The sequence below is a fragment of the Pseudomonas sp. 8(2025) genome, from assembly GCF_052665325.1.
In genome coordinates this window covers 54,832-164,434 of sequence record NZ_JBQOIE010000012.1, presented here as the reverse complement: position 1 = coordinate 164,434, position 109,603 = coordinate 54,832, and the positions used below count along the sequence as shown (strand labels likewise).

The window sequence follows — 109,603 nt, the reverse complement described above, 5'->3', positions numbered from 1 at the left end:
GGCGGTACTGCGGGGTGGCGGCGACGATGGAATAGGACACGCCGTTCTTCGGGTTGAGCCAGAAGGTCGGCGCCACCTGGGAACTGCCGGCCAAGGAGGCCACCATGCTGTTGGTCACGTCGCGCTCGGTGATGCCCAGGCCGTTGGCCCGCAGGCGGTCGACCTTGACCTGCAGCGACGGGTAGCCGGTGGACTGCTGGATCCGCAGGTCGGCAATGCCCGGCACATGTTGCAGGCGCCGTTGCAGTTCCAGGGCGTAGGCACGGTTGGCCGCGTCGTTGGGCCCGGAGATTTTCACGTCCAGCGGGGCCGGGGCGCCGAAGTTGAGGATCTGGCTGCTGATGTCCGCCGGGAGGAAGGCGAACTGGCTGCCGGGGAAACTTTCCGGCAGGGCTTCACGCAGCTTTTTCTCCAGGTCGGCGCTGGGGGCGTGGCCGGGTTTGAGGGTGACCTGGATATCACCGTCCTGGGGGCCGATGGTGCCGCTGTTGCTGTAGGCCATGTCGATGCCGCTCAAGGGGATGCCGATGTTGTCGATGATGCTGTCCAGTTGCTCGGCCGGGATCACCTCGCGAATGCGCGCTTCGATGCGGTCGAAGGCCGCCGCGCTTTCCTCGATCCGCGTGCCCAGGGGCAGGCGCACGTGCAGGGCCAGAGCGCCGGCGTCGGTGGCGGGGAAGAAGTCCTGGCCCAGGCTCGGCAGCAGGGCGAAGGAGGCCAGCACGCAGGCCAAGAAGCCGAGGATGAAGGTCTTGCGTCGGCCCAGGGCCAGGTGCAACAGGCCGTGGTAGGTGTCGCGCACGCTGGAGAAACGCGCCTCGAAACCCTGTTGAAAGGCCAATAGCCCGCGCACCAGGGCATTGCGCGGCTTGGCATGCTGTTCGCCTTCGTGGTGGTTGATGAAGGCATCTTCCGGGTGATGCCCCGGACCTGCTTCCGGCGTATGGGGCTTGAGCAGGTACATGGCCAGTGTGGGTACCAGGGTCCGCGAGAGGATGAACGAGCTGGCCATGGCGAAGATCACCGCCAGGGCCATGGGCCGGAACAGGTAGCCGGCGATGCCCTGCAACAGGAACATCGGCACGAAGACGATGCAGATGCACAGCAGCGAGACGAAGGCCGGGCCGACGATCTGCTTGGCGCCGTCGAGGATGGCCTGCTTGACCGCCTTGCCCTGCTCCAGGTGCCAGTTGATGTTCTCGATGGTCACGGTGGCGTCGTCCACCAGGATCCCTACCGCCAGGGCCAGGCCGCCCAGGGTCATCACATTCAGGGTCTGGCCGCTGAGCGCCAGCAGGGCAATGGCCGAGAGCACCGCCAGGGGAATCGAGGCGGCGATGATCAGTGTGGAGCGCCAGCTGCCGAGGAACAGCAGGATCATCGCGCTGGTCAGCAGGGCGGCGATGATGCCTTCCCGGGCCACGCTGCCCACCGACTGCTTGACGAACACCGAGGCGTCCCCCAGCAGCGAAGTCTTCAGCGCTGGCGGCAGGGTTTCGTTGATCCGCGGCAGCATCTGGCGGATGCCATCGACGATGGACAGGGTGGAGATATTGCCGTTCTTCAGCGCCGGCATCAGCACCGCGCGACGCCCATCGACCCGCACGATATTGGTCTGCGGCGGCGAGCCGTCGCGCACGTGGGCCACCTGGCCGATGGTGATCAGCGCGCCGTCCACGGTCTTGATCGGCAGGTCGTTGAGCTCTTCGATGGCGGTCGGGCTGTTGTTCAGCAGCACCGTGTATTCATCGCCGCCCAGCTTGGCGGTGCCCACCGGGATGATCTGGTTCTGCGCCGCCAGGGCATTGCCCACGTCCTGGGCCGACAGGCCCTTGGCGGCCAGGGCTTGCGGGTCCAGGTCGAGGGTGATCTGGCGCTGCTTGCCGCCCATGGGGGTGGGCATGGCCAGGCCGGGCAGGGAGCTCAGGGGCAGGCGGATGTTGTTCTGCACCAGATCGCGGATCTTCGCCTCCGACAGGGTCGGGCTGGAGAAGGCCATTTGCAGGATCGGCACCGTCGAGGCGCTGTAGTTGAGGATCAGCGGCGGGGTGATGCCCGGCGGCATCTGCTTGAGCACGGTTTGCGACACCGCCGTCACCTGGGCGTTGGCCGTGCGGATATCGACCCCGGGCTGGAAGAAGATCTTGACGATGCCCATGCCCGGCAGCGACTGCGACTCGATGTGCTCGATGTCGTTGACCGTGGTGCTCAGGGAGCGCTCGTAGGTGTAGATCACCCGCCCGGCCATGGCATCCGGCGACAGGCCGTTGTACTGCCAGACCACCGCCACCACCGGGATGCCGATATCCGGGAACACGTCGGTGGGGGTACGCAGGGCCGCCAGGGGCCCGATGATGCAAATGAATATCGCCAGCACGATGAACGTGTAGGGCTTGAGCAGTGCGGTCTTGACCAGCCCGAGCATGCCGAAAACCTCCGAGGGAGTGGGGTTGCAAACCTCGGCAGCCTGCAGCGACCCACCTAACACGCGGCTTTCAGCCAGGTGAAGGAAGTTTTAGGTAAGGCCTGTATTTCCTTTCATGTGGATTCATTTGTTCTCGCACCGGGGCCTCGACAAGCTTGGTGGCCATCGGCGCAGGGGGTTTTTTCGGGCTTGCGCCGCACTCATTACGGTCATTTGCGAGGTTTCTTCCATGTCCCTCAAACCCTTGTTGCTGTTGCCGGGCCTGGGCCTGGTGTGCCTGCTTTCGGCCTGTGCCGGGCCGCTGCCCAAGGCCGATCCTCAGCAGGCCTGGATCGATCTTGCTCCGGAGTCGCCCAACGACTTGCTGGCCGACAGCGTCGATGGCAAGCGCCTGAACGATGGCCGCTACTTCCAGGTCAGCCCCGGCCAGCACCGCTTGCGGATGGCCTTGCTGCAAGGGGCCAACGGCAACTCGGCGCAACCCGACTGCCTGGGGCGCCTGGACTATGCCGGGTTCCAGGCGGGGGGCCATTACCGACTGGTGGAGTCCAGCCAGGGCCAGGACGTCAGCGCCGCTCTGCTGGACGCCCAGGGCCGGCAGGTGGCCCAGAGCCGGCCGTTCAGTTGCCTGTAGGGCTTTTTTTTTCCATTGCCAAGGTAGATTTTCATGACACTCAAACCGCTGCTGCTGATACCCGTCCTGGGCCTCGCGTGCCTGCTCGGCGCTTGCGCCGGGCCCATGCCCCGGCCCGATCCCAGCCAGGCCTGGATTGGCCTGCAGGAAGAGGCGCCCAACGACCTGATGGCCGAACGGGTGGACGGACAGAAGATCGACGATGGTCGCTATTTCCAGGTCAAGCCCGGTGCTCACCGCCTGGACGTGACCCTGTTTGAAGAGAACGTCGGCGACTCCAACCAGCAAGACTGCGACGGCCACATCAGCTACGGCGGCTTCAAGGCCGGGGAGCATTACACACTGGTGGAGTCGAGCCTGGGGAACGAGGTGTCGGCGCGCCTGTATGACGCCAAGGGCAAGCAGGTAGCCAGTACCCACGACTTCAATTGCATGCCCGGCTGACGGGGCTGTTTACCGCGCTCAAACAAGGACATTTCGCTCACCACAAAGAGACGGGCCTGACTTCAGACCCATGGCGAGCCAGGGGATGATAGGGGCCTGTCTCCCAGCAAACAGGCGTGCGTCATGAAGCAAGAGGCTGAAGCGGCGATCTGCTCCACCGAAGTGGCATTTGGCGAAGTGGCGCAAATGATCACCGCCGCGCGGCAGCGGGCAGTGCGCGCGGTGAATACCGAACTGGTGGAGCTGTATTGGCAGGTCGGGGCCTATATCAGCCGCAAGATCGAGGCGGCGGAGTGGGGCGATGGCGTGGTCCGGCAATTGGCGGATTACCTGGCGCGGCAGCAGCCGGGCCTGCGGGGTTTTACCCGGGCAAACCTGTTTCGCATGCGCCAGTTTTATGAGGCCTATCGTGCTGACGAGAAAGTCGCACCACTGGTGCGACAATTGTCCTGGAGCCACCATCTGGTGGTGATGGGACAGAGCAAAGGGCCCAGTGAACGTGAGTTCTACCTGCGCTTGGCGGTCCAGGAACAATGGTCACGCAGAGAACTGGAACGGCAGATCAAATCCGCGCTGTTCGAACGCACGCTGACCCGCCCGGCCAATGTCTCGGCAACCTTGAAGCAGGCCCGTCCCGAGGCCCTGAAGGTCTTCAAGGATGCCTACATGGTGGAGTTTCTCGGCCTGGCCCAGGGGCATGGTGAAGCCGACCTGCATCAGGGGCTGGTGCGCCAACTCAAGGATTTCCTGATCGAGATGGGGCGCGACTTCTGCTTTGTCGCTTCAGGCTATCCGCTGCAGGTCGGCGGGCGCGATTTCGCCCTGGACCTGCTGCTGTTCCATCGTGGGTTGAATTGCCTGGTGGCCGTTGAGCTCAAGGTCGGGCGCTTCGAGCCGGAGTACCTGGGCAAGCTGGACTTCTACCTGGAGGCCCTGGATCGCCAGGTGCGCAAGCCCCACGAGAATCCGGCCCTGGGTGTTCTGCTCTGTGCCAGCAAGCATGACGAGGTGGTGGAATATGCCCTCAACCGTTCCCTGTCACCGGCGCTGATCGCCGAGTACCGGACCCAACTGCCGGACAAGCAACTGCTGCAGGCCAAGCTGCAGGAGTTCTATGCCCTGGACACCCAGGCGCGGTGAGTCGGGTGGCCATGGTGTCGGGGGCGCTGCACTGCCTTGGTGAGTCGAATGCCCAGCCTGGCGCCGACCTCTGGCTCATTCCGACTCGCTGCCGAACCAGTCGGCCAGGCGTGCGCTGGCTTGTTCCCGGACCTCGGCGTTGATGTGGGCGGCCACTGTCACCACTGAGCCGGTCAACAGGCCGAGGTCATCGACGTACCCGGCCCCGGGGATCAGGTCGGGGATGATGTCCAGCGGCAGCACGAAGTAACCCAGGGCGGCATAGATGGTGGTCTTGGCCCAGATCGGGGTTTGCGGCCGTTGCGCGGCGTAGTAGAGCCATAGGGCTTTCTGGATCAAGGCCCGGCCGATGCGCGAGGCGTAGCGGCCGATCTTGCGCCAGAAACAGAGTTCAAGGGACTGGGCGGTGGACATGGCGCACTCCTGGGGGACATGGGTCCAGGTCATGGTCGCCACCCGAGCGCTGGACCGGCAGAGGCCAATATTTCCCCGGTCGTTCTCAGCGTAGGAGCCGGCTTGCCGGCGAAAGGGCCGGACCAGGCGCCGTGAATCTTGCGTCAGGTCAGGGGCGTCTGTGAGCACGCCTTCGCTGGCAAGCCAGCGCCTACGGGGGGCGTACACGGTGCTGCAGGAGCCGGCTGGCGAAGGGGTCAAGGGGCAATCAGCCCCAGGGCGCCGCCGGCCAGCAGCAGGGCAGCGAGGATCCCGGTGATGGCGAACAGCTGTTGCAACCGCGGGCCGGCCAGGTGGCTGGCCACCTGGCGTCCCAGCACCAGCCCCAGGACCGCCCCCAGGGCAAAGGGCGCGCCCACCGCCCAGTGCATGATCCCGCTGAGGCTGGCGGTGACCACGCTGCCCAGGGAGACCAGGGCGATCACCGCCAGTGAGGTGGCGACGATGCTCTTGCTGTCCAGGTTGGTGTAGCGGCTCAGGGCCGGGATGATGACGAAGCCGCCACCCACCCCCAGCAGCCCGGAAAGCAGCCCCGAGAGCATTCCGGTGAAGGTCAGCGCCCGGGCGCAGGGCAGGGTCCAGCGCAGGCGGCCCTGGGCCGGGTTGAGCACGCAGGGCATGAAGGCCGGGCGCGGCGCCGGCTGGCCCTGTTTCAGTTCCAGTCTGGCTTTGCGCAGGATGCGCCCGCAGGCGTACAGCAGCACCAGGGAGAACAGCAGCGCCAGCGGCAGGTTGGGTAGGCGGTGGGCCAGCCACAGGCCCAGCGGCGCCATGAGGATGCCGATGCCGGCCACGAACCCCGCCGCGCGGTAGCGCACGATGCCCTGGCGCAAGCCCAGCACCGCGCCGACGCTGGCTGCCAGGCCCACCGCCAGCAGGCCGATGGGGGCAGCCTCGACCATGCTCAGGCCCAGGCCGAAGACCAGGAGCGGCACGGCGAGGATGCCGCCACCGGCCCCGGTCAGGGCCAGGATCGCACCAATGATCGCCCCCAGCCCGGCGCCCAGAAGACTGTGTTCGCTCATGCTTTCGGGGTGTCCGTGGCCAGGGTCGGATGGGCCAGCCATTCGTGGCCCTTGAGCATGCCGCGCCAGTACAGCGGTGGCAGGATCCGTTCCTTCAGCCACCAGGCGCGACGGGTTGGCTGGCGCCCGTCCAGCAGCCAGCGCGGGAAACTCGGTGCCAGCTTGCCGCCATAGGTGAATTCGGCGAGGACGATCTTGCCCCGTTCCACGGTCAGCGGGCAGGAACCGTAGCCGTCGTATTCGGCCAGGCGGGTCAGGCGCTTGAGGGCCACCAGCACATTGTTGGCCACCACCGGTGCCTGTTTGCGTGCCGCTGCGGCGGTCTTGGCATTGCTGGTATTGGTGGCGTCCCCCAGGCCGTGGATGTTCACGTAGCGCTTGTGGCGCAGGCTGCCCGGGTCGACGTCGATCCAGCCGGCGGCGTCCGCCAGGGGGCTCTGGCGGATGAAGTCCGGGGCGCACTGGGGAGGCACCACGTGCAGCATATCGAAGGCCCGTTCCAATGTTTCCTGGCGGCCATCGGCCAGGGTGCGGACAAAGGTCGCGCGTTTGGCCGGGCCGTTCACCGCCACCAGGTTATGGCCGAAATCCAGTTCGATGGCGTATTTCTTCACGTATTCCATCAGCGCCGGCACGTAGTCGGCGACGCCGAACAGCACACCGCCGGCATTCAGGAAGCGCGGCTTGATCTGCCCCAGGCGGCCGTGGCGCAGCCAGTGGTCGCAGGACAGGTACATGGCCTTTTGTGGCGCTCCGGCGCACTTGATCGGCATCGGCGGCTGGCTGAACAGCGCCTCGCCCTGTTGCAGTTGCTGCACCAGTTGCCAGGTGTAGGGCGCCAGGTCGTAGCGGTAGTTGGAGGTCACGCCGTGGTTGCCCAGGGCCTGGGGCAGGCCGTCGATGGCGGCCCAGTCGAGCTTGAGCCCGGGGCAGACGATCAGTTGGTCATAGGCCAGCACCCGGCCGTCCTCCAGCACGAGGGCGTTGTGTTCCGGGTCGAAGCGGCTGACCGCGTCCTGGATCCACTTGACCCCTTGGGGCATCAGCTCGGCCATGGCGCGCTCGGTGGACTGGGCGCTGAATACTCCGGCGCCCACCAGGGTCCAGCCGGGTTGGTAATAGTGGTGCCGGGCAGGGTCGATGAGTGCCACGTCCAGGTGTGGATCGCGGGTCAAGAGGCTGGCAGCAACGGCGATGCCGGCGGCACCGCCACCGACGATCAGCACCTGGTGGCTGCCGTCGACAGTGGGCAGGGCCGGGTTGAAGGGGCGCATGGCAAGGTCTCCGTGTGGAGTAGGTAATAGTTATAGGGTGTTCAGGGGAATCTTCAGGTAGCTCACGCCGTTGTCCTCGGGCTCGGGGAAGTGCCCGCTGCGCATGTTGACCTGCACTGAAGGCAGGATCAGCACCGGCATGTCCAGGGTCGCGTCGCGAGCTTCGCGCATGGCCACGAAGCTGTCTTCGTCGACCCCCTGGTGAATGTGGATGTTGTTGGCGCGCTGCTCGGCGACGGTGGTCATGTACTGCAGCTCGCGGCCGTTGGGCAGGTAGTCGTGGCACATGAACAGCCGGGTGCTGGGGGGCAGGGTGAGGATCTTGCCGATCGAGCGGTACAGGGTCCGCGCGTCGGCCCCGGGGAAGTCGCAGCGGGCGGTGCCGTAGTCGGGCATGAACAGGGTGTCGCCGACAAAGGCCAGGGTTTCGTCGCCGACCTGTACCAAGTAGGTCATGCAGGCCGGGGTATGCCCCGGGGTGTGCATGGCCCGCGCGGTGAGGCCGCCGATGGCGAATTCGGCGCCGTCTTCGAGCAGCACGTCGAACTGGCTGCCGTCCCGGGCAAAGGCCGGGGCTTCGTTGAACAGCGCGCCGAAGGTCTTCTGCACCCGGGTGATCTGGTTGCCGATGGCCACCTGGGCCCCGAGCTGCGCCTTGAGGTAGGCGGCGGCCGACAGGTGGTCGGCATGCACATGGGTTTCCAGGATCCAGTCGACCCGGGCGTCCAGCTCTTTCACCCGGGCGATCAGGCGGTCGGCGGACTCGGTGTGGGTGCGGCCGGATTTCGGGTCGTAGTCCAGCACGCTGTCGATCAATGCGCAGTGGCGGCTGGCCAGGTCCATCACCAGGTAGCTGATGGTCCAGGTATGGCTGTCGAAAAAGGCTTCTACACGCAGCGTGTCGCTGATGATCATGGGGCACTCCAGGCAATGAAGGTGAGGGCAGTCTGCGCTGACGCTCGTTTCTTGAAGTGTCAATAAGCGTGCCAACCCGAAACGGCGTCGTTTGGCGCCTGTTCATTGATCTAGACGCTTTTTCAACCCCTTGGTGATGTGTTGTCGCCCGGACTGTCACCCGGGTTTGGCAGTCATTTGGCAGTTGCTGGCAGAAAATGGCAGTGATGGCGCCCATGCTTTAAGCTGCCGCCTCTGCCCCGGAGTTGCCCATGTCCCTGATTGCCACCGACCTAGTCCCGCCACCGATGTCCGCCCTGGTGTCCTACCTCGAACACGACCCGCAGCCCACCATAGTGCTGGACACCGACTACAACATCATCGCCGCCAACACCGCCTACCAGCGTCAGTTCGGTGTGGCCGGCAAGCCCCACGTGGGCGCCAAGTGCTACCGGGTGTCCCATCAGTTCGCCGTGCCCTGCGACCAGGCCGGCGAGCATTGCCCGATGCGCAAGGCCCATGACAGCCGCGTACCGGAACGCATGCTGCACATCCACCACACGCCCCGGGGGCCGGAGCATGTGGACGTGGAGCTGCGGCCGATCATTGGCCAAGACGGCACGGTGGTGGCCTATGTCGAGCGCCTGAGTTCGGTGGCCGTGGCCTCGGTACAACCCCAGCAGAAGGGCCTGGTGGGGCGCTCGCCGGCCTTCAACGAAGCCTTGAGCGCCTTGCAGCGGGCGGCGCCGGCGCCGATCCCGGTATTGCTCCAGGGTGAATCCGGCACCGGCAAGGAGCTGTTCGCCCGTGCCCTGCACGACGGCAGCCCCCGGGCCAGCGGGCCGCTGGTGGTGGTGGACTGCACCGGGCTTACCGAAAGCCTGCTGGAAAGCGAATTGTTCGGTTATGAAAAGGGCGCCTTCACCGGTGCCCTGCAGCGCAAGATCGGCCTGGCCGAAGCCGCCCATGGCGGCACCCTGTTTCTCGACGAGATCGGCGAAGTGCCCCTGGCCATGCAGGTCAAACTGCTGCGCCTGATCGAGTCCGGCAGCTTTCGCCCGGTGGGCAGCCTGCGCACCGTGCACTCGGATTTCCGCCTGGTGGCGGCGACCCACAAGCCGCTCAAGGAAATGGTCGCCGCCGGCACCTTCCGCCAGGACCTGTACTACCGCATCAGCGCCTTCCCGATCCGCCTGCCGGCCTTGCGCGAACGCAGCGACGACCTGCCACTGCTGATCGACAGCCTGCTGCGCCGGCTTGATCCCGGGGTGGTGCCGCGGGTCGATCCCCAGGCCCTGGCCCAACTGAGCCTGTACACCTACCCGGGCAATATCCGCGAGCTGCGCAACATCCTCGAGCGGGCGCGGCTGTTCAGCGACGACGGGGTGATCCGCCTGGCGGACCTGCCGCCGGAGCTGCGCAGCACGCCGGCACCAGCGCCGCCGGGCCGCCGCCGCGGCAACAAGGACCTGGAGCAACTGGCCCATGCCCTGGAGGTGTTCGAGGGTTCGCGCAGTGAGCTGGCCAGGGCCCTGGGCCTGAGCGAGCGGACCCTGTACCGGCGGCTCAAGGCCCTGGGTCTGTAGCGGCGGGCGAGGGTGGCAGGGCCACCTCAATCTTGGGCGGGGTGGTTCTGGAGGGGCAGGTCGCAGGCCATCACCCACATGCCGATCTGTTCCAGGTCGGTGCTGAACGGCACCTCGTCGACCTGCCGCAGGCCGGCGCTTTCATAGAAGCGCCGGGCGCCGCTGTTGCTCTTGAGCACGTCCAGCCACAGGCAGGGCTCACCGGCAGCGCTGGCCCGTTGCAGCACATGCTCCAGCAACCGGCGGCCATAGCCCTTGCCGGCCTCGGACTTGAGCAGGTAGATCTTCTGCAGTTCGGCCCCGCGCCGGGCTCCATCGGGCAGTGGCCGGTTCCAGTTGAGCTTGGCAAAACCGATGGGCTGCTGCTGCGGGTCCAGGGCCAGCAGCCACAGGTGCAGGTGCTTGTCGGCCAGGGACTGTTCCAGGGGGGCGGGGGCAAAATCCTGGGCCAGGAACTGCTGCATGCCTTCGGTGCTCCAGATCGCGGCGAAGTGCTCGCGGTAGGTGGCGCAGCCAATGGCCTGGAGGGTGTCGATATCGCGGCTGTCGGCTTCACGGATGGTGATCATGCGTCATTCCTCGAGGGGCGGCTGGCCGGTGTCGCCGGGCTGGCGGCTGGCCCGCAATCCGGACGGGGCAGCTTACTCCGTTGCCCAAAGGGGCTCCAGCGCTCGGGCCGGGGCACGATGGCGGCGCGTCGTGGTCGTAGTTGCAGCCCCCTTTTTCCGGCGTGCGGGATGTTTGGCGCAGCGTCGGGTTCTTCCGGAGATGCCATGAGCCAGGCCGTACTTGCCACCGAAACCAACCGCCGCCAATTGCAGCAGATCATCTCCGGCCTGTCCGACGGGGTGATCCTGATCGAGACCGACAAGGCCCGGACCCTGCTCTGGGCCAATGAAGCGGCCCTGGCCATGCACGGCGTCAGCACGGTCGAGCAGTTGGGCGGCAATCTGCGCGAATACGCCCGGCGCTATGCCTTGCGCTACCGCAACAACCATCCACTGGGCCTGGGCAGCTACCCCATCAACCGGGTGGCTGCCGGAGAGACCTTCAGCGACGTGGTGGTTGAGGTCCAAGCCGAGATCGACGGCGAACCCCGGCACTGGGTGCACCGGGTGCGCAGCATGATCCTCGAGGACCGCAATGGCGCGCCGGAGTCCCTGGTGCTGATCCTCAGTGACGCCACCGACTGGGCCAGCGCCGAGCAGCGCTTCGAGAAGACCTTCAACGCCAACCCGGCGCCTGCGGTGATCTGCCGCCTGGGGGATTTGCGCTACATCAAGGTCAACCAGGGCTTCCTGGAGATGACCGGCTATGCCCGGGACCAGGTGATCGGCCGTTCGGTGTACGAGCTGGACGTGCTGGAAGACGCCGAGCACAAGGAACTGGCCGTCGAACGCCTGGGGCAGGGCGCGACCATCCCGCAGATGCAGGCCGAGCTGCGTCTGCCCGAGGGCGGCAGCAAGCTGGTGATCGTCGCCGGCCAGCCGCTGGACATCAACGACGAGGACTGCATGCTGTTTTCCTTCATGGACCTGGAGCCGCGGCGCAAGGCCGAGATCGCCCTGCGCCAGAGCGAGGAGCGTTTCGCCAAGTCGTTCCGCCTGACCCCGGTGCCGACCCTGGTGTGCAGCGCCGAGCAGCAGATCGTCGATGTCAACGAAGCCTTTCTCGACACCTGCGGCTACAGCAGCGAAGAGCTGCTGGGCAAGACCGTGCAGGACATCGGTTTTATCGCCGAGCCCCAGGCCGCCGAGCAGTTGTTCGGCCGCTTGGAGAAAAGCGGCAACGTCATGGGCCTGGACCTCAAGGTGCGCAAGAAGGGCGCCGAGCAGGTGGACTGCGTGGCCTACGCCGATACCGTGCTGATCCAGGACAGCCCCTGCTACCTGCTGGTGCTGATGGACATCAGCGAGCGCAAGCGCTCGGAGCTGGAACTGGTGGGCGCCATCGAGGAGGTGATGCGTGATGCCTCCTGGTTCAGCCAGACCCTGATCGAAAAGCTCGCCAACGTGCGCAACACCCGCAGCGCGCAAGCCCCGGCGGTAACCTCTGCCGAGCTCACCACCCGCGAGCGCGAGGTCCTGGGGCTGATCTACCAGGGGCTGGCGGACAAGGAAATTGCCGCGCAACTGCAGTTGGCCCCCAACACCGTGCGCAATCACGTGGCCACCCTGTACTCCAAGCTCGATGTGCACAGCCGTGGCGAGGCCATTGTCTGGGCCCGGGAGCGCGGGCTGTTTGCCGGCAGTGCCGGCTGACCCGGTGCAAATGCACCAGTGCAACCAGTGCAAATGCGCCTTTTGCCCAGGGGCGGGCCTTTCTATCCTGTGATTCTGCGCAGGGCTCTGTATCGGGCCTCTGCCATTCATGAACCGCAGTAGAAGGAGCGCCAGCATGGCTAGCGAACAGATCAAGGGCACAGTGGGCAAGGTGGCCGGCAAGGCCGAGGCCGTGGTGGGTGAGTGGCTGGATGATGAGCAACTGCAAGCCCGCGGCATGGCCCGGGAAGCCGCCGGGCAATTGCAGGAAAAGTACGGCCAGGCCCTGGACCAGGGCGCTCGCTGGGTACGGGACAAACCGCTGTTGAGCGTGGCCCTGCTGGCCGGCGTCGGGCTGTTGGCGGGCCTGCTGCTGCGGCGCCGCTGAAATGCCGGCGGCCATCACCCTGGCGCAGTTGCGCGCTTGTATCGAGCAGCGCCTGGCGCCCCTGGCCTGCAGCTTCAGCAACGCCGGTGACGGCACCCTGACCCTGCGGGTGTTCGAGCCGGCCAGCGGCCGGGTCGACCTGGTGGTGACCGGGCTCAGCGCCCGGGCGCTGCAGAGCGAGGCCGATGTGCAGAAGATCATCGACGAACTGCTCTATGAGCTGGGCAGCAACTCCCTGGGCCAGCTCGATCTGGCGCCCTGAACCCGGCCTTGCACCGAGGCCGATCGATGGCGACAGCCCACGGCCTGAACTATAAGCAAAGGGTCGACGGTCGGGTTCCCGGCCGTCATCTCCAGCCTTTTGCAGGTGCCCGGGCATGCCTTCAACCCTGTTGCCGCGCCGTATTTTCCTGATCACCTCGCTTTTCTGGATGGGCCCATGAACGCCGGGGCCCAGGGCTTGCCCCGGCGCCTGGAAAACATCGTGCTAGTGGCGGATCTGGCGGGCACTGCGGTGTTTGCCGTGGAGGGTGCGATCAGCGCCATGCGCGCCCAACTGGACCTGCTGGGGGTGATGGTGATCGCCTTTATCGTTGCCCTTGGCGGAGGGGTGACCCGTGACCTGCTGATTGGCGCCACGCCGCCCAAGGCCGTGGCCGACTGGCGGTACCCGGCGCTGGCGCTGCTGATGGGCGGGCTGGCCTTCGTGGCACGGGACTGGGTGCTGGGGTGGTCCGGGCCGCTGCTGATTCTGCTGGACGCCGCGGGGCTGGGGCTGTTTGCCGTGGCGGGCACGCAGAAGGCGCAGAACTTCGGCATCTCGCCCTTTGTCTCGATGCTCATGGGTACGGTGACCGGGGTGGGGGGCGGGGTGATTCGCGACATTGTCCTGGCCCGCATTCCCCTGGTGCTGCAGGTCGACCTGTATGCCAGCTCGGCCTTTGTCGGCGCGGCCAGCCTGGTCATCGCCCGGCGCCTGGGCGTGCCGTCTTTATGGTCGGCCTGGCTGGCGGGCACCGTCTGTTTCGCCCTGCGCATGCTCTCGGTGCGCTACGGCTGGCAACTGCCCAAGGCCTTGTAGCCGCTGATGCAGGCTGTGAACGGCTTGGGCGGCATTGCGACGCAGCAGGCGCCGGGGTCGCGAGAGCGCGGAAGGTTTGGCGCAAGATCGTCAAGCAAGGCCCTGCGTACCGAACGCGGCCCGGCCTTTCGCAGCTTCGCAGGCTCAGCAGCGGCTACAGGATCACAGGGTCACAGGCACCGGATTACAGGGGTGTGGAGGCCGGAATCAATTGTCGGCAATCAGGCTCGGCCGGCAGTCCAGGCTCAGGCGCGCGCCGCCGCGTTCGCTGCTGCCCACCTCAAGCTTGAAGCCGTGCAGGCTGACAATCGCCGCGACGATCGACAGGCCAAGGCCAAACCCGCCCTGGGCATTGTTTTCATCCACCCGGTAAAAGCGCCGGAACACCGCCGCCCGTTCCGCTGCGGGTATTCCGGGGCCTGAGTCGAGCACTTCCAGGCGCGGGCTGCCGTCGTCGTCGATCCCCCGCAGGATCACTTCGCCCCCCGGTGGGGTGAACTTGATGGAGTTGCTCAGCAGGTTGGCCAGGGCCTCGAACAACAGGGCGCGGTCACCGGTGAGGCTGGGCAGGCTCGCCGGTACATCCAGCACCAGGGTCAACTGGCCTTCCTCGGCCAGGGGCAGGTAGAAGTCATAGAGCTCGTGCAGCAGGGGCAGGGGGTCGAGCACCAGGAAGCCCGAGCGCCGCTGCTGGTCCTCCAGTTCGGAAATCCGCAGCAACCCGCGAAAGCGCGCCATCAGGGTGTCGGCCTCGGCCAGCAACTGGTCCATCTGCAGGGCCTGGGGCGAGCCTTCCTCGGCCTGTTGCTGCAGGCGATAGAGCTGGGCCCGCAGGCGGGTCAGCGGGGTGCGCAGGTCGTGGGCGATGTTGTCGCACACGCCCTTGACCTCATGCATCAGCCGTTCGATGCGTTCGAGCATGGCGTTGACGATGGCCGCCAGCATGTCCAGCTCGTCGCGCCGGTCCGACAGTGGCAGGCGCCGGGTCAGGTCGCCGGCGACTATGGCTTCGGCGCTGGCCTGGATCTGGCGGATGCGCCGCAAGGGCCGGCGGCGCAGCAGGTGCCAGCCGGCGGCGCCGGGAATGATGGTCAGGGAAATGCCCCAAAGCAGGGCGTGGAGAATGATCCGGGTCACCGCGAACAGCGAGCCGTTGTCGCGCACCAGCACCAGCCAGCGGCCATCCCGGGTGTGGGTGGCCACGGCGTCGCAGCTGTCGCGGGGCAGGCTCGGGTCGTCGGAGTCGATGCAGTTCTTCAGTTCGTGGATCTTGCCGTCCAGGGGCAGGTCGTCGGGTATCTGCCGGATCGGCCCGCTCAGGGGCCGGCGCTGCTCATCGAACAGGCCGTAGGCGTCGATGGCGCGCATGTCGAAAGTCATGCTGGTGGTCAGGGCTTCCACCAGCTGGTCGCCCTCGAAGCGCGCGAACAGGTGCTGGCGCTGCATCAGCGAGTGCTTGGCCAGGCTGTCCAGGTAGGTGGAGACCTCGTAGTACAGCACCCCCATGAGGATGCAGCTCCAGGCCACGAACAGCGTGCTGTAGAGCGCCAGCAGGCGGCTGCTGGAGGAACGCCAGCCTTTAGAGGGGTTCAGCAATGACATAACCCGAGCCTCGCACGGTGCGGATCAACGGGGTCATGCCGGGCGGGTCGATCTTCTTGCGCAGGCGGCCGATGTGCACGTCGATCAGATTGGTCCCGGGGTCGAAGTGATAGCCCCAGACCTCCTCGAAGATCATCATCCGCGAGAGGATCTGCCCGGTGTTGCGCATGAGGAATTCCAGCAGCTTGTATTCGGTGGGCAGCAGGCTCAGCAACTGGTCGGCGCGCGTTGCCTCGCGGCTGATCAGGTTCAGTTCCAGGTCCGCCACCCGCAGGCTGGTGTCGAAATCCTTGACCGTGTTCTTGCGCCGCAGCAGCACTTCGACCCGGGCCGCCATCTCGTCGGAGGCGAAGGGCTTGGTCAGGTAGTCGTCGCCCCCGGCCCGCAGGCCGCGCACCCGTTCATCGACGTCGGAGAGGGCGCTGATCATCAGGATCGGCGTCGACACACCGATGGTGCGCAGGGTGGTGACGATGGCCAGGCCGTCCAGTTCCGGCAGCATGCGGTCCAGGGTGATCAGGTCGTAGTCGCCGCTCACGGCGCGCACCAGGCCCTCGCGGCCATTGTCCACCCAATCCACGTCGAGGCCGTGGCTGCTCAGTTCGGCGACGATTTCCCGGGCGGTCACGGCGTCGTCTTCGATGGTCAGAATGCGGGTCATAGGCGTTACCTGTTTGGCGGTTCGTGACACAGGCGGGCATTTTGCCAAGAAACGGCGGCCGCAATTCTAAAAAAACTTTCATCTGCGCCTCCAGGACTCTGTCCAGACCTTGAACAAGCCCCTGCCAGAGGCCGCGCTGCCTGATATTATCGCGCCACTTTTATGGCCAGGAGGCACATCCATGACGGGCCTGTCCCGGGTTGGCTGGAAGCCATTGTCCTTTCTCTGCCTGATGGTGCTGTGCAGCAGCGTGGTGCTGGCGGCCAACCAGCCCTGTTCCGGGCGCAAGGGCGGCATCGCCCGTTGCGACGGCGAGCTGTTCCTGTGCAACGACGGCTCCATCAGCGCGTCGAAAAAGAACTGCACCCTGATGTCCGGCCAGCGCTCCACTACCCCCCGGGCCGAGCCCCTGCTGCGCGACGCCCAGGGATGCAGCTGTGGCAGCGGCAGTTTCTGCACCGGGCCCCGGGGCGGGGTGTACTGCCTGACCCCCAGTGGCAACAAGAGCTACAAGCGGCATTGAAAACCCGATTGACCTTCTGTGTATCAAGGTGTTGTGCAATGAACTACGCATCACGTTTCAAAGGCCTGCTGTGGCTGCTGGTGGCCAGCCTGCTGTTGAGCCTCGCCGTGGATCTGGCGCTGCGCCTGCCGGGTTACCTGGAAGCCTATGCTGCCGACCCTCGCTATGCGCGCTGGATGCTGGCGTATCGCGGCCTGGACGTCCTGGTCATCGCCCTGATGGCGGTGGCCGTGCCGGGAATCATGCGGCTGCTGGATTTTCGTCGTTCGGCCTGGCTGGCATTGCCGCTCTTTACCTTGTGGGGGCAGGGCATCGGGCAATTGACCCTGGTGGGCAACCTGCTGCTGGCCCTGTGGATCCTGGTACTGGTGGTGCACCTGTGTTGGACCCGCGGCCGGGAGCTCTACCGGAGCCGGCAGGCCTGAGCACCGGGCGGGCCGTGCAGAACGCCCGCCCGAAAACTCCCGGGCCGGTAAATTGCACGATCCGGGATTGTCTGCTTATCGCAAGTCATTGAAATAAAAGAGCTTATAAAGTTCGTGCAACTGGCACGGTGGCTGCACTTGTCCCTTCGAGACGTGTAACACCATTTTTCATGCCTGGAGCTGAACAACAATGAACAGACCCTCTGAACACCTGCTGGCCACCGCAGATGCCTCGAGTCATCACTCGGGCGTGTCCTGGGCGGCGATCTTCGCCGGCGCCGCGGCGGCCGCCGCTCTTTCGCTGATCCTCCTGTTGCTGGGCTTCGGCCTGGGCTTTTCCGCGGTTTCGCCCTGGGCCGGCAGCGGCATCAGCGCCAAGGGCCTGGGCATTTCCAGCATTGTCTGGCTGGCCGTGACGCAGATCATCGCTGCCGGCCTGGGCGGTTACATCGCCGGGCGCCTGCGGGTGAAGTGGGCCAACCTGCATGGCGATGAAGTGTATTTCCGCGACACCGCCCATGGCTTCCTGGCCTGGGCCGTGGCCACCCTGGTCACCGCGACTTTGGTGGTGGGGTCGGTCAGCAGCGTCATCAGCGGCGGCGTGCATGCCGGCGCCCAGGTGGCTTCCGGCGCCGCCGGTGCCATGACCCAGATGGCCGGCCATGCTGCCGCCCAGGGTTCCCAGGATGACTACGGCTACTTCGTCGACAGCCTGTTCCGCGACGATCGCCCGGCGGCGGTCAGCGATGACGCGGCCCGTGGCACGGTATCGCGGATCTTCGTGCGCACCCTGAGCAACGACGGCCAGTTGGCCCCTGAGGATCGCAGCTACCTGGCGCAATTGGTGGCCCAGCGTACCAACCTCAGCCAGGCCGATGCCGAGCGTCGGGTCGATGAAGTCTTCGCCAAGACCCGCCAGGCCGTGGAAGAAGCCAAGCAGGCCGCCAAGGAAGCTGCCGACACCGCAGCCAAGGTGGCTGCCTGGTCGTCGCTGTGGATGTTTATCGCGCTGCTGTGCGGGGCCTTCTTCGCCAGCCTCGCGGCGACCTTTGGCGGTCGTCGTCGGGACGCCGTGGTCTGGCTTGAAAGCGATGTCCAGCCGCGCACCGTAGCCCCCACCCCCGTTCACTGATCCAGGAGATTTCCCATGCGCTCATTACTCTTGTGGTTCCTCGGTGTGCCGATCCCGGTGATTATCCTGATCGCCCTGTTCATGCACTGATTCAAGCTATAAAGCCCGGCCCGAACGGGCCCGGGCCTTCCCGAACGCCGCTGCCGGCCATTGCCGCCAGCGGCGTTTTTGTGCGCGGTATCGCAGTTTTGCAAGGGCTGGCCAGCGTCGGGTGCGAGGCAGCCGTTTGCTTGGCCCAGATCAATATCCGTGTCCGACAAACCGACTAGATTGGCCCGCGCTCGGTTCTGACAAACAGCTTGGGACCGGGACGTTGCCCGGTCCCGACCGCAGCAGCATGGACGGCGGGACGCCGGCAACCCCATTCATTTTTCACGGATGAACCCACAATGCGTCAGATAGACCGCAACTTCGATATTCAGCCGCTGCAGCATGCGGACATGACCATCAGCCTCAATGGCCAGCCAGTCACTGCCGCCCTGGGTGAAACCGTCCTCAGCGTGATCCAGGCCACCGGCCTGCGCCAGGTGGCGCGCAACGATCACGGGCAACTGGTCGGCGCCTACTGCGGCATGGGCGTATGCCATTGCTGCCTGGTGCAGATCGACGGCCGGCACAAGCGCCGCGCCTGCCAGACCCTGGTCAAGCCGGGGATGCAGGTGCAGACCCTGAGCAACCGCATCACTGAAACGGAGCCCACGTTATGAGCCTGAACCCGGTGATCGTCGGCGGTGGGCCGGCGGGCATGGCGGCCGCCATCGAACTGGCCGAGCACGGCGTGCGCAGCACCCTGATCGAAGAGGCCTCGCGCCTGGGGGGCGTGGTCTACCGCGGGCCGCTGCGCGACGGCGTGCAGCTGGATTACCTGGGGCCGCGCTACTGCGAAATGCTGGCCAAGCTGCACGGCGATTTCGCCGACCACGAACAGATGATCGACGTGCGCCTCAACAGCCGGGTAGTGGGCGCCGAGGGCACCCAGAGCCTGGTGCTGCTCGATGGCGAAGAGCAGGTGCAGCAGGTCAGCTACGAGCAGTTGATACTGGCCGCCGGCTGCCATGAGCGCAGTGTGCCGTTCCCCGGCTGGACCCTGCCCGGGGTCAAGCTGCTGGGTGGCCTGCAATTGCAGATCAAGAGCGGGGTGGTCAAGCCCCAGAGCCCGGTGGTGATCGCCGGTACCGGCCCCTTGCTGCCCCTGGTGGCGTGTCAGCTGCATGCTTCCGGCGTGCGCGTGGCGGGGGTCTACGAGGCTTGTGCCCTGGGCAAGATCGCCAAGCAGAGCCTGGCCATGCTCAACAAGCCGCAACTGTTTCTCGACGGCCTGAGCATGCTCGCCTACCTCAAGCTGCACGGCATTGCCCTGCGCTATGGCTGGGGCGTGGTCGAAGCCCAGGGCCAGGACGCCCTGAGCGTGGTCACCGTGGCGCCGTACTCCAGCGACTGGCAGCCGGACATGGCCAAGGCCCAGCGCATTGCTGCCCAGACCCTGGCGGTGGGTTACGGCTTCATCCCGCGCACCCAGTTGAGCCAGCAGATGGGCCTGGAACACAACTTCAGCGACGACGGCTACCTGCGCGCCAGCGCCAACGCCTGGCAGCAGAGCAGCGAGCCCCACGTGCACCTGGCCGGCGACATGGGCGGCATCCGCGGCGGCGAGGCGGCCATGCTCAGCGGGCGTATCGCCGCGCTGTCGATCCTCATGCAGCGTGGCGTACTGAGCAACGAAGCGGCCCTGCAACGGCGCCAGGGTTACGAGCGCAAGCTGGCCTCGATCCTGCGTTTTCGTGGTGCGGTGGACCGCTATACCGCGCGTGGCGCCGGGCAGGTAGAGCTGCCCAAGGGCGACACCGTGATCTGCCGTTGCGAACACACCACCCGCAACGACATCGAGCGTGCCCTGAGCCAGGGCGTGCAGGACATGGCCAGCCTGAAAATGCGCACCCGGGTGAGCATGGGCGACTGCCAGGGGCGCATGTGCGTGGGCTATTGCAGCGACCGCCTGCGCCAGGCCACCGGGCGCAAGGACGTGGGCTGGATCCGCCCGCGCTTCCCCCTGGACCCGATTCCGTTTTCCGCGTTCCCGCCGTCTGACCAGGAGGTCTCCCAGCATGATTAAGCATTACGACGTGGTCATTGCCGGTGGCGGCGTGATCGGCGCTTCCTGCGCCTACCAGTTGTCCAAGCGCAAGGACCTGAAGGTGGCGCTGATCGACGCCAAGCGCCCGGGCAACGCCAGCCGCGCTTCGGCCGGCGGCCTGTGGGCCATCGGCGAGTCGGTGGGGCTGGGCTGCGGGGTGATCTTCTTTCGCATGATGTCGGCCAACCGCAAGCGCGAGGCCCAGGGTTCGGCGGTGGTGGTGGATTCCAGCACTCCGCACATCCTGCCGCAGTCGTTCTTCGACTTCGCCCTGCAGTCCAACGAGTTGTACCCGCGCCTGCACCGCGAGCTGATGGGCCTGCACAACATGGATTTCAAGTTCGAGCAGACCGGGCTCAAGTTCGTCATCTATGACGAGGAAGACCGCCTGTACGCCGAGCACATCGTCGGCTGCATCCCGCACCTGAGCGACCAGGTACGCTGGCTCGACCAGGCGGCCCTGCGCGCCGCGGAACCCAATGTCAGCCATGAAGCCCAGGGCGCCCTGGAGTTCCTCTGCGACCACCAGGTCAACCCGTTCCGCCTCACCGACGCCTACACCGAAGGCGCACGCCAGAACGGCGTGGATGTGTACTTCAACACCAACGTCACCGGGGTCCTGCACCAGGGCAATCGGGTCAGCGGGGTGAAGACCGACGTTGCCGGGTTGTTCCGCTGCACGACCCTGATCAACGCCGCCGGCGCCTGGGCCGCCGAGCTGAGCCTGCAGGCCACGGGCATCGAGATTCCGGTGAAGCCGGTGAAGGGCCAGATCCTTCTCACCGAGCGCATGCCCAAGCTGCTCAACGGCTGCCTGACCACCAGCGACTGCTACATGGCGCAAAAGGACAACGGCGAGATCCTGATCGGCAGTACCACCGAGGACAAGGGCTTCGACGTCACCACCACCTACCCGGAGATCAACGGCCTGGTGCAGGGCGCAGTGCGCTGCGTACCGGAGCTGGCCCATGTCAACCTCAAGCGCTGCTGGGCGGGGTTGCGCCCGGGTTCGCCGGATGAGCTGCCGATCCTCGGGCCGATGGATGGGGTCGAAGGCTACCTCAATGCCTGCGGGCACTTCCGCACCGGCATCCTGACCTCGGCCATCACCGGCGTGTTGCTGGACAAACTGGTGAACGACGAAGCCCTGCCGCTGGACATCACCCCCTTCCTGGCCCGGCGCTTCGCCACTGCCCCCGTGAAGAAACAGCCCGAACCGGCCTGACCGCTCTGTAGGCGCTGGCTTGCCAGCGAAGGCGTTTTCGAAGGCGCTGCAAGGCTTGCGGGCCTCTTCGCCGGCAAGCCGGCTCCTACGGGGAGGGTGTGGCTCAGGTGGCGGGGGTGGCGAGGAACACCGGCAATTGTTCGGCGTACTCGGCAAAGCCGCGTACTGCCGGGAATTGCCCGGGGTTGAACTGGTCCGCCACCATCATCTGGCTGAAACTCCAGGCCACCGCCAGGCTGATGCCGGCCTGGCCCAGGGAGCCGTCCCGGGGCAGCGGCTGTTTCTGCAACTCCTGCTCCAGCTCGCCATAGGCGGCTTGCAACTGGCCGCCAACCCGCTCCAGCCAGGGGCCGTGCTGTTTCTCCGCGGGGCGCAGGTTGCGCTCGTAAACGATCTGTACCGACTTCTCGCAGGCCGCCAGGGCCAGGCCGACCAGCCGCAGCTCACGCAGGCGCTGGGGCAGGGCGGTGGGCATCAGGCTGCGTTGCGGGCCGGCCAGGGTTTCCAGGTAGTCGATGATCAGGCTCGAATCCATCAGCACTTCACCGCCCTCGCAGACCAGGGTCGGGGCCTTGACCACGGGGTTGATCGCCTTGAACTGCTCGAAGGTGCTGAACACCGAAAGCGAGTGATGCTCGAAGGGCAGGCCCAGGCTCTTGAGGCTGATGGCGACGCGGCGCACGTAGGGTGAATCGAGCATTCCAATAAGCTTCATCACGTATTTCCTTGTCTTGAACGGCACAACGGATGGGAAAGGCGCGGCCAATTTAGCGGTATTGAAGCGGCCTTGCACAGTGCAAACCTGTAGCCGCTGCCGCAGGCTGCGAACGGCTCCGAAGAAGACGCGGGGATATTGAAGGCGCTAGAGGTTCGGCTGGAGGCCGCCACGCAAGGCCCTGCGTACCGAACGCGGCCCGGCCTTTCGCAGCTTCGCAGGCTCAGCAGCGGCTACAGGGGTGCAGGAAGGCGTTCTGAGCCGGCGCCTACCGCCGCCGTGGCCGCAGGCACCACCAGGCCAGCCCCAGGGCTAGGCTGAACAGGCCGGTCAGGGCCTGCAGCGAGCCCGCCGGGCTGTCCGCCAGCAGACTGGCCAGCAGCCCGCAGCCGGCGGTCATGGCCATCTGGATAAAGAAGAACAGCCCCGAGGCGGTGCCCGCCACCGCCGCATAGGGCTGCAGGATCGCCAGCTGGCAGGCGGGAATCGCCAGGCCCACCGAGAGCATCAGCGCCAGCATCGGCAGCACGATGGCCCACAGGCTGTCGGGCCACAGGCTACGGGTGAGCAGCAACAGGCCGGCGCCGGCCAGGTTCAACAGGCAGGCCGCGGTGATCAGGCGGTCGGCACTGTGGCGTACCCCCAGGCGCTGGAACAGTCGCGACCCCATCAGGTAGCCGGCCACGGTGGCGGCGAACACCAGGGCGTAGGCCGTGGGCGACAGCCCCAGCTGGCGCTGCAACAGCGCCGGCGATTGCACAATGAACGGGAAGTAGGTGCAGTACAGGCAGCCGATGGCCAGGGAATAGCGCATGAAGTAGGCCTCGCCCAGCAGGCGCAGGTACAGGCGCGGCAGGCTTTTCACGGCCACTGGCGCGAGCTGCGGCGGGCGGGTTTCGGCCAGCCGCTTGAACATCAGCAGCCAGGCCGCCGCGGCCACCAGGCTCAGGCATAGGAACAGGCCACGCCAGCCCAGCAACTGGTCGATCAGGCTGCCCAGGGGCGGTGCCAGCATCGGCGACAGGGCAATGCCCATGGACAACAGGCCCAGCAGCCGCGGCTGCTCCTCGGGCGGGCAGCGGTCGCGGACCATGACCCGGCCCACCAGGGTGCCGCAGCAACCGCCCAGGGCCTGCAGCAGGCGGGCGCCCATCAGTACTTCGACACTGGCGGCCAGCATGCAGGCCAGGCTGGCCGCGAGAAACAGCGCTGTGCCCGCCAGCAGTACCGGGCGCCGGCCATAGCGGTCGCACAGCGGGCCACCCAGCAGCATCGACAGGGCATAGCCGAGCATGTACAGGCTCAGGGTCAGTTGCAGCTGGGCGTCGCTGGCCCCCAGTTGGTCGGCCATGGCCGGCAGCGCCGGCAGGTACAGGTCGATGCTGATCCGCGGCAGGCAGACCACCACCAGCAGCAACAGGGTCCAGAGCCAGGGGGCGAGGGGGCGTTCAACAGCGATGGAGCGGGTGGTGATGGGGCTGGCGGGCGGCATGGCAGGCTCGGGGCAGAGGGCGATGGCGCTGAAATTAAGGGGTTTGTGGTTTAATGCCGAGCACCATTTAGGCCGCTTTTGACTGGACCACTATGAGCCGTGGAAAACACCCCGTGCCCCTCGACCTGCCGCTGCCCCAGCACTGCGATGAAGCCCCGGGCAAACAGGACAGCGCCTACAGTGCCCTGCGCCAGGCGATCCTGGAAAAACGCCTGCCGGCCGGCTGCCGCTTGCCCTCGACCCGCACCCTGGCCCAGCGCTGGGGCCTGTCCCGGGGCACCCTGGAAGTGGTCTTCGACCGCTTGCGCAGCGAAGGTTATGTGAGCCGGGCCAGCGGTTCCGGGACCCGGGTCTGCGCGGTGGTGCCGGACCTGTACCTGAGCGCCCCGGCACGGGCGGCGGCACCCATCGTCAGCGAGAGCGAGCCGCCGTACCTGCCGCTCAGCGTGCGGGCCGGCCAGCCGTTTGTCGCCCGGCTGGCCGACCCGGCGCTGTTTCCCCTGCAACGCTGGACCCGCTCCCTGACCCGGGCCCTGGGCAATGCCTCGGCGCAGTCGCTGTGGGACGCCGACCCCGGCGGCCTGCCGGCCCTGCGCCAGCAGATCGCCCAGTACCTGGGGCAGCACCGGGGCATCGCCTGCGAGCCGCAGCAGGTGATGATCACCACCGGCATCCGCCATGGCCTCGACCTGCTGGCCCGCAGCCTGCTGCAAGCGGGCGACAAGGTGTGCCTCGAAGACCCCGGCTACCTGTCGGCCCGGAGCCTGTTCGCCCTGGCCGGAGCGCGGCTGGTGCCGATTCCGGTGGAGGAGGACGGGATCGATGTACAGCAGCTGCAACACCATCAGGATGCCCGCATGGTCTATGTCACCCCGGCCCATCAGGCGCCCCTGGGCATGACCATGCCGGTGTCCCGGCGCCTGGCCCTGCTGGAGTGGGCCCGGCACAGCGAGGCCTGGGTGGTGGAGGACGACTACGACAGCGAATTCAACTACCAGAGCGCGCCCCTGGCGGCCCTCAAGTCCCTGGACCGGGACGACCGCGTCATCTACTGCGGCAGCTTCAACAAGACCCTGTTCGCCGGCCTGCGGGTGGGCTTCATGCTGCTGCCCGAGCGCCTGCGCCCGCGGTTGCTGGCCACCTTGCAGGACACCGGGCGCTCGGTGGGGGTGATCGAGCAACTGGCCCTGGCCGACTACATCGCCAGCGGCGCCTTCCTGCGCAATCTGCGGGCGGCGCGCCAGGCCTATCAGGAACGCCGCGACCTGCTGCTGGCGATCCTCGCCAGTGAAGCACCGGGCTGCTACAGCATCAGCGGCCAGCAGGCCGGGCTGCATCTGCTGCTGACGTTGCCGCCGGGCAGCGATGAGGCGCGCTTTCGCCAGCGCGCGGCCCAGCAGGGCCTGCTGTTGCAGGGCCTGGCCGAGCACTGCCAGCAGGTGCGCCGGCCGGCGGCGGTGATCGTCGGCTACGCGGCCCTGAGCCTGGCGCAGATCCGCTTCAGCGGCTCGCGGCTGGCGGCGCTGCTGGTGGCCGAGGCAGGGGCTGTAGAGGGTCGCTGACTGTCATCTGGCTGTCATGTGGCTCAGGCACCCTCGGCGCCCCGGCCTCCGGCCTTTGTGGATTACAGGGACGTCATGATCATTGTCACCGCCGGCGCGGCTTATCTGGATATCGACGCCTACGCCGGCTGCATTGCCTATGCCGAATGGCTCAACCTCAGCGGCCGCCCGGCCCGGGCCCTGAGCAGCGCGCCGCTCAATGAGAGCATCCCGGGTACTTTCCGCCAGAGTCTCAAGGGGCTGGACGCCCATGTTCCGCAAGGGACCGAGCAGTTCGTGCTGGTGGACATTTCCAACCACCTGCACCTGGACCCGCTGGTGGACCTGGACCGGGTGGTGGAGGTCATCGACCATCACCCGGGTTTCGAGGCCTTCTGGAACGAGCGCCTGAGCCAGCACGCGGATATCCGCCAGATCGGTGCCGCCTGTACCCAGGTCTACCAGCGCTGGCGCGACTCCGGGTTGCTGCCCAGGATCAGCCGCGACAGCGCGCAACTGCTGGCGGCGGGTATTCTCGACAACACCCTGAACTTCACCGACCAGGGGTGCACCGCGGCGGACCGCCAGGCCTACGCCGACCTGGCCGCGCTGGCCGGCCTGGGCCCCGACTGGCCCGAAGACTATTTCAAGGAGTGCCAGCAGCAGATCGAAGCGCAACTGCCCGAGGCCCTGCTCAAGGACCTGAAAGTGTTCGAAGCGTCCAGCAACCTGCCGCGGCGTTTCGCCCAACTGACCCTGTGGCATGCCCAGGGCCTGCTGGTGCGCCAGCGCAGCCTGATCGAGCAGGTGCTGGGGCAGTGGGGCGATGACTGGCTGCTGAACCTGATCAGCCTCGGCGAAGGCACGAGCTACCTGCTGACCGGCAGCCCGGGCAGTGCCCGCAAGCTGGAACGGCTGCTAGAGTGCAGCACCCTGGACGGCGTGCATTGCCCGGGCCGGCCGATCCTGCGCAAGGAACTGCTGCGCAAGGGCCTGGCGCTCCAGGCAACGTCCTGACCCCGGAGAGCCCCAATGGACCTTGAACAACGCTTGCAGCAGGTGCATGACGAGCAGAGCTTCCTCGACTTCGTCCAGGCGCTGATTGCCGACCGCCGCCAGGCGCAGCGCATGGCCCAGGCCGGCGAGGCCGACAGTTGGCAGAACCATTGCATCGAGGATTTTCTCGACGGCGCCCACGCCTGGGCCGAGGCCACCGGCATCGGTGCCACCCAGGGGCTGGTGGAGGCTTCGCCCTGGCAGCGCTTCGCGGTGTTCCTGTACTGCGGCAAGATCTACGAATAGCGCCGCGCCAGCCGAAGGGCTAGTCGTCGAAGCCGCCCTGTTCGTGAATCTCGTCCATCTTCAGTTCCAGGCGGTAGGCCACGGCAATGAACAGCGCTTGGCACAGGCACAGGGTGGCGCTCAGTGAGCGGAAGGCGAAGGAGCTGCCCTCGTTGACCAGCAGCACGCTGTTGGCGCGCTTGGCCAGGGGCGACAGGGTGCTGTCGGTGATGATCAGGGTCTTGGCCTGGTTGTGCTGGGCAATGCGCAGGCAGTGCTGGGTTTCCTTGGCGTAGGGGGTGAAGCTGATGGCGATCACCAGGTCGTTGGGACGGATACTGCGCATCTGCTCGCGGTAGCTGCCCCCCAGGCCCGACACCAGGTGGATGCGCTTGTTGGTGTGCTGCAGGTTGTACACCAGGTAGTCGGCCACGGCGAAGGAGCGGCGCACCCCCACCACGTAGATGTTGTCGGTGTTGACCACCAGGTCCACGGCCTGCTCGAAGGCCGCGTCGTCCAGCTCCAGGCCCAGGCGCTCGATCCCCGACAGGGTGGCGCTGATGCAGTCGCGCGCCAGGTCGCCGTCGCTGGCCTTCTGCGACTTGTTGGCGATCAGGCTGCGGATGCGCTGCTGGTAGTTCTGCACCGGCGTGGCCTTGTGGGTGTAGGCCTGGCGGAACAGCGCCTGCATTTCACTGAAGCCGCTGAAGCCGAAACGCTGGGAAAAACGCACGATGGCCGAAGGGTGCACTTCGCACTCGCGGGCGATATCGCTGATCCGGTCGACCATGATCCGGTCGCTCTGCTGGCTCATGTAGCTGGCGATGCGCTTGAGCTGGCGCGGCAGGCTCTCGTACTCCTCGGTGATCAACTGCAGCAGCCGCTCGGCATTGGCCGGAGGGCTGGCAAGGTCGCTCTCGGGCGTGCGATCGGACAGGGCCGGCTGATCGGTGCGGGACATAACGGATCCTTCTGAGGGTACTGATGGGAGCGACCGCGGGCGTCGCCCCCTGACAATAAATGGGCTGCGGGCAGTCTACAGGGTCGGCGCCGGGAAAATCTTGAGGGGCCGGGCCCCGGGCGCCTTGCTGAAACGATGCACGGCGCAGCCTTGGGCTTTGCAGAAAAGTTTAATGGAAAAAATATTCCACGTAAAAAATTTATAGAATAAATATTGATTGGTGCCGGGAGACGTTCTAGTCTGCATCCACCAAGTAGGCCTGCCGGGGCAGTGCGCGACGGCAGGCAGCGGCTGATAAAAATAACAGGAGCCAGCATGGGCCAGACTCGTTTTGCCAGTGGGCGTCAATTGGATCTGATCTGCCTCGGACGCCTGGGCGTCGACCTCTACGCGCAGCAAGTGGGGGCCCGGCTGGAGGACGTCGCAAGCTTTGCCAAATACCTCGGCGGCTCGTCGGCGAACATTGCCTTCGGCACCGCACGGCTGGGCCTCAAGTCGGCGATGCTGAGCCGGGTCGGTGACGACCACATGGGGCGCTTCCTGCTGGAGTCGCTGGTGCGCGAAGGCTGTGACGTCAGCGCCGTCAAGGTCGACCCGCAGCGCCTCACCGCCCTGGTCCTGCTGGGCCTCAAGGACCGCGAAACCTTCCCCCTGGTGTTCTACCGCGAGAACTGCGCGGACATGGCGCTGTGCGCCGCCGACATCGACGAAGCCTTCATTGCCTCCAGCAAGGCCCTGCTGATCACCGGCACCCATTTCTCCACCGACGGCGTCTACCGGGCCAGCCTGCAGGCCCTGGACTACGCGCAAAAGCACGGGGTGAAGCGGGTCCTGGACATCGACTACCGGCCGGTGCTCTGGGGCCTGGCGGGCAAGGCTGACGGCGAGACCCGGTTCGTGGCCGACCCGCAGGTCAGCCAGCATGTGCAGGGCATCCTGCCGCGCTTCGACCTGATCGTCGGCACCGAAGAGGAATTCCTGATTGCCGGCGGCAGCGACGACCTGCTGACGGCCCTGCGCACCGTACGTTCACTGAGTGCCGCGACCCTGGTGGTCAAGCTTGGCCCGCAAGGGTGCACGGTGATCCACGGCGCGATTCCGGAGCGCCTGGAAGACGGGGCGATCTACCCCGGCGTGCGGGTGGAGGTGCTCAACGTGTTGGGCGCCGGCGATGCCTTCATGTCCGGCTTCCTCAGTGGCTGGCTGGAAGAGGCCAGTGATGAGCGCTGCTGCCAGTTGGCCAACGCCTGCGGCGGCCTGGTGGTGTCGCGCCACGCCTGCGCCCCGGCGATGCCGACCCGGGCCGAACTGGACTATCTGTTCAGCAGCCCGGTGCCCATCACCCGTCCCGACCAGGACCCGGTGCTGCAACGCCTGCATCAGGTCAGTGTGCCGCGCAAGGCCTGGAAGCCCCTGTTCGTCTTCGCCTTCGACCACCGTGGGCAACTGGTGGAACTGGCGCAGCAAGGTGGGCGCGAGCTCAAGGCCATCGGTCAACTCAAGCAACTCTTCATAGACGCGGTGCAGCGGGTCGAAGCCGACCTGCGGCGCCAGGGCATCGAGGCCGATGTCGGCCTGCTGGCCGACCAGCGTTTCGGCCAGGAGGCGCTGAACGCCGCCACCGGGCGCGGCTGGTGGGTGGCGCGGCCGGTGGAAGTGCAGGGCTCGCGGCCCCTGGCGTTCGAGCACGGGCGCTCGGTGGGCAGCAACCTGATCGCCTGGCCCCAGGAACAGATCATCAAGTGCCTGGTGCAATTTCACCCGGACGACGAGCCCTTGCTGCGCCTGGAACAGGAAGCGCAGATCCGTGGCCTGTACCAGGCGTCCCAGGTCAGCGGGCATGAGCTGCTGCTGGAAATCATCCCGCCCAGGGACCTGCCCGGCGCTCATCCCGAGGTGCTCTACCGCAGCCTCAAGCGCCTGTACAACCTGGGCATCTACCCCGCGTGGTGGAAGATCGAAGCGCAGTCGGCCGAGGAATGGAAAAAGCTCGATGAGCTGATCCAGGAGCGCGACCCCTATTGCCGTGGCGTGGTGCTGCTGGGCCTGAATGCCTCGGCCGAAGCCCTCGCCGAGGGCTTCCGGCAAGCGGCCGACAGCCGCACCTGCCGGGGGTTTGCCGTGGGCCGCACGATTTTCCAGGAGCCCAGCCGAGCGTGGCTGGCGGGGGAGATCGACGACGACACCCTGATCCGGCAAGTGCAGGGCACCTTCGAGCAACTGATCAACGCCTGGCGCAGCGCCCGCCCTGTGTAAGAGCCGGCTTGCCGGCGAAGTGGGTCTTGAGCCTGGAGCCAGGCCCGCCGACGCCTTCGCTGGCAAGCCAGTTCCTACCAGTGCGAGGCCGTTCTCCACGCTTTCATGAATAACAACAAAAGGTGCAGCCATGCCCGCGATCCGAATTGGCATCAACCCGATTTCCTGGAGCAACGACGACCTGCCGGCCCTGGGCGGTGAAACGCCCTTGAGCACCGCCCTCAGCGAAGGGCGCGAGATCGGTTACCAAGGCTTCGAACTCAACGGCAAGTTCCCCAAGGACGCCAAGGGCGTGGGCGATGTGTTGCGCCCTTATGACCTGGCGCTGGTCTCGGGCTGGTACTCCAGCCGCCTGGCCCGGCGTTCGGTGGCCGAGGAAATCGACGCCATTGCCAGCCACGTCGAACTGCTCAAGCGCAACGGCGCCTCGGTGCTGGTCTACGGCGAAGTGGCCGACTCGATCCAGGGCTTGCCGGTGCGCCTGATCGAGCGCCCACGGTTCCACAGCGAGCAGGCCTGGCAGGACTACGCCGACAAACTCACGGAGCTGGCGCGTTTCACCCTGTCCCAGGGCGTGCGCCTGGCCTATCACCACCACATGGGCGCCTACGTCGAGTCCCCGGCGGACATCGACACGCTGATGCGCCTGACCGGCGAGGAAGTCGGCCTGCTGTTCGATTCGGGCCATTGCTACATGGGCGGCGGCGAACCCCTGGAGGTGCTGCGCCGGCATATCGGGCGGGTGTGCCATGTGCACTTCAAGGACGTGCGCAAGCCGGTGGTGCAACTGGCGCGCAACAACCTGTGGAGCTTCCCGGACTGCATCGTCAACGGCACCTTCACCGTGCCCGGCGATGGCGACATTGACTTCGCCGCCTTGCTCGATGTGCTGCTGGACGCTGGCTACCAGGGCTGGCTGGTGGTGGAGGCCGAGCAGGACCCGGCGGTGGCGCCGAGCTACGTCTACGCAAAAAAAGGTTACGACACCCTGCGGGCCCTGCTGGACTCCGCGCTGCAACGCAGGAGGGCTACCCAATGAGCCTGCTGGTTAAAAGCGCTGCAAAGGGCCGGACCATGGTCCAGCTGCAAGAGGGCGCCCTGGAATACGTGGGGTTCAGTGCCTACCGCCTGGGCCTGGGGGAAAGCCTGCCGGTCAGCGCCGGCGACAAGGAGCTGTGCCTGGTGCTGCTCAGCGGCCGTATCGATGTGCAGGGCGAAGCGCCCCAGGGCGCCTTCCAGTGGTCCAACCTGGGTGACCGGCAATCGGTGTTCGAGGACAAATCCCCCTTTGCTGCCTACCTGCCGCCGGGCAGCCGGGCCCGGGTCACGGCCTTGAGCGATGTGCAGATCGCTGTGTGTGCCGCCCCGGGGGCAGTCGATAACGACCTCGGCCCTCGGCTGATCCGCCCGGAACAGTGCAGGCGCAGCGTGCGCGGCAAGGGCGCCAATACTCGCTACGTCTGCGACATCCTGCCCGACAGCGAGCCGGCCCATTCCCTGCTGGTGGTGGAGGTGCGCACGCCGTCCGGGCATTCCTCCAGCTACCCGCCGCACAAGCACGACACCGACGACCTGCCGCACCAGAGCTTTCTGGAAGAGACCTATTACCACCAGCTCAACCCGCCCCAGGGCTTTGTCTTCCAGCGGGTCTACACCGACGACCGCAGCCTGGACGAGGCCATGGCGGTGGAGCACCACGACCTGGTGGTGGTGCCCAGGGGGTACCACCCGGTCAGCGTGCCCTATGGCTACGAGTCCTATTACCTGAACGTGATGGCCGGGCCGAAGCGGGTCTGGCAGTTCCATAACGACCCCCGGCACAGCTGGCTGCTGGATCTGTGAACGACGCACCTTTGCCGATTTTCGGGGAGCTGGAACATGACTCAGCCTTTGCGTTTTGCCTTGAACCGAATGGTCGCACCGCACCTGCCTCTGGCGGATTTTCTTGACCTGGCACTGGCCTTGAAGATCGATGGGGTGGAGCTGCGCAATGACCTCAAGGGTGTGGAGATCGAGGATGGCACGCCCCCCGAGCAGGTCCGCGAGCTGTGTGAGCAGCGTGGCATCCGGCTGCTGTCGATCAATGCCCTGTACCCCTTCGACCTGTGGGATGAACAGCGCCGCCAGCAGTTGCTGCGCCTGGCCGGTTATGCCCGCGCCTGCGGTGCCGAGGGCCTGGTGTTGTGCCCGCTGAACGACCCCGGCGACCGGCGCGGCGCGGGCCAGCGGGCCCAGGGGCTGGCGGCCGCCCTGACCCGGATCGCGGAGGTTCTTCGCCAGCATGGCCTGCGCGGTTTTGTCGAACCCCTGGGGTTTGCCGAGTGCGCCCTGCGTGGCAAGCGCAGCGCCGTGGAAGCGATCCGCGCCGTTGGCGCGCTGGATGTGCTGAGCCTGGTGCACGATACCTTCCACCACACACTGGCTGGCGAACCCCAGCTGTTCGCCGAGCTCACCGGGCTGGTGCACCTCTCCGGTGTCGAGGGGCCGCCACTGCCTCTGGCAGCGCTGCGGGACGGTCATCGGGTGCTGGTGGGCGCGGCGGACCGGCTGGGCAACACGACGCAGATCGCCGCGTTGCTGGCGGGCGGTTACCGCGGCTACCTGTCCTTCGAGCCCTTTGCCGCGAGCGTTCACGATCGACCGGACCTGCAGCAGGCTCTGGAGCGCAGTATCCGGCACCTGCGCCAGGCCCTGGCCTGACCCCCCTTGTAGGCGCCGGCAAGCCGGCTTCCGCACAAAGAACAGTGAGAGTGCTGTATGGCCATTGAAGGAACACAGATGAGCACGATTCGACTGACCATGGCCCAGGCCCTGGTGAAATTCCTCGATAACCAGTACGTCGAGGTGGACGGGCAGCAGAGCCGGTTCATTGCCGGGGTCTTTACGATCTTCGGCCACGGCAATGTGCTGGGCATCGGCCAGGCGCTGCAGCAGGACCCGGGCCAATTGCGGGTGCACCAGGGCCGCAACGAGCAGGGCATGGCCCATGCCGCCATCGGGTTTGCCAAGCAGCACCTGCGGCGCAAGGTCTATGCCTGCACCGCTTCGGTGGGCCCCGGCGCGGCCAATATGCTGACCGCTGCGGCCACCGCCACGGCCAACCGCATTCCCTTGCTGCTGTTGCCCGGTGACGTGTTCGCCAGCCGCCAGCCGGACCCGGTACTGCAACAGATCGAGCAGTTCCATGACCTGGGCATCAGCACCAACGATGCCTTCAAGGCGGTGAGCAAATACTGGGACCGGATCAACCGCCCGGAGCAGTTGATGAGCGCGGCGCTGCAGGCGATGCGAGTGCTGGCCGACCCGGCCCAGACCGGCGCGGTGACCCTGGCGCTGCCCCAGGATGTGCAGGCCGAGGCCTACGATTACCCGCTGAGCTTCTTCGCCCGACGGGTGCATCGCATCGACCGGCGGCCACCCACCGAAGCGATGCTGGCGGACGCCGTGGCGCTGCTGCGGGGCAAGCGCAAGCCGTTGCTGATCTGCGGTGGCGGGGTCAAGTACGCCGCGGCCAACCAGGCCTTGCAGGCCTTTGCCGAGCGCTTCGCGATCCCGGTGGCCGAGACTCAGGCCGGCAAGAGCGCGCTGCTGTCCAGCCATCCATTGAACGTGGGCGGCATCGGTGAAACCGGCTGCCTGGCGGCCAACCTGCTGGCCCGGGAGGCCGACCTGATCATTGGCGTCGGTACCCGCTACAGCGATTTCACCACCTCGTCCAAGTGGCTGTTCCAGCACCCCCAGGTGCAGTTTCTCAACCTCAATATCAACCCCGGCGATGCCGTGAAGCTCGATGGCGTGCAACTGCTGGCCGATGCCCGGGCCGGCTTGCAGGCACTGGGCGAGGCCCTGGCCGGCAGCGCCTACCGCGCCGGCTGGGGCACTCGGGTGGCCGAGGCCAGGGCGCAGCTGGATGCCGAGCTGGAGCGGGTCCACGGCGTGCACTATCAGGGCGAGGATTTTGTGCCGGAGGTCAAGGACGCGCTGGACCCGGCGGTGCTGCGCGAGTTCATCGAGCTGACCGGCTCCTGCCTGACCCAGAGCCAGGTGCTGGGGGTGCTCAACCAGACCCTGGCCGACGATGCGGTGATTGTCGCCGCTGCCGGCAGTTTGCCCGGTGACCTGCAACGCAGCTGGCGCAGCAAGGGGCTCAACACCTACCACGTGGAATATGGCTATTCGTGCATGGGTTATGAAATTGCCGCGGCCCTGGGGGTCAAGCTCGCTGCCCCCGAGCGCGAGGTCTATGCCCTGGTGGGCGACGGCTCCTACCTGATGCTGCATTCGGAGCTGCTGACCTCGATCCAGGAGCAACGCAAGATCAACGTGGTGCTGCTGGACAACATGGCCTTCGGCTGCATCAACAACCTGCAGCTGGGCCAGGGCCTGGACAGCTTCGCCACCGAGTTCCGCTACCGCAACCCAGACAGCGACCAGCTCGACGGTGGCCTGATCCCGGTGGACTACGCCATGAGCGCCGCGGCCTACGGCTGCAAGACCTACAAGGTGAGGAACCTGGAGCAGCTCCACGCCGCCCTGGCGGACGCCCGGCTGCAGCGGGTCTCGACCCTGATCGATATCAAGGTGCTGCCCAAGACCATGCTCCACGGCTACCTGTCCTGGTGGCATGTGGCGGTGGCCGAGGTCAGCGGCAGTGAGAGGGTGGCCGCCGCGGCCGCCGCCATCGATCAGCAGTTGGCCAAGGCGCGCCAGTACTGAAACTCCCCAACCGAACAACCACAGGAGTACACCCATGTCTTTGCAGCTAGGCGTTATCGGCACTGGTGCCATAGGTCAGGATCACATTCGGCGTTGCAGCCAGACCCTGCAGGGCTGCCGGGTGGTGGCGGTAACCGACATCGACCCGCAGCAGGCGGCCCGGGTGCTGGCCGGGCTCACGCTTGAGGCCGAGGTCTACCCCGACGGCCATGCCCTGATCCAGGCGCCGGAGGTCCAGGCGCTGCTGGTGACGTCCTGGGGCCCGAGCCACGAAGAGTTCGTGCTGGCGGCCATCGCCGCCGGCAAGCCGGTGTTCTGCGAAAAGCCCCTGGCGGTGACCGCCGCCGGCTGCCGGCGCATCGTCGAGGCCGAGATTGCCCACGGCCGGCGCCTGGTGCAGGTGGGGTTCATGCGCCCCTACGACGCCGGCTACCAGGCGCTCAAGGCGGTGCTGGACAGCGGGCGCATCGGTGAGCCGCTGATGCTGCACTGCGCCCACCGCAACCCGCGGGTGGGGGAGAACTACAAGACCGACATGGCCATCACCGACACCCTGATCCACGAACTGGATGTGCTGCGCTGGCTGCTGGCGGACGACTATGTGTCGGTGCAGGTGCTGTTCCCGCGCAAGACCGGCAAGGCCCACGCCCAACTGCGCGACCCGCAGATCGTGCTGCTGGAAACCGCCCGGGGCACGCGGATCGACGTGGAGATCTTCGTCAACTGCCAGTACGGCTACGACATCCAGTGCGAAGTGGTGGGCGAGAGCGGCATCGCCCGCCTGCCGGAGCCGCCCCAGGTCCAGCTGCGCAGCGCGGCCAGCCTGTCCAGCGCGATCCTGATGGACTGGAAGGAGCGCTTCATCGCCGCCTATGACGTCGAGCTGCAGGCCTTTGTCGATGGCGTGCGCGCTGGCCGGGTGGGTGGGCCCTCGGCCTGGGACGGCCTGGCCGCGGCGGTGGCGGCCGACGCCTGCATCGAGGCCCAGCAGAGCGGGGCGATCGTCCCCATCAGCCTGCCCCAGCGCCCGGCGCTCTACGCCTGAACCCCGGGATTTCTGTAGGCGCTGGCTTGCCAGCGAAGGTGTTTTCCAGGGCGCTGCAAGGCGTGCGGGCCCCTTCGCCGGCAAGCCGTCTCCTGCGGAAAGCGAGGGATCTGGCTGCTGGAAATGCAATTGCAGTAAAATTCTAAAATGAGTTGATATAGAAATTATTTTCCAATAAAGTCGTTTCCAGGTAGCCGACCCTACAAGGTTCCCATGGCCTTCAAGCCCCGCTTGAGCCCTGGAGAACCCACCAACAAGAACAAACAGGTGCCGTCGATGAAAACCTTCCGCTCTGCTCTGCAATGGCTGTCCCGTACCCGGGGCGCCGCCTCCCGCAATCTGCCCTTCACTCCCTGGTCCTCTCGTTTATTGACCCTGCTCAGCGGCCTGTGTGTCGAACACCAGGGCGCGCTGCTGGGCTGCATGCCCGGGGCCCCGGTTCTGTATTCGCCGGCCTGAGCACGGCCACCCACCAACAAGCATGTGGAGAACGACTCTTAATGAACATTCAGAACCGAGTGGCGTGTCTTGCCCTGTCGCTGATGCTGTTCAGTGGCGCGGCGCTGGCCCAGGTGCGCATCGGCGTGAGCATGTCGCAGTTCGACGACACCTGGCTGACCTACCTGCGCGAGTCCATGGACCAGAAGGCCAGGTCCATGCCCGAAGGCGTGCAGTTGCAGTTCGAGGACGCCCGCAGTGACGTGGTCAAGCAGCTGAGCCAGGTGGAAAGCTTCATCAGCCAGAAGGTCGACGCCATCGTGGTCAACCCGGTGGATACCGCCGCCACTCGCAAGATCACCGAGGCGGCGGTCAAGGCCGGGATTCCCCTGGTCTACGTCAACCGTCGCCCGGACGACCTGAACCTGCCCAAGGGCGTGGTCACCGTGGCCTCCGACGACCTGGAGGCAGGCAAGATGCAGATGCAGTACCTGGCCGAGAAAATGGGCGGCAAGGGCAGCATCGTGATCCTTCTCGGCGACCTGGCGAACAACTCCACCACCAATCGCACCAAGGGGGTCAAGGAGGTGCTGGCCCGGTACCCCGGGATCAAGGTCGACCAGGAACAGACTGGCGTCTGGCTGCGGGACAAGGGCATGACCCTGGTCAACGACTGGCTGACCCAGGGCCGCGAGTTCAATGCGGTGGTGGCCAACAACGACGAGATGGCCATCGGTGCGGCCATGGCCCTGAACCAGGCCGGGGTGGCCAAGGGCAGCGTGCTGATCGCCGGGGTCGACGGCACCCCCGACGGGCTGCGCGCGGTGCAGCGCGGCGAGCTGGCGGTGTCGGTGTTCCAGGACGCCAAGGGCCAGGCCGACGGCTCGGTGGAAACCGCGGTGAAGATGGCCAACAAGCAGCCGGTGGACGCCGCGGTGTGGATTCCCTACCGCCTGATCACCCCGGAAACGGTCGCCCAGTTCAAGTAGGCGCCGGCCCTTCAATCACACGCGGGCCGGGCGGCGCTGGCTGCCCGGCCGCTGGAGTAGCTGATCATGAACGCTTGTGCTACTGCTTCGAGCCTGCACTCCCTGAGCCCGGCCGTGGCGCCCCAGGAGTCCTACCTGCTGGAAGTGCTGAATGTCAGCAAGGGCTTTCCCGGGGTGGTGGCCCTGGCCAACGTGCAACTGCGGGTACGCCCCGGCACGGTCCTGGCGCTGATGGGCGAAAACGGTGCCGGCAAGTCGACCCTGATGAAGATCATCGCGGGCATCTATCAGCCCGACTCCGGCGAACTGCGCCTCAAGGGCCGGCCTGTGACCTTCGCCACGCCGCTGGCGGCGCTGCAGGCGGGGATCGCCATGATCCACCAGGAACTCAACCTGATGCCGCACATGAGCATCGCCGAGAACATCTGGATCGGCCGCGAGCAACAGAACCGCCTGGGCCTGATCGACCATCGGGAAATGCACCGCTGCACTGCCGCCTTGCTGGCGCGCCTGCGCATCGAACTGGACCCCGAGGAGCAGGTGGGCAACCTGAGCATCGCCGAGCGCCAGATGGTGGAGATCGCCAAGGCGGTGTCCTACGACTCCGACGTGCTGATCATGGACGAACCGACCTCGGCCATCACCGACAAGGAGGTGGCGCACCTGTTCTCGATCATTGCCGACCTCAAGGCCCAGGGTAAGGGCATCGTCTATATCACCCACAAGATGAACGAAGTGTTCGCCATTGCCGATGAGGTGGCGGTGTTTCGCGATGGCGCCTACATCGGCCTGCAACGGGCCGACAGCCTGGACGGTGACAGCCTGATCTCGATGATGGTGGGGCGCGAGCTGAGCCAGTTGTTTCCCCAGCGCGAGAAGCCTATCGGCGAGCTGCTGCTCAAGGTCCGCGACTTGCGCCTGGACGGGGTGTTCAAGGGCGTGTCCTTCGATCTGCATGCCGGGGAGATCCTCGGCATTGCCGGGCTGATGGGCTCGGGGCGGACCAATGTCGCCGAAACCCTGTTCGGCATCACCCCAAGCGATGGCGGCGAGATTGTCCTCGACGGCCAGCCCCTGCGCATCGGCGACCCGCACCGGGCGATCGAGAAGGGCCTTGCCCTGCTGACCGAGGATCGCAAGCTCAGTGGCCTGTTCCCCTGCCTGTCGGTCCTGGAAAACATGGAAGTGGCGGTACTGCCGCACTACGCCGACGGCGGTTTTGTCCAGCAGAAGGCCTTGCGCGCCTTGTGCGAGGACATGTGCAGGAAACTGCGGGTCAAGACCCCGTCCCTGGAGCAATGCATCGACACCCTGTCCGGGGGCAATCAGCAGAAGGCCCTGCTGGCGCGCTGGCTGATGACCCAGCCGCGGATCCTGATTCTCGACGAGCCGACCCGGGGCATTGACGTGGGGGCCAAGGCCGAGATCTACCGCCTGATCGCCAGTCTGGCCGGTGAGGGCATGGCGGTGATCATGATTTCCTCGGAACTGCCCGAGGTGCTGGGCATGAGCGACCGGGTCATGGTCATGCACGAAGGGCAGCTGATGGGCACCCTGGACCGCAACGAGGCGACCCAGGAACGGGTCATGCAACTGGCTTCGGGCCTGAACTAGACGACATTCAACCCATGGGTGGTGGCTGGCAATGAACGCGATAATCGACAACAAACCCGCGGCGGTGGCGGTCAAGCCCCGGCGACGACTGCCCACCGAGCTGAGCATCTTCCTGGTGCTGATCGGTATCGGCCTGGTGTTCGAGCTGTTTGGCTGGATCGTCCGCGACCAGAGTTTCCTGCTCAATTCCCAGCGCCTGGTGCTGATGATTCTCCAGGTCTCGGTGATCGGCCTGCTGGCCATCGGCGTGACCCAGGTGATCATCACCACCGGCATCGACCTGTCTTCCGGTTCGGTGCTGGCCCTGTCGGCGATGATTGCCGCCAGCCTGGCCCAGACCTCGGACTTCACCCGGGCGGTGTTTCCCTCGCTGACCGACCTGCCGGTGTGGATCCCGGTGCTGGCCGGGCTCGGGGTCGGCCTCCTGGCGGGGGCGATCAACGGCAGTGTGATTGCCCTGACCGGCATTCCTCCCTTTATTGCCACCCTGGGGATGATGGTCTCGGCCCGGGGGCTGGCGCGTTACTACACCCAGGGCCAGCCGGTGAGCATGCTCTCCGATTCCTACACCGCCATCGGCCACGGGGCGATGCCGGTGGTGATCTTCCTGGTGGTGGCGCTGATCTTTCATATCGCCCTGCGCTACACCAAGTACGGCAAGTACACCTATGCCATCGGTGGCAACATGCAGGCGGCGCGGACCTCGGGGATCAACGTCAAGCGCCACCTGGTGATTGTCTACAGCATTGCCGGGCTGCTGGCGGGGCTGGCCGGGGTGGTGGCCTCGGCACGTGCGGCCACCGGGCAGGCGGGGATGGGCATGTCCTACGAGCTGGACGCGATTGCCGCGGCAGTGATCGGCGGCACCAGCCTGGCCGGCGGGGTGGGGCGCATCACCGGCACCGTGATCGGCGCGCTGATCCTCGGGGTCATGGCCAGTGGCTTCACCTTTGTCGGGGTCGATGCCTACATCCAGGACATCATCAAGGGCCTGATCATCGTGGTGGCGGTGGTCATCGACCAGTACCGCAACAAGCGCAAGCTCAAGCGCTGAGCAGGGGAGAGGAGCCGGCTGGTGCAGGAGCCGGCGTGCCAGCGAATACGCTCCCGAGCCCTGGCCCGCTCCAAAGGCCTCTTCGCCTGCCGGCCGGTGCCCCTGGAAATCGTTGAAAACGGCCAAAATCCGCCGTCCGGCACTGCCGTTTGTCTTCTAACAGACCCATGAGTATTGAATTTTTTGTTATAAACGCACTCCAATAAACGCCACCAAAGCCCGCATTTGCGGGCTTTGTGCGGTTTGTCGGACAGATTCGCTGTCATTTCAGTTGCTGCGCCCTCAAACCGGCCTTAGACTGCCGCCCCTCGTAAATTGAGTGCCGGGTGGCGCTTGGAAGGTATGGCGCCTTTCTGATGACCTGACGGGTCAACCGGAAACAGTTTGAATTCGCCTTAATGCACGTATTTTTTATAGAGAAATCAATGACCAAGGAAAAGTTGCTGGCCATGCCGGCGGATGACTACATGAATGCCGAGCAGCACGCTTTTTTCAGCGACCTGTTGCAAGCCATGAAGGTGGAAACCCACGAGCGCATCGAACAGAACCGGATCGCCATTGAAAGCCTGGACACCCCGGCTGACCCGGCCGACGCCGCTTCCGTCGAAGAAGAGCGCACCTGGTTGGTCAACGCCATTGATCGCGACCAGCGCATGCTGCCGCAACTGGAACAGGCCCTGGGCCGGATCAGCGACGACAGCTTCGGCTGGTGCGACGACAGCGGCGAGCCGATCGGCCTCAAGCGCCTGCTGATCAGCCCCACCACCAAGTACTGCATCGAGGCCCAAGAGCGCCACGAGCAGATCGACAAGCATCAGCGTCAAGCCTGATCGCCAGCCCCCGCCACAGCGGGGGCTCTGTTTTTTCGGGCAGTGCCCGCCCGCACATTCTCTTGATCTGCTGCAAACCCGCGACTAAGGGACCATGGATAATGGCCCTCTAGTGGCGTCTAATGCCGCAAACAATTAGAACGATGTGGGGTGACACAGATGTCAAGAGATGGATCTCTAGCGGCGCCGGTCGCACAGCCGCTGGCAACACCCGAAACCGCCGCCTGCTGGTGGGCGCCGTCCTTGCAGAGCGCGGCGCTGATGGCGCTGTTCGCCGGCCAGGCCCTGGGCGGCTGGTCGCTGTACCTGTGCCTGCCCGTGGCGGTGCTGGTGATCTGGCTGCCGCGGTTGCGCGGGCGCGGGCGGCCCCTGGTGGCGAACGCGACGGCTGACGATCAGTTGTCGGCGCTGACCCGCGACCTGTCCTACGGCACCACCCATAACGCACTGTCCGCGGCGGGCGTGGCCTACTCGGTGACCCAGCTGGCAGGCAAGCTGCAATCCCAGCTCGACGCCGCCGCGCGCATCGTCGGCAACGCCGAAGTGATGATCAAGACCGAGCAGGTCACCTCCCAACTCAGCCAGCAGGCCCTGGGCGCCGCCAGCGAGGCCCACGCCAGCAGCGCCGAAGGGCGCACGGTGCTGGGGGAATCCATCAGCCGCATGCACCTGCTCAGCCAGCGCGCCAATGGCAGCCGTGAGCTGATCGAGGCCCTGAGCCAGCGCAGCGAGGAGATCCAGCGGGTGACCCTGGTGATCCAGTCCATCGCCAGCCAGACCAACCTGCTGGCGCTGAATGCGGCCATCGAGGCAGCCCGGGCCGGGGAACACGGGCGCGGTTTCGCGGTGGTGGCCGATGAGGTGCGCGGGCTGGCCGGGCGCACCGCCGCGGCCACCGACGAGGTCGGGGTGATGGTGGCGGATATCCAGCAGCGCACCAGCGACGTGGTGGAGCAGATCCGCCAGCTGGCCGACGACCTCAACCTGGGGGTCGAGCAGGTGGAGCACACCGGTCGTCACCTGGACAACATCGCGCGCCTGGCGGCCGGGGTGGAAGGGCAGGTCAGCGAGATCGCCCGGGGCGCCGAGACCAATCGCGAGCAACTGGACAGCCTGTTTCATGCCGTGGAGCAGATGCGCAGCGACCTGGCGGTCAGCGACCAGCAGACCCGCAGCCTGGCGCAGGCCGCGGTGCAGATGGAAGGGCAGGCGGAAACCATCAGCGAACGCCTGGCGGCGGTGGGCCTGGATGACTATCACCAGCGCATCTACGACCTGGCCCGCGAAGGCGCGCGGCGCATTGCCGAGCAGTTCGAGGCCGACCTGGAGCAGAACCGCATCAGCCTCGACGATCTGTTCGATCGTCACTACCAGTTGATCGCCAACACCGACCCGGCCAAATACCAGACCCGCTTCGACCGCTACACCGATCAGGTGCTGCCGCCGATCCAGGAATCCCTGCTGCCGCGCCACGATGGCCTGGTGTTCGCCATCGCCTGTACCCAGGAAGGCTACGTGCCGACCCACAACAAGGTTTTTTCCCAGCCGCTGACCGGCGACCCCGAGGTGGACAACCTGCATAACCGCAGCAAGCGCAAGTTCGCCGACCGCACGGGGATCCGCTGTGGCAGCCACCAGCAACCGCTGCTTCTGCAGACCTATACCCGGGATACCGGCGAGCTGATGCATGACCTTTCGGTGCCGATCATGGTCCGCGGCCGGCACTGGGGCGGGCTGCGCCTGGGTTACAAACCCGAGCAGGCGCCAGGCTCGGGCAAGGGCTGAGGCCTCCATTGTTACGCTATCGGTAATGCTGCAATGCAGGAACAGGCTGTTCCAGGGGCCGGCAAGTTAGTTAGTATGCCAACATCGTTAGGCAGCTAACTAATTTTCTGGAGGTAGCTCCATGCACAGCAAAGTCGATGTAGCGGTGATGATTGGCAGCGGCGTGCCAGCCAGCCTGCGGGCCCAGGGCCGTCGTGCGTGCTGGGTGGTTCTGGTCAATGGCGAACAGCGCGGCACGGCCTTTGCCAGCCGCGCCGAGGCCGAGGAGTGCCGGCTGGCCTGGCAGCAGCAGCTGCAGGTACTGCTGCCCGGCGGCCGGCACCTGCGGCATTCGGCTTAACCGGCCTGGTGCAGGCGAAGGTTGAGCTCGTCCACCACGGGCGCCCAGTCGGCGTCTTCGCGCAGTTGCTGTTTGAGAAAGGCCGCTTGCTGGGGCGTCCAGAAGGGGGCGTCGATCATTTTCAGGTCTTCGTCCAGGGGCGAGTGCCGGGCGATGAAACCATCGATGGCGGCGGGGCTGGAATCCAGGCCCAACTGGTCGAACAGCCCTTCGAGGTTATGGGTGGGCGCTTCCATGGTGATCTCCTTGGGTGACGGGCAGCACCGGCGCTGCCTCAGTGCATCTGAGGCATGGCAGGCGCGCAAGTTCGATCCAAGGGGTCAGGCCAGGGTGCCGCTCTCGGCCTGGAACAACGCCGTCTGGGCCATGGACAGGGCAGTGCTGTAGGCCATGACCTGGGCCCGGGCGGACGACAGGGCCATGGCCCGGCCGGTGTCGGAGCCGGAATTGGCGCCCTTGACCGTGGCCAGGCGGGCCTTGGCCCGTTGCAGTTTCTGTTGCAGCAGCTCGATCTGCTTTTTCAGTTGGCGGATGCGTTTCTTCTTCGCCAGCAACAGCGCCTCTTCCGGGGTTTGCGCGCTGGAGCGGCTCAGGACCAGGGTCTCGCCGTCGTCCGAGGCTTCCAGTACCGCAGTGCTTGGATCCGGCTTGAGAAAGTCGGCCAGGCGAGATGGGGGTTTCAAGTCGATCATCATGATGCTCTTAAACGGATCTCGCCTTTGTATCGGTCGCGCTGTCGGATCCTTGACTGGCGCTGTCTGTCAGGCGTTCAGGGCGCCCTGGTCGATGGCCTGCTTGAGGGCCTTGGCCGACGCTCTGGCAGCCGCGGCAGCGTCTTCCGAGGTCTTGAACCAGCGATCGCGTTCCACCTGGTGGAAGGTGACCTGGGTCAGTGGGGGTTTGGCGCGCATGGCAATCACGGCCTGGAACTCGCCTTCGACTTCTCTGCACTCGCCACGAATGAAAAACTCGCCAATATCTAGTTCGGTCACTTCTAGCCTTCCCTTGGAGATGAGTGAGTGCTTGAACGCCCCCCAAGAGGGGGGCATTCAATCAATGGCGGAGTATGGCAGTTGTTGGGTGATGGCGGGCTGAGTTATATCATTTGGATTCTAGGTGGCGATTATTCTGATGATCTAATCTGAAACTTCCTGCTTCTGTTGCTGGGTAATATTACCGGCTGCGCGTCAACTCCGGCTTTTGCTGAAGTGGGTGCGCGCGAAGCCGGTGTGCGCTTTAAATAGTCGAAATGCACAAAGTTGCTCTAGAATTGCCTCTGCAACCCGAAGTGGCTGCCGACCGGGGGAATCGTGACCCGGGTGCATCCGGCCAGCAGGCCTGTTCCAGCACCCACCCCCGACGACGCGCCGCCACGCTTTGCGGGTCAGAGCTCACTCCTCACGCCTTCGACATGTGCCTGATGCATCGGCGAAATGCCCCTTGCTCAGTGCCGCCGCCAGCGTCGTGGCCAGGAGTGCCAGCTGCACTTGTGTGTATTGGGTAACCGATTGGGGTGACTACGCCGTCATGGCGGTTTTTTCGTGCCGTCCGTTTTTTTCCGGGCGACATCATTTTGAGTATCGGGGAGTGTTCCTTGGCAGTAAGTAATCTTGAAATGCATGCATTGTTCGTGTTGGGTGATTTGCGCGCAAAGCTGGTCAAGCAGTTCCAATCTCGTTTTGTCTACCTCACCGAACAGTCCGCCGAAGGCATCTACGTCGCCGAGATCGACACCGAGACGGCCCTGGTGGTGGACGACAAGCCGCGCCTTGAACTCAAGGTCGGCGATCATTTTCGCGCCGCCGTGCTGCCCAGCCGTGAAGGCGGCAAGATGGAGATCCGCTTTCGCGAGATCAAGCTGACGGTCTACGGCCTGGGCGACTACGCCTTTGTCAGCAGCCCCCTGGGGCAGGGCATCCTGTTCAAGGAAGGCCATTCGGTGGTGACCGTGTTTGCCGCCAACGAGCAGTTGCAGGAAGGCCTGACCAAGACCCTCAAGGCGGTGACCGCCAAGGCCGCCAAATGGCGCAAGGGCGAACTGGTGAGCTTCAAGGCCAGCGAGTGATGAGCCAGGGCCGCGCCGCGTTTCACCATGAGCATCAACAGGCCGCGAGCGCTGAAGCCCAGCGCCTGTTCGCGCAGAAGACCGTGCTCCAGGGCGCCTGGCTGAACTGGGTCGCCGCCCAGCTGTACAACCTGCGCCCCGCGGCCTACGCCAGCATGGTGCGCCGCGAGTTGCAGCAGTTGCAGGAGCCTCCGGCCTCTTGAGCGGCCATCCGGGAATGGCCTGGGGTTGAAACTACTGAACCTCTACTACAGTCAGTTGACTTAATGCTTTGGGGGCCGTGCGCTTAGGCGCTGCCTGCCCCTGTGGCCCAGGTCCTGACCCAAGAGGTGTACCCCGATGAAAGGAATCCGCGCGCTGCTGGCCAGCAGCCTGTTGAGCCTTGCCGCCCTGAGTACGGCGCAGCCGGTTGTGGCGGCGCCGCAACCGATTCATTTCGCCGACCTGAACTGGGAAAGCGGCAGCCTGATCACCGAGATCCTGCGGATCATGGTGGAGCAGGGCTATGGCTTGCCCACCGACACCTTGCCCGGCACCACCATCACCCTGGAAACGGCCTTGGCCAACAACGACATCCAGGTGATCGGCGAAGAGTGGGCGGGGCGTAGCCCGGTGTGGGTCAAGGCCGAGGCCGAAGGCAAGGTGCAGGCCCTGGGGGATACGGTCAAGGGCGCCACCGAAGGCTGGTGGGTGCCGGAATACGTGATCAAGGGCGACCCGGCCAAGGGTATAAAGCCCCTGGCGCCGGAGCTGCGTAGCGTGACCGACCTGGCCCGCTACAAGGACGTGTTCAAGGACCCGGAGAGCCCGGACAAGGGGCGTTTCCTCAACAGCCCGATCGGCTGGACCTCGGAGATCGTCAACCAGCAGAAGCTCAAGGCCTATGGCCTGCAGGACAGCTACGTGAATTTTCGCAGCGGTTCCGGAGCGGCCCTGGATGCGGAGATCAGCTCGGCGATCCGTCGCGGCAAGCCAATCCTGTTCTACTACTGGTCGCCCACGCCGCTGCTCGGGCGCTTCAAGCTGGTGCAACTGCAAGAACCACCCTTTGACGCCGAAGCCTGGAAGACCCTGACCGACGCCGCCAACCCCAACCCCCGGCCAACCCGTTCCCTGGCCTCCAGGTTGTCGATCGGGGTGTCCACGCCATTCCAGAAGCAGTACCCGCAACTGGCGCAGTTCTTCGCCAAGGTCGACCTGCCCATCGAGCCCCTGAACCGCGCCCTGGCGCAGATGAGCGAGAACCACAGTGCCCCGCGGGACGCGGCCCTGGCCTTCCTCAAGCAGCACCCCGACGTCTGGCGCGCCTGGGTGCCCCGGGACGTGGCGGACAGGATCGCCTCCACCTTGTAGGCGCCGGCGTGCCGGCGAATGGGCCCTTGAACCTTGCGCCCGACGGGTGCAGGGCAGGGGTCAGAAGCGGGTCTGCACCGCCACCTCGAAGGTTCGCGGCTGGCCCAGGTAGTACGCCGGGGACACATGGGCGAACTGGCCATAGACCTCGTTGGTCAGGTTGCGCACCCGGCCGGTCACTGTGGTGTGGCTGTCGACCTTGTAGCGCAGGAAGCTGCCGTACAGGGTGTAGGCAGGCATCCGCAGAGTGTTGGCGTTGTCGGCGTATACCGAGGCCACGTAGCGCGCATCGACCCCGGTCTGCCAGTTGGGCGACAGGTCATAGGTCAGCCACAGGTTGGCCAGCCGGTCCGGTACGTTGGTCGGCGTGTTGCCCTTGCGTGAAACCACCGCGCCGCTGGCGATCTTCTCGTTGAACTCGCCGTACTCGGCATCCACCCAGGCGAAGTTGGCTTGCGCCAGTAGCTTGGGGGTGATGTGCAGGGAACTGGCCAGCTCGATGCCCCTGGAGGTCTGCTGGCCCACCGGGATGCTGTTGGCCGGGTCCAGGGGATCGGTGACGGCAAAGTCCTTGCGCTCGATGCGATAGGCGGCAACGGTCGCCGAACCCCGTCCTTGCAGGTAGTCGAACTTGCTGCCCACTTCCCATTGCTTGCCCGTGGACACCTCGAAGTTCTGAGTGCCACTGGGCTGCTCGGCGGCGGTGCTGTACTGCACGTAGACATTGGCGCTGGGCAGGAACTGCCAGGTCAGGCCCAGGCGCCCGGTGACCGGTTCCCAGCTGCGCTTGAGGTGGCGCGGGTTGCTGGCGGTGATCAGCCGGTGGTTGGTCACGTCCAGGTCGATGGCGTCGTAGCGCAGGCCGCTGAGCAGTGACAGCTCGTCGGTCAGGGCCAGGCGGTTCTCGACGAACAGGGCGCGGGTGGTGACCTGGTTGGTCTTGTCCTTGGCCCAGCCCTGGCGGGTGCCCTTCAGGTCATAGAAGTACCCCGGCTGGAAGTTGCCGGGATCGACGCTGTTGCTGGCCGGCACGTTCCAGGGCGAGTTGGTGGTGCTGTTGACCTTGTACTCAAAACCCCCGGACCAGGTGGTGTCGAGGCCGAACAGCTGATCATCGTGGCGCAGTTCGAACTGGTTGCCGTCCTGCTGGCCCTGGTGCCTTACCAGGTAGGCGGTCGAGCGGTTCACCCGGCTGTTGTCGGCGTTGTACTGGTAGGTCTCCAGGTTGCGATAGTCGCGCTGGCTGTCCAGGTGGTAGAGGGTGTTGCGCAGGCTGGTGCTGGGGTTGATCCGGTAGTCGATGATCGAGCGCAGCCACACCGTGCGTTGCTCATACAGGCCATCGGCGACGTTGTAGTTGTTGAAGCGGTTGTGCTTGTCGATCTTCAGCTCACCGGCCTTGGGATTGAGCACCGGGGTGCCCCAGTAGGGGCTGTCCTCGTGTTCATCCTGGTATTCCACCGCCAGGGTGTGGGACAGGTCCGGGGTCAGGTCGCTGAGCAGGGAGAAGGCCAGGCTCCAGGCATCCCTTTCCTGGCGGTCGATGTAGCCGTTGCTGGTGTTGTGGCTGACGTCCAAGCGCGCGTAGTGCTGCACCTCGGCGCCGGCCGGGCTGAGGGCGTGGTTGACCCCGAAAGCGGTCTGCGTGGTGTCGTAGCTGCCGTAGCCGAGCAGGCCTTCGGCAGCCTGTTCGCGGCGGTCCGCGAGCTTGGTCACGTAGTTCAGCGAACCGCCCACGGAGCCGGCGCCATTGATCAGCGACGAGGGGCCGCCCACCAGTTCCACCCGGTCGTAGATCCAGGCGTCCACGGGCCGGGCCAGGCCGGTGGCGACGTTGATGCCGTTGAACATCTGGGTGATCTGGCTGCTGGTAAAACCACGGTAGGAGACGAAGCCGCCGAACCCCGGCGGCGCACTGGCGTTGACCCCGGGCAGGGCGTTGGCCGCTTCCTGGAAGGTGCGGGCGCCGCTTCGCTCCAGGTCCTGGCGGCTGGCCACGGCCACCGAGGCCGGGGTTTCGCGCAGGCTCAGGCCCAGGCGCGAGGCCATGCCGCTGGACTGGTCCAGGTTCAGGCCCGGCTCGGCATCGGCCTCATCCGCGCCGATGGTGGTGGGGGCCAGTTCGAGGCTCGGCTGGCCCCAGGCATTGATCGACAGGCAGCCCAGCAGGCTCGCCAGCAAAGGAAGGTGTTTCATCGGTGCATCCTGAATTCTTGGCTAGGAAAAGGCCCACGAACGCGCGCCGCGCGACAGCGCAGTGGGCAGGTTGAGCACGAGCAGGAATCAGGCGAGAGGCGGTGCCCGGGGATGGGCCGCGGGCCAGGTGGAGCGGGCGGGGAGGTCGGTCTTGGCCAGGGGGCGCGCAGGCGGGGCCTGGGGCTGCGGCAGCAGGGCCAGGGTCAGGCTGGAGTTCAGGGCCGGGCCCATGCCGCCGGTGGAGCACAGCGGGCAACCGAAGGCTTTGGATAGAGTGGGCAGGGAGCCCTGGTCGGCCGGTTTCTGCAGCGGTGCCTGGGTGGCAGGGTCGACGCTGCAGAACTGCCCGCCGATGCCGTTGAGCTGCATGCCGAGCATCTGCCCGTGGCCGATGCTGCAGGCGAACACGTTGAACAGGACGCAGCAATAGAGCATCCAGGCAACGAGCGAGCGATCGGAACGGGCAAATTTCATGGGGCGGCACTTTATCATCGAAGGCGACGAACGTACTTACAAAAACGGTCAATCGAGTCCATTCTTCAGCGACATTTTCTGCACGGACGTCTGAACATGAATCTTCTGCTCGCACAGGGGGTGGCTGGCAGCTTCCTGTTGATCAGTCTGATCCATCTGTACTGGGCTGCGGGTGGCAAGCGTGGCAGTGATGCGGTGATCCCCGAGGTGCCGGGGCCGGGGCCCGGCATGACCCAGCCGGCGTTCCGCCCGCCGGCCCTGGCCACGATGCTGGTGGCAGTGGCTTTGTTGCTGGTGGCGATGCTGGTGTGCCTGAGGGTCGGGCTCTACCTGCCGACGGTGACCCACCCGTCTCTGCAGTGGGTGATCAGCGCCATTGCCTTGCTGATGTTCGCCCGGGCCATCGGCGACTCCGAGCTGGTGGGTTTTTTCAAGGAAGTCCGGGATTCGAAATTCGCCCGCCTCGACACCCTGTTCTATTCCCCCCTGTGCGTGGTGCTGGGGGCCGGGTTGCTGGTGCTGGCCTGGGCCTGAGGGCAGTCAGCCGGCGCTGGCCAGTGCAGGAACTGGCTGGTGCAGGAGCTGGCTTGCCGGCGAAGGCGTTTTCGAAGTCACCGCAAGGCTCACGGGCCTCGTCGCCGGCAGCCGACTCCTAGGTGCAGCGGATGTGCTCAGTTGCCGGTTTCGCTGCGTTTGCTGCTGATTTCCGCCGGCACATCGTCGCCGGCCATGCGCTTGCGAAACAGCGCGGCCCGCGCCAGCAGCAGGGTGGTCACCGGTACGGTGATGGACATCAGCACCGGGATCAGCCAGGCGTGCAGCACCGGCCCGGACTTGAGCGCGGAAAAGTACAGGATCGACGCCAGGGCCACGGCCCAGGAGCCCATGGTGGAGGCCAGGGCCGGCGGGTGCATGCGCTGGAAGTAGCTCTTCATGCGCAGGATGCCCAGGGCCCCGATCAGGGCAAACACACTGCTGATCACCAGCAACAAGGCCACCAGCACTTCCACCCAGAGTGGCAATTGTTCCAGGCTGTTCATTCGATCACCTCGCCACGCAGAAGGAATTTGGCCAGGGCGAAGGAGCCGACAAAGCCGAACAGGGCGATCAGCAGCGCCGCCTCGAAGTAGGTGTCACTGGCGTAGCGCACGCCCAGCACCAGCATCATCAGCATCGCCAGGATGTACAGGTAGTCCAGGGCCAGAACCCGGTCCTGGGCCGAGGGGCCCTTGAACAGGCGCACCAGGGTCAGGACCATGGCCAGGGAGAAAATGAACAGACTCAGCAAGATCGCGTTGGTCAGCAGGACACTCATTCGAAAATCTCCATCAGCGGGCGCTCGTACGTGGCCTTGAAGTGCTGGATGAATTGCGCCTCGTCCTTCAGGTCGAAGACGTGCAGCAACAGCAGGCTGCGGTCCAGGGACAGCTCGGACCAGACCGTGCCCGGCACCACCGTGGTGATGGTGGACAGCGCCGCCAGGCCATTGGCGTCCCGCAGGTCCAGGGGGATCTTGACGAAGGCCGAGTGCACCGGGCGCCGGCCGTTGTTGAGCACGCCCCAGGCCACCAGCAGGTTGGACACCAGCACGTCGCGGCCCACCACCAGGAACAGGCGCAGGATGGTGCCCGGGCGGCGGATGCGGATCGGCAGGGGCCGCAGGGGCTGCATCAGCAGCGGCGCGAGAAAGCCCAGCAGGGCGCCCAGCAGCAGGTTGCCCGGGCTGAGGGACAGGTTCAGCACCAGCCAGAGCAGCCACAGTGCCAGGGACAGGAATGGCGCGGGGAACAGGCGCTTCATGGGTGCACCTCCACTGCCGCTGCGGTCTTGGATTCAGGGCTGAGCACGGTGCGGGTGCCCAGCACCGCCATCACGTAATGCTCCGGGTGGTTGAGGCTGTCGGCGGTGGCCTGGGTGAAGCGCAGCAACGGCTCGGCCTTGAAGCTGAGCAGCACGCAGAGCCCCAGCAGCGCCACGATCGGCAGGCACTCCAGGCGCCGCAGCACCGGCGAAGGGCGTTCCTCCGGGGTCCAGAAGCGCTGCACACCCAGGCGGGCAAAGGCAATCAGCGAGGCCAGGCCCGAGAGGATCAACAGCGCCAGGAAGCACCAGGCCGCCGGGGTGATCGGCGCGCCCTCGCTGGCCCCCAGGCCCTCGGGGTTGAGCAGGGCGGCAATCAGGTTGAGCTTGCCGATGAAGCCCGATAGCGGCGGCATGCCGATGATCAGCAAGGCGCAGGCGATGAAGCTCAGGCCGAGGAAGGCCATGGTCCAGGGGATCACCTGGCCGACCACCACTTTCTGTTCATCGTCGAGGTTGCTGCCCCGTGGCGGGTGCAGCGACTCCATGGGCCGCGGCAGGATCTCGCCTTCATCCTCCAGGGGGATCTCGTTGGCCGAGCGCGAACGCTCGATCAGTTCTGCCAGCAAAAACAGCGCGCACATCGCCAGGGTCGAGCTGAACAGGTAGAACAGCGCCGCGCCGGTGAGGGCCGGCTGGGCGAAGCCGATCACCGAGATCAGGATGCCGGCCGACACCAGGATGCTCAGGCTGGCCATGCGTTCCAGGCGCTGGGCCGGAAGAATCGCCAGGGCCGCGCAGAAGATCGTCGCCATGCCGCCGTACACCAGCCACTGGCTGCCGAAATAGGCCGAGGCCCCGGCTTGCCCGGAGAACAGCAGGGTCCATAGGCGCAGTACGGTGTACACACCGACTTTGGTCATGACGGCGAACAGTGCCGCCACCGGCGCGCTGGCCGAGGAGTAGGCGGGCACCAGCCAGAAGTTCAGTGGCCACATCCCGGCCTTGGCCAGGAAGGCGATCGCCAGGATCGCCGTACCGGCGTGCAGCAGGCCGCGGTCGGCTTCCGGCACCAGGGGGATCTTCATCGCCAGGTCGGCCATGTTCAGGGTCCCGGTGACCCCGTAGATCATCGCCGTGCCGATCAGGAACAGCGACGAGGCCAGCAGGTTGATGGTGATGTAGTGCAGCCCCGAAGACACCCGCGCGCGCCCCGAGCCGTGCAGCATCAGGCCGTAGGACGCCGCCAGCAGCACCTCGAAGAAGACGAACAGGTTGAACAGGTCGGCGGTCAGGAAGGCCCCGTAGAGGCCCATCAGCTGGATCTGGAACAGGGCATGGAAACTGGCCCCGGCGCCGTCCCAGCGGGCCATGGCGAACAGCAGCGCGCTGACCCCGATGATACCGGTGAGCACCAGCATCAGCGCCGACAGGCGATCGACCACCAGCACGATGCCGAACGGCACCTGCCAGTTGCTGGGCAGGTACACGCCGAAGGAACCGGTGGCGCCCTGGACCTGGGTCCAGTACAGCAGGTAGCCCGCCAGGCACAGGCCCAGCAGGGTGGAGAGCAGGTTGATCCGGGCTTTCAGCGGGCGATGCTTTTCCCCCAGCAGCAACATGATGCCCGCGGTCAGCAGCGGCAGGAGGATGGGGGCGACGATCAGGTGCGACAACGGATTCATTCCTTGGGCTCCCGGCCATCGACGTGGTCGGTGCCGGTCAGGCCCCGGGAAGCCAGGAGCACCACCAGAAACAGCGCGGTCATGGCGAAGCTGATGACGATGGCCGTGAGCACCAGCGCCTGGGGCAGCGGGTCGGTGTAGTGCAGCAGGTCCTGGGGCACGCCGTCCTTGACGATCGGCTCCTTGCCGATGAACAGGCTGCCCATGCTGAAGATGAACAGGTTGACCGCATAGGACAGCAGGCACAGGCCCATCACCACCTGGAAGGTCCGCGGGCGCAGCACCAGCCAGACTCCGGAAGCGGCGAGGACCCCAATGGCGATTGCGATGACTTCTTCCATCAGGCGGCTCCGTTCTGAGTCAGGGATTTGGCCTGGCTGGCCGGCTTGTGGGCCCGCACCGACTGGTGCGCCAGAGCCGTGAGGATCAGCAGGGTCGCGCCCACCACCACGGCGTACACGCCGATGTCGAAGAACAGCGCGCTGGCGATGTGGATATCACCGAACAGCGGCAGGTCCACATGCAGCGTGTGGGTGGTCAGGAACGGGTAGCCCCAGGCCAGGGCGCCGAGGCCGGTGGCCAGGGCAACCAGCAGCCCGGTGCCCATCCAGCGCAGCGGCCGCAGGCTCATCTGCGCCTCGACCCACTGGGTGCCCGCCACCATGTACTGGAGGATGAAGGCCACCGACATCACCAGCCCGGCGACGAAACCGCCACCCGGCAGGTTGTGCCCGCGCATGAACAGGTAGAAGGACACCACCAGGGCAATCGGCAGCAGCAGGCGCACCAGCACCGCCGGCACCATCATGAAGCCCAGGGCGGTGTCGCTGGCCTGGCGCGGGTTGACCAGGTCGGTGACCACGTCCGGGGCCAGCAGGCGCTGCTGCGCCGGCAACTGCATGCTTTCCTTGGGCGGGCGGAAGCGGCGCAGCAGGGCGAACACGGTCAGGGCCACCGCCGCCAGCACGGTGATCTCGCCCAGGGTGTCGAAGCTGCGGAAGTCCACCAGGGTCACGTTGACCACATTGGTGCCGCCGCCTTCGGGCAGGGCGCGGCTGAGGTAGAACGAGGAAATGTCGTTGGGAGTGGGGCGGGTCAGCATGGCGTAGGACAGCACTGCCATGCCCAGGCCCACGGCCACCGACAGGCTCAGGTCGCGCAGGCGGCGGATGCGCGCCTTGGGCACGCTGCTGGGCAGGGGCGAGACGTCCTCGATCCGCCGTGGCAGCCAGCGCAGGCCGAGGAGGATCAGCACCGTGGTCACCACTTCCACCACCAACTGGGTCAGGGCCAGGTCCGGCGCCGAGAACCAGACGAAGGTCACGCAGGTCATCAGGCCGCAGACGCTGACCATGGTCAGGGCGGCCAGACGGTGGTACTTGGCTTGCCAGGCGGCGCCCAGGGCGCAGGCGATGGCCAGCAGCCAGAAGGTCACGAAGACGATGGAACCGGGGATCTTCGGCCGGTCGCCCCAGGTCAGCTGGCTGTAGAGCATGGGGATCAGCCCGGCGATCACCGCCGCCAGGATCAGCACGAACAGCTGGGTCTGCAGGCGCTTGGTGCTTAACCGGCGTTCCAGGCGCCGGGCCAGGCGGGTCATGCCCACCAGGCTGCGCTCGAACAACAGCTTGCCGTTGAGACGGCCCACGCCCGGCGGGTAGGCGAAACGGCCCGCCACCAGCGGCTTGTGCAGCAGCAGGTAGAGGACGATGCCGCAGGACATGGCGATCAGGCTCATGATCATCGGCGCATTGAGGCCGTGCCAGATGGCCAGGCTGTACTCGGGCAGGGTCCCGCCCACCACCGGCAGCGCCGCGGCGGCCAGCAGCGGGCCGATGATCTGCGCCGGGAAGATCCCCACCAGCAGGCAGGTGAACACCAGCAGTTCAACCGGGGCACGCATCCAGCGCGGCGGCTCGTGGGGCGTGTGCGGCAGGTCGGTGGCCGGCTCCCCGAAGAACACGTCGACCGTGAAGCGCAGGGCGTAGGCGACGCTGAAGGTCCCGGCGATGGTAGCGATCACCGGCAGGGCGATTTCCACCCAGGCGCTGGAGTTGATGAACACCGTCTCGGCGAAGAACATCTCCTTGGACAGGAAGCCGTTGAGCAGCGGCACCCCGGCCATGGAGGCGCTGGCCACCATGGCCAGGGTCGCGGTGTAGGGCATCAGCTTGATCAGGCCGTTGAGCTTGCGGATGTCACGGCTGCCGCTTTCGTGGTCGATGATCCCGGCCGCCATGAACAGCGAGGCCTTGAACGTGGCGTGGTTGAGAATGTGGAACACCGCCGCCACCGCGGCCAGCGGGCTGTTCAGGCCCAGCAGCAGGGTGATCAGCCCCAGGTGGCTGATGGTGGAATAGGCCAGCAGGCCCTTGAGGTCGTTCTGGAACATCGCGCAGTAGGCGCCCAGCACCAGGGTGCAGGCCCCGGCGCCGCTGACGATGTAGAACCATTCTTCAGTGCCGGACAACGACGGCCACAGGCGGGCCAGGAGAAACACCCCGGCCTTGACCATGGTCGCCGAGTGCAGGTAGGCCGAGACCGGGGTCGGTGCGGCCATGGCGTGGGGTAGCCAGAAGTGGAAGGGGAACTGCGCGCTCTTGCTCAGGGCGCCCAGCAGGATCAGGGGCAACAGGATCGGGTAGAGCGCGTGGGCGCGTATCTTGTCTCCGGCAGCCAGTACCTGGTCCAGGTCGTAGCTGCCCACCACATGGCCGAGCAGCATGACCCCGGCCAGCAGGCACAAGCCCCCGGCACCGGTGACCATCAACGCCATGTAGGCGCCGCGGCGGGCATCGGAGCGGTGGTGCCAGTAGCCGATCAGCAGGAAGGAGAAGAGGCTGGTGAGCTCCCAGAAGAACACGATCTGGATCAGGTTGCCGGAAATCACCAGGCCGAGCATGGCCCCCATGAAGGCCAGGAAGAAGGCGAAGAAACGCGGCACCGGATCTTGCGGCGACATGTAATAACGCGCGTAGAGCGCCACCAGGCTGCCGATGCCCAGCACCAGCAGCGAGAACAGCCAGGCGAAGCCGTCCAGGCGCAGCACGAAGTTCAGCCCCAGGCTCGGCAGCCAGGCATACTCCTCGCGAATCACCCCGCCATCGGCGATCTGTGGGTACAGCAGAGCCACCTGGATGGTGCCGATGAGTGCCACCAGGCCGGCCAGCAGAGATTCGGTGTTACGTGCGTTGTGCGGCAACAGGGCCGCCAGACAGCTGCCGATGAATGGCAGAAGCAGTAGAACTATCAGGGACATAGGCTTCTAATCTGCGGAAAAGTATGACGCATAATACGTGCCAGGCCCTGGATCACCAACCGCCATGCGCGGCCCGGGCCCCCTAAGAAATGTTACATACGCTTTCAAAGGTAGGAGACAAATGCCTGATGCGCCCGTTCACCGGGTGCTGTGGGGCAAATGCCCTGCCCAGCTCAAGCCGCCACAAGGATCGACAAGGGTGCACATGATTAAAGGATCGGCCTTGGGCCGGCTGTTTCGACGGGGCGCGTTCGCCGTACTGTTCACCGCCTTCGGTGCGGCATCGGGCATTGGCCTGGAGCATTATCTGGACCGCCCCGACATGCTCAAGACCCGCCAGGCGCTGGTCATCGAAGGCCCGCAGGGGGATGAGCGCAACTATGTGCTGCCGCCGGGCACGGTGCTCTATTTCGACCGCGCCTTTGCCGAGGGGCACGCGCTCTACCACGCCTACTTCTACTATCACGGCGAGCCTGAAAATGACCGGGTACTGCTGGAGCCCAAGCACAAGGGCTCCCTGACCGTCCCCACCTGGCTCTACGCCCCCGGGGACCCCGCACTGTAGGCGCTGGCCTATCAGCGAGAGCGCCTGCAAGAGCGCCTTCGCCGGCAAGCCGGCTCCTACAGTCCCCAAGCCAGCTGTAGGCGCTGGCTTGCCAGCGAAAGGGCCCTCAAGAGCTCCCTCACCAGCAAGCCGCCCCCGCCGCGGGCCGTTGCTCAGGACTCCACCGCCTCGCCGCTCTGCTGTCCGGCTTCTGCCTTGGGCTTCCATTCGCTGATGATCACCGCCAGCACGATCAAGGCGCCGCCCAGCAACGCCAGCCCCGGCAGGCGCTCCCCGGCGATGCGCCCGACAATCCCGGCCCACACCGGCTCGCCGGCATAGATCAGGGTGGCGCGGGTCGGCGAGACGCTTTTCTGCGCCCAGTTCATTGCCAACTGGATCACCGCGCTGGCAGCCCCCAGGCCCAGGGCGCTGGCCAGCAGCAGCCAGGAAAACCCCGGCAGCGCTTCCCCGGTCGGCCACACCATGGCGAACGCCAGCAGCGAGGTGACCGCCAGCTGCACCACGGTGACCCGGCGCACATCCACCCGCCCGCCGAAGCTGCTGATGAGGATGATCTCCGCGGCAATGGCCACGGTACTGATCAGGGTGGCGATCTCCCCGGGGCTGAAGTCCAGGGACGCGCCATTGGGCCCGGACAGCAGCATCAGCCCGGTGAACGCCAGCATGATGCCGATACTCGGCAGCAACCCCGGGCGCTTGCCCATGAACAGCCATTGCAGCAACGGCACGAAGGGCACATAAAGGGCAGTGATGAACGCCGACTGGCTGCTGGGAATGCTTTGCAGGCCCACGGTCTGCAAACCGTAGCCGAGCATGATGGCGGTGCCGATAAAGGCCCCGGCGCGCAGTTCGAACAGGGTCAGGCCGCGCAAGTGGCGCAGTGAGAATGCACCGACCATGCACGCCGCTGCGGCAAAGCGCAGGCCGACGAAGAACATCGGCCCGCTGACGCTCATGGCGTTCTGCACCAGCAGGAAGGTGCCGCCCCAGATCATGGTGATCAGCACCAGCACGGCTTCGGCCTTGCTCAACTTGAACTGGAATCCGCGGGAGGGCGTTGCTGTCATGGCCTTGCGTGCTACCTGAGGGGGACGCACAATGCGCCGGAAGTTGGGCAGTATACTGCGCAGGCCCCGGGAGTGAGCAATATAGTGCACAAAGAAAACGTCCAGCGGGCCTCGGTCCTGCAACATGTCAGCCTCAACGTCCGCCGCCTGCGCAATGCCGCGGGCTTGAGCCAGAGCGCCCTGGCGGAAAAATCCAATGTCAGCCGGCGGATGCTGGTGGCGATAGAGGCGGGGGAGAAGAACGTCAGCCTCGGCACCCTGGACCGGGTGGCGGAAGCCTTGAACGTGGCCTTCAGCGACCTGATCCAGGCCCCGGATGCCCGGGACCCGAGCCGCATCAATGAGCTGGCCTGGGCCGGTGCCATCCCGGGCAGCAAGGCGGTGCTGTTGGCCAAGGCCGAGGCCAGTCGCGAGGTGGAGCTGTGGGAGTGGCAGTTGGAGCCCGGCGAGGTCTATCACTCGGAATGCGATGCCAAAGGCTGGAGCGAGCAGATCTACGTCTTCGAGGGCTGCCTGACGGTGTTCTTTGGCGACACTGAACGGCGCCTGGAAAGCGGCGATTTCTTCATGTTCGCCAGTCATGTTCCCCACGGCTATCGCAATGACGGCGCCCAGGCCACGCGCTTCGTGCGCAACGTGGTGTTCTGATTCCCCTCGCGTGCCGGCCACTGTTGGCTGACCAACAGTGGTTGAACATTTTGCCTTTTTTCAGTTGATGAGCTTTCTCTAGATAACTCATTAACTTACTGATAATAAAAGAAATTATATTTAGGCACGACTCCTGCAATTGTCCTGATAGCGAGCACCCGAGCGGTGTTCATCTTGATCTTCAGGAAGCGGAGTCGGCCCATGACAGTCCCAGCCCAACCCTCTCGCAGTGCCCACATCATCCGCAGCGATGCCGAGGCCATCAGCGTGGCCCAGGCCCTGGCCCAGCGCTTTGCCGTGGAGGCTGCGGTGCGCGACCGCGAACGGCGCCTGCCCCGGGCAGAGCTCGACGAATTTTCCGCCAGCGGCCTGTGGGGCATCACCATCCCCAAAGAGTACGGCGGTGCCGGGGTGTCCTACGCCACCCTGGTGGAAGTCATCAAGCTCATTTCCGCCGCCGACCCGTCTCTCGGCCAGTTGCCGCAGAACCACCTGGGGGTTGTGGACATCCTGCTGCAGACCGCCAGCGAAGAGCAGAAGCAGCACTACTTCGCCAAGGTGTTGCAGGGCTACCGCTTCGGCAATGCGTTTTCCGAGGCCGGCAGCAAGCACGTCGGCGCCTTTGAAACCCAGATCCGTTTCGACGGCGAACAGGCGCAGATCGACGGCGAGAAGTTCTACTGCACCGGGGCGCTGTTCGCCCACATCGTCCCGGCGGTGGCGGTGGACGAACACAACCAGGCGCACATTGCCTTTATCGAGCGCGACAACCCTGGCCTCACGGTGATCGACAGCTGGGACGGCTTCGGCCAGCGCACCACCGCCAGTGGCGGGGTCAGCCTCAAGGCGGTGCGGGTGCCGCGCAGCGCGGTGATCCCGGCCCATCGGGCCTTCGACCAGCCCACCGCCGATGGCCCGATCTCGCAAATCATCCAGGCCGCGGTGGACACCGGCATCGCCGTCGCCGCCCTGGAAGACGCCAAGCACCATGCCCGGCAATCCCGGCCGTGGATCGACAGCGGCCTGGACCATGGCTGGCAGGACCCGTTCACCATCGCCGCCATCGGCGACCTGGAATGGCGGGTGCACGGCACCGAGGCGATCCTCGCCAAGGCCGCCGAGGCGGTCGATCAGGCCCTGGCCCAGCCCGGTGAAGACAGCGTCGCCCAGGCCTCCCTGGTGGTGGCCCAGGCCAAGGTGCTGTCGGCGGAGAGTGCCTTGCTCGCCGCCAGCAAACTCTTCGAACTGGCCGGCACCCGTTCGGTGTCGGGCAAGTACAACCTCGACCGCCACTGGCGCAACGCCCGCACCCACACCCTGCACGATCCGGCGCGCTGGAAATATCACCTGATCGGCAACTACCTGCTCAACGGCATCAAGCCGGCCCGCCACGCCTGGAACTGAAGGACTGCGCCATGAATGCACTGACTCGCCCCGACACCCCCCAAGCGGCCCTGGAACACAACGCCCAGGTCCTGCAGCGGGCCCGCGTCCTGCTGCAGCAAACCCTGGATTTCATCCGCGAGCAGGCCCGGCCCTGGAGCGGCAGCGGCCTGGCCAGGGCCAGCGACGACCCGTATGTGATCAGCCGCTTTGGCGACCTGCAGATCCGCATCGAAGTGGCAGCCGCCCTGCAGGAGCGGGCCCAGCACCGGCTGCAAGAGGATCAGGACCCGGCCGAGATCGCCATTGCCCTGGCCGAGGCGGCGATTGCCGCCGCCGAAGCCCTGGTGGCGGCCGGCAACGCCGAATTCGAACTCACCGGCCAGCGCACCCCGCAGCCCCAGACCCTGGATGACCCGCTGCGCTGGAAATACCAACTGATCGGCAACTACCGCCTCAATGGCGTGCCACCCCAAGGTTTCAGGAGTGTTGTGTGATGTCCCGTGAAATCCGCCTCAATGCCTTCGACATGAACTGTGTCGGCCACCAGTCGCCGGGCCTCTGGGCCCACCCCCGGGACCGCTCCTGGCAGTACAAGGACCTGGAGTACTGGACCGACCTGGCGAAAATCCTTGAAAAGGGCAAGTTCGACGGGTTGTTCATCGCCGATGTGCTGGGCATCTACGACGTCTACAACGGCAACGGCGAGGCAGCGATCCGCCAGGCCGCCCAGGTCCCGGTGAACGACCCGCTGCAGCTGATCCCGCCCATGGCCCTGGTCACCGAGCACCTGGGCTTCGGCCTCACCGCGTCGCTGTCCTTCGAGCACCCGTACCCCTTCGCCCGGCGCCTATCCACCCTCGATCACCTGACGAAGGGCCGCGCCGGCTGGAACATCGTCACCTCCTACCTGGAGAGCGGGGCCAAGAACATCGGGCAGCAGGCCCAGACCGAACACGACGCTCGCTACGACTACGCCGAGGAGTACCTGGAGGTCTGCTACAAGCTCTGGGAAGGCAGTTGGGAAGACGGCGCGATCCTGCGCGACCGCGAGCGACGGATCTTCAGCGACCCGAGCAAGATCCACGAGATCCGCCATGTCGGCAAACACTTCCAGGTGCCGGGCATCCACCTCTGCGAGCCGTCGCCGCAACGTACCCCGGTGCTCTACCAGGCCGGGGCGTCCAGCCGGGGCAAGCAGTTCGCCGCCGAGCAGGCCGAATGCGTGTTCGTCGCCGCGCCGTCCAAGGTGCTGTTGAAAAAGACCGTGGCCGACATCCGCCGCCGGGCCGCCGAGGCCGGGCGCGATCCGTCGAAGATCCTGATCTTCAACCTGCAGACGGTGATCCTGGGCGAGACCGACGCCAAGGCCAAGGCCAAGTTCGAGGAATACAAATCCTGGGTCAGCTACGAGGGCGCCATGGCGCTGATTTCCGGCTGGACCGGCATCGACTTCAGCCGCTTCAAGCCCGACGAGCCCCTCAAGCACGTGCACACCAACGCCATCCAGTCGGCGGTGGAGGCCTTCTCCACGGCAGACCCGAACAAGGTCTGGACACCCCATGAACTGGCGGACTGGGTGGGCATCGGCGGCTTTGGCCCGTTGTTCGTCGGTAGCCCGGAAACCGTCGCCGACCTGCTTCAGGAATGGGTGGAAGAGACCGACGTCGACGGCTTCAACCTGGCGTATGCGCTGACCCACGAAAGCTTTATCGACGCCGTGGAACTGCTGGTGCCGGAGTTGCAGAAGCGGGGCGTCTACAAGACCGAATACGCCCCGGGCACCCTGCGGGAAAAACTCTTCGGCGCCGGCCCGCGCCTGCCCGAAAGTCACCCGGGCAGCGCCTGGCGCAACCTGGGCGGGCAACGCCAAACAGCCGCGCAACGTGCCAGCGCCTGAACCCCGCGCCCTGTAGGAGCTGGCTCGCCAGCGAAGGGGCCCACGCCTTCGCCGGCAAGCCGGCTCCTACAAGCGAAAAGGCCCACAAGGCCCCCGTTCATTTCCAGCCAGCGGACCACCGCACGCGATTGCCAAGAGATCGAGGTCAACTCATGAGCGTGCATGAACTCAAGCGTGCGCCGAGCGCGGATTCGCCAGCGCCCCAGGCCCGGCTGCAGTTGAGCGGGGCCCTGGAGCGGTTGCACCACTGGGCCCAGGTCAGCCCGTTGCACAACGCCTTGCGCCACAAGCGCCACGGCCACTGGTACGCCTGGCGCTGGATCGACGCCCTGCGGGACGTCGAGCGCCTGGCCGACGGCCTGCGCCAGCAGGGCCTGACGCCGGATTCGCGGTTGGCAGTCAGCGCCCGCTTCGAACCGGACCTGCTCCTGCTGGCCCTGGCGGCCCACAGCCTTGGCGCCGAGGTGCTGAGCCTGGACGACGAGCTGCCGCCCCAAGCCCTGCGCCAGACCCTGTGGCGCCTGCAACCGAGCCACGCCTTCGTGCATTCGCGCCAGCAGGTGCTGGATTGGGTCGCCGCCAGTGAAAACGCTCTGGCCCCGCAGTTGCTGATTGCCGGGCAAGCCTTGCCGCGCCTGCCGGAAGGCGCGCATCTGCCCCTGCTGGAATTGCGCGAGCTGCTGGGCCGGGGCGAGCCACCCCGGCGCCAGGCCAATTGGCGCGCCCCGGTCGGCAGCGGCCAATTGTGGAGCGAGGAGGGCACGCAATGGCAGGAGGGCCTGACGGTGCTGCTGGAGCAATGGCTGGCCAGTGGCCAGTGCCTGGCCTTCGCCGAAAGCCGCGGCTCGACCAGCCGCGACCGGCGGGAGGTGGCCCCCAGCGGCCTGCTGCTGTCGCCCCAGCGCCTGCAACGCCTGGCGGACGAGATCGAGAGCCGCCTGGCGCCCCCCGATAGCTGGCGTCGACGCCTGTGCGAGTGGGCCTTGGCCCATCCCCAGGGCCTGTTGGCGCGCCTGCTCAAGCATCGGGTGCGCCGCCTGCTGGGCTTTTCTCGCCTGCAATTCATCTGGCAGGCCCCCCAGGCCACGACGCCACCGGCCACCCCGGCCTGGATCGTCGAATTCACACGGAACATTGCATGAGCCACGCCGAATCCATTTTGCAAGTCAGTGACATCTCCCTGTCGTTCAAGGGGGTCAAGGCCATCAATCAACTGTCGTTCGAGGTGCGCCGGGGCGAGATCTGTGCCCTGATCGGCCCCAATGGCGCGGGCAAGAGTTCGCTGCTCAACGTGCTCAACGGGGTCTATCGCTTTGACGCCGGGACCATCGTGTTCGAGCGCCAGCCGTTGCAGCGCATCGACCCGCTGGACGCCGCGCGCCGGGGCATCGGCCGCACGTTCCAGAACAACGCGCTGTTCAAGAAGATGAGCGTGCTGGACAACCTGCTCACCGGCCTTTCGCGCCACTCCCGCGCGCGCTTCATCGAACAGGCCCTGGGCTTGCCCCGGGCCCGCCGTGAAGCCCGGGCATTCCGCCAGCTGGCCGAAGGCATCCTGCAGTTTCTGGAATTGCAGGCATTGCGCGATGTGCCGGTGGGCAACCTGGCCTATGGCCTGCAAAAGCGCGTCGAGTTGGGCAGGGCGCTGATCGCCGGGCCCAGCCTGTTGCTGCTGGACGAACCCCTGGCCGGAATGAATGCCGAGGAGAAGCAGGAAATGGCCCGCTTCATCGCCGACATCAACCGTGACCTGGGCACCACCGTGGTGCTGATCGAGCACGACATGGCGGTGGTCATGGACCTGTGCGACCACGTGGTGGTGCTCGACTACGGACGCAAGGTGGGCGATGGCACACCGGCCGAGGTCCAGGCCAACCCCGAGGTGATCGCCGCTTACCTGGGGGCCGTGCACTGATGGCATTCTTCTTCGAAACCCTGCTCGGCGGTCTGCTGGCCGGCACCCTGTATTCACTGGTGGCCATCGGCTTCGTGCTGATCTACAAGGCCAGTGGCGTGTTCAATTTCGCCCAGGGCTCGATGCTGCTGTTCGCCGCGCTGACCTTCGTCAGCCTGCACGAGCAGGGCGTGCCTTTCGCCCTGGCACTGTTGCTGACGGTGCTGGTGATGATCCTCGGCGCCTGGCTGATCGAACGCCTGGTGCTGCGGCCCTTGGTCAACCGCTCGCCGATCACCCTGTTCATGGCCACCCTGGGCCTGTCGTTCATCATCGAGGGCCTGGCCCAGGGCCTGATGGGCTCCCAGGTGCGGGCCCTGGACCTGGGCATCGACGATGTGCCGCTGTTCCTCGGGCCGCTGATGGTCAGCCAATTCGACCTGATTGCCGCGGCTACCGCCCTGGTGCTGGTGACGGTGCTGGCGCTGCTGTTCAACAAGACCCGCATCGGCATCTCGCTGCGGGCGGTAGCCGACGACACCACGGCGGCGCTGTCCATCGGCATCAACCTCAACCGCATCTGGCAGATCGTCTGGGCGGTGGCCGGGGTGGTGGGGCTGGTGGCCGGGCTGCTCTGGGGGGCCCGCCAGGGGGTGCAGTTCTCTCTATCGCTGGTGGTGCTCAAGGCGCTGCCGGTGCTGATCATCGGCGGCTTCACCTCGATCGGCGGGGCGATTGCCGGCGGCCTGATCGTCGGCGCCGCCGAAAACCTGGCGGAGGTCTATATCGGCCCGCTGATTGGCGGCGGCATCAGCCCCTGGTTCGCCTATGTCCTGGCCCTGGCCTTCCTCTACATCCGCCCCGCCGGCCTGTTCGGCGAGCGGGCCATCGAGCGAGTGTGAATTGATGTCCCTTCTTCTGACGCGGCAAACCGCCCCCTTGCTACTGGTCCAGCGCCGCCTGCCCTGGGGCCTGGCCGGCCTGTTGCTGCTGGCCTTCGGCGTGGTGCCGGTGCTGGGCAACGACTATTGGCTCAACGCGATCCTGATTCCCTTCCTGGTGCTGTCCCTGGCCGGGCTCGGGCTCAACCTGCTGACCGGCTACACCGGCCAGACCTCGGTGGGCGCCGCCGGCTTCATGGCCGTGGGGGCCTTTGCCACCTACGGTATTCTGCTGCGCCTGCCGCAGCTGGGGCTGCCCCTGGCCCTGCTCGGCGGCGGCCTGATCAGCGCCCTGGTGGGCTGGCTGTTCGGCCTGCCCAGCTCGCGGATCAAGGGTTTCTACCTGATGGTCAGCACCCTGGCGGCGCAGTTCTTCCTGGAGTGGCTGTTCGTCAAGTTTCCCTGGTTCTACAACTACGGTTCCTCGGGCACCATTTCGGCGCCGCAGTTGAGCCTGCTGGGCCATGACCTGAACCACCCCCAGGGGCGCTACCTGCTGACCCTGGTGACGGTGCTGCTGTTGACCTGGGTCGCGCAGAACCTGGTGCACAGCCAGGTCGGGCGCAACTGGATGGCGATCCGCGACATGGACACCGCCGCCGCGGTGATCGGCATCCCGGTGGCCCGCTACAAACGCCAGGCGTTTGCCGTCAGCTCGTTCTACCTGGGCATCGCCGGTGCGCTGTGGGCCTTCGCCTACCTAGGCACCGCCAGCGCCAGCAGCTTCGATATCAATCGTTCGTTCCAGATCCTCTTCATCATCATTATCGGCGGCATGGGCAGCGTGGCCGGCAACTTCGTCGGCGCGGCCTTCATCAGCCTGTTGCCGATTCTCCTCAGCCATGCCGGGCAGGCGCTGCTGGGCGGGGCGGTGGACGCCGGGCAGTTGCAGAACCTGCAGAAAATCATTTTCGGCGTGCTGATCATCCTGTTCCTGATCAAGGAACCCGAGGGCCTGATCCGCTTGCTGGGCAACTTGCGCGAGCGCCTGCGGCACTGGCCGCTGCGCTTCTGAATTCCTCCTCCCAGAACAGAGAGACAACATGCGTGCATCCTTGAAAGCTTCCCTGGCCGGCGCGGCGTTGCTGCTGGCGGCGGCCGTTGCCCCGGCAGCCCAGGCCGGGCCGGACCAGCAGTTCTTCCCCCTGGCCACCTACCGCGTCGGCGCCTATGCCTCCAGCGGGGTGCAGGTGTGGGCCGGGATGATCGACTACCTGAACTACATCAACCAGGTGGAGGGCGGCATCAACGGGGTCAAGCTGGTGTGGCAGGAGTGCGAGACCGAATGGACCGCCGAGAAGGGCATCGAGTGCTACGAGCGCTTCAAGAACGGCCTGGATGGCGCACCGGTGGCGGTCTACCAGCCCAACGGCGCACCGGCGGCCTATGCCCTGAGTGAGCGTGCCGAGGTGGACAAAATCCCGCTGATCACCCTGGGCTACGGCCGCACCGAAGCCACCGACGGCACGGTGTTCCCCTACAACTTCCCGGTGATGCTGACCTTCTACAGCGAGGCCTCGACCCTGGTGAACTACATCGCCCAGCGCGAGGGCGGGTTCGACCGGCTCAAGGGCAAGAAGATCGCCACGCTTTATCACGACTCCGCCTATGGCCGGGAAACCCTCGGGCCGCTCAAGCTGCTGGCCGAGAAGTACGGTTTCGAGAACATCCAGATCCCGGTGGCCGACCCGGGCAACGAGCAGTCGGCGCAATGGCGGCAGATCCGCCAGCAGAACCCGGACTGGGTGTTCCTGCGCACCTGGGGCGTGTCCACCCCGGTGGCGGTGAAGACCGCCGCGCGCTTCGGCTTCCCGGTGGACCACATCATCGGCGATATCTGGGCCAGCTCCAGCGAAGACGTGCTGCCGGCCGGCGCCGCGGCCAAGGGCTACCTGGCGCTGACGCCCTACCCGGCGGGCAGTGACTTCGAGATCCACAAGCGCCTGAAGCAGTACATCCTCGATACCGGCAAGAGCGACCTCAAGGACCTGAAGAATTTCGGCAGCGTGTACTACAACTCCGGCCTGGTGAACGCGGCGGTGGCGGTGGAGGCGATCCGGACCGCCCAGGGCAAGTTCGGCAAGCGCCCGCTCAATGGCGAGGAAGGGCGCTGGGGCCTGGAACACCTGAACATCGACGACGCCCGGCTCAAGGACATGGGTTACCTGGGGCTGATGCAGAACCTCAAGCTGTCCTGCCGCGATCACGAAGGTGGCGGCGCGGCCCGGGTGCAGCAATGGGACGGCGCCAACTGGACCCTGATCAGCGAGTGGATTGCCGCCGACCGCGCGCTGCTACGGCCGCTGATCGACGAAAAGGCCGCGGCCTTTGCCAAGGAGAAGCGCCTGGTGCCCCGTACATGCAACGAGGGTGACTGAACCATGAGCCACAGCGCTACGGCCGCGACGGCCGAGACCTTGCTGCAGGTACAGGACATCGAGGTGATCTACGACGGCGTGATCCTGGCGCTGGCCGGGGTATCTTTGAGCGTGCCCCGGGGGGCCATCGTCGCCTTGCTGGGGGCCAATGGCGCCGGCAAGAGCACCACCCTCAAGGCCATTTCCGGGCTGGTGCGGGCCGAGCGTGCCGAGCTCAGCCGCGGCGCCATCGCCTTTGCCGGGCAGGACCTGGCCGGGGTCGACCCCAGCCAGCGGGTGCGCCAGGGCATGGTGCATGTGCTGGAAGGGCGCCACGTCTTCCCCCAGTTGACGGTGGAAGACAACCTGCGCGCCGGCGGCTTTGTCCGTGGCCTGGGCCGGCGCCAGCTGGAACAGGACCTGGAGCGTATCTACAGCTGGTTTCCGCGGCTGCTGACCAAGCGCCGGGTGCGCGCCGGGCTGACCTCCGGTGGCGAGCAGCAGATGCTGGCCATCGGCCGGGCGTTGATGACTCGTCCTACTTTGGTACTGCTGGATGAACCGTCCATGGGCCTGGCGCCTATTATCGTCCAGGAGATTTTCCAGATCGTCGCCCAGCTCAATCGCGAGGCGGGGGTGAGCTTTCTGATCGCCGAGCAAAGCATTAATCTGGCGCTCAAGTACGCTTCCCATGCCTACCTGCTGGACACCGGCCGCGTGGCCTTGTCCGGCAGCGCCGAGCAACTGCTGGCCCGGGGCGACCTGCAGGATTTCTACCTGGGCAAACACTGACCGTGAGCATTCCATGAGCCAAACCCACACCGGACAGGCAACCCCTGCCACCCGTGATGCGCCAATCCTGATTGTCGGCGGCGGCCTCAGCGGCGCCTTGCTGGCCGCCCAGTTGCTGCGCCTGCCGGGCCAGCGACGGATCCTGGTCATAGAACCGCGCAGCGAGCTGGGGCGCGGCGAGGCCTACAGCGCCGTGGAGCTGGGGCACACCCTCAATGGCAACGCCGCGCGCATGAGCGTCGACCCGGACAACGCCGACGACCTGACCCAATGGCTGGCCCGACACATTGCCGAGGGCGGCTGGCCCGAGTCGGACCGCCAGCATGTGCCGGTCAGCGAACTGTTTCCACCTCGCGGGCTGTTTGGTGTCTACGTCCAGCAGCGCCTGGCCGAGGCCCAGGTGCAGGGCCGGGCGCAGGGCTCCTCGTTGAGCCATGTGCAGGGCGAGGCGGTGGACCTGGAAACCGGCCCTGACGGCGTGCTACTGACCCTGGCCGATGGCCGGCAACTGCCCGGCGCGGTGGCGGTGCTGGCCACCGGCATGTTCCCGGCGGCGCGTACCCCGCAGACCCGCTCCAGCGGCCTGAATGCCGCGGCGCTGGACCCCTGGGATGTGGCCGCCATGGCCCGCCTCGATCCCCGGGCGACGGTGCTGATCATCGGTTCCGGGCTGACCATGGTGGACGCCGTGGTGTCCCTGGAGCAGGCCGGGCATCGTGGGCCGATCGAGGTGTTTTCCCGGCATGGGCTGCTGCCGCACGTGCGCCGCCAGCCCCCGGCCTGGGAAGACTTTCTCGGCGCCGACCCGAGCATCCGCAGCCCTCGGCAACTGCTGCGGGCGCTGCGCCAGCAATGCCGCGTGGCCGAGGCCCAGGGCATCGACTGGCAGGCCCCGCTGGACACGGTGCGGGTGCATATAGGGCGCCTGTGGAGCCAGGCCAGCGAGGTGCACAAACGCCAGTTCGTGCGCCATGTACGGCCCTGGTGGGAAAGCCATCACCATCGCTCGCCGCCCCTGAGCGCCGAGCTGGTGGCGCGCCTGCATGAAGAAGGGCGGTTGCGGATTCATGCCGCTTGCTACCAGGGCCTGGAGCCGGGCGACGAAGGCCGGCTGGCGATCCGCCTGCGCTACCGCGGCAGCCAGGATAGCGTGCGCATGGCGGGCGATGCCCTGATCAACTCCAGCGGCATCGAATACGACTGGCGCCGGGTGGCGCGGCCCCTGCCGCGCCAGCTGCTGGCTCGCGGCCTGGTGACACCCGGGCCTTTGGCCCTGGGCATCAGCGCCGCACCCGATGGTGCCGTGCACAACGCCCAGGGCCAGGCCTGCGAGCGCCTGTTCGCCATGGGGCCGCCCCTGCGCGGCCTGTGGTGGGAAAGCACCGCCGTCACCGACGTCGCCCTGCAGGCCAAGGCCCTGGCCGCGCGCCTGGCCAACCACCAACCGTAGGCGCTGGCTTGCCAGCGAAGGCGCCCGCAAGATCGCCTTCGCCGGCAAGCCGGCTCCTACAGTGCCACCCAGCGCTGTTCGGCGGCGGCAGTGCGGATCGCCGCGGCCAGGCGCTCCACTTCCCAGGCTTCAGCGAAATCCGTGCCGTCCCGGCCCTGGCCGCACAGGGCCATGATCAATTCGTGAACTTCCAGGGTCTTGAGTTCGTTGTAGCCCAGCTGGTGCCCCGGGGCCGGGCTGAAGGCCGCGTAGCCGGGCAGGGCGGGCCCGGCCAGCAGGCGCTGGAAACCCTTCTGGCCGACCCGGTACAGGCGCAGTTCGTTGAGGCGTTCCTGGTCGAACGCCAGGGTGCCGAGGGTGCCGCTGATCTCGAAGCTCAGGTGGTTCTTGTAACCATGCTTGATCCAGCTGCTGCTCAGCGTGCCCCGCGCGCCATTGGCAAAGCGCAGCAGGGCATGGGCCTGGTCATCCACGGCGATGGCGCGGCGTTCCTGGCTGCCGGCTTCGGTGGGGCGTTGCAGGTGCACGGTCTGGGTATCGGCGCACACCACCTGCACTGGCCCCATGAGAAAGCGTGCCATGGCCAGCAGGTGGCTGCCCAGGTCCGCCAGGGCGCCGCCGGCGTGCTGCGGCTCGCAACGCCAGGACCAGGGGGCATCCGGGTCGGCCATGAAGTCTTCGCTGAACTCGCCCTGGAAACTCACCAGTTGCCCCAGTTCGCCGTTGCCGATCATGTCCCTGGCCTGGGCGATCACCGGGTTGTGCTGGTAGTTGTAGCCCACCCGGGTCACCACCCCGGCGGCCTGGGCCGCGTGGTGCATCTGCCGGGCCTGTTCGACGCTGACCGCCAGGGGCTTTTCGCAGTACACCGCCTTGCCCGCCGCCAACGCCGCCATGGCCATGGGGAAGTGCAGATGGTTGGGGGTGGTGATGGCCACCAGATTGACCCGGGGATCGGCGATCAGGTCATGCCAGTCGCGGTGGGCCTGGGCAAAGCCCCAGGCGCCGGCGCAGTGTTCGCCGCGCTGGGCGTCGGCGTCGGCCAGGGCCGCCAGGTGCAGGCGCACCGGCAATTCGAAGACCGCGCCGGCACTGCGAAACGCCAGGGCGTGGGCACGCCCCATGAAACCGGTGCCGATCAAACCAATGCCGAGCTCGTCCATAACCGCACCTGCAGAATTATTGTTCTAGGGAGGGCTAGTTATGGAATAAATATTCTTTAATTGCAATTGGTGGAATTAAAATTTTGAAAGGCGCTTGCATGAACCGGCTTGCCGGCGAAAGGGGCCGCTTGGGTTGCGCTGGGCTCAAGGCCCTCTTCGCTGGCAAGCCAGCTCCTGCGGGAAATGAAAAAGGCAGCCCGGAGGCTGCCTTTGTTGTGGTGCAAGCGGGCCTCAGGAGAGGAAGCCGCCGTCCACATTGAGCGAGACACCCGTGGTGTAGCTGGAGGCGTCGCTGGCCAGGTAGAGCACCGCGCCGGCCATTTCGCTGGGGTCGGCTACGCGCTTGAGGGGGATCTGCGCCAGGGCTGTCTTGAGGATGGCGTCGTTCTTGACCAGGGCCGAGGCGAACTTGGTGTCGGTCAGGCCCGGCAGCAGGGCGTTGCAGCGGATGCCGAACTGCGCGCATTCCTTGGCGAAGACCTTGGTCATGTTGATCACCGCGGCCTTGGTCACCGAGTAGATGCCCTGGAAGATCCCCGGCGAGATGCCGTTGATCGAGGCCACGTTGATGATGCTGCCGCCGCCGTTTTCGCGCATCAGCTTGCCGGCTTCCACCGACATGAAGAAGTAGCCGCGGATGTTGACGTCGACGGTCTTCTGGAAGGCTCCCAGGTCAGTGTCCAGGACGTTGCAGAATTGCGGATTGGTCGCGGCGTTGTTGACCAGGATGTCCAGGCGCCCGAACTGTTCGCGGATGCCGGCGAAGACTTGGCTGATCTGCTCCATTTCACCGATGTGGCAGGCAATGGCGGTGGCCTTGCCGCCGGCGGCGATGATCGCGTCGGCCACGTGCTGGCAACCTTCGAGCTTGCGGCTCGACACGATGACATGGGCGCCTTGCTGGGCCAGCAACTTGGCAATGGCCTCACCGATGCCGCGGCTGGCGCCGGAGACGAATGCGATCTTGCCGTCGAGGTCGAACAACTGAGTCTTGGACATGGTTTTTCCTTGTTTTGGCTGTCGAGCGCCGGGGCGCGGTCAGAGGCTGGATTTGTGAATGACCTGCAGGCTCATCTGCTCCAGCAGTTTGTTCATGTGAATGAACTGCGCGAAGCGTTTGTCCTGGGTCTGGCCATGGTAGAAGCGGTAGTAGATCTGCTGCACGATGCCGGCCAGGCGGAACAGGCCGTAGGTGTAGTAGAAGTCGAAGTTGCCGATTTCGATTCCCGCGCGCTCGGCGTAGTAGTCGACGAACTGCTGGCGGGTGAGCATGCCCGGGGCGTTGCTCGGCTGGCGGCGCATCAGTTGCACCGGCGCCGGGTCGCCGGCCTCGATCCAGTAGGCCAGGGTGTTGCCCAGGTCCATCAGCGGGTCGCCCAGGGTGGTCAGTTCCCAGTCCAGCACGCCGATGATCTGCATCGGGTTCTGTGGATCGAGGATCACATTGTCGAAGCGGTAGTCGTTGTGCACGATGCTCGAGGTCGGGTGGTCGGCGGGCATCTTCTCGTTGAGCCAGGCCTTGACCTTTTCCCAGTGCGGCGCGTCCGGGGTCAGGGCCTTCTCGTAGCGGTCGCTCCAGCCCTTGATCTGGCGCTGCACATAGCCTTCGGGCTTGCCCAGGTCACCCAGGCCGCAGGCGCTGTAGTCGACCCGGTGCAGCTCGACGAAACGATCGATGAAGCTCTTGCACAGGGCCTCGGTCTGGCCGGCATCCAGGCCCAGCTCCGGCGGCAGGTCGGAGCGCAGGATGATGCCCTTGACCCGTTCCATGACATAGAACTCGGCGCCGATCACCGACTCGTCGGTGCAGTGCACGTAGGCTTTGGGGCAGTAGGGGAAACCGTCCTTGAGCTGGTTGAGAATGCGGAACTCGCGGCCCATGTCGTGGGCCGACTTGGCCTTGTGGCCGAAGGGCGGGCGACGCAGGACAAACTCCTGCCCGGGGTATTCCAGCAGGTAGGTGAGGTTCGAGGCACCGCCCGGGAACTGGCTGATCTGCGGCGTACCGCTCAGGCCGGGAATGTGCGCCTTGAGGTACGGGTCGATCAGGTTGGCATCGAGTTCCTCGCCGGAGCGAGTGCGGGTGGACTGGTCTGTAAGCGCCATGCTTATCCCTTCTGCTTATTCTGGAGGCCAGAGATTATTGGCTAATCTAATGCGCCTACCGGCCCCTCACAATCGCGGCGGGCCTTTATAGGTGCGCGTGTTGCCGGACAATCATTGCTTTTGATACAAGCGTTTGAATTTAGCCCCGTGTGTCTACGACCCGATGAGACCAAGCCGGCTCCTACACCAGTCATGCAGGCACAGAGGTTGTCCGCCCCACGAGCATAGGCGTTGACTCGGGGCTGGGTCAGTTCGGTGCCGGCAGGGCCAGCGGGGTCAGCAGTGGCCGGCCTTCGAAGTGGGCCAGCAGGTTCTGGCCGACCATCGCCACGGTATCGCGGCTGGCCTGGGGCGAAAGGCCGGCGACGTGGGGCGTGAGCACCACGTTGTCGAGCACCTTGAGGGCGTCCGGGACTTGGGGTTCGTCATCGAACACATCCAGGGCCGCGCCGGCAATCCGCCGCTGCTGCAGGGCCTGCAGCAGGGCGTTGGTGTCCACCACGCTGGCCCGGGCGATGTTCACCAGGAAACCTTCGGGGCCAAGGGCTTCCAGCACCGGCTGGTCCACCAGGTGCCGGGTGTCGGCGCCGCCCGGGGTGGCGATTACCAGGACGTCCGAGTCCCGGGCCAGTTCCACCAGGGTCGGGCAGAAGCGGTAGGGCTGGTCGGGGCGTGGCTGGCGGCTGTGGTAGCTCACCGGCATGTCGAAGCCCAGGGCGCAGCGCCGGGCGATGGCCTGGCCCACGGCGCCGAGGCCGAGCACCCCCAGGCGCATGCCGGCCAGGGACGGGCGCAGCACCTTCGGCCAGTGCCCCTGGCGTACCGCGGCGTCGGACTGGGGAATGCCGCGCACCAGGGCCAGCAGCAGGGCCAGGGCATGATCGGCCACGGACGAGGCGTTGACCCCGGCGCCATTGGTTACTGCGATCCCGCGATTGCTCGCCGCTTGCAGGTCCACTTGCTCATAGCCGGCGCCGATCACGCAAATGATCTGCAATCGGGGCAGGGCGGCGATTTCCGCCGCGCTCAGCCCCAGGGGGCCACGGGTCAGCACCGCATCGATCTGCCCGGCGTGGTCCCGGATCGCCTGGGCCCGGGTCTGTGGGGTGGGCGCCAGGATCAGCCTGAAACCCAGGTCTTCGAGGTGCGGCAGGTAGGCGTTGACGTTTTCAACCAGGACCAGAACGGTGGCGCGCATGGCGGACTCCTCGTGGGTTAGCGGGGCAGGGGTTGGCGCAATTGAAAGATGTTGCCTTCCGGGTCGATGCCGTCGCAGGCCCGGGCGTCCTTGAATTGCCATTCGCGCTCGGCTTCGTACACCCGGCCACCGGCCTTGGCAGCGCGCTGCCGGGCCCGGGCCAGGTCGTCTACCTGGAACAGCGGCTTGCAGGCGCAATCGCTGCGGGGCAGCGGCGGTTCCTGGAGGACGATGCGCGCAGCAATCGCTGGCGGCACCTGGACCAGGGTCAGCTCGAAGCCCTGGTGGGCCAGTTGCTGGTAGTCGGCTTGCTGTTCGGTGATGGGCCAGCCCAGCAGTTCGGCATAGAAGCGGGCGAGGGAAGGTGGATCAAGGCTGTAGAGGAGGCAGCCGGCGATCGTCGTGGCGCTCATGGAGGGTTCCATACGGGCAGGGGCGAAGGCTCAAGGGTGCGGGTTGCGAGGGATTTTGGCAATGCTCGCCGGCACCGTTCCCGGGGGCATCACGCCATGTTCGGCGTGCCCGGGGCGGTGTGGGGACGATGGGGTCAGAAGGTTACGTCGGCGGTCGTGGCCAGGCGCACGAAGGGGCCGTTCAGGGTGGCGTTATGGTGGGCGATGATGGTTCTTGCCCCGATCAGCGGCGTGTCCATGCAGGTATGGGCGTCCTCTACCAGCACGGCGGCAAAGCCCAGGTCGCCGGCGGCGCGGCAGGTGGTATCGACGCAGTACTGGGTCTTCATGCCGGCGATCACCAGTTCATTGACCTGGGCCTCCTGCAGGCGCTCGGCCAGCCCGGTGCCGACAAAGCAACTGGGGCGCGTCTTGTCCAGTACGCAGTCCAGCTCTTCATCCACTTCCAGGGTCGGCAGCAGTTGCCAGAATGCACTGCCAGCGGCAATCGGGGATTCGGCGGGGCCGGTATGGCGCACGGCGAAGATCGGCGCTCCGGCCTGGCGGGCGCGGCGGATCAGTTGGTTGATGTTTTCCAGGACCTGCTCGCGCTTGTAGGGCTTGTCCGGTCCATTGAACAGGCCAACCTGCATGTCGATCACCAGCAGGGCACGCTTGGCGTTGGATAAAGGCATCTTGTCTCTCCTTGTAGTGCCAGCTGGACGGAGAAACAAAAGGCCCCGTCCATTGCTGGCGGGGCCTTGGTTCTACTGTGCTTGTGTCATCCCGCACAGCCACCACACGACCCGCCGGAGGCAGTCGTGGTGGTGGAGGTAGGGTTCAGCGCGTAGATATTCATGGGGTCCGATCATGCCGCCTGCCCGTGAGGCTTGTCAACGCGGCCTACTAGGGGCCGGCTTGCCGGCGAATGGCGTCTTCAGGCGGGCGCCTTTCGCTGGCAAGCCAGCTCCTGCGGAACCCGGATTGAGCGGGAGAGGGCCGGGCCAGACGCTTTCCCATCAAACGAAAAAATACCTGCAGCGCATAAACCGTTCCTCAGCTGAGTCTATGCAGCGCCCTTGGAATCCCGGACAATCGCGCCCCCTCTTTTCGCTCGGGCACTGCCTGTCGGGTACTCCGATACGCCCGGGTGAATGGCAAACGACCGGAATGTGGAGATCCCACCGGATGAATGATCAGGCCAACAGCGTTGATCAACGCTTTGAAACCGCGGCCCCAGCGACCCTGACCCGCTGGAACCGCCAAGACACCACCTGGATGCTCGGCCTGTTTGGCACGGCCATCGGTGCCGGTACCCTGTTTCTGCCCATCAATGCCGGCATCGGCGGTTTCTGGCCGCTGTTGATCCTGGCGCTGCTGGCCTTCCCCATGACCTTCTATGCACACCGCGGCCTGACCCGCTTCGTGCTTTCCGGGCGTGACGGTGCGGACATCACTGACGTGGTGGAAGAGCATTTCGGCCTCACCGCCGGTGCCCTGATCACCTTGCTGTACTTTTTGGCGATCTTCCCGATCCTGCTGATCTACAGCGTGGCCCTGACCAACACCGTCGACAGCTTCATGACCAACCAACTGCACATCGCGCCGCCACCGCGGGCGATCCTGGCCCTGGTGCTGATCTTCGGCCTGCTGGTGGTGGTGCGTTGCGGCGAGCAGGTGATCGTCAAGGCCATGAGCCTGATGGTCTACCCGTTCATCGTGGCCCTGCTGTTCCTCGCGGTGTTCCTGATCCCGCACTGGAATGGCGGCATCCTCGCCACCGTCAGCGATGTCCCGGCGCCTTCGGCCTTCCTGCATACCCTGTGGCTGGCGATTCCGGTGATGGTCTTCTCGTTCAACCATTCGCCGATCATCTCGGCCTTTGCCGTGGACCAGAAGCGCCGCTATGGCGTGCACGCCGAAGAGCGCAGTTCGCAGATTCTCTCCCGCGCCCACCTGCTGATGGTGGGCATGGTGCTGTTCTTCGTCTTCAGCTGCGTACTGACCCTGAACCCGGCGCAGCTGGCGGAAGCCAAGGCGCAGAACCTGTCCATCCTGTCCTACCTGGCCAACCATTTCCAGAATCCGACCATCGCCTTCGCCGCGCCGTTGATTGCCTTCGTGGCCATCGCCAAGTCCTTCCTGGGCCACTACATCGGTGCCAGCGAAGGCCTCAAGGGCCTGATCGGCAAGAGCGGCCGGCGCCCGGGCACGAAAACCCTGGACCGCGTCACCGCCGCCTTCATGCTGGTGATCTGCTGGGCCGTGGCCACCCTCAACCCGAGCATCCTGACGATGATCGAGACCATGGGCGGCCCGGTGATCGCGGCGATCCTGTTCCTGATGCCGATGTACGCCATCCGCAAGGTGCCGGCCATGGCCCGCTACCGCGGCCAGGCTTCCAACGTCTTCGTGACCCTGGTGGGCCTGGTGGCCATTACTGCCCTGGTGTACTCCCTGGCGTCCTGACAGCCTCCCGGCGCTTTCCGGTAGGAGCCGGCTTGCCGGCGAAGAGGCCCGCAAGCCAACTGCAAGGTGCGCGGACGCCTCCCTGGCGAACCCGCTGCTGCACACAACGCCGTCGGTACTTCACTGTACCGGCGGCGTTGTCGTTCAAGGCATTGATCAGGATTGTTTGCTGCCTTGAATAAAGGGCTAAGCTGGTGCTCTTATTGCTGCCAGGAACCCGCCCGTGGCCATTCCCGCTCCTCTGGCTGCAAGCCTGCCCAAACACGTTTATTCCGTTGGGCGACACCCCCTGAATCTGGATTTTGCGTTGTCACGGATGAACCCGATTGGCCACTGAACCCCTGATCCACCCAACCGCTGCACCCAAGCGCACCCGCGACCTGCTGGCCGGCCTATCCATTGCCGGCCTGTTGTTGCCGGAAGCCGTAGCCTATTCCAGCATCGCCGCCTTGCCGCCCCAGGCCGGGGTCATTGCCCTGTTTGCCGGGTTGCTGTGCTACGGCCTGTTGGGCACCAGCCGCTTTGCCATTGTTTCTGCCACTTCATCGTCGGCCGCAGTGCTGGCGGCGGCCACCCTGTCCCTGGCCGGTGGCGACGCCCAGCTGCGCCTGAGCCTGGCCTTTGCCCTGGTGCTGCTCACTGGGGTGTTCTTCCTCCTGGCCGGGCTGTTCCGCCTGGGCGGCGTGACCGCCTTCATTGCCAAGCCGGTGCTGCGCGGTTTTGCCTTCGGCCTGGCGTTGACCATTGTCCTCAAGCAGTTCGCCACCGTGGTCGGGGTGCACCTGAGCACCGGTAACCTGGTGCGCTTCCTGCCGCAGTTGCTGGAGCAGTGGCCGCAATGGAACTGGGCCGGCGCCGCGGTGGCGGCGGTGGCGCTGCTGGTGCTGGGGATCTGCTCGCGAATTCCCTATGTGCCCGGCGGGCTGGTGGCGGTGGTGATCGGCATTGGCGCCGGCCAGTGGTTCAACCTGCCGGCCCATGGCGTCGACCTGATCGGGGTCATCGAACTCAAGCTGGAGGTGCCGAGCCTGCCGCAACTGCCTTTTGCCGACTGGCTGCGCCTGGGGGAGCTGGCGTTCGCCCTGGTGATGATCCTGTATGCCGAATCCTATGGTTCCATCAGCTCCTTTGCCCTGAAGCATGGCGACCGGGTTTCCTCCAACCGCGACCTGCTGGCCCTGGGCGCTTCCAATCTGCTCTCGGGGCTGTTCCATGGCATGCCCGCCGGGGCCGGCTACTCGGCCACCTCCGCCAATGAAGCGGCCGGGGCGCGCTCGCGCCTGGCAGGGCTGACCGCGGCGGCGGTGATGCTGCTCATCGTGCTGACCGTGCTGCCCTATATCGCCCTGACCCCGGAGCCGGTGCTGGCGGCGATTGTCATGTACGCCCTGGGCCATGGCCTGAGCCTGCAACCCCTGGGGCGCTACTTCATCTGGCGGCGTGACCGGGTGCTGGTGATCTGCGCGGTCAGCGCGGTGCTGGTGCTGGGGGTGCTGGACGGGCTGCTGCTGTCAGTGGGCATCAGCATCCTGTTGCTGCTGCGGCAGATGTCGGCGGCGGATATCCAGATCCTCGGGCAACTGGGCAGCGGCCACGACTTTGTCGATCTCAGCCGTCATCCTCAGGCCCGGCAGGTGCCCGGCGTGCTGATCCTGCGGCCGGGGGAGGCGCTGTTCTTCGCCAACGCCGAACGCATCCTCGGCGGCGCCCTGCGCCTGATCCGCCATGTGCAGGCGCCGATCCACAGCATCATCCTCAGCCTGGAGGAGTCCCCGGACCTGGACGGCACCAGCATCGAGGCCCTGGACGAGTTCTTCCGCCAGGTCAGCCTGGAGCACAAGCACCTGGCCCTGGCGAGGCTCAAGCACGAGGCCAAGGACGCCCTGGCACTGCTGCCGTCGAGCCGCGAGTACCAGGTGCTGCTCAGCGGCACCAGCGTCGACGACACGCTGCAGGAGAGCCTGCGGGGCTGGAAGGCCGGGGCTTTTTCCCAGGCATAAAAAAACGCCGCGTATCGTGGAATACGCGGCGTTCCTTCTTACAACGCTACAGCCTTAGGCTTGCACCACCGGGATGTTGGCGTTGGCAGCTGCTTCACGGAACTCGGCGATCTGGTCGAAGGACAGGTAGCGGTAGATATCGGCCGCCATGCTGTCGATCTTGCCAGCGTATTCCATGTACTCCTCGACGGTCGGCAGGCGACCCAGGATCGAAGCCACCGACGCCAGCTCGGCCGAAGCCAGGTAGACGTTGGCGCCGTCGCCCAGACGGTTCGGGAAGTTACGGGTCGAGGTCGACACCACGGTGCTGTTCGGCTCGACGCGTGCCTGGTTACCCATGCACAGCGAGCAGCCTGGCATTTCCATGCGTGCGCCGGCCTTGCCGTAGATGCCGTAGTAGCCTTCTTCGGTCAGTTGGTGAGCGTCCATCTTGGTCGGCGGCGACAGCCACAGACGGGTTGGCAGCTGGCCCTTGACCTGATCCAGCAGTTTACCGGCAGCGCGGAAGTGACCGATGTTGGTCATGCACGAACCGATGAACACTTCGTCGATCTTCTCGCCAGCAACGCTGGACAGCAGACGGGCGTCGTCCGGGTCGTTCGGCGCGCACAGTACCGGCTCGCTGATGTCGGCCAGGTCGATTTCGATGATTTCGGCGTATTCGGCGTCGGCATCGGCTTCCATCAACTCAGGGTTGGCGATCCAGGCTTCCATCGCTTGAGCGCGACGTTCCAGGGTACGTGCGTCACCGTAGCCTTCGCCGATCATCCAGCGCAGCAGGGTGATGTTGGACTGCAGGTACTCGGTGATCGACTCTTTCGACAGCTTGATGGTGCAACCGGCAGCCGAACGTTCGGCCGAGGCGTCGGACAGTTCGAACGCCTGCTCCAGGGTCAGGCCTTCCAGGCCTTCGATTTCCAGGATGCGGCCGGAGAAGGCGTTTTTCTTGCCTTTCTTCTCGACGGTCAGCAGGCCGTTCTGGATGGCGAAGTAAGGAATGGCATGGACCAGGTCACGCAGGGTGATGCCAGGTTTCATTTTGCCCTTGAAGCGCACCAGGATCGATTCCGGCATGTCCAGCGGCATGACGCCGGTGGCAGCGGCGAACGCCACCAGGCCGGAGCCGGCCGGGAACGAGATGCCCATCGGGAAACGGGTGTGGGAGTCACCACCGGTACCGACGGTGTCCGGCAGCAGCATGCGGTTCAGCCACGAGTGGATGATGCCGTCGCCCGGACGCAGGGAAACGCCGCCGCGGGTCATGATGAAGTCAGGCAGGGTGTGGTGGGTGGTCACGTCGATCGGCTTCGGATACGCCGCGGTGTGGCAGAAGGACTGCATCACCAGGTCAGCGGAGAAGCCCAGGCACGCCAGGTCTTTCAGTTCGTCACGGGTCATGGGACCTGTGGTGTCCTGGGAACCCACGGTGGTCATCTTCGGTTCGCAGTAGGTGCCAGGACGAACGCCTTTGCCTTCTGCCAGGCCGCAGGCCTTGCCGACCATCTTCTGCGCCAGGGTGAAGCCCTTGGTGCTTTCAACAGGGGCTTCGGGCTTCTTGAACAGGTCGAACGCAGGCAGGCCCAGTTCGGCGCGAGCCTTCTCGGTCAGGCCACGGCCGATGATCAGCGGGATACGGCCGCCGGCACGGACTTCGTCGAGCAGGACCGGGGTCTTCATTTCGAAGGTGGCCAGGACTTCGTCGGTACCGTGCTTGCAGACTTTGCCTGCGTGCGGGTACAGGTCGATCACGTCGCCCATGTTCATCTTCGACACGTCGAATTCGATCGGCAGGGCGCCGGCGTCTTCCATGGTGTTGTAGAAGATCGGGGCGATCTTGCTGCCGAAGCAGAAGCCGCCGGCACGCTTGTTCGGAACATAAGGCACGTCGTCGCCGAAGAACCACAGCACCGAGTTGGTGGCCGATTTACGCGAGGAACCGGTACCGACCACGTCGCCGACGTAGGCGATCGGGAAGCCTTGACCGCGCATTTCTTCGATCTGCTTCATCGGGCCGGTCTTGCCTTGCTCGTCCGGAACGATGCCGTCACGGGCCATTTTCAGCATGGCCAGGGCGTGCAGCGGGATGTCAGGACGCGACCAGGCGTCTGGTGCCGGGGAGAGGTCGTCGGTGTTGGTTTCGCCGGTGACCTTGAACACCCGCAGGCTGATCTTGTCGGCCAGTACCGGGCGATTCTTGAACCACTCGCCGTCGGCCCAGGATTGCAGTACGCCTTGGGCGTGAACGTTGCCGTTCTTGGCTTTTTCCGCGACGTCGTGGAAGGCGTCGAACATCAGCAGGGTGTGCTTGAGTTGAGCGGCGGCCACTGGCGCCAGTTCGGCGTCGTCCAGCAGGTTCACCAGGGTCACGATGTTGTAGCCGCCCTGCATGGTGCCCAGCAGTTCAACGGCGCGCTTCTTGTCGATCAGAGGGGAGGAGGCTTCGCCTTTGGCCAGCGCGGAGAGGAAACCGGCCTTGACGTAGGCGGCTTCGTCGACTCCTGGTGGAACGCGATTGGTGATCAGGTCAACGAGGAAAGCTTCTTCGCCAGCCGGGGGATTCTTCAGCAGCTCGACCAGGCCTGCAGTTTGTTCGGCGTTAAGCGGCTGGGGAACGATACCCAGTGCTGCACGCTCTTCGATATGTTTGCGGTAGGCTTCAAGCACAGTTATTACCCTCATCAGTGGTCCCAAATGGGTGTCCGGGACGCTCATCCCGAAATTGCCGTACTCATGCGCTGCGTGGCGTTGTGGGCCACTTAGCCAGAATTACCGACAATTCCTTACAGAAGCTGCTTTCAAAGTTTTACGCCTGCAGAACGGGGAGCTGATGAGGGTTGGCGTTGGGTTTTTCCCCGCTGGAAAAACCCCTCGCCAACACCGCTCTGAAGGAACGACTGTGCTCGTGACGCTTTGAAAACAGCTTCAAACGGACATTGGCGCCTAAAAAGGCTGGCTGATTCTACGGTAAAAAAAGCCTCAACGTAAGTTGCTGTATTGAAGTTTGAGGGGTGATCAATCTTAGACAAAGGGCTAACATTGCCCACTGTTTTGCTTTTGCGTGCGTTGTCTATCTATGCCCAATCAGACCATCAAGACCCCCTGCGTCGGCCTCTGTTCCACGGTTTACGGCGATCTGGTATGCCGTGGCTGCAAGCGTTTCCACCATGAAGTGATCAACTGGAATGGTTACAACGAGGAGGAAAAACGCGCGGTCTGGCTGCGTCTTGAGCACCTGCTGGTGCAGGTGATGGCGGCCAAGCTGGAAGTCTTCGATCCGGTGCGCCTGCGCGAGCAGCTGGAGCAGCGCAAGATCCGCTTCGTGCCCCATCAGTCCGAGTATTGCTGGGCCTACCAGCTGATTGCCCGTGGCGCGCGGGTGATCAACCAGCTCGATGCCTATGGGATGGTGCTGCTGCCTGAGTTTCGCGACTGGGCCCTGCCGGAGTTGCGCGACGCCATTGATCGGGAATTCTTCCTGCTGTCCGAAGCCCACTACCAGCGCTACATCGCCCCCGGCTTTCTCAAGGATGCCCTCGGCTGAGTGCTCCGCCGCCAAGGTCCCCCCACGCAAATGCCACTGTAGGAGCTGGCTTGCCAGCGAAGACGGCCGCCAGGGCGGTGCAAGGCTTGTAGGCCTCTTCGCCGGCAAGCCGGCTCCTACGGGGTGAGGTTGATCGGGCTCTGTAGGACTGGCTTGTCGGCGAAAGCGCCGTCATGGACGGCGCAGATTACGCGATGGCGTTGCGGGGGAGGGGGCTCAAGCCTTGGCCGCCAGCTCTTCCAGGTGATCCATGATGTCCGCCGGCTTGAGCACCAGCACGTCGCTGTCCAGGGAGTCGAGCACCACTTCGGCGGTGTTGCCGATCAGTGCCCCGGAAATTCCGGTGCGGGCCACGGTGCCGATGATGGTCAGCACGGCGCCAAGCTTGTGGGCCAGGTGGGGAATCAGCACATCGGCCGGGCCTTCCTCGATATGCAGGTGGGCGTCGTCGATGTCGAACTCGGCCTGGAACGCCTTGCACTGCTCGCGATAGCGCGCCTCGATGGTTTCCTTGAGCTGGAACACCGGGTCGGCGGCCGACAGCATCGGCGACGGGTGAGCGCTGATCACATGCAACTGGGCCTTGGCCAGGCTGGCGATATCGAAGCCGTGGTCGACGATACTGGCGTGCAAGGCCCGGTGCTCGCCGTCCATGTTGCCGACGTCGATAGCGGCCATCACCACGCCGCCGACCCAGGGCGTGGCGGTCTTGACCAGCAGCACCGGGGTCGGGCAGTAGCGCAGCAGTTTCCAGTCCGCCGGGGTCAGCAGGGCTTTCTTCAGCGGGGCGTCCGGCAGGTGCTGCTTGATCACCAGGCCGCAGCCCTCGGCCTGCTGCACATCGATGATGGTTTCGTGCAGGCTTTCGTTCCAGGCCTGCTCGGTGGTGACGCTGTAGCCTTCGCCGGTGAGGCTGCTCTTGAGTACGCTCAGCAGCGCCGAATGCTCGTGCTTTCTGTCGCAGACCAGCAGGTGCAGGTGGGCCTGGGTGACCCCGGCAATCAGCTTGGCGCGCTTGAGGGCAAGGCTTTCGCCGGGCGTGGGATCGATGACCACCAGGATACTGCGGATGCTTTGCATGATCGGGATCTCCAGGAAGGGATGAACGGTTAGGGTCTGTTCCCGTTTGGCCCAGCGACGCGGCTCGTCACCAAACGGGAACAGACCCTAGCGTGCACAACTATAGTTGCTGGCGCCCGGGCCGGATGTTGATGCATATCAATCGCGGCCGCTGGTGGTCTGCGGCTCGGCCGGTATAATCGCCGGCCTTTCGCTATGAAGCCTTTTGTCCCGTGAGCCTCATGTTAACGATCACTGATAGTGCTGCCTGCCGCTTTGCGGTGGTGGCTGATTGTTCGGAAATGCGCCGATGAACTTTCCTGAAATTCCCGACTTTCTTGGCTGCCGCACGCCCGACGCCTGGGTCCAGGCGGCCCTGGCCGACCAGGAAACCCTGCTGATCGACCACAAGAACTGCGAGTTCAAGGCCGCCAGCACCGCCTTGAGCCTGATCGCCAAGTACCACGCCCATGTCGACCTGATCAACATGATGTCGCGCCTGGCCCGGGAAGAGCTGGTGCACCATGAGCAGGTCCTGCGCCTGATGAAGAAGCGCAAGGTCGAGCTGCGCCAGTTGCATGCCGGGCGCTATGCCTCGGGCCTGCGCAAGGTAGTGCGCAGCCACGAGCCGGTGAAGCTGGTGGACACCCTGGTGGTGGGCGCCTTTATCGAGGCCCGCAGCTGCGAGCGTTTCGAAGCCCTGGTGCCGCACCTGGACGAGGAACTGGGCAAGTTCTACTTCGGCCTGCTCAAAAGCGAGGCCCGGCACTACCAGGGCTACCTGAAGCTGGCCTATCAGTATGGCGACGCCAAGGACATCGCCCAGGTCATCGACCGGGTGCGGGCGGCGGAGCAGGAACTGATCGAGTCGCCGGATCCGGAGTTCCGTTTTCACAGTGGCGTGCCGGCCTGGTGAACGACTGCCCTTGTGTAAAAGCAGGGGCAAATTGTTAAAAACTCTTAAAAGAATGAAATATCGCGCAAAACCGCTGCAAGTCCCGGGTTTTGTGGCTTGCGTTATCCTTTCCTTAACCTCTTGCCCCCTATAATGCGCGCGCACAAATTGTGCGTTCACAGATTGGCAAATATGGAAAACCTGGGTCTTGGCAAGGTGTTGCTGGTGGAAGATGACGAGAAGCTCGCCGGGCTGATCGCGCATTTTCTGTCCCAGCACGGCTTTGAAGTGCTGACGGTCCACCGCGGCGATACCGCCCTGGCGGCATTTCTCGAATTCAAACCGAAACTGGTGGTGCTCGACCTGATGCTGCCCGGCCAGAGCGGCCTGCACGTGTGCCGGGAGATCCGCGCCGTGGCGGACACCCCCATCGTCATCCTCACCGCCAAGGAAGACGACCTGGACCACATTCTCGGCCTGGAATCCGGCGCCGATGACTACGTGATCAAGCCTATAAAACCGGCGGTGCTGCTGGCGCGCCTGCGGGCCCTGCAACGGCGCCAGGTGCCGGAAACCACCACCCTGCGCGGGGCCCTGGCATTCGGCGTGCTGAGCATCGACCGCAACAGCCGCGAGGTGCGCCTGGCGGGCGAGCCGGTGGAACTGACCACCATGGAATTCGAGCTGCTCTGGCTGCTGGCCAGCGCGCCGGGCAAGACCCTGTCCCGGGACGACATCCTCAACCGCATGCGCGGCATCGAGTTCGACGGCCTCAACCGCAGTGTCGACGTCTACATCAGCAAGCTGCGGGGCAAGCTCAAGGACAACCCGCGCGAGCCGGTGTGCATCAAGACCGTGTGGGGCAAGGGCTACCTGTTCAATCCGTTCGCCTGGGAGGTTTGAATGCTGCGTCTGTTTCTGGGGCTCTACCTGTTCCTGGCCCTGGGCTTCGCCGGGGCCATGACCGCGGTGCAACACATCTTCATCAACTACCTGGCCGCCGACCTGATCGAGTCCTACAACCGCGATGCGGTGCGCGGGCCGGCCTACAGCCTGAGCGAACAGTTGCGGCCGTTCGACGAGGCCGGGCGTCAGCAGCAGTTGGAGCAGCTCAAGCCGCACTACGGGCTGCTGCTCAAACTGGTGCAGGCCGACGACCTGGACCTGAGCGTGCGCGAACAGGCCCTGCTGGATTCCAACCAGTTGGTGGTGCGCGAGGAGTTCACCGAATTCATCGGCAGCATCGACGGCGGCAAGCAACTGTTGAGCATCAAGCTGCCGGAAGACCCGCCCCTGACCCTGCTCTACAACATCGCCGCCTATGCCTTGCTCGGCGCGCTGCTGGCCATCGTCCTGTACTTCTGGGTGCGCCCGCACTGGCGCGACCTGGAGCGCCTGCGCCTGGCCGCCGAACGTTTTGGCGACAACGACCTGGGCACCCGGCTGCACCTGTCGCGGCGTTCCAACATCCGCGACCTGGCCCAGCACTTCAACCGCATGGCGGCGCGCATCGAGGGGCTGATCGCCAATCAGCGCGAGTTGACCAACGCGGTGTCCCACGAACTGCGCACGCCCATCGCCCGGCTGTCCTTCGAGCTGGACCAGTTGCAGCAACAGCCAGATCCGGATGAAAACCGCGAGTTGATCGCCGACATGTATGCCGACCTCGGCGAGCTGGAGGAAATGGTCTCCGAACTCCTCAGCTACGCCAGCCTGGAACATGGCGCGGCCACCATCAACCGGGAAAACATCCAGGCCCAGAGCTGGCTCGACAGCGTGGTCGGCAGCGTGGCCCTGGAGGCCGAGGCGGCCGGGGTGCAACTGCTGATCCGTTCCTGCCAGGTGGAGTACGTGCGCATCGAACCGCGCTTCATGGCCCGGGCAGTGATCAACCTGCTGCGCAACGCCATCCGCTACGCCGACCGCCGGGTCGAGGTGTCCCTGGTGCGCCTGGAGCATGGCTACGAAGTGCGGGTCAACGATGATGGTCCCGGGGTGCCGGTGGATGGCCGGGAGAAGATCTTCGAGCCGTTTTCCCGTCTCGACGCCAGCCGTGACCGGCGTACCGGCGGTTTCGGCCTGGGCCTGGCGCTGGTGCGGCGGGTCTCGCAATGGCACGGCGGCAAGGTCGAAGTGGCGGATTCGGAGTGGGGCGGTGCCTCGTTCCGCATGACCTGGGCCCACCTCGACTGAGGTTCGCGCGCAGCCCTGAACCTGCGCAGCAACGCGGCCCGTGATCACGGGCCGCGCGCTCCCTTTCTTAGAAGCTGTACTCAAGTTGAGTGGCGATGCTGGTCTGCATGCGCCGGTCGACGATCGGGCTGTCGCCGGCTTCCTTGCTCAGGTACTTCATCGACAGCAGGGTTGAGACCTTGGTCTGCTCATTGAGGGGCAGGGTCCAGGCCAGGTCGGCGCCGCTGCTGACCCGTCCACCCTTGGCCCGGTAGGCGCCGAAGCGGCTGTGGGCCGCCTGGGTGTCGCTCACCCCGTACCAGGTCTGCATGTAGTCGGCGTTGCCGAACAGGCTGTTGAGGCTGGCATCCAGGCTGCCGAAGCGGCCCTGGTAGAGGTTGCTGCCAATGCTCAGTTCCAGTGCGCTGTAGGCCGAGCCGGTGTCGCGGTTGTCGTTCTTCTTCACCGCGTGGGTCAGGGTGGCGCCCAGTTCGAACGGCCCCAGGTCATAGCCCAGGTGCGCGCCGAACTGTGCCCGGGTCTTTATTTCGCCCATGCCCCTGAGGCGCTTGGAGCCCTGGCCCAGGTGGTTCTTGTCGCGCCGTGATTCGCTCGGGCCGACCCAGGTACTGAACGACAGGTCGCCCCATTCGTTGCCCCAGCCCAGGCCCTGGTCGGTATTGAGGAACACGCCCCAGGGGCTGATGATCTCGCCGCCGAGAATCGGCGCCAGGGCGCGTTCGTCACTGCCGCTGTAGCGCGGCACGCTGGCCACCCCGGCGTGCACGCCGTACTTCCAGTCTTCGGCGTGCAGCGTGCCGCAGACCGTGCTCAGGCCCAGGGTGCCGGCCCACAAGGCGGCGGTGGTGGAGTGTTTCAGGGTTTTCATGAAGGGTCAGAACCTCAGGTGGTTGGCGTTATAGGTGCGTTTGAATGAGTAGCCCAGGACGTTCACGCCGTTGACCTGGCGGCGCACGGTGTCGCCCAGGCCCGGGCCGTTGCCGGCGATCACCGCGTGGGCGTTGTCCACCGGGGCGAGGATGTAGTCGGTGAGGGGACGGCCTTGCTGCAGGCTGCGGATCATCAGGAAGCCGTCCTCCAGGGCGATGTCCATGCCGTTGATGGGCGGTTCGCCGGGGTCGTCGCTCAGAGCCTGGTAGGTGCCGACCGTGGCCAGCCAGTTGTCCGTCAGGGGCACCGGCTCGATCCGTTCTCCCACCGCCAGCAACTGGCCGTGGCTCTTGGCGGTGAACACCCGATGGCCCTGGACCTGCATCACGTCCAGTTGCAGTTGCCCCAGCGGGCCCAGGTCCTGGGGCCAGAGCCCGAGGCGCTTCTTGCGCACCCTTAGCCAGCCCTGTTCGTCCCGCAGCAGTTCGTAGCGCTCGCCGGCCAGCTCGGCGTACAGGCGCTGGTGCTGGTCGCGGATCCGCAGCACACCCCAGCGGGTGGCATAGAAGCCCGCCAGGTGCCGGCGATCCGCCGCTTGCGGAACCCGACGTTGCTGGGCCTGGGGGGCCGTGGCCGGTTGCGGTGGCGGGGTGCCGTGGGCCTGCAGCAGCATGCGCAGTACCTGGGGCACCAGGGGCTGGGCCAGGGCCTCGCCGCTGTCGGAATTGCTCATCACGATCACCGCCAGCTGCTGCTCGGCCAGCACGCTGATCCGGGCATGAAAGCCCTCGCCGAAACCGCTTTGCTGCCAGGTGCGCATATCTGGCCGGACCCATTCCTCGCCGCAGGGCGACAGGAACCAGCCAAGGCCTACCTGGCAGTCGAAATCCAGCGGGTTGCCGGCGTTCTGCGTGCGCACCATTTCGTCGATGGATGCCGCCGAGAGCAGTTGGCGGTCCTGGTACCGGCCCTGGGCGAACAGCATGCGCACATAGCGGCTCAGGTCCCGCGGGCTGCTCCACAGGCCCTGGGCGGAAAGGTCGCGGACCAGCGCATCGCTGCTGACACCGTCTTCATAGCCTCTTGCCCGGTAGGGCTGGGCGCGGCTGTCCCCGACAAAGCTCGACTGGCTCATGCCCAGTGGGCGCAGCAGGCTCTTCTGCAACTGCTGTTCGAAATCCACGCCGCTGCTGCGCTCCACCGCTGCCCCGAGCAGGGCATAACCGAGGTTGGAGTAGGCGGTCTGGGTTCCCGGAGCGTTGCTCAGCCACAGCCCGCTGAGCTTTCCCGGCAGTTCGTCGAGGGCGTTGGGGGTGCGTGCGTCGCGCAGGTATTCGCTGGGAATGCCGCCCTGGTGGCTGAGCAGGCGGCGCAGAGTCACGGCCCGGTCGGCGGCGTTCTGGTCCTCGTGGAAGCGCGAGCGGACGTAGAACTCCCTGAGGGTGTCCTGCAGCGGCGCGTCCAGTTGCAGGCGCCCTTGTTCCACCAGTTGCATTACCGCCGTGGCAGTCAGCAATTGCGACAGGGCACCGGCGCGAAACGCGGTGTTTTCGGTCACTTGCAGGCCCCGGGCCTGGTCGGCGAAGCCAAAGCCCCGGGCCCAGATCAGTTGCTGGCCGTCCACCAGGGCGATGGACAGCCCGGGCACCTGATGTTCGGCCATCTGTTGCGGGATGTACTGCTTCAGGTAGCCGATGATGCTGGCGTAATCGCCGGGCGCGATGGGCGGCGGCGCCGGAGGCTGGCCGTTGCAGCCGAGGTTGCTCAAGAGCAGGCCCACCAGCGGCAGGCCGAGAAGTTTGCGGGACATGCAGCACCCGAGGGCCAATTGGATCAGCGGATGCTAGGGAAGGGGGGCGTGGCAGTCTTTGACAGCTTTGTCGGGAAACTGTCAAAGACTGTTAAGCCCCGGTTGCGCTCAGGCCTCCAGCCCCAGGCGCTGGTGCCACTGGGCAATCGATTCCTCGGGGTATTCGGCGAACTGCAGGTCGTGCGCCCCGGCATCGACCTCGACCCAGGGCGCCCTGGAGTCGAGCATCAAGTGGGTGTGTTGCGGCGGCACCGGCAACGGGGTGTCGATGGCCGAGGCAAAAGGGTGGATCAGCTCCGGCCATTGCGGGCTGAACAGCCACAGCCCGGAGCCGCAGCGCCCGCAGAAGTGCCGTTCGGCGCTGCTGCTGTGGGCCCGGGCGGCACCGGTGGGCTTGAGCCGGGCATGGTAGATGACGATGTGCTTGCGCCCGCGTACCTTGAGGCTGGCCGCATCGCCCCCCAGGTTGATGGCGTAGCCGCCACCGCCCTGGGTCTTGCGGCAGATCGAGCAGTAGCAGCGCTGGTAGGGATAGGGATGGCGGCTGGACAGGCTGAAGTGCACGGCGCCGCAATGGCAGGAGCCCTGGAGTTGCATGGGGTACCTCCACGAATCAACGGGTGGATTGCACAGGCTAGCCGCTGTGCGAGCAGCTGTCGTGGCGCGGTGCTGATGAAATTTTCACATGTGCCCGGCTAAGCTGCGCGCCTCTTTGGGGAGTAGCCTGCCACCGCGCCCTGCGGTGGCGCCCGTATCAACATTCTCGGCAACCTGCCGTGGTACGGGCACCGTTTCGGTTGGTGAGACCATCGACATACCTGCGCTGAAGTCGGGCGCGTGGGCATGTCGTGGACTCAAGCCCGACCGGAAGACTCAACGTGAACCCAGCCTCGATCATCTTTCTCGCCTTCGCCATGTCCACCGATGCCTTCGCCGCCGCGGTGGGCAAGGGTTCGGCCATGCTCAAGCCGCGCCTGCTGGAAGCTTTGCGCATCGGCCTGATCTTCGGCGTCATTGAAGCCATCACCCCGGTGGTGGGCTGGTTCATCGGCCAGGCCGCGACTCAATGGGTGGCCAACTGGGACCACTGGATCGCCTTCAGCCTGCTGCTGTTGCTGGGCCTGCACATGATCTACAACGGCACCCGCCAGCAGGCTGAGGCCGAGGAAGAAAAACCGCGCCAGCACGGCTTCTGGCTGCTGGCGGTGACCGGCTTGGCCACCAGCATCGATGCCCTGGCGGTGGGGGTGGGGCTGGCGTTCGTCAACGTCAACATCTGGGTCGCGGCCAGCGCCATCGGCCTGGCCACCATGACCATGGTCACCCTGGGAGTGATGCTGGGCCGCGCCATTGGCACGGTGATGGGCCAGCGCGCCGAAGTGCTGGGCGGGGTGGTGCTGATCATCGTCGGCTCGGGAATTCTCTACGAGCACCTGTCGGCTGTGGCTTGACTTCAGTATCGGCGGCGGGGCGGTTCTGCGGGCAATGCGGCCGCGCCTCGGGCCGAGGCGCGGAGCGCTCTGGCGTTACAGCGCCAGGCTGTGGATCACCTGGGTGGCGTCATCGGGGTCGATGGCGCTGCGCATGCCCAGCTGTTTTGCCAGGCGGCGCATGCTGTAGTTGGCGGCGGAATCCACCGAGTACATCTGCTGGAAACCGTTGTTGCGGGCTTCGTCGATCAGGTGCTGCATCAATAGCGCGCCGAGGCCCTTGCCTTGCCACTCATCGGCGATGGTCACGGCGAACTCGCAATGCGAGGGCTGCTCGTCTACCTGGGCGTAGCGGCTGATCCCCACTTCCCGCAGTTCGCCGTTGTCGTGGACCAGGGCCACATAAGCCACCCGCTGCGGCGTGCCGACATCCATCAGTTGATTGAGCAGTTGCTCGCCCACTTCCTTGATCTCACCGAGAAAGCGCTGGTGCCGGGTGGCCGGGGAGAGGTTTTCGATAAAGGCCTTTTCCCGCTCCCGGTCCTGGGGCCGCAGCGGGCGGATCAGCACATGGCTGCCATCGTTCAGGGCGTCGATCCAGTATTGGCCTTGCTGCGCCGGGAACGGTGGGTGGGCGAGGGTATCGAGAGCGGTGCTGGGCATGGTCAAGTCTCCGCGGAGCCAAAGGGCGGGCTGCGCACACAGCCCTGATTGGCTTCAGGTTTACTCCGCTGGCGAGGCGGGCACTTGATCGGCATCAATGTCTCTGCTTGCGCTGCCGGCCAGGGCGATCACCGGTCACGACCCGTTCAAGCCGCCACCGCTGCTGGCGTACAGGCATTTGGCTATTAATGCTAGCGCCTAATGTTCTTTTTCCTGGCGCGTTGCCGTGAGAGCGCTGATCTACGCTCTCGAACAGCCAAGGGAGGAGTCAGGATATGGAGCATCAACAAGACAAGAATCGTTTGCAGCGGCAGGTTTCCTACATTGCTATCAGTGTTGGTCTGGCGCTTCTGGGCGGCGTTTCGAACGCCGCCCCGGTGTCGATAACCGTATCGCCCGAGGTACCCGCCGATATACCCGGGGGGGCATCCCAGGCAACGTTGGCACAGGCTGCGGCCTTCGCCTGGCAGGAGTTCATCGCTCTCAACTGGCCGGCCCTGGGCGGGCAGCGCGATGTGCCCGATATCCGCCAGCCTTTCGGCAGCCAGGGCGTGCCTCTGGTGTGGCATACGTACCGAAGCAAGGTTGAGATCTTTCCGGGCAAGGGCAGTGCCAACGTCGGCCCCCCGGGCTACAAGCCTGATGGCGCTCCCAGTTATGGTTATGGCACTGCGCCAACCTATGACTACAGTTTTGCCGTGCCAGCCTGCTCTGGCCAGATCGCACCCAAACTGCCGGCCTGGATCAACCTCGACGAAAGCACCCAGATCGGCCTCGACCAGATGTATGCCGGTGTTGTTCCGGCGACTCCCACCGGAGGCAATTCCAACCCCCAGCTGGTGCGCTTCCTGGCCAAGGCCAATCAGGTGCAATACACCTACGTCGCCGCCAACCAGTTCTGGTACGCCAACCCCGCGCTGGCACAAGCCGCGCGGAACTTCTTCAACGCGGTCAAGCAGACACCTCCGACTTTCCCCAGCGCGCCGCGGGTCAACTTTCCCAACGGCACCATTGAGGTCAAGTCCGCCTGGCGCCAGCTGGGCCCCGGCGAGGACCCCTCGCGATTCCACAGGCAGACGGTGCGCTTCTATGAGCAACCACCGGGCAAGGGCACCTGCTATTTCGAGGCGCAATGGGCGATGGTGGCGTTGCACATCATCCAGAAGACCCCCACGGCCCCGAGTTTTATCTACGCGACCTTCGAACAGGCCGACAACATCCTGCTGCCCAGTGGCAAGCCGCTTGAGGATGAGAACGGCCGCATCATCAATCCAGCGCCGGGCCCCATGCCCACCAATCCCGGGCTGAGTTACCAGGACGACCCCAACAACCCTCAAGTCAAGGCCCAGGGGGCCTTCTGCAAGCCCGGCAAGCAACTGTATCTGCGCGAGATTGCCAAAGGCGGTACTCCGGCGGGCGGCCCGATCTGCATCAACCAGCGCTATGAGCCGATTGCGGCTGACGTGATTCAGGTCAATCAGGCGGCGCATCAGGCTATCCAGAGCTATAGCCAGGCCAAGAATGTCAAGAATTCGCCCTGGCAGTACTACAAGCTGGTCTCGGTCCAGGCCCAGCCGTTCGACACCACGCAGCTATCGAAAACCGATCCCAGCCACTCTGCCGCGGTGTACTACCAGGCCAATATCATGGTTGAAACGGACTATACCCTGCAGCAATTCAGGGGCCGGATTGCTGCTAACGGTGCTCCGACTTCCTTCCAGGCCGCAGGTGCGCCACCCCCTCCGAACGTGTTTGCCCAATCCGCCGGTTCCGCCGCTGTGCATGGGGTGAACATGGGAGGCTGCATGGGTTGCCATGGCAATGCCCAGGTGGCCGGCTTCGATTTCAGTTTCATCCTCAAAGGCGGCAACGTTCGGGCTCCCGAGACGGCAGGGGCTGAGTCGGCGGCAGCGGCCAGCCAGCGTTATCTGCAATTGTTCACCCCATCTAGCACAGGGAAATAGTCATGGCACTCAACACCTTCAAGGATGTACAGAACCTGCTCGATGCCTTCGTTGCGCAGAACAACCTGCCGATCTCCGGAGCGCCTCACGGGGCCTTCTGGCAGACCTCCTACCAGTCGTTCGTGACCGGTAATGTGCCGGGTATCCAAAACCCTGAAACAGGGCAGGCGGTACCTATCCTGGTCAAAGGCGATGGCGCGCATTCCAACCTGATTTATGCCCTGAGCGGTACCCCGGGCACCCCCTGGGGGCCGGATGGGGATTTTGGCCAGATGCCCCCCGGCGGCCCCTTTCTGCCTCAGGCCCAGATCGACGAACTGAGTGCCTGGATCAGCCAGGGTTGCCCGCAATAGAAGGTTCCTGGCTGGCCGGCATCAGCGTCGCGATCAGCGCCCGCACGCTGCCGGGCAGGGCCTCCAGTTCGCGGACGATGATGCTGCGTTCGCGCACGGCCCAGCTTTCATCCAGCTTCACCGTCACCAGCTGCATGGTGCGGCTGTGCCGCAAGGCCGCGGACTCGGGAATGATGCCGATGCCGACCCCGGCTTCCACCATGCGGCAGATCGCTTCGAAGCTCGACACCTGGATGCGCAGCGAGAGTTGCTTGCCCAGGCGCTCCACGTGCTCGCGCAGGAAGGTCAAGAGGGTGCTGCCTTCATGCAGGCCGATGTGCTGGTAGGCCAGGGTCTGTTCCAGGGTCACTGAAGCCTGCCCCGACAGCGGGTGGCCCACGGGCACCATCAGCACCAGGTGGTCGGTGCTGAAGTGCAGCACCTGCAGGCCGCTGGCTTCCACCGGGCCGGCGATGATGCCCATGTCGCTGGTGCCGTCCAGCACACCGCGAACGATGTCCCGGGACAGGCGCTCCTGCAGGTCCACCGTGACTCCCGGGCGTACCGAGAGAAATTTCGCCAGCACTTCCGGCAAGAATTCGGTGACCGCCGTGGTGTTGGCGAAGATGCGGATGTGCCCGGAGGAATCACCGCCGTACTGGGTGAATTCGCTTTTCAGGTAATCCACCTGGCGCATGATCAGCCGCGCGTGCTGCAGCAGCCGTTCGCCGGCGGGGGTGACTTCCACGCCACGGCTGTCGCGGTACAGCAGGCGGGTTTCGAGCTGGCCTTCCAGGGCCTTGATCCGCGCGCTGGCGGCCGCTGGCGAGAGGAAGGCGCGGCGCGCGCCCTGGGTCAGGCTGGGGGATTCGGCAATATGGATAAACAGGCGCAGGTCCGCCAGATCGAAATGCATGTCCGTGCTCCTGAAGGCAGGGGTAGGGGCGAATGGCGTTCAGCATAAACGAACGCCGGTTTATAGAAATGCAAATTCTCCATACGCGCCAGCCCCTTGCATGATGGCCGCCATCACCTTCGTGCCACAGGACCCTGCCACCATGAGTGCCACCGACCCCAGCGCCTGGATCGGCCGCAGCCAGCGGATCGACGACCACCTCAGCCATAACCTGCTGGCCCGCATCGCCGCCACGTTCGGCCAGCCCGCCCCGGCCCCGGGCGAGGCCCTGCCGCCGTTGTGGCACTGGTGTTTCTTCCAGCAGCCACAGCCGGCCTCGGCCCTGGGCGGCGACGGGCATCCGGCGCGGGGCGGTTTCCTGCCGCCGGCGGCCAACCGCAACCGCATGTGGGCCGGTGGCCGCCTGGCGTTTCACCGGCCGCTGCGGGCCGGCGCCGAGGCCAGTTGCACCAGTACCATCCTCCACGTCGAGGAAAAGGCCGGGCGCACCGGCAAGCTGCTGTTCGTCACCCTGTGCCACGAATATTTTCAGGACGGCCATCTGGCGCTGCGCGAAGAACAGGACATCGTCTACCGCGAAGCGTCCCCGCCGAAAATGAGCAGTGGCGAGCTGCTGCCCGAAGGCGACTGGCGCGAGCCGGTGGAGCCCACGCCGACCCTGCTGTTTCGCTACAGCGCGGTGACCTTCAACGGCCATCGCATCCACTACGACTATCCCTACGTCACCGCCACCGAGGGCTACCCGGGGCTGGTGGTGCACGGGCCGCTGATCGCCACCCTGAGCCTGGGGGCCTTCTGCCGGGCCCACCCCGAGGCGCGCCTGCGCCATTTCGCCTACCGCGGCCTGCGGCCCTTGATTGCCCCGCAGCCTTTCGAGGTCGGCGGGCGCATCAGCGCCCCTGGCCACGCCGAACTGTGGGCCGGCGACGGCTCCGGGCTGGCCCAGCGCGGCGAAGTGCAGTTCGACTGAATTCCAACAATAAGCAAAGGCGGAGTGCCGATTGATGACCCCCCATGACACTGAAGAACTCAATGCCATCCGTGAAGGCGTGCGTGCCCTGTGCGCCGAATTCGACGCCGCCTACTGGCGCGGCATCGATGAGCGCAAGGGCTTCCCGGAAGCCTTCGTCAAGGCCCTGACCGAGGCCGGCTGGCTGGCGGCGATGATCCCCGCCGAGTACGGCGGCTCCGGCCTGGGGCTGGCCGAAGCCTCGGTGATTCTCGAAGAGGTGAACCGCTGCGGCGGCAACTCCGGCACCGTGCACGGGCAGATGTACAACATGTTCACCCTGCTGCGCCACGGCAGCCAGGCGCAGAAGCGCTACTACCTGCCCAAGCTCGCCAGCGGCGAACTGCGCCTGCAATCGATGGGCGTCACCGAGCCCACCACCGGCACCGACACCACCAAGATCAAGACCACTGCCATCCGCCGCGGCGACAAGTACGTGATCAACGGGCAGAAGGTGTGGATCTCGCGCATTCAGCATTCCGACCTGATGATCCTGCTGGCCCGCACCACGCCGCTGGCCGAGGTGCGCAAGAAGTCCGAAGGCATGTCGATCTTCCTGGTGGACCTGCGCCAGGCCATCGGCAACGGCCTGACCGTGCAGCCCATCGCCAACATGGTCAACCACGAGACCAACGAGCTGTTCTTCGACAACCTGGAGCTGCCCGCCGACAGCCTGATCGGCGAGGAGGGCAAGGGCTTCAAGTACATCCTCGACGGCCTCAACGCCGAGCGCACGCTGATCGCCGCCGAATGCATCGGCGATGGCCGCTGGTTCATCGACAAGGCCAGCGCCTATGCCCGCGACCGGGTGGTGTTCGGCCGGCCCATCGGCCAGAACCAGGGCGTGCAGTTCCCGATTGCCGAGGCCCATATCGAGATCGAGGCCGCCGACCTGATGCGCTGGCGCGCCTGCGAGGAATACGACAGCGGGCACAACGCCGGGGCCAGCGCCAACATGGCCAAGTACCTGGCGGCCAAGGCTTCCTGGGAGGCGGCCAACGCCTGCCTGCAGACCCACGGCGGCTTCGGCTTTGCCTGCGAGTACGACGTCGAGCGCAAATTCCGCGAGACCCGGCTGTACCAGGTGGCGCCGATCTCCACCAACCTGATCCTGTCCTACGTCGCCGAGCATTTGCTGGAGCTGCCCCGCAGCTTCTAAGGAGCCCCCATGAGCCATACCCACGATCTGGCCGGGTTCCTTGCCGGCCTGCGCTACGCCGACCTGCCGGAAAACGTCCTGCTGCGCACCCAAGAGCTGTTCCTCGACTGGCTGGGCTCGGCCCTGGCCGCCCAGGGCGCGCACCCGATCCCCTTGTTCGAGGCCTATGCCCGGCACATGGGCCCGGCCAGTGGCCCGGCGCGCATCCTGGTCAATGGGGCCGGCAGCTCGGCGTATTTCGCCGCCCTGGTCAACGCTGCCTCGTCGCACCTGGTGGAGCAGGACGACCTGCACAACAGCTCCGTGCTGCACCCGGCCACCGTGGTGTTCCCGGCGGCGCTGGCGGCGGCCCAGGACCTGGGCAAGTCCGGCCGCGAGCTGCTGCTGGCGGCGGTGGCCGGTTATGAGGCAGGGATCCGCATCGGCGAATTCATGGGCCGTTCCCACTACCGGATCTTCCACACCACGGCCACCGTCGGCACCCTGGCCGCTGCGGTGGCGGTGGGCAAGCTGATGGAATTCGACAGCGAGCAGTTCATCAACCTGCTGGGCAGCGCCGGGACCCAGGCCGCCGGGCTCTGGGAGTTTCTGCGCGACGCCGCCGACTCCAAGCAATTGCACACCGCCAAGGCCGCCGCCGATGGCCTGCTGGCCGCCTACCTGACCCGGGACGGCCTGAGCGGCGCGCGCAATATCCTCGAAGGCGAGCAGGGCATGGCCGCCGGCATGTCCCGGGATGCCGAACCGGCATTGCTCAGTGCCCGCCTGGGCAGCCGCTGGGCGCTGCTGGAAACCTCGTTCAAGTTCCACGCCTCGTGCCGCCACACCCATCCCGCCGCCGATGCCTTGCTTGAGGTGATGCAGCGCGAAGGCCTGGAACACGGGCAGATTGCCCGGGTGCTGACCCGGGTGCACCAGGGTGCCATCGATGTGCTGGGCCGGGTCCAGGTGCCGCAGACCGTGCACCAGGCCAAGTTCTCCATGGGCACCGTGCTCGGCCTGATCGCCGTGCACGGCAAGGCCGGGTTGCCGGAGTTCCAGCGCCATGGGCTGAACGACCCCCGGGTCGCGGCGTTTCGCGACAAGGTCGGCATGCAGCTGGACCCTGAAGTCGATGCGGCCTATCCAGCGCGCTGGCTGGGCCGGGTCGAGGTGCAGTGCGTGGACGGCCGCACCCTGCACGGCGCCATCGATGAGCCCAAGGGTGACCCGGGCAATGGCCTGTCCCGGGCCGAGCTGGAAGACAAGTTCCAGCGCCTGCTGCAGTTCTCCGGCGCCCGCACCCCGGAGCAGGGCAATGCCTTGATCCGTCGGGTCTGGGCCCTGCGGGACGCTGCCGATCTCAACTCACTGCTCTGAATGCCCGACATCGAACAGGGCGAGGACCGAACATGACTGACAACACAGCACAGCCACGGCCCCTGGACGGCATCACCGTGGTCAGCCTGGAACACGCCATTGCCGCGCCGTTCTGCACCCGCCAGCTGGCGGACCTGGGCGCCCGAGTGATCAAGGTCGAGCGCCCCGGCAGCGGCGATTTCGCCCGGGGCTACGACCAGCGGGTCAAGGGCCTGGCCTCGCACTTCGTGTGGACCAACCGCTCCAAGGAAAGCCTGAGCCTGGACCTCAAGCAGCCCGAAGCCGAGGGCCTGCTGGACAGCCTGCTGGCCGGGGCCGACGTGCTGGTGCAGAACCTGGCACCGGGGGCGGCGGCGCGCATGGGGCTGTCGTTCGAGGCGCTGCATGAGCGCTTTCCACGGCTGATCGTCTGCGATATTTCCGGCTACGGCGAAGGCGGCCCCTATGAGCGGAAAAAGGCCTACGACCTGCTGATCCAGAGCGAAGGCGGCTTTGTATCGGTGACCGGCGGCCCCGAACCGGATCAGATGGCCAAGGCCGGTTGCTCGATCGCCGACATTGCCGCCGGCATGTACGCCTACAGCGGCATTCTTTCGGCCTTGCTGCTGCGTGGGCGCACCGGCCTGGGCAGCCGTATCGACATCAGCATGCTGGAAAGCCTGGTGGAGTGGATGGGCTACCCCCTGTACTACGCCTTCGAAGGCGCCGAACCGCCACCCCGGGCCGGCGCGGCCCATTCCACCATCTACCCCTACGGGCCGTTTCCCGCGGGTGACGGCGGCACGGTGATGCTCGGCCTGCAGAACGAACGGGAATGGGCGGCCTTCTGCGACAAGGTGCTGGAGCTGCCCGAACTGGCCACGGACGAGCGCTTTGGCGCCAACTTCAAGCGTTCGGCCAACCGCGAGGCGCTGCGCCAGATCATCGTCGAGCGCTTTGCCCGGCTCAGCGTCGCCCAGGTGATCGAGCGGCTGGAGCAGGCGCAGATCGCCAATGCCCGGGTCAACGACATGCAGGGCGTGTGGCAGCACCCGCAACTGGCGGCCCGGGACGCCTGGCGCCAGGTGGACAGCCCGGCGGGCCGCCTGCCGGCGCTGTTGCCACCGGCGCGCAACAGCGCCTATGCGCCGCGCATGGACGCAGTCCCGGCGCTGGGCCAGCACAGCGCAGCGATACTCGCCGAGCTGGGCCTGAGCCCGCAAGGCATCGAGCAACTGCAGGCCCGTGGAGTCATCTGAACCCCAACCTCCCCGTAGGAGCCGGCTTGCCAGCGTAGAGGCCGCGAGATCGCCTTCGCCGGCAAGCCGGCTCCTACGGAGGGCAGGGCAACACCAGGCTCTTGCCGTAGGGGCCGGGCAGCAAGCCTGGCCGCCATTGGTCTTCCAATAACAAGGATCCGAACATGTCCAACCCCATTGTCCGCTCCGCGCTGTTCGTCCCCGGCAGCCGCCCCGAGCGTTTCGCCAAGGCCCTGGCCTGTGGCGCCGATGCGGTGATCGTCGATTTCGAGGACGCCGTCGAGGAACCCCTCAAGGTGCAGGCGCGAGAGCACCTGGGGCGCTTCCTGCTGGCGCAGCCCCAGGTGCGGGCCTGGGTGCGAATCAACGCACCCGAGCACCCCCAGCACCTGGCCGACCTGGCGTTCTGCCAGGCCCATGCCGGTGTGGTGGGCATTCTCCTGCCGAAAGTCGAGAGCGCAGCCCAAGTGGCGCGGGTGGCCGCCAGCGGCCGCCTGGTCTGGCCGATCATCGAAAGTGCCCGGGGCTTGCTGGCCCTGGGCGAGATCGCCAGCGCCCCCGGGGTCCAGCGCCTGTCGTTCGGCGGCCTGGACCTGGCCCTGGACCTCAACCTCAGCAGCGGCTCGGCGGCGGCCCAGTTCGCCCTGGACCAGGCGCGACTGGCGCTGATCCTGCACTCCCGGGCGGCGGGGCTGCAGGCGCCGCTGGACGGGGTGTTTCCCGGCATCGCCGACAGCCAGGGCCTGGCCGCCTCGGTCCGCCACGCCTACGCCATGGGCTTTGCCGGTGCGCTGTGCATCCACCCGGCCCAGGTGCCGGTGATCCACCAGGCCCTGGCGCCCAGCGCCGAGGAATTGGCCTGGGCCCAACGGGTGGTGGAAGGCGGGCGCGAGGGTGCCGGGGCCTACCAGGTGGATGGGCAGATGGTCGATGCCCCGGTGCTGCTGCGGGCCCAGCGCTTGCTGGCGATGGCCTGACCCTGCGCCCGGGCCGCGGCGCAGGTAGAATGGCGCGGTCTTTTTATCGAGGTGGCACCATGCACGGCTCAGCCCCATTCACCTGCGGTAGCGTCCGATGAGCAGCCTGGAGCGGGCCATCGCGCTGGCCGCCCAGGCCCATGCCGGGCAAGTCGACAAGGGCGGCGCGCCCTACATCCTGCATCCCTTGCGCGTGATGCTGCGCCTGACACACCCCGAGGCGCGGATTGTCGCGGTGCTGCACGATGTCCTGGAAGACTGCCCCATCACCCCGGAGCAGTTGCGGGGCGAGGGCTTCAGCGAAGAGGTGCTGGCGGCGCTGCTGGCGCTGACCAAGGTTGCAGGCGAGGACTACCCGGCGTTCATCCGCCGCGCAGGCGCGAACCCCCTGGCGCGGCAAGTGAAGCTGGCGGATCTGGCGGAAAACAGCGACCTGTCGCGCATCCCCGAACCGGGTGCCGAAGACCTGCGGCGCCTGGAGAAGTACCGCCAGGCCACGGATTACCTGAACTCACTGGCGCGCGACTGAGCTCGTGATACCTGCGCCCAGCAGCGGCTCAGGCCTGGTCGTCGTCGCTGAGCTCGCCGGCAAACCCCCAATCGCTGCCGTCGATTTCCTGGATCACGATGTGGGTATGCTCGGGCTTCTTGCCCAGTACCCGCACCAGGGATTCGGTGAATTCCTTGACCAGTTGGGCCTTCTGCTGGCGCGTGGCGCCCTTGGTGATCTGCAGGTTGATATAGGGCATGGATCGACACTCCAGGTGATGGTGCATGGACGGGCGGCAGGGCAGCCTACGACAGCCGCTGCCCTCCTGCCAGCCAGGGGCCCTGGTGCGTCAGTTGCTGTAGCTGGACAGCGCCACTTCGGCGGTGCGTGCCGGTGGCTTGCGCCCACGGGTGCGCCAGTGCTCGATCAGCGCCCGGCCATGGGCCAGGCCGGCCTGCAGCGCGGCTTCAGTGCTGGCGTAGTCATTGCCGTAGGGCGGGCAGGCGAAGTGCACGGAAAAGCACGGGTGTTGGCCGTGGCCGGTGAGGCGGCCGACGTAGCTGTAGCTGGAACCGGACTGATGGGGATCAAGGCTGGGAGAGCTCGGTTCACGAATGATCATCACGTAGATGTCGTGGTCGAATTGGGTGTCTTGATACCAACTGCTTGAAGAATCCATGGTCCACCTCCTTGTCCGTGAGCCTTCGCCGTGGCCGGCGTCGGCATTGTGTTCTGTGCGGGTCTAGCGGTTTGCGGGTGACGCCTGGGGGGCGTCGTGCAGCCCGGCGGGGTGGCGGAACACCCCCTCGGGCAGCCGTTTTTCCAGGGCCCGTGCGGCCCTCAGTACCAGGGCGTCGCGGCCGAAGCGGGCGACGATCTGCAGGCCGATGGGCAGGCCCGCCTCGCTCAGGGCGCAAGGCAGGCTCAACGCTGGCTGGCGGCTGAAATTGAACGGGAAGGTGGTGGGCTGCCACATGGCGCTGATCTGTTCCGGCCAGTCCGGCGGCAACAGGCGTTCCACGGCGAAGGGTTCGACCACCGCGGCAGGGGTCAGCAGCAGGTCGTACTCACCCAGGAAAGCGTGAAGCTTCTGCGCCACCTGATGGCGCTCTTGCACCGCACAGGCGTAGTCCAGGGCATTGAGCTGGCGCGCGCGGACCTGGGCCTGCTGGAGAAAGTCCCCCACCAGATGGCGGTCCTCGGCGGGTATTTCCTGGGCCACGGCGCAGGCCACTTCCACCGGCCAGGCCCGCAGGTAGTTCGGCGCCGGGTTGCCGATGTCCGGCGAGGCCAGGACCAGGGTGGCGCCGGCTTCCTGCAACAGCCTGGCAGCGTTCAGGCAGGCTGCGGCGATCTGCGGGTCGACATGGGCGGCGTAGCCCAGGTCGGCGCTGAAGGCGATGCGCAGGCCGGCGACGCCGTCCTCGATGGAACTGAGGAAATCCCTGGGCCCATGGGGCCAGGCAAAGGGCTCGCCGGGCTCGTGCACGGCCATGAGCTCCATCAACAGGGCAATGTCGCGCACGTGGCGGGCAATCGGGCCTTCGGCGGCCATGCCGCCCGGGTCGATGCTCGGGCAGGCGGACACCAGGCCATGGCTGGGCTTGAACCCGACCACGCCGCAAAAGCTCGACGGGGTACGGATCGAACCGGCGGCATCGTTGCCTGTCGCGGCCGGGGCATAACCGGCTGCGACCCCCGCAGTACTGCCGCCACTGCTGCCACCGGCATGCAGGGCCAGGTTCCACGGGTTGCGGGTGATGCCGGTCAACGGGCTGTCGGTCAGGGGCGTGCTGCCCAGTTCCGGCAGGGTGGTCTTGGCAATGAAGATCGCCCCGGCTTCACGCAGGCGTGCCACCAGGCTGGAGTCCCGGGTCATGGCCGGGCGGTTGGCCAGGGCCCGGGAACCACTGCGGGTCTGCCAGCCCTGTACGTCGTTGTTGTCCTTGACCAGGATCGGAATGCCATCCAGCCGGCCCATGGGTTGCCCGGCGGCCCAGCGCGCGGTGGACGCCTGGGCAGCGCGCAGCGCAGCCGGGTCCTGGCGTTCGCAGAGGGCGTTGAGCTGTGGCTCGTGGCGCTCGATCTGCGCCAGCACGGCCTGCAGCACGTCCACCGGGGTGAACTGCAAGGTGGCGAAACCCTGCAGCAGCGCCTCGATCGACAGGTGCGGCAGGGCCGCTTGGCTGGAAGTGGGCAACGGCATATTCGGCTCTTTGTTCAAGCACGCCGGGCGCGGGCTGCGCCACGGCGTGGAAAGGCGGCATGGACGCCGTTGGCGGCGTCCTGGCGGGCCTTCGCAGTGAATGACTCAGCGGCCACTGGTGACCTTGACCCAGGTCCGGGTCCGGGTGCGCTCGGCCTTGGCCGGCAGCGGGGCCAGGGGGTAGAGGCGGGTCATGGTCTCGGCGCTGGGGAACAGGTCCGGGTTGTCCAGCAGCGACTGCTGGATGAACGGCTTGGAATCGGTCACGCCGTTGGGGTAGCCGACGTAGTTGCTGATGGAGGCAATGACCTTGGGTTCCATCAGGTAATTGAGGAAGGCGTGGGCGGTGTCCACGTGCTTGGCGCCGGCGGGAATGGCCACGGTGTCGATCCACACCAGGGTGCCTTCCTTGGGAATGCGCATTTCGATGTGCACGCCGTTCTTGGCTTCGTTGGCGCGGTTGGCCGCCTGCAGGAAGCCCCCGGAGTAGCCCACGGCCACGCAGATGTTGCCGTTGGCGATATCGCCCATCCACTTGGCGCTATGGAAGTAGCGCACGTAGGGACGCAGCTTGAGCAGCATGGCCTCGGCCTTACGGTAGTCCTCGGGGTTCTGGCTGTTGGGGTCCAGGCCCAGGTAGTGCAGGGCCAGGGGCAGCATTTCGGTGGGCGAGTCGAGGAAGGTCACGCCGCACTGGCTGAGCTTCTTCAGGTTCTCTTCCTTGAACACCAGGTCCCAGCTGTTGACCGGCGCGTCGCTGCCCAGCAGCTCCTGGACCTTGTCGCGGTTGTAGCCGATCAGGTTGGTGCCCCACATGTAGGGGATCACGTAGCGGTTGCCCGGGTCGCTCTGCTCCAGCAGCTTCATCACGGCCGGGTCGAGGTTCTTCCAGTTCGGCAACTGCCCGCGGTCCATGGGCTGGAAGGCGCCGGCGCTGATCTGCTTGCTGACGAAACCGCTGGAGGGCACCACCACGTCATAGCCGCTGTTGCCGGTCAGCAGCTTGGCTTCGAGCACTTCGTTGCTTTCGAAGATGTCGTACTTGACCTTGATCCCGCTCTGGGCCTGGAAATCCTTGATGGTGTTGGGAGCGATGTACTCCGACCAGTTGAAGATGTTCACCGTGCGCTCGGGGGCGGCCTGGGCGGTGACAGAGGCGGCCAGGGCCAGGGCACCGAGGGTGCAGGCCGTGGCGAGGCGGGAGAGGGCGGTGTGCAACGATTTCATATGACAACTCCATGTCCGAAATGAGCGGAACCATCCGAGGCGGACATTTTTCGTCGGATAGGTCGCAGAGAGAATGCTTGCAACGGTCAATAGGGGATATTTAGCGTCAATCTTCGGCGCAGTCCGAGAGCGGCCCGAGCTGGCCGGCCAGCTGGCGGAAGCGCCCGGGAGCGACGCCGCTCCAGCGTTGGAAGGCGTGGCGGAAACTTGCGGTTTCCTTGAAGCCCAGGGCTTCGGCGATGCGGTAGATGGGCAGGCTGTGCTGGCCCAGCAATTGCTGGGCGCGGGCGTAGCGCAACTCGTCCAGCAACTGCTGATAGCTGGTGTCCTGGGCCCGCAGGCGCCGGCGCAGGGTGCTGGGGGAGCAGTGCACCTGGCGCGCCAGGCTGTCGAAATCCGGCACCGCGTGCAGTTGTTCATTGAGGATGCGCCGCACCTGGTCGATCCAGGTCGGCCGCGCGCTGAGCTCCTCGTTGAGGCGGATGCAGCGTTGCAGCATGTCGTTCTGGGTCACCAGGTCCGCCAGGGGCAGGCGCCGGTCCAGCCACTCCAGGTCGAAGCCGATGGCATTGCGCCCGGCATTGAACTGCACCGGGCAATTGAAGGCCTGCTCGTAGCTGTCCATATAGGGCTGGGGGCCATGCATCAGTTGCACCTGGCGCAGGGGCAGGGAGCAACCCAGCAGGTCCTGGCAGGTGACCCGGTAGGACGACATGCAGAAATCGGTGTTGAACACCTCAAGTTCGCTTTCGCTGTACTGGTCGGCGGTGAGCCAGGCCAGGCCGTCGCGGACCTCAAGGTCGAGGCGGAAGAAGGTGCCCAGCAGCAAGGGGTAGCGCAGCGCCAGGGACCAGCCTTCGCGCAGGGTGGCGCTGGTCAGCAGGGTCAGGCCGAACATGCCGTAGGCGGAAATGTGCAGGTTGCGCCCCAGCACCAGCCCCAGGTCCTGGCGAAACTGCACGGCGTTGCTGAACACGCGCATTTCCTGGCTGATATTGATCAGGCTGTTGGGCAGCTCCAGGTCCGCCAGCTGGATGCCGCTGCCCTCCAGCAGCACCTGGGCGGGTACGTCGCTGTCACGGAAGGCGTCCAGCACCGCTTGGGTGGTATGCAGGGTGGTCAAGCGAAGGGCGGTCATCGACGATCTCAGAGTGATATCGGGAGGCGTGACTTTAGGGGTTACGCGCCCGCGGTTCAATTGCCCCTTGCAGGCGCTGGCGGGGGCGGCGCAGGGCTAGGGGGCCCTTTCGCCGGCAAGCCGGCTCCTACGGGGAGGTGGGCGGCGCCGATTGCGCAGGCACTGCCCGTTGCAGGAGCTGGCTTGCCAGCGAAGACGCTGGCGGGGGCGGCGCAGGGCTCGGGGGCCCTTTCGCCGGCAAGCCGGCTCCTACGGGGTGGTGGGCGGCGCCGACTGCGCAGGTACTGCCCGTTGTAGCAGTTGGCTTGCCAGCGAAGGCGTTGGCGGGGGCGGCGCAGGGCTCGGGGGCCCTTTCGCCGGCAAGCCGGCTCCTACGGAGCGTTCGGCGGGGGTGAACGCGGGTATCAAAAATTCGAAATTCTCTATACGCCATGCCTTAGGCACTCTTCCCTCAATCACAACAATAAAAAGGTGAAGTCCATGTTCAAGCTCTCAAGAGCGCTGTTCTGTGCCGCCGCATTGCTCGCTGCCGGGGTGGCCCAGGCCGCCGAATCCACCGGCAACCCGATCATCATCAAGTTCGCCCACGTGGTGGCCGAGAACACCCCCAAGGGCCAGGGCGCGCTGCTGTTCAAGAAGCTCGCCGAGGAGCGCCTGCCGGGGCGGGTCAAGGTCGAGGTCTACCCCAACTCGTCGCTGTTCGGCGATGGCAAGGAAATGGAGGCGCTGCTGCTGGGGGATGTGCAGATGCTGGCGCCGTCCCTGGCCAAATTCGAGCAGTACACGAAAAAGATCCAGATCTACGACCTGCCGTTCCTGTTCGACGACCTGGCGGCGGTGGACCGCTTCCAGGCCGCCGAGGGCAAGCAGTTGCTGACCTCGATGCAGGGCAAGGGCATTCTCGGCCTGGCCTACTGGCACAACGGCCTGAAGCAGTTGTCGGCCAACAAGCCCCTGCACGAACCCAAGGACGCCCGTGGCCTGAAGTTCCGCGTGCAGGCCTCCAGCGTGCTCGAAGAGCAGTTCAAGGCGATGCGCGCCAACCCGCGCAAGATGAGTTTCGCCGAGGTCTACCAGGGCCTGCAGACCGGCACCGTCAACGGCACCGAGAACACCTGGTCGAACTATGAAAGCCAGAAGGTCAATGAGGTGCAGAAGTACTTCACCGAGTCCAACCACGGCCTGATCGACTACATGGTGATCACCAACGCGAGCTTCTGGAACGGCCTGCCGGCGGACGTGCGCGGCGAGCTGGAAGCCATCATGGCCGAGGTCTCGGTGGAGGTGAACAAACAGGCCGAGGCCCTGAACCAGAGCGCCAGGCAGAAGATCGTCGAGGCCAGGACCAGCGAAATCATCGAACTGACCCCCGAGCAGCGCCAGGCCTGGCGCGACACCATGCGCCCGGTGTGGAGCAAGTTCGAGGACGAGATCGGCGCCGACCTGATCAAGGCCGCCGACGCCGCCAACCAGCGCCACTGATACGCCCTCCCGGCCGTCCGCGGCGGACGGCCACTGCCCGTTTCGCGAGGTATCTCTATGCAGTCCCTGAGACGTATCTGGGAGCACCTGGAGGAGGGCCTGATTGCCCTGCTGCTGGCGACCATGACCCTGGTGACCTTCGTCTACGTGATGCTCAACAACATCTACACCCTGTTCTTCGCCCTGGCCGACAAATGGGCCGCCAGCAGCGCCTTCTTCAACGCTCTGGGCGACGCCACCATGGGCCTGGCCCAGGACATGACCTGGAGCGTGGCCCTGACCAAGGCGATGTTCGGCTGGCTGATCTTCTTCGGCATCTCCTATGGCGTGCGCACCGCCGGGCACCTGGGGGTGGACGCCCTGGTGCGCCTGACCCCGCGCCCGGTGCAGCGCTACCTGGCGCTGCTCGCCTGCCTGTGCTGCCTGGTGTACGCCGGGCTGTTCATGGTCGCCAGCTTCAAGTGGCTGAGCGCGATCATGGCCGCCCATATCGGCGCCGAAGACCTGGACCGCTTCGGCATCCGGGTCAGCCATATCGTGGTGATCGTGCCCATCGGCTTCGCCCTGGTGCTGATCCGCTACCTGGAAATCTTCTACCGCATCTTCACCCGACGGCAGTTCGGCCTGGGCCTGGCCGACGAGGCGGGCGAGGCCAGCAAGCTGGCGGGCAGCCATGAGGAGCGTCACTGATGGCCGTGCTCTGTCTGTTTCTGCTGCTGTTCGTGTTCATGTTCCTCGGCGTGCCCATCGCCATTGCCCTGGGCCTGTCGGGGGCGGTGTCGATCCTGATGTTCAGCCAGGACTCCCTGAGCTCCCTGGCGATCAAGCTGTTCGAGACCTCCGACGCCTACACCTTCCTGGCGATTCCGTTCTTCCTCTTGTCCGGGGCCTTCATGACCACCGGCGGCGTGGCCCAGCGCCTGATCGACTTCGCCAACGCCTGCGTCGGCCACATCCGTGGCGGCCTGGCAATTGCCGCGGTGCTGGCCTGCATGCTGTTCGCCGCGCTGTCCGGTTCCTCGCCGGCCACCGTGGCGGCGGTAGGCTCGATTGCCGTGGCGGGCATGGTGCGCTCCGGCTATCCCAAGGAGTTCGGCGCCGGGATCATCTGCAACGCCGGGACCCTGGGCATCCTGATTCCGCCGTCGATCGTCATGGTGGTGTACTCGGCGGCCACCGAGACTTCGGTGGGCAAGCTGTTCATGGCCGGCGTGGTGCCCGGCTTGCTGCTGGGCCTGCTGTTGATGGTGGCGATCTACATCGTGGCCCGGGTGAAAAAGCTGCCGGCCCAGCCACGGGCCACCTTTGGCCAGTGGCTGAGTGCTGCGCGCCGGGCGTTCTGGGGCCTGTTGTTGCTGGTGATCATTCTTGGCGGCATCTACAGCGGCATGTTCACGCCCACTGAGGCGGCGGCGGTGGCGGCGGTGTACTCGGCCTTCGTCGCCCTGTTCGTGTACCGCGACATGAAGCTGCGGGACTGCCCCAAGGTGCTGCTGGAGTCGGGCCGGCTGTCGATCATGCTGATGTTCATCATCGCCAACGCCATGCTCTTCGCCCATGTGCTGACCACCGAACAGATCCCCCAGGAAATTACCGCCTGGGTGATTTCCGAAGGCCTGACGCCGATCGGTTTCCTGCTGATGGTCAACGTGGTGCTGCTGGTGGCGGGCAGCTTCATGGAGCCCTCGGCGATCGTGCTGATCCTGGCGCCGATCTTCTTCCCGATTGCCATGAAGCTGGGGATCGACCCGATTCATCTGGGCATCGTCATGGTGGTCAACATGGAGATCGGCCTGGTGCACCCGCCGGTGGGCCTGAACCTGTTCGTGACCTCGGCGGTGACCGGCCTGACCCTGGGCCAGACCATCCGCGCGGCGATGCCGTGGCTGATGATCCTGCTGCTGTTCCTGATCCTGGTGACCTACGTGCCGCTGATCTCCCTGGCCTTGCCCAACTGGCTGGGCATGTAGCGCCCCCATCGCTGGCAAGCCAGCTCCTACAGGCGCGCATAACCCCGTAGGAGCCGGCTTGCCGGCGAACCGCGCAGCGGCCATTGGGCGCGGTTGATGGCGAGGGAATGGGCGATCTTGCGGGCGCTTTCGCTGGCAAGCCAGCTCCTACAGGTGGGCATAACCCCGTAGGAGCCGGCTTGCCGGCGAACCGCGCAGCGGCCAGTCCGCACCGGGTCAAGTGCGCAGTGTTCAGGCCGTCGGCACGCGCCACAGGTACCAGGCAGCGGTGGTACGCCAGGGGCTCCAGGCCTGGCCGATCTGGCGCAGCTGCCGGGGGCTGGGCTGTTTCTCCAGGTCTTTCAGGCGGCGATAACCTTCGCGTACGCCAAAGTCGTCCACGGGCAGTATGTCCTCGCGCTCAAGGCTGTAGATCAGCAGCATCTCCACGGTCCAGCGGCCAATGCCGGGCAGCTGGATCAGGCGCTCTATCAACTGTTCGTCATCCAGGCCACGGGCGCTGGCGGCATCGGGGACGCGGCCGTCCAGGGTGGCCTGGGCGATGCCCTGCAGGGTCGCTACCTTGCGTGCGGAAAAGCCGCAGCCGCGCAGGCTCTCCAGGCTGGCATCGGCCAGTTGCCCGGGCGTGGGGAAGTCCTGGCCGGGAAACAAAGCGCGCAGGCGGCCGAGTATCGCGTCGCCCGCGCGGGCATGCAGTTGCTGGTAGGCCACCGCGCGCACCAGCGCCTGGTAAGGCTCGCGCTCCGGGCGGGGCTGGTGCAGGCAGGGGCCGACGGCGGCGATCAGCGCGGCCCAGTCGGCATCCAGTGCGGCAAGAAAACGAGTGGCGGGGCAGGTGGGCATTGGCGATCCGGAACAAGTGGCGGGGCGAGCGGCAGATTAGCCCGCCGCCCCAAGGCTTGCACCCTGTCTCTTGCGCTGGAACTCGCGGCCCGGGCCTTGCACCCGGGCGCAGGGTTTTCAGTCCTTGGCCGCCGATAGGTAGAGCCGCTCCAGCACGTAGTGCAACGAGGCCGCCAGGGTTTGGCCATGGCTGAGTGTTTCAAAACTGTGGTAGTCCAGGGCCAACCCCGGCACCTGGGCCAGTTGCGCCTGCAACTGTCGGGCGCGCTGGTCGGCCTCGGGCCCTGCTGGCTGGCGCGGGTTGCCCGGCTCGGCGCCGCCGCGCATCAGCAGCAATTGCGCATGATGGCCCTGCAGGCGCTCGGCCAGGCCCTGGGCCTGGGGCAGGATCAGGCCGTCGCCCCACCACAGCGAAGGGCTCGCGGCGGCGTAGTGGCGAAACGCCTGGGGCTGGCTGAACAGCGCCTGCAGCACCAGCAGGCCGCCATAGGAGTGGCCCCACAGGGTCTGTTGCGCGGTATCTATCGGTGCCTGGGCCGCCACGGCCGGGCGCATGCGCTCGCGCAGCAGTTGCACGAAGGCTTGCGCGCCGCCGCTGGGTTGCCCGGTCAGCGGGTCTTGCTGCTGCGCCTGGCCCGGTTGCTGCGGGGTGTAGTCATAGGTGCGGGCGTTGCGCTCGATACGCAGTGGGGTCTGGTAACCCACTGCCACCAGCAGCGGCGCCTGGCCCTGGTCCAGGCGCTTGAGCTGCTCGGGGTCGAGGGCGCCGATGGCGGCGTTGCCATCGAGCATCCACAGCACCGGGTAGCCCTGTGGCGGCGGCGCCTGCAACGGCTTGCCGATCCACAGTTGGTAGTGCCGCTGGCCGTCGGCGGAATCCAGTTGCAGGCTAGTGAAGCGGTAGGGCAGGTCCTGGCGTTGCAGCAGGCTGCGGTCCATGGGCTGGTCCGGGGCGGGGGCGGCCAGGGCCGCTCCCGCAAGGCCCCAGGCCAGGGCCAGGGGCAGGAAAAAAGTTCTCATCAGGCGTTCTCGGCAGGCTCTTGGTGATGGCTCTTGGTAATGGCTCAGAACGAAGCGGTCAGGCTGGTGTACAGGGTGCGCCCGGGTTCGTTGTAGGTGGCGGCGCCGGCCCCGGCAATATTGTTCACGCCCTGGGCATTGCCTTCACGGAACAGGCGTTTGTCGAACAGGTTGTCGACCCCGGCGGTCAGGCTCAGGTTGCGGGTCAGGGCGTAGGTGCCGCTGACCCCGGCAATGGCGTACGGCGCCAGTTGCTGGGTGGCGCTGCCGGTGACGCGGTCGCCGTGG

The 109,603-nt window shown here is 65.9% G+C and carries 108 protein-coding genes and 1 riboswitch (2 of these 109 running past the window's edge); of the genes, 64 read left to right on the top strand and 44 right to left on the bottom strand.

Annotated elements, in window-relative coordinates; genetic code table 11:
* A protein-coding gene (locus tag ACUXVH_RS22365; protein WP_065363817.1) for an efflux RND transporter permease subunit crosses the window boundary here: on the bottom strand, positions 1 to 2,425 show its 5' portion. The gene continues 797 nt to the left of window position 1, outside the view; 2,425 of the gene's 3,222 nt are visible here — the first part of the coding sequence; its start codon is at positions 2,423 to 2,425; its stop codon lies off the left edge, out of view.
* A 229-nt stretch (positions 2,426 to 2,654) separates the two neighbouring features.
* Here ACUXVH_RS22365 and ACUXVH_RS22360 point away from each other — a divergent pair, with 229 nt between their 5' ends.
* From ACUXVH_RS22360 to ACUXVH_RS22350, 3 genes are all read left to right on the top strand, one after another.
* Positions 2,655 to 3,059, top strand: a complete 405-nt coding sequence (locus tag ACUXVH_RS22360) for a PA0061/PA0062 family lipoprotein (protein ID WP_019095346.1) — start codon at positions 2,655 to 2,657, stop codon at positions 3,057 to 3,059.
* A 33-nt stretch (positions 3,060 to 3,092) separates the two neighbouring features.
* Positions 3,093 to 3,503, top strand: coding sequence for a PA0061/PA0062 family lipoprotein (locus ACUXVH_RS22355; RefSeq protein ID WP_019095345.1), 411 nt, complete (start codon positions 3,093 to 3,095; stop codon positions 3,501 to 3,503).
* Positions 3,504 to 3,626: 123 nt separating this feature from the next.
* Complete coding sequence (locus tag ACUXVH_RS22350) at positions 3,627 to 4,643, top strand: PDDEXK nuclease domain-containing protein (RefSeq protein ID WP_065363818.1); 1,017 nt, start codon at positions 3,627 to 3,629, stop codon at positions 4,641 to 4,643.
* A gap of 75 nt (positions 4,644 to 4,718) precedes the next feature.
* On the opposite strand, the gene ACUXVH_RS22345 is transcribed toward ACUXVH_RS22350, so the two are convergent.
* The 4 genes from ACUXVH_RS22345 to ACUXVH_RS22330 form a co-directional block, all read right to left on the bottom strand.
* A complete protein-coding gene (locus tag ACUXVH_RS22345) occupies positions 4,719 to 5,090 on the bottom strand; it encodes a YkvA family protein (protein ID WP_225368752.1) in 372 nt (123 codons plus the stop codon).
* 203 nt (positions 5,091 to 5,293) lie between these two features.
* On the bottom strand, positions 5,294 to 6,121 hold the full coding sequence (locus ACUXVH_RS22340; protein WP_065363819.1) for a sulfite exporter TauE/SafE family protein: 828 nt from the start codon (positions 6,119 to 6,121) through the stop codon (positions 5,294 to 5,296).
* Positions 6,118 to 7,395: an NAD(P)/FAD-dependent oxidoreductase gene (locus tag ACUXVH_RS22335; protein WP_053157919.1), complete on the bottom strand. Its 1,278-nt coding sequence runs from the start codon at positions 7,393 to 7,395 to the stop codon at positions 6,118 to 6,120. Before ACUXVH_RS22335 ends, ACUXVH_RS22340 begins: the two co-directional genes overlap by 4 nt.
* Before the next feature lie 30 nt (positions 7,396 to 7,425).
* Positions 7,426 to 8,310 carry an MBL fold metallo-hydrolase gene (locus tag ACUXVH_RS22330; protein ID WP_065363820.1) on the bottom strand — a complete coding sequence of 295 codons (885 nt, stop codon included), beginning with the start codon at positions 8,308 to 8,310 and terminating at the stop codon, positions 7,426 to 7,428.
* Between the two features lie 251 nt (positions 8,311 to 8,561).
* On the opposite strand from ACUXVH_RS22330, the gene ACUXVH_RS22325 reads away from it, so the two are divergent.
* A complete protein-coding gene (locus tag ACUXVH_RS22325; protein ID WP_019094278.1) occupies positions 8,562 to 9,875 on the top strand; it encodes a sigma-54 interaction domain-containing protein in 1,314 nt (437 codons plus the stop codon).
* A 26-nt stretch (positions 9,876 to 9,901) separates the two neighbouring features.
* Here ACUXVH_RS22325 and ACUXVH_RS22320 read toward each other — a convergent pair whose 3' ends face one another.
* Positions 9,902 to 10,444, bottom strand: a complete 543-nt coding sequence (locus ACUXVH_RS22320; RefSeq protein WP_053151015.1) for a GNAT family N-acetyltransferase — start codon at positions 10,442 to 10,444, stop codon at positions 9,902 to 9,904.
* 204 nt (positions 10,445 to 10,648) lie between these two features.
* Between ACUXVH_RS22320 and ACUXVH_RS22315 the strand changes: the two genes are divergently transcribed.
* The 4 genes from ACUXVH_RS22315 to ACUXVH_RS22300 all read left to right on the top strand — a co-directional run bounded on the left by ACUXVH_RS22315 (position 10,649) and on the right by ACUXVH_RS22300 (position 13,605).
* Positions 10,649 to 12,136: a PAS domain S-box protein gene (locus ACUXVH_RS22315; protein ID WP_065363821.1), complete on the top strand. Its 1,488-nt coding sequence runs from the start codon at positions 10,649 to 10,651 to the stop codon at positions 12,134 to 12,136.
* 136 nt (positions 12,137 to 12,272) lie between these two features.
* Positions 12,273 to 12,524, top strand: a complete 252-nt coding sequence (locus ACUXVH_RS22310; RefSeq protein WP_011060865.1) for a CsbD family protein — start codon at positions 12,273 to 12,275, stop codon at positions 12,522 to 12,524.
* A 1-nt stretch (position 12,525) separates the two neighbouring features.
* Positions 12,526 to 12,786, top strand: coding sequence for a DUF1652 domain-containing protein (locus ACUXVH_RS22305; protein WP_015635301.1), 261 nt, complete (start codon positions 12,526 to 12,528; stop codon positions 12,784 to 12,786).
* Between the two features lie 177 nt (positions 12,787 to 12,963).
* Positions 12,964 to 13,605, top strand: coding sequence for a trimeric intracellular cation channel family protein (locus ACUXVH_RS22300; RefSeq protein ID WP_255313428.1), 642 nt, complete (start codon positions 12,964 to 12,966; stop codon positions 13,603 to 13,605).
* A 207-nt stretch (positions 13,606 to 13,812) separates the two neighbouring features.
* On the opposite strand, the gene ACUXVH_RS22295 is transcribed toward ACUXVH_RS22300, so the two are convergent.
* Entirely contained in the window at positions 13,813 to 15,207 is a 1,395-nt protein-coding gene (locus tag ACUXVH_RS22295) for a sensor histidine kinase (protein WP_011060868.1), read from the bottom strand.
* On the bottom strand, positions 15,185 to 15,868 hold the full coding sequence (locus ACUXVH_RS22290; RefSeq protein ID WP_011060869.1) for a response regulator transcription factor: 684 nt from the start codon (positions 15,866 to 15,868) through the stop codon (positions 15,185 to 15,187). The genes ACUXVH_RS22295 and ACUXVH_RS22290 overlap by 23 nt, the downstream gene beginning before the upstream one ends.
* A 232-nt stretch (positions 15,869 to 16,100) precedes the next feature.
* Between ACUXVH_RS22290 and ACUXVH_RS22285 the strand changes: the two genes are divergently transcribed.
* The 6 genes from ACUXVH_RS22285 (at position 16,101) to hcnC (ending at position 21,307) form a co-directional block, all read left to right on the top strand.
* Entirely contained in the window at positions 16,101 to 16,391 is a 291-nt protein-coding gene (locus ACUXVH_RS22285) for a YdcA family protein (RefSeq protein WP_370505845.1), read from the top strand.
* 38 nt (positions 16,392 to 16,429) lie between these two features.
* Positions 16,430 to 16,816: a hypothetical protein gene (locus ACUXVH_RS22280; protein WP_053151027.1), complete on the top strand. Its 387-nt coding sequence runs from the start codon at positions 16,430 to 16,432 to the stop codon at positions 16,814 to 16,816.
* 190 nt (positions 16,817 to 17,006) lie between these two features.
* Complete coding sequence (locus ACUXVH_RS22275; protein ID WP_065363824.1) at positions 17,007 to 17,948, top strand: hypothetical protein; 942 nt, start codon at positions 17,007 to 17,009, stop codon at positions 17,946 to 17,948.
* 389 nt (positions 17,949 to 18,337) lie between these two features.
* The gene (gene hcnA, locus ACUXVH_RS22270; protein WP_011060873.1) at positions 18,338 to 18,655 is read left to right on the top strand and encodes a cyanide-forming glycine dehydrogenase subunit HcnA; all 318 of its coding nucleotides are present in this window, start codon (positions 18,338 to 18,340) and stop codon (positions 18,653 to 18,655) included.
* Positions 18,652 to 20,061 (top strand): cyanide-forming glycine dehydrogenase subunit HcnB, encoded by a 1,410-nt coding sequence (gene hcnB / locus ACUXVH_RS22265; RefSeq protein WP_011060874.1) that lies wholly within the window; start codon positions 18,652 to 18,654, stop codon positions 20,059 to 20,061. Before hcnA ends, hcnB begins: the two co-directional genes overlap by 4 nt.
* On the top strand, positions 20,054 to 21,307 hold the full coding sequence (hcnC, locus tag ACUXVH_RS22260) for a cyanide-forming glycine dehydrogenase subunit HcnC (RefSeq protein ID WP_041117739.1): 1,254 nt from the start codon (positions 20,054 to 20,056) through the stop codon (positions 21,305 to 21,307). Before hcnB ends, hcnC begins: the two co-directional genes overlap by 8 nt.
* A gap of 103 nt (positions 21,308 to 21,410) precedes the next feature.
* Here hcnC and ACUXVH_RS22255 read toward each other — a convergent pair whose 3' ends face one another.
* A complete protein-coding gene (locus tag ACUXVH_RS22255; RefSeq protein WP_011060876.1) occupies positions 21,411 to 22,022 on the bottom strand; it encodes a glutathione S-transferase in 612 nt (203 codons plus the stop codon).
* 268 nt (positions 22,023 to 22,290) lie between these two features.
* Positions 22,291 to 23,514 carry a multidrug effflux MFS transporter gene (locus tag ACUXVH_RS22250; protein ID WP_065363825.1) on the bottom strand — a complete coding sequence of 408 codons (1,224 nt, stop codon included), beginning with the start codon at positions 23,512 to 23,514 and terminating at the stop codon, positions 22,291 to 22,293.
* A 92-nt stretch (positions 23,515 to 23,606) separates the two neighbouring features.
* Between ACUXVH_RS22250 and pdxR the strand changes: the two genes are divergently transcribed.
* The 3 genes from pdxR to ACUXVH_RS22235 all read left to right on the top strand — a co-directional run bounded on the left by pdxR (position 23,607) and on the right by ACUXVH_RS22235 (position 26,357).
* Positions 23,607 to 25,076, top strand: a complete 1,470-nt coding sequence (gene pdxR / locus ACUXVH_RS22245; protein ID WP_065363826.1) for a MocR-like pyridoxine biosynthesis transcription factor PdxR — start codon at positions 23,607 to 23,609, stop codon at positions 25,074 to 25,076.
* A gap of 75 nt (positions 25,077 to 25,151) precedes the next feature.
* Positions 25,152 to 26,072 carry a DHH family phosphoesterase gene (locus tag ACUXVH_RS22240; protein ID WP_065363827.1) on the top strand — a complete coding sequence of 307 codons (921 nt, stop codon included), beginning with the start codon at positions 25,152 to 25,154 and terminating at the stop codon, positions 26,070 to 26,072.
* Positions 26,073 to 26,087: 15 nt separating this feature from the next.
* Positions 26,088 to 26,357 (top strand): DUF7660 family protein, encoded by a 270-nt coding sequence (locus tag ACUXVH_RS22235; protein WP_011060880.1) that lies wholly within the window; start codon positions 26,088 to 26,090, stop codon positions 26,355 to 26,357.
* Positions 26,358 to 26,376: 19 nt separating this feature from the next.
* On the opposite strand, the gene ACUXVH_RS22230 is transcribed toward ACUXVH_RS22235, so the two are convergent.
* Positions 26,377 to 27,297, bottom strand: a complete 921-nt coding sequence (locus ACUXVH_RS22230; protein ID WP_011060881.1) for a MurR/RpiR family transcriptional regulator — start codon at positions 27,295 to 27,297, stop codon at positions 26,377 to 26,379.
* Positions 27,298 to 27,612: 315 nt separating this feature from the next.
* Between ACUXVH_RS22230 and ACUXVH_RS22225 the strand changes: the two genes are divergently transcribed.
* From ACUXVH_RS22225 to ACUXVH_RS22165, 13 genes are all read left to right on the top strand, one after another.
* On the top strand, positions 27,613 to 29,553 hold the full coding sequence (locus ACUXVH_RS22225; protein ID WP_065363828.1) for a bifunctional 5-dehydro-2-deoxygluconokinase/5-dehydro-2-deoxyphosphogluconate aldolase: 1,941 nt from the start codon (positions 27,613 to 27,615) through the stop codon (positions 29,551 to 29,553).
* Between the two features lie 130 nt (positions 29,554 to 29,683).
* Positions 29,684 to 30,592: a myo-inosose-2 dehydratase gene (iolE, locus tag ACUXVH_RS22220; RefSeq protein ID WP_065363829.1), complete on the top strand. Its 909-nt coding sequence runs from the start codon at positions 29,684 to 29,686 to the stop codon at positions 30,590 to 30,592.
* Positions 30,589 to 31,395 (top strand): 5-deoxy-glucuronate isomerase, encoded by an 807-nt coding sequence (gene iolB, locus ACUXVH_RS22215; protein WP_011060884.1) that lies wholly within the window; start codon positions 30,589 to 30,591, stop codon positions 31,393 to 31,395. Before iolE ends, iolB begins: the two co-directional genes overlap by 4 nt.
* A 36-nt stretch (positions 31,396 to 31,431) precedes the next feature.
* Positions 31,432 to 32,253 carry a TIM barrel protein gene (locus ACUXVH_RS22210; protein WP_065363830.1) on the top strand — a complete coding sequence of 274 codons (822 nt, stop codon included), beginning with the start codon at positions 31,432 to 31,434 and terminating at the stop codon, positions 32,251 to 32,253.
* A gap of 78 nt (positions 32,254 to 32,331) precedes the next feature.
* Complete coding sequence (gene iolD, locus ACUXVH_RS22205; protein ID WP_065363831.1) at positions 32,332 to 34,269, top strand: 3D-(3,5/4)-trihydroxycyclohexane-1,2-dione acylhydrolase (decyclizing); 1,938 nt, start codon at positions 32,332 to 32,334, stop codon at positions 34,267 to 34,269.
* 34 nt (positions 34,270 to 34,303) lie between these two features.
* The gene (locus ACUXVH_RS22200) at positions 34,304 to 35,314 is read left to right on the top strand and encodes a Gfo/Idh/MocA family protein (protein WP_053157967.1); all 1,011 of its coding nucleotides are present in this window, start codon (positions 34,304 to 34,306) and stop codon (positions 35,312 to 35,314) included.
* Positions 35,315 to 35,527: 213 nt separating this feature from the next.
* Positions 35,528 to 35,773: a hypothetical protein gene (locus tag ACUXVH_RS22195; protein ID WP_065363832.1), complete on the top strand. Its 246-nt coding sequence runs from the start codon at positions 35,528 to 35,530 to the stop codon at positions 35,771 to 35,773.
* Between the two features lie 41 nt (positions 35,774 to 35,814).
* Entirely contained in the window at positions 35,815 to 36,741 is a 927-nt protein-coding gene (locus ACUXVH_RS22190; protein ID WP_011060889.1) for a sugar ABC transporter substrate-binding protein, read from the top strand.
* Positions 36,742 to 36,807: 66 nt separating this feature from the next.
* Positions 36,808 to 38,355: a sugar ABC transporter ATP-binding protein gene (locus ACUXVH_RS22185; RefSeq protein ID WP_065363833.1), complete on the top strand. Its 1,548-nt coding sequence runs from the start codon at positions 36,808 to 36,810 to the stop codon at positions 38,353 to 38,355.
* A 31-nt stretch (positions 38,356 to 38,386) separates the two neighbouring features.
* A complete protein-coding gene (locus ACUXVH_RS22180) occupies positions 38,387 to 39,409 on the top strand; it encodes an ABC transporter permease (RefSeq protein WP_011060891.1) in 1,023 nt (340 codons plus the stop codon).
* Between the two features lie 425 nt (positions 39,410 to 39,834).
* Complete coding sequence (locus tag ACUXVH_RS22175; protein ID WP_011060892.1) at positions 39,835 to 40,239, top strand: TraR/DksA family transcriptional regulator; 405 nt, start codon at positions 39,835 to 39,837, stop codon at positions 40,237 to 40,239.
* A 159-nt stretch (positions 40,240 to 40,398) separates the two neighbouring features.
* Entirely contained in the window at positions 40,399 to 42,024 is a 1,626-nt protein-coding gene (locus ACUXVH_RS22170; protein ID WP_065363834.1) for a methyl-accepting chemotaxis protein, read from the top strand.
* A 121-nt stretch (positions 42,025 to 42,145) separates the two neighbouring features.
* Complete coding sequence (locus ACUXVH_RS22165) at positions 42,146 to 42,364, top strand: hypothetical protein (RefSeq protein ID WP_019094291.1); 219 nt, start codon at positions 42,146 to 42,148, stop codon at positions 42,362 to 42,364.
* On the opposite strand, the gene ACUXVH_RS22160 is transcribed toward ACUXVH_RS22165, so the two are convergent.
* The 3 genes from ACUXVH_RS22160 to ACUXVH_RS22150 all read right to left on the bottom strand — a co-directional run bounded on the left by ACUXVH_RS22160 (position 42,361) and on the right by ACUXVH_RS22150 (position 43,356).
* Entirely contained in the window at positions 42,361 to 42,600 is a 240-nt protein-coding gene (locus ACUXVH_RS22160) for a DUF2789 domain-containing protein (protein ID WP_011060895.1), read from the bottom strand. The two genes, ACUXVH_RS22165 and ACUXVH_RS22160, sit on opposite strands and share 4 nt — an antisense overlap.
* Before the next feature lie 84 nt (positions 42,601 to 42,684).
* On the bottom strand, positions 42,685 to 43,047 hold the full coding sequence (locus ACUXVH_RS22155) for a hypothetical protein (RefSeq protein WP_176707104.1): 363 nt from the start codon (positions 43,045 to 43,047) through the stop codon (positions 42,685 to 42,687).
* Between the two features lie 78 nt (positions 43,048 to 43,125).
* On the bottom strand, positions 43,126 to 43,356 hold the full coding sequence (locus ACUXVH_RS22150) for a hypothetical protein (protein ID WP_026020108.1): 231 nt from the start codon (positions 43,354 to 43,356) through the stop codon (positions 43,126 to 43,128).
* 602 nt (positions 43,357 to 43,958) lie between these two features.
* Between ACUXVH_RS22150 and ACUXVH_RS22145 the strand changes: the two genes are divergently transcribed.
* The 3 genes from ACUXVH_RS22145 (at position 43,959) to ACUXVH_RS22135 (ending at position 45,782) form a co-directional block, all read left to right on the top strand.
* A complete protein-coding gene (locus tag ACUXVH_RS22145; protein WP_026020109.1) occupies positions 43,959 to 44,429 on the top strand; it encodes a hypothetical protein in 471 nt (156 codons plus the stop codon).
* Complete coding sequence (locus tag ACUXVH_RS22140; protein WP_053157976.1) at positions 44,429 to 44,632, top strand: hypothetical protein; 204 nt, start codon at positions 44,429 to 44,431, stop codon at positions 44,630 to 44,632. The genes ACUXVH_RS22145 and ACUXVH_RS22140 overlap by 1 nt, the downstream gene beginning before the upstream one ends.
* 136 nt (positions 44,633 to 44,768) lie before the next feature.
* Positions 44,769 to 45,782: an ABC transporter substrate-binding protein gene (locus ACUXVH_RS22135; protein ID WP_065363836.1), complete on the top strand. Its 1,014-nt coding sequence runs from the start codon at positions 44,769 to 44,771 to the stop codon at positions 45,780 to 45,782.
* A 60-nt stretch (positions 45,783 to 45,842) separates the two neighbouring features.
* On the opposite strand, the gene ACUXVH_RS22130 is transcribed toward ACUXVH_RS22135, so the two are convergent.
* Together ACUXVH_RS22130 and ACUXVH_RS22125 are read right to left on the bottom strand one after the other, a co-directional pair.
* Positions 45,843 to 47,978 (bottom strand): TonB-dependent receptor, encoded by a 2,136-nt coding sequence (locus ACUXVH_RS22130; RefSeq protein ID WP_019094293.1) that lies wholly within the window; start codon positions 47,976 to 47,978, stop codon positions 45,843 to 45,845.
* 87 nt (positions 47,979 to 48,065) lie between these two features.
* Positions 48,066 to 48,452, bottom strand: a complete 387-nt coding sequence (locus tag ACUXVH_RS22125; protein WP_047286184.1) for a DUF2946 domain-containing protein — start codon at positions 48,450 to 48,452, stop codon at positions 48,066 to 48,068.
* 96 nt (positions 48,453 to 48,548) lie between these two features.
* Here ACUXVH_RS22125 and ACUXVH_RS22120 point away from each other — a divergent pair, with 96 nt between their 5' ends.
* Complete coding sequence (locus ACUXVH_RS22120; protein WP_019094294.1) at positions 48,549 to 48,986, top strand: DUF3995 domain-containing protein; 438 nt, start codon at positions 48,549 to 48,551, stop codon at positions 48,984 to 48,986.
* Positions 48,987 to 49,123: 137 nt separating this feature from the next.
* Here the strand turns inward: ACUXVH_RS22120 and ACUXVH_RS22115 are convergent, their stop codons facing one another.
* Genes ACUXVH_RS22115 through ACUXVH_RS22090 form a run of 6 tightly spaced genes read right to left on the bottom strand, consistent with a single transcriptional unit; the run spans position 49,124 to position 55,196 of the window.
* A complete protein-coding gene (locus tag ACUXVH_RS22115) occupies positions 49,124 to 49,492 on the bottom strand; it encodes a Na+/H+ antiporter subunit G (RefSeq protein ID WP_011060902.1) in 369 nt (122 codons plus the stop codon).
* Positions 49,489 to 49,767, bottom strand: coding sequence for a K+/H+ antiporter subunit F (locus tag ACUXVH_RS22110; protein WP_011060903.1), 279 nt, complete (start codon positions 49,765 to 49,767; stop codon positions 49,489 to 49,491). Before ACUXVH_RS22110 ends, ACUXVH_RS22115 begins: the two co-directional genes overlap by 4 nt.
* A complete protein-coding gene (locus tag ACUXVH_RS22105; protein ID WP_011060904.1) occupies positions 49,764 to 50,252 on the bottom strand; it encodes a Na+/H+ antiporter subunit E in 489 nt (162 codons plus the stop codon). Before ACUXVH_RS22105 ends, ACUXVH_RS22110 begins: the two co-directional genes overlap by 4 nt.
* On the bottom strand, positions 50,249 to 51,937 hold the full coding sequence (locus ACUXVH_RS22100; RefSeq protein ID WP_011060905.1) for a monovalent cation/H+ antiporter subunit D: 1,689 nt from the start codon (positions 51,935 to 51,937) through the stop codon (positions 50,249 to 50,251). The genes ACUXVH_RS22105 and ACUXVH_RS22100 overlap by 4 nt, the downstream gene beginning before the upstream one ends.
* Positions 51,934 to 52,278 (bottom strand): Na+/H+ antiporter subunit C, encoded by a 345-nt coding sequence (locus ACUXVH_RS22095; RefSeq protein WP_011060906.1) that lies wholly within the window; start codon positions 52,276 to 52,278, stop codon positions 51,934 to 51,936. The genes ACUXVH_RS22100 and ACUXVH_RS22095 overlap by 4 nt, the downstream gene beginning before the upstream one ends.
* Complete coding sequence (locus tag ACUXVH_RS22090; RefSeq protein ID WP_011060907.1) at positions 52,278 to 55,196, bottom strand: monovalent cation/H+ antiporter subunit A; 2,919 nt, start codon at positions 55,194 to 55,196, stop codon at positions 52,278 to 52,280. Before ACUXVH_RS22090 ends, ACUXVH_RS22095 begins: the two co-directional genes overlap by 1 nt.
* 205 nt (positions 55,197 to 55,401) lie before the next feature.
* Between ACUXVH_RS22090 and ACUXVH_RS22085 the strand changes: the two genes are divergently transcribed.
* Complete coding sequence (locus ACUXVH_RS22085) at positions 55,402 to 55,761, top strand: hypothetical protein (protein ID WP_169891825.1); 360 nt, start codon at positions 55,402 to 55,404, stop codon at positions 55,759 to 55,761.
* Between the two features lie 152 nt (positions 55,762 to 55,913).
* Here ACUXVH_RS22085 and ACUXVH_RS22080 read toward each other — a convergent pair whose 3' ends face one another.
* A complete protein-coding gene (locus ACUXVH_RS22080; protein WP_015635330.1) occupies positions 55,914 to 56,921 on the bottom strand; it encodes a DMT family transporter in 1,008 nt (335 codons plus the stop codon).
* Here ACUXVH_RS22080 and ACUXVH_RS22075 point away from each other — a divergent pair.
* The 11 genes from ACUXVH_RS22075 to ACUXVH_RS22025 all read left to right on the top strand — a co-directional run bounded on the left by ACUXVH_RS22075 (position 56,916) and on the right by ACUXVH_RS22025 (position 68,196).
* Entirely contained in the window at positions 56,916 to 57,479 is a 564-nt protein-coding gene (locus tag ACUXVH_RS22075) for a helix-turn-helix domain-containing protein (protein WP_065363838.1), read from the top strand. The genes ACUXVH_RS22080 and ACUXVH_RS22075 overlap by 6 nt on opposite strands.
* A gap of 201 nt (positions 57,480 to 57,680) precedes the next feature.
* Positions 57,681 to 58,883: an SfnB family sulfur acquisition oxidoreductase gene (locus tag ACUXVH_RS22070; protein WP_065363839.1), complete on the top strand. Its 1,203-nt coding sequence runs from the start codon at positions 57,681 to 57,683 to the stop codon at positions 58,881 to 58,883.
* A gap of 11 nt (positions 58,884 to 58,894) precedes the next feature.
* A complete protein-coding gene (locus tag ACUXVH_RS22065; RefSeq protein WP_065363840.1) occupies positions 58,895 to 59,359 on the top strand; it encodes an acyl-CoA dehydrogenase in 465 nt (154 codons plus the stop codon).
* Entirely contained in the window at positions 59,359 to 60,762 is a 1,404-nt protein-coding gene (locus ACUXVH_RS22060) for an LLM class flavin-dependent oxidoreductase (protein WP_011060913.1), read from the top strand. The genes ACUXVH_RS22065 and ACUXVH_RS22060 overlap by 1 nt, the downstream gene beginning before the upstream one ends.
* 152 nt (positions 60,763 to 60,914) lie before the next feature.
* On the top strand, positions 60,915 to 61,904 hold the full coding sequence (locus tag ACUXVH_RS22055) for an AMP-binding protein (RefSeq protein ID WP_065363841.1): 990 nt from the start codon (positions 60,915 to 60,917) through the stop codon (positions 61,902 to 61,904).
* On the top strand, positions 61,901 to 62,677 hold the full coding sequence (locus ACUXVH_RS22050; RefSeq protein WP_011060915.1) for an ABC transporter ATP-binding protein: 777 nt from the start codon (positions 61,901 to 61,903) through the stop codon (positions 62,675 to 62,677). The genes ACUXVH_RS22055 and ACUXVH_RS22050 overlap by 4 nt, the downstream gene beginning before the upstream one ends.
* Positions 62,677 to 63,558 (top strand): branched-chain amino acid ABC transporter permease, encoded by an 882-nt coding sequence (locus tag ACUXVH_RS22045; RefSeq protein ID WP_011060916.1) that lies wholly within the window; start codon positions 62,677 to 62,679, stop codon positions 63,556 to 63,558. Before ACUXVH_RS22050 ends, ACUXVH_RS22045 begins: the two co-directional genes overlap by 1 nt.
* Before the next feature lie 4 nt (positions 63,559 to 63,562).
* The gene (locus ACUXVH_RS22040) at positions 63,563 to 64,612 is read left to right on the top strand and encodes a branched-chain amino acid ABC transporter permease (RefSeq protein WP_047336614.1); all 1,050 of its coding nucleotides are present in this window, start codon (positions 63,563 to 63,565) and stop codon (positions 64,610 to 64,612) included.
* Positions 64,613 to 64,640: 28 nt separating this feature from the next.
* The gene (locus ACUXVH_RS22035; RefSeq protein WP_011060918.1) at positions 64,641 to 65,975 is read left to right on the top strand and encodes an ABC transporter substrate-binding protein; all 1,335 of its coding nucleotides are present in this window, start codon (positions 64,641 to 64,643) and stop codon (positions 65,973 to 65,975) included.
* A 3-nt stretch (positions 65,976 to 65,978) separates the two neighbouring features.
* Entirely contained in the window at positions 65,979 to 66,746 is a 768-nt protein-coding gene (locus tag ACUXVH_RS22030; RefSeq protein WP_015635334.1) for an ABC transporter ATP-binding protein, read from the top strand.
* 13 nt (positions 66,747 to 66,759) lie between these two features.
* Positions 66,760 to 68,196 carry an FAD/NAD(P)-binding protein gene (locus ACUXVH_RS22025; RefSeq protein ID WP_019094299.1) on the top strand — a complete coding sequence of 479 codons (1,437 nt, stop codon included), beginning with the start codon at positions 66,760 to 66,762 and terminating at the stop codon, positions 68,194 to 68,196.
* Positions 68,197 to 68,252: 56 nt separating this feature from the next.
* Here the strand turns inward: ACUXVH_RS22025 and ACUXVH_RS22020 are convergent, their stop codons facing one another.
* The 6 genes from ACUXVH_RS22020 to ACUXVH_RS21995 form a co-directional block, all read right to left on the bottom strand.
* Positions 68,253 to 69,359, bottom strand: coding sequence for a Gfo/Idh/MocA family protein (locus tag ACUXVH_RS22020; RefSeq protein WP_445495924.1), 1,107 nt, complete (start codon positions 69,357 to 69,359; stop codon positions 68,253 to 68,255).
* A gap of 231 nt (positions 69,360 to 69,590) precedes the next feature.
* Positions 69,591 to 70,358 carry an SDR family oxidoreductase gene (locus ACUXVH_RS22015; RefSeq protein WP_011060922.1) on the bottom strand — a complete coding sequence of 256 codons (768 nt, stop codon included), beginning with the start codon at positions 70,356 to 70,358 and terminating at the stop codon, positions 69,591 to 69,593.
* 39 nt (positions 70,359 to 70,397) lie between these two features.
* A complete protein-coding gene (locus ACUXVH_RS22010) occupies positions 70,398 to 71,465 on the bottom strand; it encodes a phosphotransferase family protein (RefSeq protein WP_011060923.1) in 1,068 nt (355 codons plus the stop codon).
* Positions 71,466 to 71,712: 247 nt separating this feature from the next.
* Positions 71,713 to 72,663 (bottom strand): 2-hydroxyacid dehydrogenase, encoded by a 951-nt coding sequence (locus tag ACUXVH_RS22005; RefSeq protein ID WP_065363844.1) that lies wholly within the window; start codon positions 72,661 to 72,663, stop codon positions 71,713 to 71,715.
* 17 nt (positions 72,664 to 72,680) lie between these two features.
* On the bottom strand, positions 72,681 to 73,076 hold the full coding sequence (locus ACUXVH_RS22000) for a VOC family protein (RefSeq protein WP_019094301.1): 396 nt from the start codon (positions 73,074 to 73,076) through the stop codon (positions 72,681 to 72,683).
* A 134-nt stretch (positions 73,077 to 73,210) separates the two neighbouring features.
* Positions 73,211 to 73,750, bottom strand: a complete 540-nt coding sequence (locus ACUXVH_RS21995; RefSeq protein ID WP_123473253.1) for a cysteine hydrolase family protein — start codon at positions 73,748 to 73,750, stop codon at positions 73,211 to 73,213.
* A gap of 493 nt (positions 73,751 to 74,243) precedes the next feature.
* On the opposite strand from ACUXVH_RS21995, the gene ACUXVH_RS21990 reads away from it, so the two are divergent.
* Together ACUXVH_RS21990 and ACUXVH_RS21985 are read left to right on the top strand one after the other, a co-directional pair.
* Positions 74,244 to 75,524: a serine/threonine transporter gene (locus ACUXVH_RS21990; protein WP_011060927.1), complete on the top strand. Its 1,281-nt coding sequence runs from the start codon at positions 74,244 to 74,246 to the stop codon at positions 75,522 to 75,524.
* A 326-nt stretch (positions 75,525 to 75,850) separates the two neighbouring features.
* Positions 75,851 to 77,524 carry a SulP family inorganic anion transporter gene (locus tag ACUXVH_RS21985; protein WP_123397414.1) on the top strand — a complete coding sequence of 558 codons (1,674 nt, stop codon included), beginning with the start codon at positions 75,851 to 75,853 and terminating at the stop codon, positions 77,522 to 77,524.
* A gap of 54 nt (positions 77,525 to 77,578) precedes the next feature.
* Here ACUXVH_RS21985 and acnB read toward each other — a convergent pair whose 3' ends face one another.
* The gene (acnB, locus tag ACUXVH_RS21980) at positions 77,579 to 80,188 is read right to left on the bottom strand and encodes a bifunctional aconitate hydratase 2/2-methylisocitrate dehydratase (RefSeq protein ID WP_019094305.1); all 2,610 of its coding nucleotides are present in this window, start codon (positions 80,186 to 80,188) and stop codon (positions 77,579 to 77,581) included.
* A 409-nt stretch (positions 80,189 to 80,597) separates the two neighbouring features.
* On the opposite strand from acnB, the gene ACUXVH_RS21975 reads away from it, so the two are divergent.
* Complete coding sequence (locus tag ACUXVH_RS21975) at positions 80,598 to 81,065, top strand: DUF1289 domain-containing protein (RefSeq protein ID WP_011060930.1); 468 nt, start codon at positions 80,598 to 80,600, stop codon at positions 81,063 to 81,065.
* A gap of 216 nt (positions 81,066 to 81,281) precedes the next feature.
* Here the strand turns inward: ACUXVH_RS21975 and ACUXVH_RS21970 are convergent, their stop codons facing one another.
* Positions 81,282 to 82,145 carry a universal stress protein gene (locus ACUXVH_RS21970; RefSeq protein ID WP_011060931.1) on the bottom strand — a complete coding sequence of 288 codons (864 nt, stop codon included), beginning with the start codon at positions 82,143 to 82,145 and terminating at the stop codon, positions 81,282 to 81,284.
* Positions 82,146 to 82,434: 289 nt separating this feature from the next.
* Between ACUXVH_RS21970 and ACUXVH_RS21965 the strand changes: the two genes are divergently transcribed.
* The 3 genes from ACUXVH_RS21965 (at position 82,435) to ACUXVH_RS21955 (ending at position 85,212) form a co-directional block, all read left to right on the top strand.
* A complete protein-coding gene (locus ACUXVH_RS21965; protein WP_011060932.1) occupies positions 82,435 to 83,040 on the top strand; it encodes a tRNA-(ms[2]io[6]A)-hydroxylase in 606 nt (201 codons plus the stop codon).
* Between the two features lie 171 nt (positions 83,041 to 83,211).
* On the top strand, positions 83,212 to 83,922 hold the full coding sequence (locus ACUXVH_RS21960; protein WP_011060933.1) for a winged helix-turn-helix domain-containing protein: 711 nt from the start codon (positions 83,212 to 83,214) through the stop codon (positions 83,920 to 83,922).
* On the top strand, positions 83,923 to 85,212 hold the full coding sequence (locus tag ACUXVH_RS21955) for an ATP-binding protein (protein WP_011060934.1): 1,290 nt from the start codon (positions 83,923 to 83,925) through the stop codon (positions 85,210 to 85,212).
* A 67-nt stretch (positions 85,213 to 85,279) separates the two neighbouring features.
* Here the strand turns inward: ACUXVH_RS21955 and ACUXVH_RS21950 are convergent, their stop codons facing one another.
* The 3 genes from ACUXVH_RS21950 to ACUXVH_RS21940 all read right to left on the bottom strand — a co-directional run bounded on the left by ACUXVH_RS21950 (position 85,280) and on the right by ACUXVH_RS21940 (position 88,489).
* Complete coding sequence (locus ACUXVH_RS21950; protein ID WP_350402920.1) at positions 85,280 to 86,080, bottom strand: MipA/OmpV family protein; 801 nt, start codon at positions 86,078 to 86,080, stop codon at positions 85,280 to 85,282.
* 6 nt (positions 86,081 to 86,086) lie between these two features.
* Positions 86,087 to 87,892, bottom strand: a complete 1,806-nt coding sequence (locus ACUXVH_RS21945; RefSeq protein WP_445495917.1) for a serine hydrolase domain-containing protein — start codon at positions 87,890 to 87,892, stop codon at positions 86,087 to 86,089.
* A gap of 108 nt (positions 87,893 to 88,000) precedes the next feature.
* Positions 88,001 to 88,489: a GFA family protein gene (locus tag ACUXVH_RS21940; protein WP_019093781.1), complete on the bottom strand. Its 489-nt coding sequence runs from the start codon at positions 88,487 to 88,489 to the stop codon at positions 88,001 to 88,003.
* Between the two features lie 110 nt (positions 88,490 to 88,599).
* Positions 88,600 to 88,760, top strand: a riboswitch (yybP-ykoY riboswitch).
* A gap of 10 nt (positions 88,761 to 88,770) precedes the next feature.
* On the opposite strand from ACUXVH_RS21940, the gene mntP reads away from it, so the two are divergent.
* Positions 88,771 to 89,343 (top strand): manganese efflux pump MntP, encoded by a 573-nt coding sequence (gene mntP, locus ACUXVH_RS21935; RefSeq protein ID WP_019093782.1) that lies wholly within the window; start codon positions 88,771 to 88,773, stop codon positions 89,341 to 89,343.
* A gap of 75 nt (positions 89,344 to 89,418) precedes the next feature.
* Here the strand turns inward: mntP and ACUXVH_RS21930 are convergent, their stop codons facing one another.
* Positions 89,419 to 89,985, bottom strand: coding sequence for a GNAT family N-acetyltransferase (locus tag ACUXVH_RS21930; RefSeq protein ID WP_011060939.1), 567 nt, complete (start codon positions 89,983 to 89,985; stop codon positions 89,419 to 89,421).
* Positions 89,986 to 90,260: 275 nt separating this feature from the next.
* Here ACUXVH_RS21930 and ACUXVH_RS21925 point away from each other — a divergent pair, with 275 nt between their 5' ends.
* Positions 90,261 to 91,949, top strand: coding sequence for a hypothetical protein (locus ACUXVH_RS21925; RefSeq protein WP_123397412.1), 1,689 nt, complete (start codon positions 90,261 to 90,263; stop codon positions 91,947 to 91,949).
* A 2-nt stretch (positions 91,950 to 91,951) separates the two neighbouring features.
* Positions 91,952 to 92,302, top strand: coding sequence for a hypothetical protein (locus ACUXVH_RS21920; protein WP_011060941.1), 351 nt, complete (start codon positions 91,952 to 91,954; stop codon positions 92,300 to 92,302).
* On the opposite strand, the gene ACUXVH_RS21915 is transcribed toward ACUXVH_RS21920, so the two are convergent.
* Positions 92,280 to 93,197: a LysR family transcriptional regulator gene (locus tag ACUXVH_RS21915; protein WP_011060942.1), complete on the bottom strand. Its 918-nt coding sequence runs from the start codon at positions 93,195 to 93,197 to the stop codon at positions 92,280 to 92,282. The genes ACUXVH_RS21920 and ACUXVH_RS21915 overlap by 23 nt on opposite strands.
* 142 nt (positions 93,198 to 93,339) lie before the next feature.
* On the opposite strand from ACUXVH_RS21915, the gene ACUXVH_RS21910 reads away from it, so the two are divergent.
* The 6 genes from ACUXVH_RS21910 to ACUXVH_RS21885 all read left to right on the top strand — a co-directional run bounded on the left by ACUXVH_RS21910 (position 93,340) and on the right by ACUXVH_RS21885 (position 99,468).
* Positions 93,340 to 94,167: an FAS1-like dehydratase domain-containing protein gene (locus ACUXVH_RS21910; RefSeq protein ID WP_207239108.1), complete on the top strand. Its 828-nt coding sequence runs from the start codon at positions 93,340 to 93,342 to the stop codon at positions 94,165 to 94,167.
* Between the two features lie 34 nt (positions 94,168 to 94,201).
* Positions 94,202 to 95,365 carry an acyl-CoA dehydrogenase family protein gene (locus tag ACUXVH_RS21905; protein ID WP_072442177.1) on the top strand — a complete coding sequence of 388 codons (1,164 nt, stop codon included), beginning with the start codon at positions 94,202 to 94,204 and terminating at the stop codon, positions 95,363 to 95,365.
* 9 nt (positions 95,366 to 95,374) lie between these two features.
* Positions 95,375 to 96,724, top strand: a complete 1,350-nt coding sequence (locus tag ACUXVH_RS21900) for an MmgE/PrpD family protein (RefSeq protein WP_072442174.1) — start codon at positions 95,375 to 95,377, stop codon at positions 96,722 to 96,724.
* A gap of 32 nt (positions 96,725 to 96,756) precedes the next feature.
* Positions 96,757 to 97,962 carry a CaiB/BaiF CoA transferase family protein gene (locus ACUXVH_RS21895; RefSeq protein ID WP_346624183.1) on the top strand — a complete coding sequence of 402 codons (1,206 nt, stop codon included), beginning with the start codon at positions 96,757 to 96,759 and terminating at the stop codon, positions 97,960 to 97,962.
* 164 nt (positions 97,963 to 98,126) lie between these two features.
* A complete protein-coding gene (locus ACUXVH_RS21890; protein WP_011060947.1) occupies positions 98,127 to 98,939 on the top strand; it encodes an HpcH/HpaI aldolase/citrate lyase family protein in 813 nt (270 codons plus the stop codon).
* Between the two features lie 97 nt (positions 98,940 to 99,036).
* Positions 99,037 to 99,468, top strand: a complete 432-nt coding sequence (locus tag ACUXVH_RS21885; protein WP_047336567.1) for an HD domain-containing protein — start codon at positions 99,037 to 99,039, stop codon at positions 99,466 to 99,468.
* 28 nt (positions 99,469 to 99,496) lie between these two features.
* On the opposite strand, the gene ACUXVH_RS21880 is transcribed toward ACUXVH_RS21885, so the two are convergent.
* From ACUXVH_RS21880 to ACUXVH_RS21860, 5 genes are all read right to left on the bottom strand, one after another.
* Positions 99,497 to 99,688, bottom strand: a complete 192-nt coding sequence (locus tag ACUXVH_RS21880; RefSeq protein ID WP_011060949.1) for a tautomerase family protein — start codon at positions 99,686 to 99,688, stop codon at positions 99,497 to 99,499.
* Between the two features lie 90 nt (positions 99,689 to 99,778).
* On the bottom strand, positions 99,779 to 100,108 hold the full coding sequence (locus tag ACUXVH_RS21875) for a hypothetical protein (protein ID WP_011060950.1): 330 nt from the start codon (positions 100,106 to 100,108) through the stop codon (positions 99,779 to 99,781).
* A gap of 63 nt (positions 100,109 to 100,171) precedes the next feature.
* The gene (locus ACUXVH_RS21870; protein WP_445495910.1) at positions 100,172 to 101,635 is read right to left on the bottom strand and encodes an amidase; all 1,464 of its coding nucleotides are present in this window, start codon (positions 101,633 to 101,635) and stop codon (positions 100,172 to 100,174) included.
* 105 nt (positions 101,636 to 101,740) lie between these two features.
* Positions 101,741 to 102,862, bottom strand: a complete 1,122-nt coding sequence (locus ACUXVH_RS21865; protein WP_445495908.1) for a polyamine ABC transporter substrate-binding protein — start codon at positions 102,860 to 102,862, stop codon at positions 101,741 to 101,743.
* 106 nt (positions 102,863 to 102,968) lie between these two features.
* Complete coding sequence (locus tag ACUXVH_RS21860) at positions 102,969 to 104,000, bottom strand: AraC family transcriptional regulator (RefSeq protein WP_036996300.1); 1,032 nt, start codon at positions 103,998 to 104,000, stop codon at positions 102,969 to 102,971.
* Between the two features lie 480 nt (positions 104,001 to 104,480).
* Between ACUXVH_RS21860 and ACUXVH_RS21855 the strand changes: the two genes are divergently transcribed.
* The 3 genes from ACUXVH_RS21855 to dctM are packed head-to-tail and all read left to right on the top strand — an operon-like array spanning position 104,481 to position 107,452.
* Entirely contained in the window at positions 104,481 to 105,482 is a 1,002-nt protein-coding gene (locus tag ACUXVH_RS21855) for a TRAP transporter substrate-binding protein (RefSeq protein ID WP_072442162.1), read from the top strand.
* Between the two features lie 57 nt (positions 105,483 to 105,539).
* Entirely contained in the window at positions 105,540 to 106,172 is a 633-nt protein-coding gene (locus ACUXVH_RS21850) for a TRAP transporter small permease (RefSeq protein WP_145713868.1), read from the top strand.
* Positions 106,172 to 107,452 (top strand): C4-dicarboxylate TRAP transporter large permease protein DctM, encoded by a 1,281-nt coding sequence (gene dctM / locus ACUXVH_RS21845; RefSeq protein WP_011060956.1) that lies wholly within the window; start codon positions 106,172 to 106,174, stop codon positions 107,450 to 107,452. The genes ACUXVH_RS21850 and dctM overlap by 1 nt, the downstream gene beginning before the upstream one ends.
* Before the next feature lie 231 nt (positions 107,453 to 107,683).
* On the opposite strand, the gene ACUXVH_RS21840 is transcribed toward dctM, so the two are convergent.
* From ACUXVH_RS21840 to ACUXVH_RS21830, 3 genes are all read right to left on the bottom strand, one after another.
* A complete protein-coding gene (locus ACUXVH_RS21840; protein WP_015635362.1) occupies positions 107,684 to 108,295 on the bottom strand; it encodes a DNA-3-methyladenine glycosylase family protein in 612 nt (203 codons plus the stop codon).
* 117 nt (positions 108,296 to 108,412) lie between these two features.
* On the bottom strand, positions 108,413 to 109,315 hold the full coding sequence (locus ACUXVH_RS21835; RefSeq protein ID WP_262214757.1) for an alpha/beta hydrolase: 903 nt from the start codon (positions 109,313 to 109,315) through the stop codon (positions 108,413 to 108,415).
* A gap of 44 nt (positions 109,316 to 109,359) precedes the next feature.
* Positions 109,360 to 109,603 carry the end of a TonB-dependent siderophore receptor gene (locus tag ACUXVH_RS21830; protein WP_445495982.1) on the bottom strand. Its footprint extends 1,991 nt past the window's final position, so only the last 244 of its 2,235 coding nucleotides appear in the window; its start codon lies off the right edge, out of view — the gene reads right to left on this strand; its stop codon occupies positions 109,360 to 109,362.

Excerpts from the sequence above, each read along its gene's own strand:
- ACUXVH_RS21945 (WP_445495917.1), bottom strand. The coding sequence starts at position 87,892 with ATGTCCCGCAAACTTCTCGGCCTGCCGCTGGTGGGCCTGCTCTTGAGC.
- ACUXVH_RS21835 (WP_262214757.1), bottom strand. The coding sequence starts at position 109,315 with ATGAGAACTTTTTTCCTGCCCCTGGCCCTGGCCTGGGGCCTTGCGGGA.
- ACUXVH_RS22000 (WP_019094301.1), bottom strand. The coding sequence starts at position 73,076 with ATGAGCGCCACGACGATCGCCGGCTGCCTCCTCTACAGCCTTGATCCA.
- hcnB (WP_011060874.1), top strand. The coding sequence starts at position 18,652 with ATGAGCCTGAACCCGGTGATCGTCGGCGGTGGGCCGGCGGGCATGGCG.
- ACUXVH_RS21950 (WP_350402920.1), bottom strand. The coding sequence starts at position 86,080 with ATGAAAACCCTGAAACACTCCACCACCGCCGCCTTGTGGGCCGGCACC.
- ACUXVH_RS22165 (WP_019094291.1), top strand. The coding sequence starts at position 42,146 with ATGCACAGCAAAGTCGATGTAGCGGTGATGATTGGCAGCGGCGTGCCA.
- ACUXVH_RS22135 (WP_065363836.1), top strand. The coding sequence starts at position 44,769 with ATGAAAGGAATCCGCGCGCTGCTGGCCAGCAGCCTGTTGAGCCTTGCC.
- ACUXVH_RS21965 (WP_011060932.1), top strand. The coding sequence starts at position 82,435 with ATGAACTTTCCTGAAATTCCCGACTTTCTTGGCTGCCGCACGCCCGAC.
- ACUXVH_RS22340 (WP_065363819.1), bottom strand. The coding sequence starts at position 6,121 with ATGAGCGAACACAGTCTTCTGGGCGCCGGGCTGGGGGCGATCATTGGT.
- hcnC (WP_041117739.1), top strand. The coding sequence starts at position 20,054 with ATGATTAAGCATTACGACGTGGTCATTGCCGGTGGCGGCGTGATCGGC.
- ACUXVH_RS21905 (WP_072442177.1), top strand. The coding sequence starts at position 94,202 with ATGACCCCCCATGACACTGAAGAACTCAATGCCATCCGTGAAGGCGTG.
- ACUXVH_RS21975 (WP_011060930.1), top strand. The coding sequence starts at position 80,598 with ATGCCCAATCAGACCATCAAGACCCCCTGCGTCGGCCTCTGTTCCACG.
- ACUXVH_RS22200 (WP_053157967.1), top strand. The coding sequence starts at position 34,304 with ATGTCTTTGCAGCTAGGCGTTATCGGCACTGGTGCCATAGGTCAGGAT.
- ACUXVH_RS22040 (WP_047336614.1), top strand. The coding sequence starts at position 63,563 with ATGTCCCTTCTTCTGACGCGGCAAACCGCCCCCTTGCTACTGGTCCAG.
- ACUXVH_RS22010 (WP_011060923.1), bottom strand. The coding sequence starts at position 71,465 with ATGGCGCTTACAGACCAGTCCACCCGCACTCGCTCCGGCGAGGAACTC.
- ACUXVH_RS21865 (WP_445495908.1), bottom strand. The coding sequence starts at position 102,862 with ATGAAATCGTTGCACACCGCCCTCTCCCGCCTCGCCACGGCCTGCACC.
- ACUXVH_RS22035 (WP_011060918.1), top strand. The coding sequence starts at position 64,641 with ATGCGTGCATCCTTGAAAGCTTCCCTGGCCGGCGCGGCGTTGCTGCTG.
- iolD (WP_065363831.1), top strand. The coding sequence starts at position 32,332 with ATGAGCACGATTCGACTGACCATGGCCCAGGCCCTGGTGAAATTCCTC.
- ACUXVH_RS22310 (WP_011060865.1), top strand. The coding sequence starts at position 12,273 with ATGGCTAGCGAACAGATCAAGGGCACAGTGGGCAAGGTGGCCGGCAAG.
- ACUXVH_RS22290 (WP_011060869.1), bottom strand. The coding sequence starts at position 15,868 with ATGACCCGCATTCTGACCATCGAAGACGACGCCGTGACCGCCCGGGAA.
- ACUXVH_RS22110 (WP_011060903.1), bottom strand. The coding sequence starts at position 49,767 with ATGAGTGTCCTGCTGACCAACGCGATCTTGCTGAGTCTGTTCATTTTC.
- ACUXVH_RS22175 (WP_011060892.1), top strand. The coding sequence starts at position 39,835 with ATGACCAAGGAAAAGTTGCTGGCCATGCCGGCGGATGACTACATGAAT.
- ACUXVH_RS21920 (WP_011060941.1), top strand. The coding sequence starts at position 91,952 with ATGGCACTCAACACCTTCAAGGATGTACAGAACCTGCTCGATGCCTTC.
- ACUXVH_RS22210 (WP_065363830.1), top strand. The coding sequence starts at position 31,432 with ATGACTCAGCCTTTGCGTTTTGCCTTGAACCGAATGGTCGCACCGCAC.
- ACUXVH_RS22120 (WP_019094294.1), top strand. The coding sequence starts at position 48,549 with ATGAATCTTCTGCTCGCACAGGGGGTGGCTGGCAGCTTCCTGTTGATC.
- ACUXVH_RS22005 (WP_065363844.1), bottom strand. The coding sequence starts at position 72,663 with ATGCGCGCCACCGTTCTGGTCCTGGTTGAAAACGTCAACGCCTACCTG.
- ACUXVH_RS21860 (WP_036996300.1), bottom strand. The coding sequence starts at position 104,000 with ATGACCGCCCTTCGCTTGACCACCCTGCATACCACCCAAGCGGTGCTG.
- ACUXVH_RS22280 (WP_053151027.1), top strand. The coding sequence starts at position 16,430 with ATGAACTACGCATCACGTTTCAAAGGCCTGCTGTGGCTGCTGGTGGCC.
- ACUXVH_RS22095 (WP_011060906.1), bottom strand. The coding sequence starts at position 52,278 with ATGGAAGAAGTCATCGCAATCGCCATTGGGGTCCTCGCCGCTTCCGGA.
- ACUXVH_RS22045 (WP_011060916.1), top strand. The coding sequence starts at position 62,677 with ATGGCATTCTTCTTCGAAACCCTGCTCGGCGGTCTGCTGGCCGGCACC.
- ACUXVH_RS22190 (WP_011060889.1), top strand. The coding sequence starts at position 35,815 with ATGAACATTCAGAACCGAGTGGCGTGTCTTGCCCTGTCGCTGATGCTG.
- ACUXVH_RS22185 (WP_065363833.1), top strand. The coding sequence starts at position 36,808 with ATGAACGCTTGTGCTACTGCTTCGAGCCTGCACTCCCTGAGCCCGGCC.
- ACUXVH_RS22350 (WP_065363818.1), top strand. The coding sequence starts at position 3,627 with ATGAAGCAAGAGGCTGAAGCGGCGATCTGCTCCACCGAAGTGGCATTT.
- iolE (WP_065363829.1), top strand. The coding sequence starts at position 29,684 with ATGCCCGCGATCCGAATTGGCATCAACCCGATTTCCTGGAGCAACGAC.
- ACUXVH_RS22360 (WP_019095346.1), top strand. The coding sequence starts at position 2,655 with ATGTCCCTCAAACCCTTGTTGCTGTTGCCGGGCCTGGGCCTGGTGTGC.
- ACUXVH_RS22240 (WP_065363827.1), top strand. The coding sequence starts at position 25,152 with ATGATCATTGTCACCGCCGGCGCGGCTTATCTGGATATCGACGCCTAC.
- ACUXVH_RS22320 (WP_053151015.1), bottom strand. The coding sequence starts at position 10,444 with ATGATCACCATCCGTGAAGCCGACAGCCGCGATATCGACACCCTCCAG.
- ACUXVH_RS22250 (WP_065363825.1), bottom strand. The coding sequence starts at position 23,514 with ATGCCGCCCGCCAGCCCCATCACCACCCGCTCCATCGCTGTTGAACGC.
- ACUXVH_RS22285 (WP_370505845.1), top strand. The coding sequence starts at position 16,101 with ATGGTGCTGTGCAGCAGCGTGGTGCTGGCGGCCAACCAGCCCTGTTCC.
- ACUXVH_RS21960 (WP_011060933.1), top strand. The coding sequence starts at position 83,212 with ATGGAAAACCTGGGTCTTGGCAAGGTGTTGCTGGTGGAAGATGACGAG.
- ACUXVH_RS22300 (WP_255313428.1), top strand. The coding sequence starts at position 12,964 with ATGAACGCCGGGGCCCAGGGCTTGCCCCGGCGCCTGGAAAACATCGTG.
- hcnA (WP_011060873.1), top strand. The coding sequence starts at position 18,338 with ATGCGTCAGATAGACCGCAACTTCGATATTCAGCCGCTGCAGCATGCG.
- ACUXVH_RS21995 (WP_123473253.1), bottom strand. The coding sequence starts at position 73,750 with ATGCCTTTATCCAACGCCAAGCGTGCCCTGCTGGTGATCGACATGCAG.
- ACUXVH_RS22065 (WP_065363840.1), top strand. The coding sequence starts at position 58,895 with ATGAATGCACTGACTCGCCCCGACACCCCCCAAGCGGCCCTGGAACAC.
- ACUXVH_RS21875 (WP_011060950.1), bottom strand. The coding sequence starts at position 100,108 with ATGGATTCTTCAAGCAGTTGGTATCAAGACACCCAATTCGACCACGAC.
- ACUXVH_RS22050 (WP_011060915.1), top strand. The coding sequence starts at position 61,901 with ATGAGCCACGCCGAATCCATTTTGCAAGTCAGTGACATCTCCCTGTCG.
- ACUXVH_RS22100 (WP_011060905.1), bottom strand. The coding sequence starts at position 51,937 with ATGAATCCGTTGTCGCACCTGATCGTCGCCCCCATCCTCCTGCCGCTG.
- ACUXVH_RS22105 (WP_011060904.1), bottom strand. The coding sequence starts at position 50,252 with ATGAAGCGCCTGTTCCCCGCGCCATTCCTGTCCCTGGCACTGTGGCTG.
- ACUXVH_RS22160 (WP_011060895.1), bottom strand. The coding sequence starts at position 42,600 with ATGGAAGCGCCCACCCATAACCTCGAAGGGCTGTTCGACCAGTTGGGC.
- ACUXVH_RS22305 (WP_015635301.1), top strand. The coding sequence starts at position 12,526 with ATGCCGGCGGCCATCACCCTGGCGCAGTTGCGCGCTTGTATCGAGCAG.
- ACUXVH_RS22275 (WP_065363824.1), top strand. The coding sequence starts at position 17,007 with ATGAACAGACCCTCTGAACACCTGCTGGCCACCGCAGATGCCTCGAGT.
- ACUXVH_RS22055 (WP_065363841.1), top strand. The coding sequence starts at position 60,915 with ATGAGCGTGCATGAACTCAAGCGTGCGCCGAGCGCGGATTCGCCAGCG.
- ACUXVH_RS21840 (WP_015635362.1), bottom strand. The coding sequence starts at position 108,295 with ATGCCCACCTGCCCCGCCACTCGTTTTCTTGCCGCACTGGATGCCGAC.
- ACUXVH_RS22025 (WP_019094299.1), top strand. The coding sequence starts at position 66,760 with ATGAGCCAAACCCACACCGGACAGGCAACCCCTGCCACCCGTGATGCG.
- ACUXVH_RS22015 (WP_011060922.1), bottom strand. The coding sequence starts at position 70,358 with ATGTCCAAGACTCAGTTGTTCGACCTCGACGGCAAGATCGCATTCGTC.
- ACUXVH_RS21900 (WP_072442174.1), top strand. The coding sequence starts at position 95,375 with ATGAGCCATACCCACGATCTGGCCGGGTTCCTTGCCGGCCTGCGCTAC.
- ACUXVH_RS21850 (WP_145713868.1), top strand. The coding sequence starts at position 105,540 with ATGCAGTCCCTGAGACGTATCTGGGAGCACCTGGAGGAGGGCCTGATT.
- ACUXVH_RS22315 (WP_065363821.1), top strand. The coding sequence starts at position 10,649 with ATGAGCCAGGCCGTACTTGCCACCGAAACCAACCGCCGCCAATTGCAG.
- ACUXVH_RS22060 (WP_011060913.1), top strand. The coding sequence starts at position 59,359 with ATGTCCCGTGAAATCCGCCTCAATGCCTTCGACATGAACTGTGTCGGC.
- ACUXVH_RS21940 (WP_019093781.1), bottom strand. The coding sequence starts at position 88,489 with ATGCAACTCCAGGGCTCCTGCCATTGCGGCGCCGTGCACTTCAGCCTG.
- ACUXVH_RS21930 (WP_011060939.1), bottom strand. The coding sequence starts at position 89,985 with ATGCCCAGCACCGCTCTCGATACCCTCGCCCACCCACCGTTCCCGGCG.
- ACUXVH_RS21915 (WP_011060942.1), bottom strand. The coding sequence starts at position 93,197 with ATGCATTTCGATCTGGCGGACCTGCGCCTGTTTATCCATATTGCCGAA.
- ACUXVH_RS21925 (WP_123397412.1), top strand. The coding sequence starts at position 90,261 with ATGGAGCATCAACAAGACAAGAATCGTTTGCAGCGGCAGGTTTCCTAC.
- ACUXVH_RS22140 (WP_053157976.1), top strand. The coding sequence starts at position 44,429 with ATGAGCCAGGGCCGCGCCGCGTTTCACCATGAGCATCAACAGGCCGCG.
- ACUXVH_RS22170 (WP_065363834.1), top strand. The coding sequence starts at position 40,399 with ATGTCAAGAGATGGATCTCTAGCGGCGCCGGTCGCACAGCCGCTGGCA.
- ACUXVH_RS22295 (WP_011060868.1), bottom strand. The coding sequence starts at position 15,207 with ATGTCATTGCTGAACCCCTCTAAAGGCTGGCGTTCCTCCAGCAGCCGC.
- ACUXVH_RS22180 (WP_011060891.1), top strand. The coding sequence starts at position 38,387 with ATGAACGCGATAATCGACAACAAACCCGCGGCGGTGGCGGTCAAGCCC.
- ACUXVH_RS21870 (WP_445495910.1), bottom strand. The coding sequence starts at position 101,635 with ATGCCGTTGCCCACTTCCAGCCAAGCGGCCCTGCCGCACCTGTCGATC.
- ACUXVH_RS22345 (WP_225368752.1), bottom strand. The coding sequence starts at position 5,090 with ATGACCTGGACCCATGTCCCCCAGGAGTGCGCCATGTCCACCGCCCAG.
- ACUXVH_RS22090 (WP_011060907.1), bottom strand. The coding sequence starts at position 55,196 with ATGTCCCTGATAGTTCTACTGCTTCTGCCATTCATCGGCAGCTGTCTG.
- ACUXVH_RS22070 (WP_065363839.1), top strand. The coding sequence starts at position 57,681 with ATGACAGTCCCAGCCCAACCCTCTCGCAGTGCCCACATCATCCGCAGC.
- iolB (WP_011060884.1), top strand. The coding sequence starts at position 30,589 with ATGAGCCTGCTGGTTAAAAGCGCTGCAAAGGGCCGGACCATGGTCCAG.
- ACUXVH_RS21890 (WP_011060947.1), top strand. The coding sequence starts at position 98,127 with ATGTCCAACCCCATTGTCCGCTCCGCGCTGTTCGTCCCCGGCAGCCGC.
- ACUXVH_RS21990 (WP_011060927.1), top strand. The coding sequence starts at position 74,244 with ATGAATGATCAGGCCAACAGCGTTGATCAACGCTTTGAAACCGCGGCC.
- dctM (WP_011060956.1), top strand. The coding sequence starts at position 106,172 with ATGGCCGTGCTCTGTCTGTTTCTGCTGCTGTTCGTGTTCATGTTCCTC.
- ACUXVH_RS22325 (WP_019094278.1), top strand. The coding sequence starts at position 8,562 with ATGTCCCTGATTGCCACCGACCTAGTCCCGCCACCGATGTCCGCCCTG.
- ACUXVH_RS22130 (WP_019094293.1), bottom strand. The coding sequence starts at position 47,978 with ATGAAACACCTTCCTTTGCTGGCGAGCCTGCTGGGCTGCCTGTCGATC.
- ACUXVH_RS21955 (WP_011060934.1), top strand. The coding sequence starts at position 83,923 with ATGCTGCGTCTGTTTCTGGGGCTCTACCTGTTCCTGGCCCTGGGCTTC.
- ACUXVH_RS22255 (WP_011060876.1), bottom strand. The coding sequence starts at position 22,022 with ATGAAGCTTATTGGAATGCTCGATTCACCCTACGTGCGCCGCGTCGCC.
- ACUXVH_RS22020 (WP_445495924.1), bottom strand. The coding sequence starts at position 69,359 with ATGGACGAGCTCGGCATTGGTTTGATCGGCACCGGTTTCATGGGGCGT.
- ACUXVH_RS22235 (WP_011060880.1), top strand. The coding sequence starts at position 26,088 with ATGGACCTTGAACAACGCTTGCAGCAGGTGCATGACGAGCAGAGCTTC.
- ACUXVH_RS22085 (WP_169891825.1), top strand. The coding sequence starts at position 55,402 with ATGATTAAAGGATCGGCCTTGGGCCGGCTGTTTCGACGGGGCGCGTTC.
- ACUXVH_RS21880 (WP_011060949.1), bottom strand. The coding sequence starts at position 99,688 with ATGCCCTATATCAACCTGCAGATCACCAAGGGCGCCACGCGCCAGCAG.
- ACUXVH_RS22230 (WP_011060881.1), bottom strand. The coding sequence starts at position 27,297 with ATGTCCCGCACCGATCAGCCGGCCCTGTCCGATCGCACGCCCGAGAGC.
- ACUXVH_RS22335 (WP_053157919.1), bottom strand. The coding sequence starts at position 7,395 with ATGCGCCCCTTCAACCCGGCCCTGCCCACTGTCGACGGCAGCCACCAG.
- ACUXVH_RS22225 (WP_065363828.1), top strand. The coding sequence starts at position 27,613 with ATGGGCCAGACTCGTTTTGCCAGTGGGCGTCAATTGGATCTGATCTGC.
- pdxR (WP_065363826.1), top strand. The coding sequence starts at position 23,607 with ATGAGCCGTGGAAAACACCCCGTGCCCCTCGACCTGCCGCTGCCCCAG.
- ACUXVH_RS22125 (WP_047286184.1), bottom strand. The coding sequence starts at position 48,452 with ATGAAATTTGCCCGTTCCGATCGCTCGCTCGTTGCCTGGATGCTCTAT.
- ACUXVH_RS21895 (WP_346624183.1), top strand. The coding sequence starts at position 96,757 with ATGACTGACAACACAGCACAGCCACGGCCCCTGGACGGCATCACCGTG.
- ACUXVH_RS21855 (WP_072442162.1), top strand. The coding sequence starts at position 104,481 with ATGTTCAAGCTCTCAAGAGCGCTGTTCTGTGCCGCCGCATTGCTCGCT.
- ACUXVH_RS21910 (WP_207239108.1), top strand. The coding sequence starts at position 93,340 with ATGAGTGCCACCGACCCCAGCGCCTGGATCGGCCGCAGCCAGCGGATC.
- ACUXVH_RS22195 (WP_065363832.1), top strand. The coding sequence starts at position 35,528 with ATGGCCTTCAAGCCCCGCTTGAGCCCTGGAGAACCCACCAACAAGAAC.
- ACUXVH_RS22030 (WP_015635334.1), top strand. The coding sequence starts at position 65,979 with ATGAGCCACAGCGCTACGGCCGCGACGGCCGAGACCTTGCTGCAGGTA.
- ACUXVH_RS21970 (WP_011060931.1), bottom strand. The coding sequence starts at position 82,145 with ATGCAAAGCATCCGCAGTATCCTGGTGGTCATCGATCCCACGCCCGGC.
- ACUXVH_RS21885 (WP_047336567.1), top strand. The coding sequence starts at position 99,037 with ATGAGCAGCCTGGAGCGGGCCATCGCGCTGGCCGCCCAGGCCCATGCC.
- ACUXVH_RS22330 (WP_065363820.1), bottom strand. The coding sequence starts at position 8,310 with ATGATCATCAGCGACACGCTGCGTGTAGAAGCCTTTTTCGACAGCCAT.
- ACUXVH_RS22115 (WP_011060902.1), bottom strand. The coding sequence starts at position 49,492 with ATGAACAGCCTGGAACAATTGCCACTCTGGGTGGAAGTGCTGGTGGCC.
- ACUXVH_RS22355 (WP_019095345.1), top strand. The coding sequence starts at position 3,093 with ATGACACTCAAACCGCTGCTGCTGATACCCGTCCTGGGCCTCGCGTGC.